107 protein-coding genes and 1 pseudogene (1 of these 108 only partly in view) are annotated in these 112,692 nt (G+C 69.3%); 55 read left to right on the forward strand and 53 right to left on the reverse strand.

Translation table 11 applies throughout. The features are described from left to right. Window positions 1–203: 203 nt before the first annotated feature. From DFR50_RS12775 to DFR50_RS12800, 6 genes are all read right to left on the reverse strand, one after another. Entirely contained in the window at window positions 204–914 is a 711-nt protein-coding gene (locus DFR50_RS12775) for an RlmE family RNA methyltransferase (protein ID WP_113889663.1), read from the reverse strand. Further along, a complete protein-coding gene (locus DFR50_RS12780) occupies window positions 911–1,975 on the reverse strand; it encodes a Ppx/GppA phosphatase family protein (protein WP_245427698.1) in 1,065 nt (354 codons plus the stop codon). Before DFR50_RS12780 ends, DFR50_RS12775 begins: the two co-directional genes overlap by 4 nt. Before the next feature lie 109 nt (window positions 1,976–2,084). Further along, entirely contained in the window at window positions 2,085–2,546 is a 462-nt protein-coding gene (locus tag DFR50_RS12785) for a DUF192 domain-containing protein (protein ID WP_113889665.1), read from the reverse strand. Between the two features lie 29 nt (window positions 2,547–2,575). Beyond that, a complete protein-coding gene (locus DFR50_RS12790; protein WP_113889666.1) occupies window positions 2,576–3,157 on the reverse strand; it encodes a cold-shock protein in 582 nt (193 codons plus the stop codon). Window positions 3,158–3,396: 239 nt separating this feature from the next. Continuing rightward, the gene (rpoZ, locus tag DFR50_RS12795; protein ID WP_113889667.1) at window positions 3,397–3,792 is read right to left on the reverse strand and encodes a DNA-directed RNA polymerase subunit omega; all 396 of its coding nucleotides are present in this window, start codon (window positions 3,790–3,792) and stop codon (window positions 3,397–3,399) included. 49 nt (window positions 3,793–3,841) lie between these two features. Continuing rightward, window positions 3,842–5,044, reverse strand: coding sequence for a cysteine desulfurase family protein (locus tag DFR50_RS12800; RefSeq protein ID WP_113889668.1), 1,203 nt, complete (start codon window positions 5,042–5,044; stop codon window positions 3,842–3,844). Window positions 5,045–5,254: 210 nt separating this feature from the next. Between DFR50_RS12800 and DFR50_RS12805 the strand changes: the two genes are divergently transcribed. Together DFR50_RS12805 and rnd are read left to right on the forward strand one after the other, a co-directional pair. After that, the gene (locus tag DFR50_RS12805; RefSeq protein WP_113889669.1) at window positions 5,255–5,974 is read left to right on the forward strand and encodes an alpha/beta hydrolase; all 720 of its coding nucleotides are present in this window, start codon (window positions 5,255–5,257) and stop codon (window positions 5,972–5,974) included. Window positions 5,975–5,983: 9 nt separating this feature from the next. Further along, window positions 5,984–7,162, forward strand: coding sequence for a ribonuclease D (rnd, locus tag DFR50_RS12810; protein ID WP_113889670.1), 1,179 nt, complete (start codon window positions 5,984–5,986; stop codon window positions 7,160–7,162). Between the two features lie 830 nt (window positions 7,163–7,992). Here rnd and DFR50_RS12815 read toward each other — a convergent pair. Both DFR50_RS12815 and DFR50_RS12820 read right to left on the reverse strand, forming a co-directional pair. Further along, a complete protein-coding gene (locus tag DFR50_RS12815) occupies window positions 7,993–8,277 on the reverse strand; it encodes a DUF2442 domain-containing protein (protein ID WP_210208880.1) in 285 nt (94 codons plus the stop codon). 228 nt (window positions 8,278–8,505) lie between these two features. Further along, window positions 8,506–9,600, reverse strand: coding sequence for a glycosyltransferase family 4 protein (locus DFR50_RS12820; RefSeq protein ID WP_113889671.1), 1,095 nt, complete (start codon window positions 9,598–9,600; stop codon window positions 8,506–8,508). Between the two features lie 355 nt (window positions 9,601–9,955). Here DFR50_RS12820 and DFR50_RS12825 point away from each other — a divergent pair, with 355 nt between their 5' ends. From DFR50_RS12825 to DFR50_RS12845, 5 genes are all read left to right on the forward strand, one after another. Further along, window positions 9,956–10,870: a transglutaminase family protein gene (locus DFR50_RS12825; protein ID WP_113889672.1), complete on the forward strand. Its 915-nt coding sequence runs from the start codon at window positions 9,956–9,958 to the stop codon at window positions 10,868–10,870. Between the two features lie 78 nt (window positions 10,871–10,948). Next, window positions 10,949–11,764 carry a transglutaminase-like domain-containing protein gene (locus DFR50_RS12830; protein ID WP_113889673.1) on the forward strand — a complete coding sequence of 272 codons (816 nt, stop codon included), beginning with the start codon at window positions 10,949–10,951 and terminating at the stop codon, window positions 11,762–11,764. A gap of 102 nt (window positions 11,765–11,866) precedes the next feature. After that, a complete protein-coding gene (locus DFR50_RS12835) occupies window positions 11,867–13,912 on the forward strand; it encodes a YgiQ family radical SAM protein (RefSeq protein WP_113889674.1) in 2,046 nt (681 codons plus the stop codon). Window positions 13,913–14,203: 291 nt separating this feature from the next. Next, window positions 14,204–14,752: a cyclic pyranopterin monophosphate synthase MoaC gene (gene moaC / locus DFR50_RS12840; protein ID WP_113889675.1), complete on the forward strand. Its 549-nt coding sequence runs from the start codon at window positions 14,204–14,206 to the stop codon at window positions 14,750–14,752. A gap of 23 nt (window positions 14,753–14,775) precedes the next feature. Next, window positions 14,776–16,005, forward strand: coding sequence for a molybdopterin molybdotransferase MoeA (locus tag DFR50_RS12845; RefSeq protein WP_113889676.1), 1,230 nt, complete (start codon window positions 14,776–14,778; stop codon window positions 16,003–16,005). Here the strand turns inward: DFR50_RS12845 and DFR50_RS12850 are convergent. The 6 genes from DFR50_RS12850 to DFR50_RS12875 form a co-directional block, all read right to left on the reverse strand. Continuing rightward, entirely contained in the window at window positions 16,002–16,499 is a 498-nt protein-coding gene (locus DFR50_RS12850) for a hypothetical protein (protein ID WP_210208881.1), read from the reverse strand. The genes DFR50_RS12845 and DFR50_RS12850 overlap by 4 nt on opposite strands. Window positions 16,500–16,537: 38 nt before the next feature. After that, complete coding sequence (locus DFR50_RS12855; protein ID WP_147262753.1) at window positions 16,538–16,909, reverse strand: hypothetical protein; 372 nt, start codon at window positions 16,907–16,909, stop codon at window positions 16,538–16,540. 95 nt (window positions 16,910–17,004) lie between these two features. Then, complete coding sequence (locus tag DFR50_RS12860; RefSeq protein ID WP_113889678.1) at window positions 17,005–17,406, reverse strand: hypothetical protein; 402 nt, start codon at window positions 17,404–17,406, stop codon at window positions 17,005–17,007. A gap of 132 nt (window positions 17,407–17,538) precedes the next feature. Next, the gene (locus DFR50_RS12865) at window positions 17,539–18,255 is read right to left on the reverse strand and encodes a methyltransferase (RefSeq protein ID WP_113889679.1); all 717 of its coding nucleotides are present in this window, start codon (window positions 18,253–18,255) and stop codon (window positions 17,539–17,541) included. A gap of 114 nt (window positions 18,256–18,369) precedes the next feature. Next, entirely contained in the window at window positions 18,370–19,155 is a 786-nt protein-coding gene (locus DFR50_RS12870) for an ABC transporter permease (RefSeq protein ID WP_113889680.1), read from the reverse strand. Next, window positions 19,152–19,979, reverse strand: a complete 828-nt coding sequence (locus DFR50_RS12875) for an ABC transporter ATP-binding protein (RefSeq protein WP_113889681.1) — start codon at window positions 19,977–19,979, stop codon at window positions 19,152–19,154. The genes DFR50_RS12870 and DFR50_RS12875 overlap by 4 nt, the downstream gene beginning before the upstream one ends. Window positions 19,980–20,297: 318 nt before the next feature. Here DFR50_RS12875 and DFR50_RS12880 point away from each other — a divergent pair, with 318 nt between their 5' ends. Together DFR50_RS12880 and DFR50_RS12885 are read left to right on the forward strand one after the other, a co-directional pair. After that, window positions 20,298–21,047, forward strand: coding sequence for a class I SAM-dependent methyltransferase (locus DFR50_RS12880; protein ID WP_170153193.1), 750 nt, complete (start codon window positions 20,298–20,300; stop codon window positions 21,045–21,047). A 26-nt stretch (window positions 21,048–21,073) separates the two neighbouring features. Further along, complete coding sequence (locus tag DFR50_RS12885) at window positions 21,074–21,628, forward strand: c-type cytochrome (RefSeq protein WP_210208882.1); 555 nt, start codon at window positions 21,074–21,076, stop codon at window positions 21,626–21,628. Between the two features lie 124 nt (window positions 21,629–21,752). On the opposite strand, the gene DFR50_RS12890 is transcribed toward DFR50_RS12885, so the two are convergent. Further along, window positions 21,753–22,139, reverse strand: coding sequence for a HesB/IscA family protein (locus tag DFR50_RS12890; protein WP_245427701.1), 387 nt, complete (start codon window positions 22,137–22,139; stop codon window positions 21,753–21,755). 127 nt (window positions 22,140–22,266) lie between these two features. Between DFR50_RS12890 and DFR50_RS33315 the strand changes: the two genes are divergently transcribed. The 4 genes and pseudogenes from DFR50_RS33315 to DFR50_RS32955 all read left to right on the forward strand — a co-directional run bounded on the left by DFR50_RS33315 (window position 22,267) and on the right by DFR50_RS32955 (window position 24,332). Then, on the forward strand, window positions 22,267–22,398 hold the full coding sequence (locus DFR50_RS33315; RefSeq protein ID WP_281015963.1) for a hypothetical protein: 132 nt from the start codon (window positions 22,267–22,269) through the stop codon (window positions 22,396–22,398). Between the two features lie 194 nt (window positions 22,399–22,592). Then, window positions 22,593–22,793, forward strand: a pseudogene (locus DFR50_RS33590) (alpha/beta fold hydrolase); the annotation flags it as partial. A 223-nt stretch (window positions 22,794–23,016) separates the two neighbouring features. After that, window positions 23,017–23,400 carry a hypothetical protein gene (locus DFR50_RS32950; protein ID WP_245427707.1) on the forward strand — a complete coding sequence of 128 codons (384 nt, stop codon included), beginning with the start codon at window positions 23,017–23,019 and terminating at the stop codon, window positions 23,398–23,400. Between the two features lie 65 nt (window positions 23,401–23,465). Next, window positions 23,466–24,332 carry an ATP-binding protein gene (locus tag DFR50_RS32955; protein ID WP_245427710.1) on the forward strand — a complete coding sequence of 289 codons (867 nt, stop codon included), beginning with the start codon at window positions 23,466–23,468 and terminating at the stop codon, window positions 24,330–24,332. A gap of 135 nt (window positions 24,333–24,467) precedes the next feature. Here DFR50_RS32955 and DFR50_RS33320 read toward each other — a convergent pair whose 3' ends face one another. Then, on the reverse strand, window positions 24,468–25,457 hold the full coding sequence (locus DFR50_RS33320; RefSeq protein WP_170153194.1) for a PEP-CTERM sorting domain-containing protein: 990 nt from the start codon (window positions 25,455–25,457) through the stop codon (window positions 24,468–24,470). Window positions 25,458–25,830: 373 nt separating this feature from the next. Between DFR50_RS33320 and DFR50_RS12910 the strand changes: the two genes are divergently transcribed. Continuing rightward, the gene (locus DFR50_RS12910) at window positions 25,831–26,262 is read left to right on the forward strand and encodes a PA2169 family four-helix-bundle protein (RefSeq protein WP_113889685.1); all 432 of its coding nucleotides are present in this window, start codon (window positions 25,831–25,833) and stop codon (window positions 26,260–26,262) included. 111 nt (window positions 26,263–26,373) lie between these two features. Here DFR50_RS12910 and DFR50_RS12915 read toward each other — a convergent pair whose 3' ends face one another. Continuing rightward, a complete protein-coding gene (locus DFR50_RS12915; RefSeq protein WP_113889792.1) occupies window positions 26,374–27,891 on the reverse strand; it encodes a malonate--CoA ligase in 1,518 nt (505 codons plus the stop codon). A gap of 157 nt (window positions 27,892–28,048) precedes the next feature. On the opposite strand from DFR50_RS12915, the gene DFR50_RS12920 reads away from it, so the two are divergent. From DFR50_RS12920 to DFR50_RS12955, 8 genes are all read left to right on the forward strand, one after another. After that, window positions 28,049–28,825, forward strand: a complete 777-nt coding sequence (locus DFR50_RS12920; protein ID WP_170153195.1) for a class II aldolase/adducin family protein — start codon at window positions 28,049–28,051, stop codon at window positions 28,823–28,825. 302 nt (window positions 28,826–29,127) lie between these two features. Further along, complete coding sequence (locus DFR50_RS12925) at window positions 29,128–30,138, forward strand: isopenicillin N synthase family dioxygenase (protein ID WP_113889686.1); 1,011 nt, start codon at window positions 29,128–29,130, stop codon at window positions 30,136–30,138. 107 nt (window positions 30,139–30,245) lie between these two features. Continuing rightward, window positions 30,246–30,632: a VOC family protein gene (locus DFR50_RS12930; protein WP_113889687.1), complete on the forward strand. Its 387-nt coding sequence runs from the start codon at window positions 30,246–30,248 to the stop codon at window positions 30,630–30,632. A gap of 44 nt (window positions 30,633–30,676) precedes the next feature. Next, window positions 30,677–31,780 (forward strand): BMP family ABC transporter substrate-binding protein, encoded by a 1,104-nt coding sequence (locus tag DFR50_RS12935; RefSeq protein ID WP_113889688.1) that lies wholly within the window; start codon window positions 30,677–30,679, stop codon window positions 31,778–31,780. Between the two features lie 111 nt (window positions 31,781–31,891). Next, window positions 31,892–33,412 (forward strand): ABC transporter ATP-binding protein, encoded by a 1,521-nt coding sequence (locus DFR50_RS12940; RefSeq protein WP_113889689.1) that lies wholly within the window; start codon window positions 31,892–31,894, stop codon window positions 33,410–33,412. Continuing rightward, window positions 33,405–34,502, forward strand: coding sequence for an ABC transporter permease (locus DFR50_RS12945; RefSeq protein WP_113889690.1), 1,098 nt, complete (start codon window positions 33,405–33,407; stop codon window positions 34,500–34,502). The genes DFR50_RS12940 and DFR50_RS12945 overlap by 8 nt, the downstream gene beginning before the upstream one ends. A 4-nt stretch (window positions 34,503–34,506) precedes the next feature. Continuing rightward, the gene (locus DFR50_RS12950; protein ID WP_113889691.1) at window positions 34,507–35,445 is read left to right on the forward strand and encodes an ABC transporter permease; all 939 of its coding nucleotides are present in this window, start codon (window positions 34,507–34,509) and stop codon (window positions 35,443–35,445) included. 34 nt (window positions 35,446–35,479) lie between these two features. Next, window positions 35,480–36,172 (forward strand): cysteine hydrolase family protein, encoded by a 693-nt coding sequence (locus DFR50_RS12955; RefSeq protein ID WP_113889692.1) that lies wholly within the window; start codon window positions 35,480–35,482, stop codon window positions 36,170–36,172. Window positions 36,173–36,766: 594 nt separating this feature from the next. On the opposite strand, the gene hflX is transcribed toward DFR50_RS12955, so the two are convergent. Together hflX and hfq are read right to left on the reverse strand one after the other, a co-directional pair. Beyond that, window positions 36,767–38,107: a GTPase HflX gene (hflX, locus tag DFR50_RS12960; RefSeq protein ID WP_245427742.1), complete on the reverse strand. Its 1,341-nt coding sequence runs from the start codon at window positions 38,105–38,107 to the stop codon at window positions 36,767–36,769. A gap of 1 nt (window position 38,108) precedes the next feature. Beyond that, complete coding sequence (gene hfq / locus DFR50_RS12965; protein ID WP_113889694.1) at window positions 38,109–38,363, reverse strand: RNA chaperone Hfq; 255 nt, start codon at window positions 38,361–38,363, stop codon at window positions 38,109–38,111. A gap of 348 nt (window positions 38,364–38,711) precedes the next feature. Here hfq and DFR50_RS12970 point away from each other — a divergent pair, with 348 nt between their 5' ends. Further along, window positions 38,712–39,089, forward strand: a complete 378-nt coding sequence (locus DFR50_RS12970; protein ID WP_170153196.1) for a DUF2019 domain-containing protein — start codon at window positions 38,712–38,714, stop codon at window positions 39,087–39,089. Window positions 39,090–39,424: 335 nt separating this feature from the next. Then, complete coding sequence (locus DFR50_RS12975) at window positions 39,425–39,802, forward strand: DUF2019 domain-containing protein (protein WP_113889696.1); 378 nt, start codon at window positions 39,425–39,427, stop codon at window positions 39,800–39,802. Window positions 39,803–39,935: 133 nt separating this feature from the next. On the opposite strand, the gene DFR50_RS12980 is transcribed toward DFR50_RS12975, so the two are convergent. The 3 genes from DFR50_RS12980 to DFR50_RS12990 form a co-directional block, all read right to left on the reverse strand. Next, window positions 39,936–40,793: a D-amino-acid transaminase gene (locus DFR50_RS12980; protein ID WP_113889794.1), complete on the reverse strand. Its 858-nt coding sequence runs from the start codon at window positions 40,791–40,793 to the stop codon at window positions 39,936–39,938. A gap of 251 nt (window positions 40,794–41,044) precedes the next feature. After that, a complete protein-coding gene (locus DFR50_RS12985; RefSeq protein ID WP_113889697.1) occupies window positions 41,045–41,740 on the reverse strand; it encodes a Tn3 family transposase in 696 nt (231 codons plus the stop codon). A 567-nt stretch (window positions 41,741–42,307) separates the two neighbouring features. Further along, entirely contained in the window at window positions 42,308–43,261 is a 954-nt protein-coding gene (locus tag DFR50_RS12990; RefSeq protein ID WP_170153197.1) for a LysR family transcriptional regulator, read from the reverse strand. 104 nt (window positions 43,262–43,365) lie between these two features. On the opposite strand from DFR50_RS12990, the gene DFR50_RS12995 reads away from it, so the two are divergent. Further along, window positions 43,366–44,295, forward strand: a complete 930-nt coding sequence (locus DFR50_RS12995) for a zinc-binding dehydrogenase (protein WP_210208885.1) — start codon at window positions 43,366–43,368, stop codon at window positions 44,293–44,295. 99 nt (window positions 44,296–44,394) lie between these two features. Here DFR50_RS12995 and ntrX read toward each other — a convergent pair whose 3' ends face one another. From ntrX to DFR50_RS13010, 3 genes are all read right to left on the reverse strand, one after another. Continuing rightward, window positions 44,395–45,765 carry a nitrogen assimilation response regulator NtrX gene (ntrX, locus tag DFR50_RS13000; RefSeq protein ID WP_113889699.1) on the reverse strand — a complete coding sequence of 457 codons (1,371 nt, stop codon included), beginning with the start codon at window positions 45,763–45,765 and terminating at the stop codon, window positions 44,395–44,397. Beyond that, the gene (locus DFR50_RS13005; RefSeq protein WP_113889700.1) at window positions 45,765–48,011 is read right to left on the reverse strand and encodes a sensor histidine kinase; all 2,247 of its coding nucleotides are present in this window, start codon (window positions 48,009–48,011) and stop codon (window positions 45,765–45,767) included. Before DFR50_RS13005 ends, ntrX begins: the two co-directional genes overlap by 1 nt. A 300-nt stretch (window positions 48,012–48,311) precedes the next feature. Further along, window positions 48,312–48,989 carry a hypothetical protein gene (locus DFR50_RS13010; protein ID WP_113889701.1) on the reverse strand — a complete coding sequence of 226 codons (678 nt, stop codon included), beginning with the start codon at window positions 48,987–48,989 and terminating at the stop codon, window positions 48,312–48,314. A 225-nt stretch (window positions 48,990–49,214) separates the two neighbouring features. Here DFR50_RS13010 and gltX point away from each other — a divergent pair, with 225 nt between their 5' ends. Beyond that, a complete protein-coding gene (gene gltX / locus DFR50_RS13015) occupies window positions 49,215–50,633 on the forward strand; it encodes a glutamate--tRNA ligase (RefSeq protein WP_113889702.1) in 1,419 nt (472 codons plus the stop codon). 334 nt (window positions 50,634–50,967) lie between these two features. Here gltX and DFR50_RS13020 read toward each other — a convergent pair whose 3' ends face one another. Next, window positions 50,968–51,258, reverse strand: a complete 291-nt coding sequence (locus tag DFR50_RS13020; RefSeq protein WP_113889703.1) for a GIY-YIG nuclease family protein — start codon at window positions 51,256–51,258, stop codon at window positions 50,968–50,970. A 558-nt stretch (window positions 51,259–51,816) separates the two neighbouring features. Between DFR50_RS13020 and DFR50_RS32095 the strand changes: the two genes are divergently transcribed. Then, window positions 51,817–51,966, forward strand: coding sequence for a hypothetical protein (locus tag DFR50_RS32095; protein WP_170153198.1), 150 nt, complete (start codon window positions 51,817–51,819; stop codon window positions 51,964–51,966). A gap of 827 nt (window positions 51,967–52,793) precedes the next feature. Here DFR50_RS32095 and DFR50_RS13030 read toward each other — a convergent pair. Beyond that, entirely contained in the window at window positions 52,794–53,012 is a 219-nt protein-coding gene (locus DFR50_RS13030) for a hypothetical protein (RefSeq protein ID WP_113889705.1), read from the reverse strand. A 379-nt stretch (window positions 53,013–53,391) separates the two neighbouring features. On the opposite strand from DFR50_RS13030, the gene DFR50_RS13035 reads away from it, so the two are divergent. Beyond that, the gene (locus tag DFR50_RS13035; RefSeq protein ID WP_113889706.1) at window positions 53,392–54,489 is read left to right on the forward strand and encodes a hypothetical protein; all 1,098 of its coding nucleotides are present in this window, start codon (window positions 53,392–53,394) and stop codon (window positions 54,487–54,489) included. A 27-nt stretch (window positions 54,490–54,516) separates the two neighbouring features. Here the strand turns inward: DFR50_RS13035 and lepA are convergent, their stop codons facing one another. The 3 genes from lepA to DFR50_RS13050 form a co-directional block, all read right to left on the reverse strand. Beyond that, on the reverse strand, window positions 54,517–56,322 hold the full coding sequence (gene lepA / locus DFR50_RS13040) for a translation elongation factor 4 (RefSeq protein ID WP_113889707.1): 1,806 nt from the start codon (window positions 56,320–56,322) through the stop codon (window positions 54,517–54,519). 58 nt (window positions 56,323–56,380) lie between these two features. Then, window positions 56,381–57,193: a phytanoyl-CoA dioxygenase family protein gene (locus tag DFR50_RS13045; protein WP_113889708.1), complete on the reverse strand. Its 813-nt coding sequence runs from the start codon at window positions 57,191–57,193 to the stop codon at window positions 56,381–56,383. 81 nt (window positions 57,194–57,274) lie between these two features. Further along, window positions 57,275–57,661 (reverse strand): ArsR/SmtB family transcription factor, encoded by a 387-nt coding sequence (locus DFR50_RS13050; RefSeq protein WP_245427713.1) that lies wholly within the window; start codon window positions 57,659–57,661, stop codon window positions 57,275–57,277. Window positions 57,662–57,970: 309 nt separating this feature from the next. Between DFR50_RS13050 and DFR50_RS13055 the strand changes: the two genes are divergently transcribed. The 5 genes from DFR50_RS13055 to DFR50_RS13075 all read left to right on the forward strand — a co-directional run bounded on the left by DFR50_RS13055 (window position 57,971) and on the right by DFR50_RS13075 (window position 62,925). After that, the gene (locus DFR50_RS13055) at window positions 57,971–58,534 is read left to right on the forward strand and encodes a F0F1 ATP synthase subunit delta (protein WP_245427716.1); all 564 of its coding nucleotides are present in this window, start codon (window positions 57,971–57,973) and stop codon (window positions 58,532–58,534) included. Continuing rightward, window positions 58,534–60,066 (forward strand): F0F1 ATP synthase subunit alpha, encoded by a 1,533-nt coding sequence (atpA, locus tag DFR50_RS13060; protein WP_113889710.1) that lies wholly within the window; start codon window positions 58,534–58,536, stop codon window positions 60,064–60,066. Before DFR50_RS13055 ends, atpA begins: the two co-directional genes overlap by 1 nt. A gap of 62 nt (window positions 60,067–60,128) precedes the next feature. Then, window positions 60,129–61,001, forward strand: a complete 873-nt coding sequence (locus DFR50_RS13065) for a F0F1 ATP synthase subunit gamma (protein WP_113889711.1) — start codon at window positions 60,129–60,131, stop codon at window positions 60,999–61,001. A 55-nt stretch (window positions 61,002–61,056) separates the two neighbouring features. Next, entirely contained in the window at window positions 61,057–62,499 is a 1,443-nt protein-coding gene (gene atpD, locus DFR50_RS13070; RefSeq protein WP_113889797.1) for a F0F1 ATP synthase subunit beta, read from the forward strand. A gap of 27 nt (window positions 62,500–62,526) precedes the next feature. Continuing rightward, window positions 62,527–62,925 (forward strand): F0F1 ATP synthase subunit epsilon, encoded by a 399-nt coding sequence (locus DFR50_RS13075; protein WP_113889712.1) that lies wholly within the window; start codon window positions 62,527–62,529, stop codon window positions 62,923–62,925. A 91-nt stretch (window positions 62,926–63,016) separates the two neighbouring features. Here DFR50_RS13075 and DFR50_RS13080 read toward each other — a convergent pair whose 3' ends face one another. Then, the gene (locus DFR50_RS13080) at window positions 63,017–64,039 is read right to left on the reverse strand and encodes a helix-turn-helix domain-containing protein (protein WP_170153199.1); all 1,023 of its coding nucleotides are present in this window, start codon (window positions 64,037–64,039) and stop codon (window positions 63,017–63,019) included. Between the two features lie 689 nt (window positions 64,040–64,728). Here DFR50_RS13080 and DFR50_RS13085 point away from each other — a divergent pair. Together DFR50_RS13085 and DFR50_RS13090 are read left to right on the forward strand one after the other, a co-directional pair. Next, window positions 64,729–66,591: an amidohydrolase gene (locus DFR50_RS13085; RefSeq protein ID WP_113889714.1), complete on the forward strand. Its 1,863-nt coding sequence runs from the start codon at window positions 64,729–64,731 to the stop codon at window positions 66,589–66,591. Window positions 66,592–66,832: 241 nt separating this feature from the next. Continuing rightward, complete coding sequence (locus DFR50_RS13090; protein WP_245427719.1) at window positions 66,833–67,780, forward strand: threonine/serine dehydratase; 948 nt, start codon at window positions 66,833–66,835, stop codon at window positions 67,778–67,780. A 133-nt stretch (window positions 67,781–67,913) separates the two neighbouring features. Here the strand turns inward: DFR50_RS13090 and DFR50_RS13095 are convergent, their stop codons facing one another. Continuing rightward, window positions 67,914–68,357, reverse strand: coding sequence for a hypothetical protein (locus DFR50_RS13095; RefSeq protein ID WP_147262754.1), 444 nt, complete (start codon window positions 68,355–68,357; stop codon window positions 67,914–67,916). Between the two features lie 125 nt (window positions 68,358–68,482). Here DFR50_RS13095 and DFR50_RS13100 point away from each other — a divergent pair, with 125 nt between their 5' ends. Next, complete coding sequence (locus DFR50_RS13100; protein ID WP_170153200.1) at window positions 68,483–69,394, forward strand: class I SAM-dependent DNA methyltransferase; 912 nt, start codon at window positions 68,483–68,485, stop codon at window positions 69,392–69,394. 29 nt (window positions 69,395–69,423) lie between these two features. Here the strand turns inward: DFR50_RS13100 and DFR50_RS13105 are convergent, their stop codons facing one another. Together DFR50_RS13105 and DFR50_RS13110 are read right to left on the reverse strand one after the other, a co-directional pair. After that, on the reverse strand, window positions 69,424–70,395 hold the full coding sequence (locus DFR50_RS13105) for a nuclear transport factor 2 family protein (protein WP_113889718.1): 972 nt from the start codon (window positions 70,393–70,395) through the stop codon (window positions 69,424–69,426). A 115-nt stretch (window positions 70,396–70,510) separates the two neighbouring features. Then, the gene (locus tag DFR50_RS13110) at window positions 70,511–71,344 is read right to left on the reverse strand and encodes a YihY/virulence factor BrkB family protein (protein ID WP_113889798.1); all 834 of its coding nucleotides are present in this window, start codon (window positions 71,342–71,344) and stop codon (window positions 70,511–70,513) included. A gap of 216 nt (window positions 71,345–71,560) precedes the next feature. Between DFR50_RS13110 and DFR50_RS13115 the strand changes: the two genes are divergently transcribed. Next, window positions 71,561–73,174: an acyl-CoA dehydrogenase family protein gene (locus tag DFR50_RS13115; protein ID WP_113889799.1), complete on the forward strand. Its 1,614-nt coding sequence runs from the start codon at window positions 71,561–71,563 to the stop codon at window positions 73,172–73,174. A gap of 77 nt (window positions 73,175–73,251) precedes the next feature. Here DFR50_RS13115 and DFR50_RS13120 read toward each other — a convergent pair whose 3' ends face one another. Next, window positions 73,252–73,488 (reverse strand): septal ring lytic transglycosylase RlpA family protein, encoded by a 237-nt coding sequence (locus tag DFR50_RS13120; protein WP_342634563.1) that lies wholly within the window; start codon window positions 73,486–73,488, stop codon window positions 73,252–73,254. Window positions 73,489–73,794: 306 nt separating this feature from the next. Here DFR50_RS13120 and DFR50_RS13125 point away from each other — a divergent pair, with 306 nt between their 5' ends. The 4 genes from DFR50_RS13125 (at window position 73,795) to DFR50_RS32100 (ending at window position 79,362) form a co-directional block, all read left to right on the forward strand. Further along, complete coding sequence (locus tag DFR50_RS13125) at window positions 73,795–75,333, forward strand: sensor histidine kinase (RefSeq protein ID WP_170153202.1); 1,539 nt, start codon at window positions 73,795–73,797, stop codon at window positions 75,331–75,333. A 124-nt stretch (window positions 75,334–75,457) separates the two neighbouring features. Next, window positions 75,458–76,249, forward strand: a complete 792-nt coding sequence (locus tag DFR50_RS13130) for an NAD kinase (protein ID WP_113889800.1) — start codon at window positions 75,458–75,460, stop codon at window positions 76,247–76,249. 209 nt (window positions 76,250–76,458) lie between these two features. After that, window positions 76,459–77,034 (forward strand): NUDIX domain-containing protein, encoded by a 576-nt coding sequence (locus DFR50_RS13135; RefSeq protein ID WP_170153203.1) that lies wholly within the window; start codon window positions 76,459–76,461, stop codon window positions 77,032–77,034. 267 nt (window positions 77,035–77,301) lie between these two features. Continuing rightward, window positions 77,302–79,362 carry an OmpA family protein gene (locus tag DFR50_RS32100; RefSeq protein ID WP_170153204.1) on the forward strand — a complete coding sequence of 687 codons (2,061 nt, stop codon included), beginning with the start codon at window positions 77,302–77,304 and terminating at the stop codon, window positions 79,360–79,362. Between the two features lie 40 nt (window positions 79,363–79,402). Here the strand turns inward: DFR50_RS32100 and DFR50_RS13160 are convergent, their stop codons facing one another. From DFR50_RS13160 to DFR50_RS13190, 7 genes are all read right to left on the reverse strand, one after another. Further along, entirely contained in the window at window positions 79,403–79,879 is a 477-nt protein-coding gene (locus DFR50_RS13160; RefSeq protein ID WP_245427721.1) for a hypothetical protein, read from the reverse strand. A 61-nt stretch (window positions 79,880–79,940) separates the two neighbouring features. Then, window positions 79,941–80,852, reverse strand: coding sequence for a bifunctional 5,10-methylenetetrahydrofolate dehydrogenase/5,10-methenyltetrahydrofolate cyclohydrolase (locus DFR50_RS13165; RefSeq protein WP_113889726.1), 912 nt, complete (start codon window positions 80,850–80,852; stop codon window positions 79,941–79,943). A gap of 116 nt (window positions 80,853–80,968) precedes the next feature. Beyond that, window positions 80,969–81,844 carry an aldose epimerase family protein gene (locus tag DFR50_RS13170; protein WP_113889727.1) on the reverse strand — a complete coding sequence of 292 codons (876 nt, stop codon included), beginning with the start codon at window positions 81,842–81,844 and terminating at the stop codon, window positions 80,969–80,971. Further along, window positions 81,841–82,644, reverse strand: coding sequence for an inositol monophosphatase family protein (locus DFR50_RS13175; protein WP_113889728.1), 804 nt, complete (start codon window positions 82,642–82,644; stop codon window positions 81,841–81,843). The genes DFR50_RS13170 and DFR50_RS13175 overlap by 4 nt, the downstream gene beginning before the upstream one ends. Before the next feature lie 10 nt (window positions 82,645–82,654). After that, window positions 82,655–83,635, reverse strand: a complete 981-nt coding sequence (thiL, locus tag DFR50_RS13180; RefSeq protein ID WP_113889729.1) for a thiamine-phosphate kinase — start codon at window positions 83,633–83,635, stop codon at window positions 82,655–82,657. A 174-nt stretch (window positions 83,636–83,809) separates the two neighbouring features. Next, window positions 83,810–84,619 carry a family 1 encapsulin nanocompartment shell protein gene (locus DFR50_RS13185; protein ID WP_113889730.1) on the reverse strand — a complete coding sequence of 270 codons (810 nt, stop codon included), beginning with the start codon at window positions 84,617–84,619 and terminating at the stop codon, window positions 83,810–83,812. After that, window positions 84,612–85,682 carry a Dyp-type peroxidase gene (locus DFR50_RS13190; RefSeq protein ID WP_113889731.1) on the reverse strand — a complete coding sequence of 357 codons (1,071 nt, stop codon included), beginning with the start codon at window positions 85,680–85,682 and terminating at the stop codon, window positions 84,612–84,614. Before DFR50_RS13190 ends, DFR50_RS13185 begins: the two co-directional genes overlap by 8 nt. A 215-nt stretch (window positions 85,683–85,897) precedes the next feature. On the opposite strand from DFR50_RS13190, the gene DFR50_RS13195 reads away from it, so the two are divergent. Then, window positions 85,898–86,542, forward strand: a complete 645-nt coding sequence (locus DFR50_RS13195; protein ID WP_113889732.1) for an FABP family protein — start codon at window positions 85,898–85,900, stop codon at window positions 86,540–86,542. Between the two features lie 48 nt (window positions 86,543–86,590). On the opposite strand, the gene DFR50_RS13200 is transcribed toward DFR50_RS13195, so the two are convergent. Continuing rightward, window positions 86,591–87,067: an anthrone oxygenase family protein gene (locus DFR50_RS13200; RefSeq protein WP_113889733.1), complete on the reverse strand. Its 477-nt coding sequence runs from the start codon at window positions 87,065–87,067 to the stop codon at window positions 86,591–86,593. 92 nt (window positions 87,068–87,159) lie between these two features. Further along, window positions 87,160–87,912 carry a bestrophin-like domain gene (locus DFR50_RS13205; RefSeq protein ID WP_113889734.1) on the reverse strand — a complete coding sequence of 251 codons (753 nt, stop codon included), beginning with the start codon at window positions 87,910–87,912 and terminating at the stop codon, window positions 87,160–87,162. A gap of 131 nt (window positions 87,913–88,043) precedes the next feature. Between DFR50_RS13205 and tyrS the strand changes: the two genes are divergently transcribed. Beyond that, entirely contained in the window at window positions 88,044–89,306 is a 1,263-nt protein-coding gene (tyrS, locus tag DFR50_RS13210; protein WP_113889735.1) for a tyrosine--tRNA ligase, read from the forward strand. 95 nt (window positions 89,307–89,401) lie between these two features. After that, a complete protein-coding gene (locus DFR50_RS13215) occupies window positions 89,402–90,835 on the forward strand; it encodes an arylsulfatase B (RefSeq protein ID WP_113889736.1) in 1,434 nt (477 codons plus the stop codon). 60 nt (window positions 90,836–90,895) lie between these two features. On the opposite strand, the gene DFR50_RS13220 is transcribed toward DFR50_RS13215, so the two are convergent. From DFR50_RS13220 to modA, 5 genes are all read right to left on the reverse strand, one after another. Further along, the gene (locus DFR50_RS13220) at window positions 90,896–91,726 is read right to left on the reverse strand and encodes an amino acid kinase family protein (RefSeq protein ID WP_113889737.1); all 831 of its coding nucleotides are present in this window, start codon (window positions 91,724–91,726) and stop codon (window positions 90,896–90,898) included. Window positions 91,727–91,736: 10 nt separating this feature from the next. Continuing rightward, entirely contained in the window at window positions 91,737–92,549 is an 813-nt protein-coding gene (locus tag DFR50_RS13225; RefSeq protein ID WP_113889738.1) for an amino acid kinase family protein, read from the reverse strand. A 78-nt stretch (window positions 92,550–92,627) separates the two neighbouring features. After that, entirely contained in the window at window positions 92,628–93,752 is a 1,125-nt protein-coding gene (gene modC / locus DFR50_RS13230; RefSeq protein WP_113889739.1) for a molybdenum ABC transporter ATP-binding protein, read from the reverse strand. Then, window positions 93,749–94,432 (reverse strand): molybdate ABC transporter permease subunit, encoded by a 684-nt coding sequence (gene modB, locus DFR50_RS13235; RefSeq protein WP_113889740.1) that lies wholly within the window; start codon window positions 94,430–94,432, stop codon window positions 93,749–93,751. Before modB ends, modC begins: the two co-directional genes overlap by 4 nt. Window positions 94,433–94,441: 9 nt before the next feature. After that, window positions 94,442–95,188, reverse strand: coding sequence for a molybdate ABC transporter substrate-binding protein (modA, locus tag DFR50_RS13240; RefSeq protein WP_113889741.1), 747 nt, complete (start codon window positions 95,186–95,188; stop codon window positions 94,442–94,444). A 144-nt stretch (window positions 95,189–95,332) separates the two neighbouring features. Here modA and DFR50_RS13245 point away from each other — a divergent pair, with 144 nt between their 5' ends. After that, window positions 95,333–95,551, forward strand: coding sequence for a TOBE domain-containing protein (locus tag DFR50_RS13245; RefSeq protein WP_113889742.1), 219 nt, complete (start codon window positions 95,333–95,335; stop codon window positions 95,549–95,551). A gap of 79 nt (window positions 95,552–95,630) precedes the next feature. Here DFR50_RS13245 and DFR50_RS13250 read toward each other — a convergent pair whose 3' ends face one another. Further along, on the reverse strand, window positions 95,631–96,515 hold the full coding sequence (locus DFR50_RS13250; protein ID WP_113889743.1) for an SDR family oxidoreductase: 885 nt from the start codon (window positions 96,513–96,515) through the stop codon (window positions 95,631–95,633). Between the two features lie 98 nt (window positions 96,516–96,613). Between DFR50_RS13250 and DFR50_RS13255 the strand changes: the two genes are divergently transcribed. Next, the gene (locus tag DFR50_RS13255) at window positions 96,614–97,441 is read left to right on the forward strand and encodes a helix-turn-helix transcriptional regulator (protein ID WP_113889802.1); all 828 of its coding nucleotides are present in this window, start codon (window positions 96,614–96,616) and stop codon (window positions 97,439–97,441) included. A gap of 141 nt (window positions 97,442–97,582) precedes the next feature. Here the strand turns inward: DFR50_RS13255 and DFR50_RS13260 are convergent, their stop codons facing one another. The 3 genes from DFR50_RS13260 to DFR50_RS13270 form a co-directional block, all read right to left on the reverse strand. After that, window positions 97,583–97,912 carry a hypothetical protein gene (locus tag DFR50_RS13260; RefSeq protein WP_147262758.1) on the reverse strand — a complete coding sequence of 110 codons (330 nt, stop codon included), beginning with the start codon at window positions 97,910–97,912 and terminating at the stop codon, window positions 97,583–97,585. Between the two features lie 94 nt (window positions 97,913–98,006). Further along, window positions 98,007–101,381, reverse strand: coding sequence for a YhdP family protein (locus DFR50_RS13265; protein WP_210208886.1), 3,375 nt, complete (start codon window positions 101,379–101,381; stop codon window positions 98,007–98,009). Window positions 101,382–101,836: 455 nt separating this feature from the next. Beyond that, window positions 101,837–102,241, reverse strand: a complete 405-nt coding sequence (locus tag DFR50_RS13270; protein ID WP_113889746.1) for a c-type cytochrome — start codon at window positions 102,239–102,241, stop codon at window positions 101,837–101,839. A gap of 302 nt (window positions 102,242–102,543) precedes the next feature. On the opposite strand from DFR50_RS13270, the gene DFR50_RS13275 reads away from it, so the two are divergent. From DFR50_RS13275 to pqqC, 9 genes are all read left to right on the forward strand, one after another. Beyond that, on the forward strand, window positions 102,544–104,256 hold the full coding sequence (locus DFR50_RS13275; RefSeq protein ID WP_113889747.1) for a PQQ-dependent dehydrogenase, methanol/ethanol family: 1,713 nt from the start codon (window positions 102,544–102,546) through the stop codon (window positions 104,254–104,256). A gap of 25 nt (window positions 104,257–104,281) precedes the next feature. Beyond that, window positions 104,282–105,535 (forward strand): c-type cytochrome, encoded by a 1,254-nt coding sequence (locus DFR50_RS13280; RefSeq protein WP_245427724.1) that lies wholly within the window; start codon window positions 104,282–104,284, stop codon window positions 105,533–105,535. A 169-nt stretch (window positions 105,536–105,704) separates the two neighbouring features. After that, complete coding sequence (locus DFR50_RS13285; RefSeq protein WP_113889748.1) at window positions 105,705–106,910, forward strand: ABC transporter substrate-binding protein; 1,206 nt, start codon at window positions 105,705–105,707, stop codon at window positions 106,908–106,910. A gap of 89 nt (window positions 106,911–106,999) precedes the next feature. Continuing rightward, on the forward strand, window positions 107,000–109,315 hold the full coding sequence (locus DFR50_RS13290; protein WP_170153205.1) for a TonB-dependent receptor domain-containing protein: 2,316 nt from the start codon (window positions 107,000–107,002) through the stop codon (window positions 109,313–109,315). Between the two features lie 40 nt (window positions 109,316–109,355). Continuing rightward, window positions 109,356–110,015, forward strand: coding sequence for a MotA/TolQ/ExbB proton channel family protein (locus DFR50_RS13295; protein ID WP_113889804.1), 660 nt, complete (start codon window positions 109,356–109,358; stop codon window positions 110,013–110,015). Beyond that, window positions 110,015–110,467, forward strand: a complete 453-nt coding sequence (locus DFR50_RS13300; RefSeq protein WP_113889750.1) for an ExbD/TolR family protein — start codon at window positions 110,015–110,017, stop codon at window positions 110,465–110,467. The genes DFR50_RS13295 and DFR50_RS13300 overlap by 1 nt, the downstream gene beginning before the upstream one ends. Next, window positions 110,464–111,315, forward strand: coding sequence for an energy transducer TonB (locus tag DFR50_RS13305; protein WP_113889751.1), 852 nt, complete (start codon window positions 110,464–110,466; stop codon window positions 111,313–111,315). Before DFR50_RS13300 ends, DFR50_RS13305 begins: the two co-directional genes overlap by 4 nt. 10 nt (window positions 111,316–111,325) lie before the next feature. Beyond that, window positions 111,326–112,225: a pyrroloquinoline quinone biosynthesis protein PqqB gene (pqqB, locus tag DFR50_RS13310; RefSeq protein ID WP_113889805.1), complete on the forward strand. Its 900-nt coding sequence runs from the start codon at window positions 111,326–111,328 to the stop codon at window positions 112,223–112,225. Then, window positions 112,222–112,692, forward strand: partial view of a pyrroloquinoline-quinone synthase PqqC gene (pqqC, locus tag DFR50_RS13315; protein WP_113889752.1) — the 5' portion only. 270 nt of this gene lie beyond the right edge of the window; the window shows 471 of its 741 coding nt (coding positions 1–471); the start codon lies at window positions 112,222–112,224; its stop codon lies off the right edge, out of view. The genes pqqB and pqqC overlap by 4 nt, the downstream gene beginning before the upstream one ends.

Consider the following 112,692-nt stretch of genomic DNA (forward strand, 5'->3'; position numbering starts at 1 on the left):
CTCGCGTGAGGCTCTACCCGGCCTATCCGAGCAACCCTCGCAAGGCGCATCGAGGACGGGCCGCCCCGCCTCCGCAAGGACATACAGTCTTCGTCGCTTTGCTCCTCGCAATGACGGGGTTGGGAGTTACGATCGCCCGCAAAAGTCGCCGCAAACCTTTGGAAACGCTCAAACCGACTCGAATGCGGCGCGCGGCCGTGCGGTCAGGCTTCGGTCGCCGTCCTCGGTCCGCGAAAGCCGGTGGCGAGCACGTAGAACTCCGCGCTGTCGGCGCGGCTCGCCTTCGGCTTGACGTGGCGGACGAGGGCGAACTCGCGTTTGAGGCGAGCGAGCAGATCGCCGTCGACGCCGCCCTGCAGCACTTTGGCGAGGAAGTAGCCGCCGGGCGCCAGGACCTCGCAGGCGAAGTCGGCGGCGAGTTCGACGAGGCCGATGATGCGCAACTGGTCGGTCTTGCGGTGGCCGGTGGCGTTGGCGGCCATGTCCGAGAGCACGCCGTCGGCGAGGCCGCCGAGCCAGGCGCGCAGGCGCTCCGGGGCCTCCGGGTCGTGGAAATCCATGGTCTGAAACTCGACGCCCTCGATCGCGTCCATCTGCAGAAGATCGATGGCGACGACCCGGCCGCGCCCCGCGCGGGAGGCGACCCGCGCCGCGGCGACCTGGCTCCAGCCGCCGGGGGCGGCGCCGAGATCGACGATGCGGTGGCCCGGCTTCAGCATCCTGTACTTGTCGTCGATCTCGAGCAGCTTGTAGGCGGCGCGGGAGCGGTAGCCCTCCCGCCGCGCCTGCGCCACGTATGGGTCGTTGAGCTGGCGCTCGAGCCAGAGGGTCGAGGCGAGCGAGCGCTTGCGCGCCGTCTTGACGCGGGTCTTGAGCGCCCGTCCGCCCTCGTGACCGGAACTGCCGCGGGTCATCGGAACGGCCTGCGCCGGTGGGGACCGACGCGGTCGTCGCGCATGAGCTGGCTCAGGATCCCTTCCCGGAGGCCTCGGTCGGCGATTCTCAGCCGCTCGGCCGGAAACTCCGCCCGGATCGCCTGCAGGATGGCGCAGCCGGCGAGCACGAGGTCCGCCCGCTCGTGGCCGATGCAGGCGTTGGCGGCGCGCTCGGCGTAACTCATCGAGCGGACGCGTTCGATCGCCGCGTCGACCTCGTCGCGTTCGAGCCACAGGCCGTCCACCGCCCGCCGGTCGTAGCGCGGCAGGTTGAGGTGGACGCCGGCGATCGTCGTCACGGTGCCGGAGGTGCCCAGCAGGTGAAAGCGGTCGCAGCGCGTCTCGTCCGCCACCCGGTCGACGAACGGCTTCAGCGCCTCCGCGACATAAGCCGTCATGTCGGCGAAGATGCGGTCGGTCACGTCGACGCCGCCGAACGTCTCGGCGAGCGACACCACGCCGAGCCGCATCGATTCCCAGGCGAGGACGCGGCGCCGGGGGGATCCGGGATCGCCGCCGCCGAGCCAGATGATTTCCGACGACCCGCCGCCGATGTCGAACATCACGATCGACTTCGCCTCGCGGTCGGCGAGATCGCCGACGCCCGCGGCCGCCAGGTGCGCCTCGGTCTCGCGGTCGACGATCTCGAGCGCCACGCCGAGTTCGTCGCGCACCTTGTCGACGAAAGCCGGCCCGTTCTCCGCCGAGCGGCAGGCTTCGGTGGCGATGCTGCGGGCGCGGGTCACGCCGCGCGCGGCCATCTTGTCGCGGCAGACGCGCAGCGCCGCGAGCGTCCGTTCGATCGCCGCGTCGCTCAGCCGCCCGGTCCGCGACAGACCCTCGCCGAGCCGCACGATCCGCGAGAACGCGTCCACCACCCGGAACCCGTCGGCCGTCGGTCGGGCGACCAGCAGGCGGCAGTTGTTGGTGCCGAGATCGAGGGCTGCATAGGTGCCCGCGTGCCCCGCCGGCGGACTCCGGGTCCCGGCGGCCTTTGCGTCGGCCCCGAGCACGGGACTCGACGAGAATGCGTCAGTCAAGATCAAACCTCGGAAAGCCGGGATGGCGAAAGCGCATCCGCAGGGCTTCTGTTCGCCGACGACTGTAACAATCCTGACGAGCAATGCAAATCGGCCCGCCCCCGGCCGCTCACGGCTTGAAGAACGGATGCCGGATACGGTCGCCGACTTTCACCCCGATCGCAGCGGCGACGCCGCCGTTGACCTCGAGCACCGCCGCGCATGGCGGACCCGACGGAATGACGCGCTCGGACAACGGCTCGGCGCGCGTCGCCACGTTCGTGACCACGCCGGCCGGCGAGACGAAGATCATGTCCAGCGGGATGTAGGTGTTCTTCATCCAGAACGCGACCGGCGCTGTCTCCTGGAATTCGAACAGCATGCCGTGGTCGGCGGGCAGGTAGCGGCGGTTCATCAGGCCGCGCTCCCGGCTCGCCTCGTCGGCGGCGATCTCGACCATGAAGTCGTGCGCGCCCGTCGCGGTCACCACCTGAAGCGGCTCCAGCCCCTCCGCCCGCGCGGCCCCGGTGACGGCGACGATCAGCGCCAGCAGCGCGTAGGCGATCCAGTTGCGAGCCCCGACGCCTGCCATCGCTTTCGCTCCCCCAGCGGAACAGCCGCTCAATTCGGCGCCAGGATGCGCGATCCGTCGAGCGGCCGCACCTCCGCCGCCATCAGCCCCTTCGGCCCGGGACCGAACCGCGCCAGCATGCTGTCGCCGGGCTTGGGGTCGACGAAGCCGTGTCGCCGCAGCGTCTCCATGTGGACGAAGATGTCCTCGGTGCCCTCGCCGCGGGTGAGGAAGCCGAAGCCTCGGGTCCGGTTGAACCACTTGACGATGACAATCTCGAATCCGCCGACGGAGGCTGCCTGCGAGCGGGTCCGGGCGGGCGCCGGCGGCGCATAGCCGAGTTCGGGCTCGGCGACGGAAATCACCTTCAGAACCTGAAGGCCGCGCTCCCGGCGCTGCGCCTCGGCGACCACCCGCGATCCTTCGCGCAAACTGGAGAAGCCGTCGCGGCGCAGCACCGTGACGTGGATGAGAACGTCGGCCGCGCCGTCGTCCGGGATGATGAAGCCGTAGCCCTTGGCGGCGTCGAACCACTTGACGCGGCCCGCGACCTCGACGACCGAAGCCGGCTCGTCGCCGCCCTGATGAAAGTCCGACACCGCGCTCTGCGGCTTGCTGACGTCCTCGCCCAATTCGGCCCCCTACACAACGCCGGCCGCTCCGGGCCGCCCAATCGTACCGACTGCGCATCGGGAAAGCGAGCCTCGGGCGACCGAGAGGCTCAGCCGCCAGACCCGAATCTCTTCGTCAGACGATAGCAAATCGAGATGGGTTGAATAGAGCCGGGACACAAAAGTTCAGCGGGCCTGTGGACAGGCAAGACCGCGCCGCATCCTCGCGGAGCGGCAGGATCGGCGCACCCCCCCCCGGGCTACTCCGTCTCTTCTTCGGGCTCCGGCGGGGGGGCGAGCCCCTCGAGCCCGCGCAGGAGGTCCTCCTCGGTCATCCGGTCGAACTGCGGCTCGGCGCCGAGTTCGATCTGCGACTGGGCGTTCGGGTTGACCATCAGCGGAGCGGCCTCGGCCTCGGGCTCGTCCACCTCGACGTGCTTCTGCAGCGCGTGAATGAGGTCTTCGCGAAGATCGCCCGGCGAGAGCTTGCCGTCTCCGATCTCGCGCAGCGCGACCACCGGGTTCTTGTCGTTGTCGCGAGCGACGTTGATCGGCGCGCCAGACGAGATGGCGCGGGCGCGATGACTGGCCATGAGGACGAGATCGAAGCGATTCTCGATCTTCTCGATGCAGTCCTCGACGGTGACGCGAGCCATGCAGACTCCTTCAGGAAACAGGAAAGACAGGGGGAATCGAAGCGCGCGTCTACACCCTGCCCGCCTCGGAAGCAAGGTCCGCGACTCGTGACCGCCCGGCCCGGATCCGGCGCGCGGCGGCGCAAAAGGCCGCGGAGAACCGCTCGACGTCGCGTTCCGTGGAGCCCCATCCGACGCTGAGCCGGATCGCGCCCCGGGCGAGGTCGGGGGCGACCCCCATCGCGGCGAGCACATGCGACGGCGCCACCTTGCCCGACGAGCACGCGGCCCCCGAGCTGACCGCGACGCCCGCGAGGTCGAGGGCGATCATCAGCGTCGACGCCTCGATTCCGGGAACGGCGAAGCACAGCGTGTTGGCCAGCCTCGGCGCGTCGCGCCCGAACTCGACGGCGTCCGGAGCGGCCTCCCGGACCGCGTCGGCGAGGCGCTGGCGCAGCGCCGCCAGACGGGGCGTCTCGTCCGCAGCCTCGATTGCGGCGATTTCGGCGGCGGCGCCGAACCCCGCGATCGAAGCGACGTTTTCCGTGCCGGCGCGGACGCCGCGCTCCTGCCCGCCGCCGCGCAGGAGGGGATGGCCGAGGCTCGTCCCCGCGCTCGCCGAGATCAGGGCCCCCGCCCCTTTCGGTCCGCCGAGCTTGTGGGCCGACAGCGCGAGGGCGTCGGCGCCGAGCCCAGCGAGGCTGAAGGCGACCCGCCCGGCGAGCTGCACCGCGTCGCAAAAGACAAATCCGCCGGCGGCGTGGACGATCGCCGCCGCCGCCGCGACCGGCTGGACGACGCCGGTCTCGTTGTTCGCGCCCTGCAGCGCCAGCAGCGCCCGGCCGGGGCGGCGGCAGGCGTCGGCGAGCCAGTCGAGGTCGATCCGGCCGTCGCCGAGGAGCGGCGCCGTCTCGACCGCCGACGGCGGAAACCGGTGGCCGTGCAGGACGCACGGATGCTCGCCCGCCGAGACGATCAGCCGCTCGAGCGGCGGCTCCGCCGGCCCGAGACCGAGGCGCGGGTTGAGCGCGGCGTTGGCGGCCTCGGTCGCCCCCGAGACGAAGGTGACGCAGCGCGCCGGAACGCCCGCGAGACGGCCGACGTCGGCGCGCGCGGTCTCGACGAGTTGACGCGCGGCTCGTCCTTCGGCGTGGACGGACGACGGGTTTCCGGCGGTATCGAGCGCCGCAACGACCGCGGCGCGCGCCTCCCGGCGCAACGGCGCGGTCGCGTTGTAGTCGAGATAGGTCCTGATCGGCCTTTCAGCGACCATCCGGTCTCTCTTCCACTTGCGCGAAACACTCCGCCTGGCGCCGCTCGGACGCGGTTTTTCCTTGCAATCTCGGGCGCCCTGCGTGCTATGAGGCTGCCGCCGAGGCGAGCCTCCCCCGATCGACCCGAGACATAGGCGCGCCGGACCGGGGCCGCAAGCCGTGTCTCCACGGACGGAAGCGGAAGCCGACCGGGTGTATCTGGAGTATTCATGCCCGAAGTCTTTTTCAACGGTCCAGCCGGTCGTCTGGAAGGCCGTTTTCATCCCGCCAAGCAGAGGGGCGCGCCGATCGCTGTCGTTCTCCACCCGCATCCGCAGTTCGGCGGAACGATGAACAACCAGATCGTCTACAATACCTATTACAACTTCGCCGACCGCGGCTTTTCGGTGCTGCGCTTCAACTTCCGCGGCGTCGGACGGTCGCAGGGGGCGTTCGACCACGGCCAGGGCGAGCTCAGCGACGCCGCCTCGGCCCTCGACTGGGCGCAGTCGATCAGCCCGGAGGCGCGGGCGTGCTGGATCGCCGGGGTCTCGTTCGGCTCCTGGATCGGCATGCAGCTTCTGATGCGCCGGCCGGAGATCGAGGGATTCATCTCGATCGCCCCGCCGGCCAACCGCTTCGATTTCAGCTTTCTCGCCCCCTGCCCGTCGTCGGGCCTGTTCGTTCACGGCGACAAGGACCGCGTCGCGCCGCTCCGGGAGGTGCTGGCGCTGATCGAGAAGCTGAAGACGCAGAAGGGCATCGTCATCGAGCATGCGGTGATCCCGGAGGCGAACCATTTCTTCGAGGACTGCATCGACGACCTCCAGTCGGTCGTCGGGGCCTATCTCGACAAGCGGCTCGGCATGCCGCGCCACGCGCCCTCGCCCATCCGCAAGGAACGCGCCAAGCCCGTCCCGCCGAAGGACGACGCCACCGAAACCGAATAGGCGAAAAGCGTGTCGCTCATCACGACGACGGAAGAGCTCGAAGCCGCGTGCCTCCGGATGGCCCGCCACCCGTTCGTAACCGTCGACACCGAATTCCTGCGCGAGACCACCTTCTGGCCGGTCCTGTGCGTGATCCAGCTCGCCACCGACGATGAGGCGCTCGCCATCGACGCCCTCGCCGAGGGGCTCGACCTTCAGCCTCTGCTCGGCCTGATGGCGGACGAGCGCGTGGTGAAGGTGTTCCACGCCGCCCGCCAGGACCTGGAGATCTTCTGGAAGCTCAGCGGCGTCCTGCCGACGCCGTTGTTCGACACCCAGGTGGCGGCGATGGTGTGCGGCTACGGCGACCAGGTGTCGTACAGCGAGCTCGTGCAGTCGGTGTGCCGCGTGCCGGTCGACAAGTCGTCGCGCTTCACCGACTGGGCGCGCCGGCCGCTCGCCGAGGCGCAGATCGCCTACGCGATCGGCGACGTCACGCACCTGCGCGACGTCTACCGGGCGCTCACCAAGCGCCTCGCCGCGACCGGACGCCAGTCCTGGCTCGACGACGAGATGAAGGCGCTGACCTCGCCCGAAGTCTACGAGCAGCATCCCGAACGCGCGTGGGAACGCTACAAGACCCGCGCGCGCAAACCCCGCGACCTCGCCTGCCTGATGGAGCTCGCCGCCTGGCGCGAAAGCGAGGCGCAGGCGCGCGACGTGCCGCGGTCGCGGGTGCTGAAGGACGACGTGCTGATCGAGCTGTCGCTCGCCGCGCCGCGCAGCCTCGAGGCGCTCGCCAACCTGCGCGCCTTCCCGCGCGGCATGGAGCGCTCGCGCGCCGCCGGCGAAATCCTGGAAGCGATCGAGCGCGGCGTCGCCCGCGACCCCAAGACCCTGCCCAAGGTCGAGCGGGAGCGGCGCAACGGCGGCGGCGGCGGCGCGACGGTGGAGCTTCTCAAGGTTCTCCTGCGCCAGGTGAGCGAGGAAAGCGGGGTGGCGGGCAAACTGATCGCCACCGTCGACGACCTCGAGGCGATCGCCGCCAACGACAAGGCGGACGTCGCCGCCCTGTCCGGCTGGCGACGAAAACTGTTCGGCCAGCGGGCGCTCGAGCTCAAGCACGGCCGGCTGGCGCTGACGGTCGAGAACGGCAAGGTGGTCACGCTCGAGTGGCGCGACGCCGAGGGCCCGCCGGCGGAGGGGTGAACGGCGACCGACCCGGCTCGTTGAATCCCGGCGCCCCCGAAACGATCTCAGCGGGATAGGCGCCGAAAGCTGTCCGAAAGTAACTCCCAAGCCGGCAGCGAACAGCGCCGTCATCGCGAGCGAAGCGAAGCGATCCAGGGCCGCTGGGCTGCTGTTGCGCCCTCTGATCGTCCCGCCGCCCTTCGTTGCGAGCAGAAGACGGAGCGATTTTTTCCGCAGGAGGCAAGCGGCGGCATGGGTTGCTTCGTCGCTTCGCTCCTCGCAATGACGGGGTTGGCAGTTACGTCCGAAAGTAACTCCCAAGGGTGGGATCCTAACACTTCGTCATCGCGAGGAGCCCGAAGGGCGACGCGGCGATCCAGGAGCCGTCCGCGCTGCCGGCTGCCGAAGCGCTGGACTCCCCTGGCGGCAGGCATCGGCGTCCCGGACTCCTGGATCGCCACGTCGCTTCGCTCCTCGCGATGACGGCTTTGAAGCGAGCCCCGCCTTGGGAGATACGTCCGACAGGTGGCGCACTCGCGCGCCAGATCGGGGCGCCTGGCGCGAAGGCACGCGCGATGTCATCGCGGTTAGCAGTTTCAGAGGGATACGACCTCCCTTGCGCACGCTCCGCGAAGCGCCTCGGCGAGAGAATAATGCGCCTGCGCGTCGCCGATGCGACACACCCGCGGCATAGCTCGAGAGCACCGGCCGAACGCCATGCTCGACATTATTTCTGATCTTGTAACGTTATGCTACCATAGTTTCTGGAAAACGTAAAGAATTTGCCGCAGCTCACCCCGCCCGCCGTCCCGCCCGGCGGGGAACAAAGATGAACGTGTCGACACTGCTCATTGCGCGGCGGCGAGGTGGAGCGCTCCGGCCTCGCGCATCTCGACATAGAGCGCCGAAGGGGCATAGTCGTAGCCGTTCGGCCACGTCGGAACGCCGCCCTCGACGAAAACGCGGTTGAAATACGCCGGGTCTCGGAGCGGCGTGACCATCGGCCCGGTCCGCGCCAAAAGTTCTCTCAGGTCAGCGACGCCTTCGCAGCCGTCGCTGAACCGCACCCAGAGCCGAAACGCCTCCATCGGCTTCACCTTCACGATGTCTACCATCGGATAGTCAGTCGTCATCGGTTCCGGTATCCTTTCGAGTGGCTGCGATCCCGCAGCGATTCAATGGCTGAAGTACTTTTCTTTGTTTTCGAAACGATAATCGGCGCAATCACGGCTTTGCGCAAGTAAGGGCGCAGTTTTGAGTAGAGGACATCTCCCTTGTCGGATTTGGATTTTTGGCTGAAAACCTTCTCTTCGACTGCAGGCTGTTCGCTGACGCTGTGAAGGCCCGCCCGGGCGCCGGCCTCATCCGGCGCGGCGGCGCAAAGCCTCCTCGAGAAAATCGTCCATCCGCCCCGCCACCACGCCCATGTCGTACAGCGCCTCGACCCGGGCGCGGCCGGCGCGGGCGAGGGTTTCGCGCACGTCCGGCGCATCGACGAGCGCGGCGAGCGCCGCCGCGACCGCCTCCGGGTCGACCGGGTCGACCGTCAGCGCGTCGCGGCCGCAGACTTCGGCGAGGCCGCCGAGGCCCGAGGCGACGAGCGCCGCGCCGCTCGCCAGCGCCTCGAGCGCGGTGCGGCCGAACGGCTCCGGGCTTTTCGTCAGCGCCATGCCGACCGAGGCGCGCGCCCAGGCGCGCTTGACCTCGGCGTAAGGCAGATTGGCGTCGATCCGCACCCGTTCGCCGAACGGCGCCGCGGCGGCGCGCAGCGCACGCACCGTCTCCGGCTCGCGGTCGACCGCCGACAGGATGAACCGGGCGCTCCAGTCGGGCCGTGTCCGCAGCGTCCGGGCGACCGCCGCCATCGCCTCACGATGGCCCTTGTCGTCGATCCCGCGGCCGACCGAGAGAATCAGCTTGTCCTTCACGCCGGCGCTCGACCATTCGCGCATGTCGAGCCCGTTCGGGATGGCGCGCATCGGCGCGGTCGCGCCGGGGAAATTGATGCGAAAGCGGGCGAGGCAGTCCTCGCTGCAGAAGGCGAGACCCGCGAGGCGGTTGAGTTCGAAGGCGCGCTCGGCGCGCTTGAGGGCGCCGTGCGCCGCCTTCTCGTAGGCGTGGCTGTGCAGGATCACCGGGAGCCCCGAGGCCGCCGCGACCACCGCCGCCGCCGGCAGGTGGTTTTCCACCACCGCGACCTCGACGCCCCGGCGCTTCAAGAGCCGTCCGACCGCCCACGCCTTGCCGAGATTGCCGCCGAAACCCGCGTCGGGAACCGTCTCGATCGCGACGCCTTCGAACGGCTCGTCCACCTTCGGGCAGACGACCAGCGTCGAGGCGGCGAAGCGGCTGTGGCGGATCAGGTCGCGCACGCACAATTCCACCGCCGCGGCCCCGTTCGGGCCGAACGTCGAATTGCGCAGGAAGACGTAGGCGAGAGTCGGATGTCGGGTCACGGTGCCTCCGCGTCGAGGGCCCAGGGGACGCTCGACCGCGGGGGGCGCTACACGCGGAGCCGGAAAGCGTCAATCGCCGGGCCGGACGCGGGGCGCCGACGGTCGCGCCGATCGCGAATCGATCCGCGCGACGGATTCAAAAACGAGCGGCGACCCCACAGGTTTTCGAGCAATCGAACGGCGCGGGACGACGACCATGCGATAGTATGCGAAATCGCTTATGCCGAAACGTTCGGTGCTTATGGCGTCGATCGGCCCGATAAACCGACATTCGTTCCAACAACAACCGCAGAATGATACCCTCAGTCCGGCGAATGTGGCCTATGGTGGACTTCGAGACCTCGTTCGAGACCGCATGACCATCCTGACCGTGAGACATCTGACGACCTATTCCTACGCCGCCCCGGTCCGGCTCGGCGAACACCGGATGATGCTGCGTCCGCGCGACAGCAACGATCAGCGGCTTCTCGAGGCCAGTCTGGAGATCGAACCGCGCCCGCGCCGGCTGCGCTGGATTCACGACGTGTTCGACAATTGCGTCGCGATCGCCGACTTTTCCGGGGAAACGCGGCGCCTCGAGGTCGAGAACGTCATCACCCTCGAACACATCGCGTCCGACGAGCCCGACTTCCTGCTCGAGGAGCGCGCCCGCACGTATCCCTTTTCCTATGACGCGGAGGAAATGCCGGATCTCGCGCGGGCGATCGAGCGACACTATCCCGACCCGTCCGGCGAGCTCGAGCGCTGGGTCCGGCGGTTCGTCAATCAGGGGCGCCCGACCGAGACCGCCGGGCTGCTGATGACCCTGACCGATGCGATCAAGGAGGGCGTCGCCTACGAACGGCGCACGGCGAAGGGAACACAGAGCCCCCTTCAGACGTTGTTGACGCGGCGCGGCTCCTGCCGCGACTACGCGACGCTGATGATGGAGGCCGCCCGTACGCTCGGTTTCGCCGCCCGGTTCGTCTCCGGCTATCTCTACGTGCCGGGAGGGGGCGCCGACGACGACCATCCCCGACGCGGCGGCGGCTCGACCCACGCGTGGTGTCAGGTCTACCTGCCGGGGTCGGGCTGGGTCGAATTCGACCCGACCAACGGCATCGTCGGCAATCGCGACCTCATCCGGGTCGCGGTCGCGCGCGACGCCCGTCAGGCCATTCCGCTGCACGGGTCCTACTGGGGCAAGGCCGAGGACGAGGAAGGCATGGTCGTCACCGTCGTCGTCCGGCGTCTGCCGGATCCGGAGCCTGCGAATCGCGAGCGCCCTTGATCCGGCGCCTCGACCCATCCGACGCGGGCTGCGGCGATCCCGCCCGGCCCTTCACTGTAACGCCAAGAGGAGCGACCCATGCTGATCGAAGCGGGCTTCGACATCGCCTTTGAATGTCCGGCCCCGACGCCGATGCTGCTTCAGCTCCGTGTCCATCCGACGCGGGACGCCGACCTCCTCACGCCCGACCGGATCGTCTCCGAGCCGCGGCTGCCGATGCGCGAGTACCTCGACCAGTTCGGCAACCGGGTCACGCGGGTCGAGGTTCCCGCCGGGCTGGTCACCTTCTCCAACCGCTTCGTCATTCACGACAGCGGCCTGCCCGACGCGACGCCGCCCGACGTGGGGACCACCCCGATCGCCGACCTTCCCGACGACGCCCTCTTGTTCCTGCTCTCGAGCCGCTATTGCGACAGCGACAAGCTCGCCGATTTCGCCTGGTCGCAGTTTGGAAGGAACGCCGGCGGCGCGCGGTGCATGCGGGCGATCTCGGATTTCGCGCATGAAAAGATCCGGTTCGACTACAAGCAGGCGCGCTCGACCCGCGCCGCCAGCGACTCCATGCACGAAGGCGTCGGCGTGTGCCGCGACTTCGCCCATCTCGCCATCGCGCTCTGCCGCTGCATGAACATGCCGGCCCGCTACTGCACCGGCTATCTCGGCGACATCGGCGTGCCGCCCGACGTCAACCCCGGCGACTTCAGCGGTTGGGCCGAGGTGTTTCTCGACGGACGCTGGTGGACGCTGGACGCGCGCCACAATCATCCGCGCATCGGCCGCATCGTGATGGGCCGCGGCCGGGACGCGGCCGACGTCGCCATGTCGACCGCCTTCGGCGTCGCCAATCTGAAGCGCTTCGTCGTCGTGACGGACGAGAAAACCGAGGGGCGATAGCGCGCCAGGGGCGCGCCGAGAACGGCCCGAGGCTTGTCACCGGGCCCGCGGGCGCGCAAAGTCCGGGATTGCTGGGCGGGTTTCCCGCGAAAGTCGGGTGACATGGTCCGTCTCATCACGCTTGCCGACCCTCCCCCGCCGCTGTTCGCAGCCGCGCAGCCGATCGCGCGCGCCCCGTTCCTGCCGATGTCGCGCCGGGAGATGGATGCGCTCGGATGGGACGCCTGCGACGTGATCCTGGTCACCGGCGACGCCTATGTCGATCATCCGAGCTTCGGCATGGCGATCGTCGGGCGGCTGCTCGAGGCGCAGGGGTTTCGCGTCGGCGTGATCGCCCAGCCGGACTGGCGGGACGCAGAGGCGTTTCGCGCGCTCGGCCGGCCGAGACTGTTCTTCGGCGTCACTTCGGGCAACATGGATTCGATGGTCAACCGCTACACCTCCGACCGGCGGCTGCGGCACAACGATTCCTACACGCCCGGCGGCGAAGGCGGCAAACGCCCGGATCGCGCCGTCATCGTCTACGCCCAGCGCTGCCGCGAGGCGTTCGCCGGCGTCGGCGTGGTGCTCGGCGGCATCGAGGCCTCGCTGCGGCGCATCGCCCATTACGACTACTGGTCCGACAAGGTGCGGCGCTCGACGCTGTTCGACGCCAAGGCCGACCTACTGCTCTACGGCAACGCCGAGCGCGCCCTGGTCGAGGTCGCCCGCCGCGTCGCCGCGGGCGGGATGGCCCAGGACTTTTCCGACGTGCGCGGCCTCGCCTTCGCCCGCGCGAAAACGCCCGAGGACTGGCGCGAGGCCCCTGTCGACGATCTCGACGCCGCTTCCGAAGGCCCGCGCGGGCGGGACGGGAACATCGTCATCCGCCTGCCCTCGTGCGAACAGGTCGCGGCCGACCCCGAAGCCTACGCCCGCGCTTCGCGCGTCCTGCACCGCGAGAGCAATCCCGGCAACGCCCGGCCGCTGACCCAGCGCCATGGCGACCGCGACCTCTGGCTGACCGCCCCGCCCCTGCCGTTGGCGACCGCGGACATGGACGGCGTCTACGACCTGCCCTACGCCCGCGCGCCCCACCCTTCCTACGAGGGGGCGAAAATCCCCGCCTGGGAGATGATCCGCCATTCGGTGACGATCATGCGCGGCTGCTTCGGCGGCTGCTCGTTCTGCTCGATCACCGAGCACGAGGGGCGGGTCATCCAGTCCCGTTCGGAAACCTCGATTTTGAAGGAAATCGAGACGATCCGCGACACGACCGAGGGCTTCGCCGGGATCATTTCCGACATCGGCGGCCCGACCGCCAACATGTACCGGATGGCCTGCAAGGACGAGGAGACGGAGGCGCTGTGCCGGCGCCCGTCGTGCGTCTATCCCGACATCTGCAAGAATCTGAACACGAGCCACGACGCGCTGATTTCGCTCTATCGCAAGGCGCGGGCGATCCCGGGGGTGAAGAAGGTGATGGTCGCCTCGGGCGTGCGCTACGATCTGGCGGTGAAGAGCCCGGAATACGTGCGCGAACTGGTCGAGCATCACGTCGGCGGCTATCTCAAGATCGCGCCCGAGCACACCGAAGCGGGCCCGCTGGCGAAGATGATGAAACCCGGGATCGGCGCCTACGATCAGTTCAAGGCGATGTTCGACGCCGCCGCGAAGGCCGCGGGCAAGGAATATTTCCTCATCCCCTATTTCATCGCCGCCCACCCCGGCACCACCGACGAAGACATGATGAATCTGGCGCTGTGGCTGAAGCGCAACCGCTACCGCGCCGACCAGGTGCAGACCTACCTGCCCTCGCCGATGGCGCTGTCGACGGCGATGTACCACTCGGGCTTCAATCCGCTGAAACCGGTGCGGCGCGGCGCCTCTGAAAAGGTCGAGGCGGTGAAGGGCTTGCGGCAACGGCGCCTGCACAAGGCCTTCCTGCGCTACCACGACCCGGACAACTGGCCGATCCTGCGCGAGGCGCTGACGGCGATGGGCCGGACCGACCTGATCGGGCCGGGCGCGCGCCATCTCGTGCCGGGCCGGCAGCCGCTGACGGCGCAAGGCCCGGAGCGGCCGGGCGCGAAGGCGGCGAAACCGGCGGCGCGCACATTCGCCACCCAGGGCGTGCGCAAGCCGGCGCGGCCGGCGCGCGAGTCGTAACGCCATCGTCGCGCGCGCAGCGCGACGATCCGCTGCGATTTGCGGCGGGCCCCCTCCACCAGCCTTCGGCTGGTCCCCCTCCCCCGTTCCGCTTCGCTTCACGGGGGAGGAAAGCGGCGACGGCGCCGATTTCCCCCCTGCGAAGCGCGGGAGGGGGACCATGCGACCCCCGGACTTGATCCGGGGGATGGTGGTGGGGGCGAGCGCCGAGGCTCGGGCGCCGCGATTGCGGAGCCGGGCGAATCTTGCTTGAAGGGCCGGGCGCGTCGCTCGGCGCGAAGGAGCCGATCGATGGCCAGCGCAGATCCCGACCACCCTCCCGCGCTCACCCACATCGGCGCCGAGGGCGAAGCGCGCATGGTCGACGTCTCGGAGAAGAGCGCGACCAGCCGGGTCGCGGTCGCGGAAGGGCGGGTGCGCATGGCGCGGGCGACGCTCGAAACCATCCTCGCCGGCGACGCAAAAAAGGGCGACGTGATCGGCGCCGCGCGCATCGCCGGCATCATGGGCGCGAAGCGAACCTCCGACTTGATCCCGCTCTGTCATCCGATCGCGCTCGCCAAGGTCGTGGTCGACGTCGCGCCGGACGCGGCCCTGCCCGGCCTCGTCGTACGCGCGGAAGCGCGCGCCGTCGGCCCGACCGGGGTCGAGATGGAGGCCCTGACCGCGGTCGCGGTCGCCTGCCTCACCATCTACGACATGGCCAAGGCGATCGATCGCGGCATGAGCGTCGAAGGCGTGCGGCTCCTGGAAAAGCGCGGCGGCAAGTCCGGCGAATGGCGCGCGGACGCGTCGTCGGGCGCGGCCCCTCCCTTGCGGACCAGAGACGGCGAACCATGACGAGAGACGATGGAGGCAAACCCATGAGCGGCCCGATCCCGGTCGAGGAGGCGCTCCGGCGCGTGCTGGCCTCGGCCGAGGCGCCGCTCGGCGAGGAGCGGGTCCCGCTCGAGGAGGCGTTCGGCCGGGTGCTGGCGCGGGACCTCGTCGCGCTGCGCACCCAGCCGCCCTTCGCCAATTCGGCGATGGACGGCTACGCCGTGCGCGCCGTCGACGCCGCCGCGCCGGCGGCGACGTTGCGGGTGGTCGGCGAAGCCGCGGCGGGGCGCGCCTTCGCAGGCCGCGTCGGGGCGGGCGAGGCGGTGCGCATCTTCACCGGCGCCCCTGCGCCGGCGGGCGCGGACGCGATCGTGGTGCAGGAGGAGGTCCGGCGCGACGGCGACCGCGTCACGCTCGGGCGGCCGGCGCGCATCGGCGACAATCTGAGGACCGAGGGGCTCGACTTCCGCGAAGGCGAGCGGCTGCTCGGCGCCGGGCGGCGGCTCGGGCCGCGCGACATCGCGCTCGCGGCGGCGGCGAACCACGCCGCGCTTTTCGTGCGCCGCTGCGCGCGGGTCGCCATCCTCGCCACCGGCGACGAATTGGTCGCGCCCGGCGAGCCCCTCGGGCCGTCGCAGATCGTCGCCTCCAACAATTTCACCGTCGCCGGGATCGTCGAGGCGTGCGGCGGCGTCCCGATCGACCTCGGCATCGCCCGCGACTCGATGGCGGCGCTGGACGAAGCCATCCGCGCCGCGCTCGCCGCCAAGCCGGACGTCCTCGTCACGCTCGGCGGCGCGTCGGTCGGCGACCACGACCTCGTCCAGAAGGCGCTCGCCGCGGCGGGCATGGAGCTCGGGTTCTGGAAGATCGCCATGCGGCCGGGGAAGCCGCTGATGCACGGGCGGCTCGGCGACCTCCGCGTGCTCGGCCTGCCGGGCAATCCGACCTCGTCCACCGTCTGCGCCGTCCTGTTCCTGAGGCCGCTCATGCGGGCGCTGCACGGCGAGCCCGATCCGGGCGCCGACCCGACCCGGCCGGCCCGCCTCGCCGTCGACCTCAAGGCCAACGGCCCGCGGCAGGACTACCAGCGCTGCGCGCTTTCCCGCGACGCCGACGGCCGGCTGATGGCGACGCCGCTCGCGTTGCAGGATTCGTCGCTGGTCAAGGTGATGGCGTATGCCGACGGGCTGATCGTCCGGCCGCCGGACGCCGCGCCCGCGAAGGCGGGCGACGCCTGCCGGGTGCTCGCGTTCGACGAACTCGGGGTCTAGGTCGGCCGCGTCGGCGCGCGCGGGCCGGGAGGCGCCGGTGGCGCGATGCTGTCGCGCGACGGCCAGTGGCCCTGAACGACCGCGAACAGGTAGGCGGTCGACAGGCCGAACAGAATCACGCCGTTGAGCGCCTCGAGGGCGCCCATCAGTCGCCAATGCTCCGCGAGTCCGAGATTGTCGTGGCCATAGGTCGTCATGGCGTTGAGCGAGAACAGCATCGCCGACCGGGGATCGGTCAACGCGCCGAGCGCGACATAGGCGGTCCCCCAGGCGGCCGCCTCGGCGCCGTGCAGGACGGTCAGGAGGAGCGCCGTCGTCCCCACGACGGCGGCGAAGACCAGGGCCGAGCGGCGCATCTGCAGGTGGGTCGCCAGCCGGCCGACGCCATATTGGTGAATGAGGGCGAGTCCGAAGGCGTGCACGAGCACGGTGAGCACGACGAGCGGCACGCCCCAGACCCAGTCGGCGGTCCAGCCTTCGGAACTTTCGAGCAACGTTCCGACCTCCGGGCGGCGCGACGGACAGGCGACGCTCAGTACAGGACGGCGAGGACCGCCTTGGAAAACGCCTCGACCCGTTGCGTCTTCTCAGCGTCGCTGAGGTCGGGAACCTTGGCGACGTTGGGGCAATAGGCGGTGATCAGGTAGTTGACGATCTCGTCCGAACGGGCGGCCGGATAGCGCTTGCGCAGCCCGTCGACGATGGCGGGAATCTGGGACGTGACGTCGGCGCCGGTCAGGACCGGCGCGAGCAAGTCGATCGCCGCCGGCGTCTCTCTGATCACCCCGGGCGCGCCCGACGGCTGCGCCACGGGACACGCGAACTCTCCGGCAGACGCCGCGCCGAGCGCGGTTCCGGCGAACAGCGCCGCGAGGACCGCGCACGCGATGGCCCGATCGATCATGACGCCCCTCCGGTTGTTTTGCAGCGAGCGGCGAGTGGCGAGCGGCGAACGACCGGGGCCCGTTCCCTGGTCGCCGTTCGCCATGGCGCGCCCTTTCAGTAGTACCAGCCCGGCGCCATCGGACCCCAGGCGCCGCCCCAGTCCTCGGCCTCCGCCATGTTCAGCTCGGCCGTCGTCTCCTGCATCTGGGCGATGTTGTTGGCGACGCGGATCTGCTGGTAGGCCTGATAGGCGGTCGGGCCGCCGACGAAGGCGCAGTTGCAGCCGGCGGCGTCGGCGTAGATGTAGACCGGGCCGCTCTTGCGCTGGGAGAAGACGATCGTGTTCTGCGGCAGCGCCTGAAGCTTGGCGACCCGCGCCGGCGTATCGGCCTGAAGACGGACGAAGCCCGCGGCCGCGAGCTGGCCCTCCTTCTCCTGCGCGCCGACGCTGGCGCAGCCGGCGAGCCCTGCGAGCGCCGCCAGCCCGGCGAACAGCGCGATGTTTCGATCAATCATGCGGCCCCTCGCCTCTTTTCGGCTTTGATCGCGGGACCTTGGCGCGCGCCTCCGGCCAAGTCAATCGAGGAAACGGCGGTTTTCCCCTCGTGCGCGGCCCGGGCCCCGCCCGGGCGCCGCGCCGTCGCCGCCTCACACGCGCGCGCCGACGATCGCGCGCCAGAAACCGCTGAAACCGAGTTCGAAGCCGACGATCGAATAGTCGAGATCGATCGAGTCCATCACCTCGTAGGCGGAATTGTTGCAGATCGAGAAGATGATCAACCCGTCGTTCGACACGTGGTGGCGCGCCTGGCGCAGGTAGGAATCGGTGATCAGCCCGTGCGGGTCGCACAGACTGAACTTCTCGATGTCGTTCTCCGGGGTCTTGTCGATCATCGGCGTGTTGAACACGATGAGGTCGAAATCCCGCTCTTCGATCTTCTCGAACAGGTCGGACTGGAACGCCGTCAGGGTGAGGCCGTTGAGGGCGGCGTTGTCGAGCGTCGCCTGCACCGCGACCTCGGAAATGTCGGTCGCGACCGTCCTCGAGGTCCAGTTGGCCGCCATGTAGAGCGAGATGATGCCGCAGCCGGCGCCGATCTCGAGCGTCTTGCGAATCTTCTCCTGGTCCATCGCCTTGATGTTGCGGATGAAGAATTCCGAGCTGGAGTCGGGGAGCGGGTGATAGACGCCGGCCGGCACGTCGACGACCAGCCCGTCGGTGAGGATGCGCTCGGGCACCGCCTGCCTGCGGACCAGGGCGGCGTGGGCGGCGGCGATGTCGAAGACGGACGTGTTGACCAGATCGGCGACGCCGAGTTTGCGCAGAACGGACAGACGCGCGCCGGTCCGGTATTCGATATTCATGGCGTTCGCCTTTTTGAAATGGATTGGCGCACTTCCCCCGCGACCCCTTATGCCTCTTCGCGGCGCAACGAAAGCCCGGGTCGGGGATCGATACGTTCGACCGGTCCGTCCGGATCAGCCCTCCCGCCCGCGCTCACTCTCATGCCAGTCGGACAACAGCCAGTGCGACAGCGCGGTGAGAAACACATGAATTGTGATGCCGGCGACCGAGATCAAGAGGAGCGCCGCGAACATGCGCGGAATATTGAGGCGAAAACCCGATTCGACGATGCGATAGGCGAGGCCTGAGCCCTGCCCCGCCGACCCGGCGGCGATCTCCGCCACGATCGCCCCGATCAGCGCGAGGCCGCCGCTGATGCGCAGGCCGGCCAGGAAATAGGGCAGCGCCGAGGGCAGCCTGAGGAAGGTGAACTGCTGCAGCCGCGACGCCCGGTACATAGCGAACAGGTCGACGAGATTGTGGTCGGCCGACGACAGGCCGAGCGTGGTGTTGGCGAGCAGCGGAAAGAACGCGACGAGGAACGCGCAGACGAGCACGGCGAGCGCGGGCGTGAGATAGATCAGCAGCAAGGGCGCGATCGCCACGATCGGCGTCACCTGAAGCGCGACCGCGAAGGGATAGAACGCCCGCTCGACCAGCCGCGACTGGGCGAAGATGATCGCGAGCGTCACGCTGCCGATCACCGCCGCGACCAGCGCCTTGAGCGTGATGGTCAGCGTCACCCAGAGCGAACTCGACAGCGTCCCCCAGTCGCTGAACAGGGTCGCGATGATGACGCTCGGGGCCGGCAGCAGGTAGGGCGGGATGGCGTACCACCTCACCACGCCTTCCCAGAACGCCAGCCCGCAGCCGAGCGTGAAGGCGGGGACGGCGTAGCCGACAAGATCGTCGCGGGTCATTGCGAAAGCTCGCTCGCGGGCGTCTCGCCCATGGATTCGTGCAGGGCCGCCGACGTCCTGCGGCAGGTCTCGGCGTAGGCGGCGGTCATGCGGAAGCCCTCGCTCCGGATCGGCGGGGCTTCGACGCTGATCTCCGCGAAGGCGCGTCCGGGACGCGCCGCCATTACGACGATCCGGTCGGCGAGATAGACGCTCTCGAACACCGAATGGGTGACGAACACCACGGTCGCGTTGAGCGAGGACTGCAACTCGGCGAGGTCGTCGTTGAGCTTGAGGCGGGTGATCTCGTCGAGAGCTGCGAACGGCTCGTCCATCAGCAGCACCTGCGGACGGGTGACCAGCGCCCGGGCGATCGACACGCGCATCTTCATGCCGCCCGAAAGCTGCCGCGGGTAGGCCTTGGCGAACGCCGAGAGCCCGACCTGGGTCAGCGCCTCCTCGATTTGCGGCCGCGCCTTCTCCTTGCTGACGCCGGCGAGCCGGAGCGGCAGCCAGACGTTGGTGAACACGTCCGACCACGGCATCAGGGTCGGCTCCTGAAACACGAAACCGAACTGGGGACGCTCGCAGCTCCAGACGATTTCCCCGCGGCTCGGCTCGGCGAGGCCCGTCAGCAGCCGCAGCACCGTGGACTTTCCGCATCCGGACGGGCCGAGCAGCGACAGAAATTCGCCCGTGCGGATTTCGAGGTCGAGCCCGGACAGGGCCATGACCTGATTCTTGAAGATCTTGTCGACCTTCCGGAAGGTCGCCAGCGCGGGCGGCCGGGCCTTGGCGGGCGAGGCTCCTCCCCCCGGCGACGGGAAGGTGACGATCTTGGTCATTCCGTTCCCCCGAACAACGACCCTGCTCGACGGCTGCGGCCGCGCTGGACGAGAGGGCCCTTCCTCGGGGCCGGGACCGCCTTCCCGGCGATTCCTGCTCCCGCCAACATTCCACCCTCGTCGTTCTGGTTGCATCCGCGCGGACGCCCGCCTTTTTTGACTGAACACAAAACCGAACCGCCGTCCAGCGCAACATTCACATTCGCGCCCGCGCCCGCGCACGGGACGCCGGCGGTCCTTGACGACCAACTCGGCCGCATGCGATTCGCCACGCAGCGCGGCGGATACGGAAGCCGGCTCCGGAGAGGTTTCTCGTCCATGGCCAGGGATTACGTCGCCGACAATCTCGCAACGCCCCGCCTCGACCATCTGTTCCCCAACATGGCGGAGTTCGACCGCAGCGTGACCACGTGGCCGTGGCTCAGGCGCGACATCGATCATCCGTACCGGGCGGACCGGCGCAACCCGATCGTCGGCTTCATCAACCGCGACGAGGCGTCGATCCTCACCGCCAGCGCCCGGCTGTTCGCCGGACGGGCGGGTCTCGAGATCGGCGCCTGGCGCGGCTGGTCGACCGCGCACCTGATTTCGTCGGGCCTCGGCTCGCTGCATGTGGTCGAGCCGCTGCTGGCGGACCCCGACTGGCGGGCCGAGTTCGAAGCGGTGGTGCGCGCCGCCGGCGGCGAGGCGACGACGATCCTGGTTCCCGAGCCGAGCCCCGCCGCGGTGACGCGTCTGGGCCAGTCCGGCGCGCGCTGGTCGTTCGCCTTCATCGACGGCGATCACGACGGCGAGGCGCCGGCGCGCGACGCGCTCGCCTGCCTGCCGTACCTCGAACCGACCGCCATGGTGCTCTTTCACGACCTCGTCTCGCCCCATGTCGCGCAGGGCCTGCGCGCGATGGAGCGCGCCGGCTGGAGCGTGATGGCCTACCAGACTGCGCAAATGGTCGGCGTCGCCTGGCGCGGCGACGTCGCCCCCGTCGCGCACCGCCCTGACCCCGAGCAGACGTGGAGCGTTCCGGACCACTTGCGCGGGATCGCGATCGCCGGCGTCGCCGGAGCCTGACTCCACGAGAACCAAGGGAGACCGGGATGGGTTGGACAATCGACTTCCGGGCGGCGGCCATGGCGGCCGTCGCCTGTGCGATCGCGGCGCCGGCCATGGCTGCCGAGACCCAGTCCGCCCGCGCCGACGCGGGCCAGATCCCGCGCGGACAATACCTCGTGTCGATCGCCGGCTGCTCCGACTGCCACACGCCCGGCGGCATGCTCGGCAGCCCCGACATGAAACGCTACCTCGGCGGCGCGGACGTCGGATTCTCGATTCCGGGTCAGGGCGTGTTCGTCGGCGGCAATCTGACGCCCGACCCGGAGTCGGGGCTCGGCAAGTGGACCGGCGACCAGATCGTCACCGCGATCCGCAAGGGCAAGCGACCCGACGGAAGCGAACTCAGCGGGGTGATGCCGTCGGCCTCGTTCGCCAACCTCACCGACGACGACGCCTACGCCATCGCGGCCTTTCTCAAAAGCTTGCCGCCGGTGCGCAACACAATCGTCTCGTACAAGTCGGGGCAGACGGTCCCGATCGCCGTCTCGGCGGTGCTGCCGCCCGAGGTCTACAACGCTCTGCCCGCCTCGCAGAGGTAGACGCCGGCCGACGCGTTGGCGTTCCTCCTCCAGCTTCGCCGCAGCAAAGCCGGGAAGGATTCCGCGCCCCTGAGGTTTGGGGATGCCGCGGGGTCGCGCTCGAGCCGAGCGCGGCCGCCCGCGTTCACGCCGGCGCGTTCAGCGCTTCGGGACTGGCCGGCGTGATGGCGACGCTTTCGCCGCAGCCGCAGGCCGAAGTCTCGTTGGGGTTGCGGAACGAGAAGCTCGCCGACAGCCGGTCGACGGCGAAATCCATCTCGGCCCCGAGCAGGAACAGGACCGCCTTGGGGTCGATCAGCAGCCTGACGCCCTTGGTCTCGACCACCTCGTCGAGCGGCGACGCCTGGTCGGCGAGCTCCATGGTGTAGGACATGCCGGCGCAGCCGCCGTTTTTCACGCCGACTCTCAGTCCCGCCACCGGCCGCCCGGCCGCATCGGTCAGCTCGCGCACGCGGGCCGCCGCCGCGTCGGTCAAAGTCATCGCCTGCCGCCGCAGGAGCCTGGACGCCATCGTTCGCCTCCGTCAACCGGGTTCAAGGCCCGGCGCCGTCGTTGCGTCATATAGCATCGGGGCTTGCGGTTTGACAGGGGCCGGGGGCGGGTTCCGGCGCGCGGCGCTTCATGGTAGAGGCGGCGGCATGAGCAGGCGCAAGCACGACGACGACCCTTACGACGCCCCGACGATGCATCGCTGGACGGCGAAGCACTATGTGGTGATCGCGGTCCTGGTGATCGTGGTGATGGGGATGTTCGCCTACAGCTGGTCGTGATTCCCCGCGCCGCCGCCGTCCTGGCCGCGGCCTGCCTGATCCGGCCCTGTGTCGCGCAGACGGTCGCGCCGAGCGCGATCTACGCCGGACCGCAGACCGCAATCGCGGTCGAAGGGGCCCGGCGCATCAATCTCCATTGCCAGGGGTCGGGCCGTCCGGTCGTGGTGCTCGACGCCGGCGCCGGCGGCAGCATGATGATCTGGCGGCGCGTCCAGCCGGAGATCGCGACATTCACCCGGGTCTGCGCCTACGACCGCGCCGGCCTCGGCTTCAGCGATCCGGCGGAGCGCCCCTCCGACGTCCGCGCCATGGCCGACGATCTGCATCGCCTGGTGCGCGCGGCGCAGATCCCGGTCCCGTTCGTGTATGTCGGCCACTCGCTCGCCGGGCTCATCGGCCTGCTCTATGCGTCGACCTTTCCCGACGATGTCGCCGGGGAGGCGTTGGTCGATCCGACCCTGCCCCGCCCGGCGCGGCGCGCCGCCGGCGACGGCGCGGCGATCGAGGCCGCTGACCCGATCATCGAGGCCCTGCGCGCCTGTCTGGCGCGGGCGCGGGCGGGCGGACTCGCGCTCGCCGGCGGCGCGCCGGTGCGCCGACCCCGGCGACGAGCTGGCGGTGGACCCGGACGCGGCTGCGGACGGCGTCCTCGTGGGCGCCGCGCGCCTGCGCGGCGCCCTGCCGCGCACGTGGGAGGCGAGCCTCTCGGAGCGCGAGGCGCTCGCGCCGCGCCCCGGCCGCGCGAGCGTGGACGCGGCCGAACTCGCGGCCGCGCGCCTCACCCTCGCCGGAAAGCCGCTCGCCGTGCTGACGGCGGGCGGCCGGGGAAACGACGCCGGACCGGCGCAGGCCTGGCGCGAGGGCCACGACCGGATCGCCGCCCTGTCGACCCGGGGCCGGAACACGATCATCGCGAACGCCGGCCACACCATCCAGGTCGACCAGCCGCGGGCGGTGATCGCCGCGGTGCGCAGCGTCGTGGAGGCGGCGCGCGGCGAGTAGCGCCGGCTGGAGCTTCTGGTCCGCTTGTGGCAAAGCCAGTCCTTCGACCGTCTTCCGGGATCAAGATGACGCTTCCCAGCCAAGCCGACCTCCTCCTCCGCATCGCCGAGGCGCTCGAACGGCTCGCGCCCCCCGCCCCGGCGCGACCCGACTTCGACGCCGCCGAGGCCTTCGTGTGGCGCGCCGAAAAGGGGACGCTGGCCCCGGTCGCGAAGGTCAACCGCGTCGACCTCGCGCTCCTGCGCGGCGTCGACCGGGTGCGCGACCTGCTGGTCGAGAACACCGAGCGGTTCGCGCGCGGCCTGCCGGCCAACAACGCGCTCCTCTGGGGGGCGCGCGGCATGGGCAAGTCGTCGCTGGTCAAGGCGGCGCAGGCGACGATCAACCGCGCGCCCGGGATCGACGGCCGCCTCAAGCTGGTCGAGATCCACCGCGAGGACATCGAGGGCCTGCCGGCGCTGATGAGCCTGCTGCGCGAGGCGCCCTGCCGCTTCATCGTGTTCTGCGACGACCTGTCGTTCGACGCCGGCGACGCCTCCTACAAGTCGCTCAAGGCCGCGCTCGAAGGCGGGGTCGAGGGGCGCCCCGGCAACGTCGTCTTCTACGCCACCTCGAACCGCCGCCACCTGATGCCGCGCGAGATGATGGAGAACGAGCGCTCGAGCGCCATCAATCCCGGCGAAGCGGTGGAGGAGAAAGTGTCGCTGTCCGACCGCTTCGGCCTGTGGCTCGGCTTTCACCACTGCAGCCAGGACGATTTCCTCGCCATGGTGCGCGGCTACGCCAGTCACTTCGGCCTCGACGCGCCGGCGGACGCGATCGAGCGCGACGCGCTCGAGTGGGCGACGACGCGCGGCTCGCGCTCGGGCCGCACCGCGTGGCAGTTCACCCAGGACCTCGCCGGCCGGCTCGGCAAGCCGCTCGGGGGGTGACCGCCGGTTTCGACGCCGGAGCGGCGTCGGCGTCGGGCCGGATCCTGGTCGGGGGAGGCGGCGGACGCCGCGCCCAGGGTCCTAAAAGGGCGGCGCGAACCCGCGCCGCCGGTTTTGTCGGGGAATGCGGCCGCGCTACGCCTTCGACGGCTCGACCTTGCGCCCGCGGCGCAGTCCGAGGAAACCGAGCCCGGCGAAGCCCGCGCCCATCAGCGCCCAGGTCGCCGGCTCCGGCGCGGCCGGGGCGAGCGCGTTGACCGTCACGTAGCCGTTGAGGCCGTAAGTGTTGCTGTAATGACCGTTCGTGGCCGGCGCCAACACGACGTTGGTGAAGTTCTGCGCGACATAGGAACCGCCGCCGCCGCCGCCGCTGCCGCCCGGAAAGTAGTAGCCCGGCCCGAACCCGGTGAACTGGAACGAGCCGCCGCCGCCGCCGCCGGAGAAGCCGCCGCCGCCGCCGCCGCCGAAGTCGCCGCCGCCGCCGCCGCCGCCGAAGCCGCCAGCGCCGCCGCCGCCGCCGGCCGCGGCCTGCGACGTCGCCGAGACGGGAGTCTTCCCGCCATTGGGACCGGCGCCGTCCGATCCGGCGCTGAAGACGCCCCAGCCGCCGCCGCCGCCGCCGCCGTAGGTTCCGCCGCCGCCGGCGCCGCCTGCCCCGCCTGCGCCGCCCGCTCCGCTGTTTATGCCTCCGCTCCCGCCTGACGTGCCCGAATAGCCCCCAGCGTGGCCGCTCGAGTAGAACTCGCCCCGGCCGGTTCCGCCGCCGCCGCCGGCCGCAACCAGGACGCCGTAAGCGCCGAACACGAAACTGCCGCCGCCGCCGCCGCTGCCGCCCGGACCGTTGACGCCGACGCCGGAGCCGCCAGCCAGGATCGTCAGCACGGATCCCGCGTTCAGGTTGACGTCGCCGCCGGCCTCCGCGCCATAGCCGCCCTGCGCGATGCCGCTCGGGCCGCCCTGGGCCCCGTAGGCCAGGATTTCGTACACGCCGGTCGTCGGAACCGTCCATTGGACTTCTGCGCCGGTAAAGTCGAACGTGGTCGCGTCGGCCGCCGTCGCCGCCGCGGTCAACGCGAGCGCCGACACCCCGGCCAGCAAGACCCTGTGTTTCAGAAATTTCAGCAAGTCCCGTCCCTCCTCGTCGAAGTCGAGGACGACCCGGCGCTAACCGCGCCCCTGTTCGACCCGTTCAGTCCGCAATCGCCTGCGCCTGACCGCCCGCCGCTCGCCCTCCGAATCGCTCATAGCAAACCAATGTTGACTCTGCAATCATCACCAAACGTCAGCGCTTGCGGAATTTCGAGGATATTCCACAAGGCCGTCCGCGTAACGCGGGAGGCCCGAACACCGCCGCCCGAAACCGGGAAACGGGCGGATTCCGGGCGCCGGCGGAGGGCGCATCGCCGACCCGGCCGGGCACGGAGGAGACCGCGGGTTTTCCTCGTCGCGGCTGGAAACCTTTTGTCCGTCCGCGCGTTGTCGGGGCCTGGAGGATCCCATGAACGACCACGCATCCGTGACATCCCTGTACACCGCGCTCGTCGATGCGAAGAACGGTTACGGCGAGGCGGTCAAGGACGCCGAGCGAGCGGACCTGAAGACGCTGTTTCAGGACATGATCGCCCTGCACGAAAGGGCGCTCGCGCAACTGCGCCCCGAACTCGAGGCCCGCGGAGTCGAGGCCAACGATCGGGGCTCGTTCATGACGAACGTGCACGAGACCGTGATCGCGGTCCGGTCGGCCGTCACCGGCCTCGACGAACGCTCGCTCGCCGGCTTCGCCGACGGCGAGGAGCGGATCTTGAAGAGCTACGACGCGGCCATCGCGGAATCGGCGGGCGATGCGGCGCTCGCCGAGACGCTGGAGCAGCAGCGGGCGGCGCTCAGCGCCAAGGTCGAGGGCATGAAGAGCGCGGCCGAGCGGGCCTAGCCCGGATTTCTCAGACGATGCAGCGCATCGGGTCTCGGCCCGACGCAGACGGAGCGCAGCTCCAGACCCGAGCCGGTTTGGAGGGGTTGAGGGCCGCCCGTTGTCGCCGCGCTAGCGGAACGTGTCCTTGAGCGTCTCGCGCAGCAGCGCCTTCTGCACCTTGCCCATGCTGTTGCGCGGCAGTTCGTCGACGACGAACACCCGCTTCGGCGCCTTGAACTTCGCCAGCCTCCCCTCGAGCGCGGCGAGCACCCCCTCTTCCGTCACCGCGGCCCCCGGGCGGATCGCGACGACCGCGGTCACGCCCTCGCCGAAGTCGGGATGCGGCAGGCCGATGACCGCGCTCTCGAGCACGCCCTCGATCGCGTCGATCTCGCTCTCCACCTCCTTCGGATAGACGTTGAAGCCGCCGGAGATGACGAGGTCCTTGGCGCGCCCGACGATGTGGACGTAGCCGTCGGGGTCGAAAAGGCCGAGGTCGCCGGTGATGAACCAGCCGTCGGGGCGAAACTCCTGCGCGGTCTTCTCCGGCATCCGCCAGTAGCCCTTGAAGACGTTCGGCCCCTTGACCTCGATGACGCCGATCTCGCCCGCCGGCAGCGGCGCGCCGCGCTCGGGCTCGGCGATGCGCACGCCGACGCCCGGCAGGGGCAAGCCCACCGTCCCCGCCCTGCGCTCGCCGTCGTAGGGGTTCGAGGTGATCATGTTGGTCTCGGTCATGCCGTAGCGCTCGAGGATGGCGAATCCGGTGCGCTCGCGCCAGGCCGCGTGGGTCTCGGCGAGCAGCGGCGCCGATCCGGACACGAACAGGCGCATGCCGGCCGCGACCGCGCGGGTCAGGCCCGGATGATCGAGCAGGCGGGTGTAGAAGGTCGGCACCCCCATCAGCGCGGTCGCGTCCGCCATGGCGGCGAGCACGGCGTCGGGATCGAAGCGGTTCTGGTAGATCATCGTCGCGCCGGCGAGCAGCGCCGTGTTCACCGCGACGAACAGGCCGTGGGTGTGGAAGACCGGCAGCGCGTGGATCAGCCGGTCCGCATCCGTGAAGCGCCAGCAGTCCACCAGCGTCAGCGCGTTCGACGCCAGGTTTTCATGCGTCAGCATCGCGCCCTTGGAGCGTCCGGTCGTGCCCGAAGTATAGAGGATGGCGGCCAGATCGTCGGCGCGGCGTGGGACCGTTTCGAAGTCCGGCGCGGAGGCCGCGATTCGCTCCGCCAACGTCCCGTCCCGCGCGGCGCCGAGGCTCTCGACCGCGCTCAGGCCGAGCCGGCGGGCGAGGTCGCGCACGGCCGCGAGCGAGGCCGGGCGGCAGACGGTCAGCGCCGGCTCGGCGTCGCTCAGGAAATACTCGAGCTCGGGGAGCGTATAGGCGGTGTTGAGCGGCAGCAGCGCGGCGCCCGCCCGGAGGCAGGCGAGCGCCAGCACGATCACGTCGGTCGACTTGTCGACCTGCGCGGCCACCCGGTCGCCGGGTTCGACCCCGAGCGCGACCAGCGCGTTGGCGGCCCTGGCCGAGCGCTCGAACAGCGCCGCGTAGGTCAGCGAGGTGGCGTCGGACGTCTCCAGCGCCATCTGGTCGGGTCGACCGCTGCGCGCGACGATGAGCTCGAACAGGTTTGCGGAAGGCATCGACGCGGCATCCTCGAACACGTTCGCGGCGGCGGGACGCCGCCCCGGATCGGCCAATCTAGCTCGGCGCGCGCCAATGCGCGACCCTGGGGCGATCGCTCCTTGTCAAAGCCGAGCCCGGGCGCGTAAGTCGCGTTCGGGCTCGGGAGGTGAACGAATGGCGACAACGGAAAAGGCGCTGCGCGAACAGGTCGTCGCGGCGGCGGCCCGGATCGCCGGGGCCGGTTTCGGGGGCGCCGCTGGCGGCGACATTTCGGCGCGCGGCGGCGATTCGATCGTGATCACGCCCAGCGGGGCGGCCTATCCGTCGCTCAGGCCGACGATGCTGGCGACGATGTCGCTCGCGGGCGAGTACGGCGCCTGGAAGGGGCCGACCAAGCCCGCGAGCGAGTGGCGCATCCATCTCGACATCGCCCGCGCCCGCCCCGACGTCGGCGCCGTCGTGCGCTTCCAGCCGCCGTACGCCACCGCGCTGGCGATGGCGCACAAGTCGATCCCGGCCGCCCATTCGATGATCGCCCTGTTCGGCGCGGCCGAGATCGCCTGCACCAAATATGCGCCGATCGGAACGCGGGAGCTCGCGGATCTGGCGGTCGAGGCGCTCGGCGAGGGGCACGCGGCGCTGCTCGGCAATTACGGCGCGGTGACGACGGGCGGCACGCTCGAGGCGGCGCTCGCCCGCGCCTTCGAACTCGAGACGCTGGCCCGGCTGTACGCGATCGCGCTGTCGATCGGGCGGCCGCGGGTGCTCGCCGAGGAGGAGGTGTTCCGGATCGCCGACCGGCTCAAGACCGCGGGCTCGGACATCGAGGCGCGCGTCGAAGCCCTCGCCGCGGAGCCCGCCTCGCCCGCGAAGGCGAAACCGAAGATCAAGGGCGCCGCGCGCGTCCCCGCCAAGCGGAAGCGGATCGCAGGCAAGCGCGGCAAGGCATGAAAGCCGCCTGAGCGGGCGGGTGTCGACAAGGCGCGGGTGTCGGTCGTGCGCCGCAGCGGCCAGCGGCCAGCGGCCAGCGGCCAGCGGCAGCGGTTGCTCGGGGATTCCTCGGCAGGCAAATCTGCACAAAGCTTGACCAATTGGTCAGACTTCTGCGACCGGGTCCTGCTCGACCCCTACCATCCCATTGAACAAACAAGGAAAAATAGTTGGCACGCGGCTTGCGTGGAGGGGCCGCCGGCAAGCGGCTCTGCCGAACCATGCCTTTTTGAAGATCATAAAGGCCGAAAAAGGGATGCCCAATGACGCTGATGAACGTGCCCATCATTGATCTGACCCCGTACCGGACAGGGACTTCGGCCGAGAAGGAGCGGGTCGCAGCGCAGGTCGGACAGGCATGCCGCGACATCGGCTTCCTGGTCGTCTCCGGCCATGGGATTTCCGAGACCCTGATCGACGAAACCTATGACATGGCCAAGGCGTTCTTCGCCCTGCCGCTCGCCGAGAAAGCCAAAAGCGACCGGCCGGCGGTGGATCAGGTCCGCGGCTACAGCGCGGTGGGCGGCGAAGGCCTTTCCTACAGCCTCGACGAGCCGGCGCCGCCGGATCTCAAGGAAAGCTTCTCGATCGGGCCGACCGACGCGCCTCCGAACGATCCCTATTACACGGGTCCGCAAGCCGGGCCTCACTTCGCGCCGAATGTCTGGCCCGAGAGGCCGGCCCGGCTGAAGGCTGTGTGCACCGAATACTTCGCCGCGGTGGATCGGCTGGCGACCGACATCATGCGCCTGTTCGCGATCTCGCTCGGGCTGGACGAACACTACTTCGATAAGACAATCGACAAGAACATCTCCATGCTGCGCTTGATGCAATATCCGCGGCAAACGAGCGACCCGCTCCCCGGTCAGCTGCGCGCCGGCGCGCACTCCGATTACGGCAGCATGACCATCCTGCGCAAAGAAGTCGGCGACGGCGGGTTGGAGGTGAAGAACAAGGCGGGCGCATGGACTCCAGTCCCGGTCGTCGCCGGTACGTTCATCGTCAACATCGGCGATCTCATGCAGCAGTGGACCAACGACTTGTGGACGTCCACGTTGCACAGGGTCGTCAACCCGCCGCTCGCGTCGGAGGAAAACCGCGATCGAATATCGATCATATTCTTCCATCAGCCGAATTACGACGCGATGGTCGAGTGTCTTCCGACCTGTCTCGCGCCCGGCGAGACGCCGAAGTACGCGCCGGTTTCGTCTGGCGACAATCTGCTGAGCAAGTTCGTCAAGCAGACCACCCTGGGGCAGGGCAAGGCGGCGTGAGCCGGTCGTCTGGCTGCGCGCGCCCTGCGCGGGGCCGTAAGCCGCTTACAGAGTAACCTGATCGCGGAGCGACGGGTCCCGTCTTCCGCCGCACCCGAGTGAGCTTGATGGCGAAACTATCCTACGTCAACATCTTTGCCCAAGACATCGTGGCGTTGTCCGGCTTCTACAAGGAAGTCTTCGATTTCATGGAGATCCCAGAAATCCGGTCGCCGATCTTCGTCGGCCTGAACACTGGGCTCAGTTGTCTCGGGTTCAATGCGCCCGAGGCTTATGGTCTCCTGAAGCTCGCGGATCACGCCGACGCGACAGGGGTGAAGTTTCTCCTCAACATCGACGTCGACACGGCCGAGGATGTCGACCGCCTTACGCCCATAGCCGTTTCCAAAGGCGCGAAACTCGTCAAAGAACCCTACAAGACATACTACAACTGGTATCAATCCGTGCTGCTCGATCCGGAAGGCAACGTTTTCCGGATCAACAAGATGCTTTGACTTCGTTCCGCCCTAACCCTCACTCAGCCTCGGAGCTCTTTGGAATGTCCTTACCCACGAAAGCTGTCGCTCTGGCCGCAGCGAGCGCTGTCGCCTGGTCCTCCGTCGCCTTGACCGCCTCGGCTCTGGCCGACGTCTTCAAGATCGACGGACCGCCGAAGGTCGCGATCATCCTCTTCGGGCCGAAGAACGATGGCGGCTGGAGTCAGGCCTTCGAGGAGGCGCGCCCGGAACTCGAAAAGATCATCGGCGCCAAAATTCCGGTGGTCGAAAAGGTGCCGGAAGATTCCTCGGCGATCACCCCGCCGGCCGAGCGTTTCATCCAGCGCGGCTACAACGTCATCATCGGCACCGCGTTCGGGTATTCGGACACGTTCAAGAAGCTCTCGGAAGAGCATCCGAAGGTCGCCTTCCTCGACGCTTCCGGCATCACCAACGGCCCCAATCTCGAATCCTTCTACGGCCGCACCTACGAGAGCCAGTACCTGTGCGGAATGGCCGCGGCGGCGGCCTCCAAGACCGGCAAGCTCGGGTTCGTGGCGGCAAACCCGCTTCCGGTCGTGAACTGGACCATCAACGCCTACGAGATGGGCGCGAAGGCGATCAATCCCGATGCGACCCTGACGGTGGTGTTCACCGGAGCGTGGAATGATCCGGTGAAGGAGCGCGCCGCGACCACCGCCCTGATCGACCAGGGCGCCGACGTGATCGGCCAGCACGTCGATACGCCGACGCCGCAAATCGTCGCGCAGGAGCGCGGGGTCTACGGCACCGGCCATCACCGCGACCTGGCTGAATTTGCGCCGAAGGCGACGCAGTGCTCGTCCGTCTGGACCTGGGCGAAGTTCCTCGGCCCCACGCTCGAGAGCATCAAGGCCGGAACGTGGGCGCCCTCGCCCTACGGCGCGTTCCCGGGGATCAAGCAAGGCGGCACCGATATCGCCTGCTGCGGCTCCGCCGTGTCCGAGGACAACAAGAAGAAAATTCTCGCCGCGCGTCAGGACATCATCGACGGGAAGAATGCGATCTTCGTCGGGCCGCTCGCCGACCGGGACGGCAAGGAGCGCATCGCGGCCGGCGCGACCCTTTCCGACGCGGACCTCTGGAAGATGGACTGGTTCATCCCCGGCGTCATCTCGCAGAAATGATTCGGCCGGGGGAGAAGCGCGGACGCTTCTCCTCCCTGCCTTTAACCCGCGCGTCCGGCTTCCGCCCATGCGCCCGGATTCCGGACCGAGAGGCCGCATGACTGACCGCACATGACCCCCGCCCTCGCCCTCGATGCGATCGACAAGTCTTTCGACGGATTTCGGGCGCTGGACCAGGCGCGTTTCGTCGCGAACGCGGGCGAAATTCATGCCCTGCTCGGAGAGAACGGCGCCGGCAAGTCCACGCTGATGAATGTCGCCTGCGGCTTGTACACGCCCGATTCCGGTACGATGCGGCTTTTCGGCGCCCCGACGCGACTGTCCGGTCCGCGCGACGCGGCCGCGCACGGCATCGGCATGGTGCACCAGCATTTCAAGCTGGTTCGCCCCTTTTCCATTCTGGAGAACGTTCTTCTCTCGCGCCCTCCGGCCGCGGGCGACGGGGCGCCCTACAGCCGTCAGGCTCGGTCCGTCGCGCAGGCGATCGCGGCCAAGGCCGAGTTGCTCGGCGCGAAAGTCGATCCGCGCGCGCGCGTCGACTCGCTCTCCATCGCCGAGCAGCAGCGCGTCGAAGTGATCAAGGCGCTGGTGGCCGGCGCCCGCATCCTCATCCTCGACGAGCCGACGGCCGTCCTGACCGACCAGGAGGCCGAGCGGCTGCTGCAGACCCTGCGCCGGCTCGCCCGCGACGGCGCGACGATCGTCCTCGTCACGCACAAGCTCGCCGACGTCAAACGCTTCGCCGACACGGTCACGATCATGCGCGGCGGCAAGACGGTGGCCGAACTGGACCCCTCGCAAGCCTCGATCGAGGAGCTGACCCGGCTCACGGTCGGCGACGCTCTGCCGGCCCTTCCCAACGAACAGCCGCATTTCGGCAGGCGTCGTCTCGAAGCGCTCGATCTGACGGTGCGCCGCGCCGACGGCGCTCCCGCCGTCGATCGCGTGTCGTTCTTCGTGCGCGCGGGAGAGATCTACGGGCTCGCCGGCGTCTCCGGCAACGGACAGAGCGAATTGGCGGAACTTCTCATGGGGGTGCGAACGCCCGATTCCGGGCTGATCCAGTTCGAAGACAGCGGCGAGGCGTTCTCGGCGCCGCGCCCGGCGGCGCTGCGCAGCGACGGCGCCGCCTTCATCCCCGCCGACCGCTATCGCTTCGCGCTCGCCGGCGCCCTGTCCGTCACGGACAACTTCGCCATCGCCGGCCTTCGGCGCGGACGCTATGGCGGCTGGGCCTGGACGAACATCGGCCGGATGAGGGCCGAGACAAAAGAGGCCATTCGCGCGTTCGACGTTCAGGGGGTGCGCAGCCTCGCCCAGAAGGCGGCGCTCCTGTCCGGCGGCAACGCGCAAAAGCTGGTGATCGCCCGGGAGTTCTCCGACGCCCCGGGCGTCGTCGTCGCCCAGAGCCCCAGCCGCGGCCTCGACGCGCGCGCGACCGCCGCCGTCCACGCGCGGCTCAAGGCCGCCGCGGATCGCGGCGCGGCCGTTCTGCTCGTCAGCGACGATCTGGACGAAGTTCTCAAGCTTTCGAACCGCGTCGGCGTCATGGCCTCGGGCCGGCTCGCGGCTGAATTCGAACAGCCTTTCGATCGGCAAGAGGTTGGGCGGGCGATGGTGACGCATGGCTGAAGCAAGCTCGCCCGGGGCGCCCCCGGCCGGCGCGTCGCGCGGCTTCGGGCGGCTCACCATCGAGGTGCGCCGCTCGGTCAGTCCGCAGCTCAGGATCGGCGCCCTGGCCGGGGCGATCGCGATCGGTCTGACGATCTCCGCGATCGCGCTCGTTCTGGCGGGCGTCCCGGCGAGCGACCTCGCCCAGGAATTTATCGTCGCCACCCTGTTCGACCCGACGAACCTGAAAGCCGTGTTCGTCCAGGCGGCGCCGCTCGTGCTCGTCGGCCTGTCTGCGGCGATGGCCTTTCGCGTCCGGTTCTGGAACCTGGGCATCGAAGGACAGATGATCTTCGGCGGCGTCGGCGCGACCGCCGTTTCGCTCGCTCACGCGGGGCCCGACTCCACGCGCCTCGTCGCGATGTTCGTAGCGGCGATGCTTGCCGGCGCCGCCTGGGCGGCGATACCGGCGGCGCTGAAACTGCTCATGAACGTCAATGAAATCATCTCGACGCTGCTGCTGAATTATGTCGCCTCCGACATCCTGCTGCACTTGCTCTATGGCGTCTGGAAGGACCAGGACGGCTTCCCCCATTCGCTCAAATATTCCGCTTCGGAGCTCATTCCGGACATCCTGCCCGGCGCCAATGGCGGGCTCGTCATTGCCGCCGCGGCGGCGGCGCTCCTCGTGGTCGTGACTGCGCGCAGTCGCGCCGGCGTCTACATGCGCTTCGTCAGCGCGAGCCCGAGCGTCGCCGAGGCGCTCGGCGTGCCGGTCCGACCGCTGGTCTTCTCGACGGTGCTCCTGTCGGGGGCGCTCGCGGCGGTCGCGGGCTTCGTCGTCGCGAGCAGCCAGGAGGGGCGCCTCACGCAATCCTTCTATCAGGGCTATGGCGTATCGGGCGTGCTGATCGGCTTTTTGGCGCGCAACAACCCGTTCGCGGCGGCGATCGTCGGGGTGCTGATGGCGACGCTGGTCATCGCCGGACAGAACCTGCAGGTCTTCTACGGCATCCCGCAATCGATGGTTCAGTTGATCCAGGCCGTGATCGTCATGTGCGTCGCGGCGTCCGATTTCCTGACCGTCCACCGACTGCACTGGGCTCGATAGAGCGATGCTGCAATTCCTCGTCACCTGGCTCGCGACCACGCCGTCTCTCGCGGTTCCCTACGCGCTGGGGGCCGTCGGCCTCATCCTCTCGGAGCGCGCGGGCGTTCTCAACCTGACGGCCGAAGGACTGATGTTGATCGGCGCGGTCTCGGCGGCCGGCGCCGTTCTGTCGTTTCACGCGCCGCCCTTGCTCGGAATGGCCGTCGGCATGGCCGCCGCGGCATTCGTTTCCCTGCTGTTCGCGGCGCTGGTCATCACCTTCCGGGCCAATCAGGTGATCGCGGGTCTCGTCACGGTGTTTTTCTGTCAGGGCCTGTCGAGTCTGCTCGGCGCCCAGTTCGGCTGGACGAGCAAGGCCTTTTCCGGGCTCGGTCCCGTCCCCTTCGGCCCGCTGGCGACCATTCCGGTTCTCGGTCCCATCGTCTTTGGGCAAGACCTGGTCGCCTACCTGGTCGTGCCGATCCTTTTCGTCGTCTCGGTCGTCCTCGGCCGCACGCGGGCCGGCCTCAACCTGCGCGCGGTCGGCGAGAACCCGGAAGCGGCGGACGCCGCCGGCGTCAGCGTTCCGATCACGCGCTTCCTCGCCGTCATCGCGGGCAGCGCGCTGATCGGACTCGCCGGCGCCTATATCTCCGTCGCCAGCGTCAAGATCTGGATCGACGACATGACCGCCGGCCGCGGCTGGATCGCGGTCGCGCTGGTCATTTTCGCGCGCTGGAATCCGTGGCGCGCCCTGTTCGGCGCCGTGCTGTTCGGCGCCATTCAGGCGATCATCCCCAAGCTGGCCGCGGCGGGCGTCATGCTGCCGCAATATCTCGTGCTCACCACGCCCTATCTCGCGACCCTCGCCGTCATGATCTGGGTCTCCATCGCTCGCCGCCATGCGCCGGGCGACGAGCCGGGCGCGCTCGGGCGCCCCTATGTCCGCGAGGAGCGGGTGTGAGCGTTTCGGCCTCTTGCAACGAGGGACGCGATCGATGGAAGGCTACGTCTACACCGTCAAACGCCAATTGCCGCCCCGTTTCGCCGAGTTCGTCTCCCTGGCCCATACGGTCGCGATCTCGATCGACCTGCACCGGGGCCATCTGTCCGAGGACCCGGATTGTCCCTGCCCCGCTCCGCGCGCCCGCGACGTCGTCGAGGGCGTGAACCGCTTTCACGTCGCCGCACGGCGCCTCGGCGTGCCGGTCATTCACGTTCGCAGCACGTTGCGGGCGGGAGGCGTCGATGACGTGAACGGGGTTCCTTCCGCCTGGCGCATCACGTTTCCCCTCCATGTCGGCGACATCCCGAACGCGGGTGCGCATGCGCTGGCGGGCAGCCGCTGGACAGAGTTCGTCACCGAGGTCGCGCCCGGAGACCTGATCGTCGACGGCAAGAAGCGACTGTCCGCCTTCTATCCGACCGATCTCGACTTCCTGCTGCGCAACCTGGGCGCCAAGCGCGTCGTGCTGACCGGCTGCATGACGGATTGCTGCGTGCTCAACACGGCTTTCGACGCCTCCAATCTCGGCTACCGCGTGACCGTGCTGGCCGACCTGGTTCGCGGAACCGACGAGACATTGGAAGCGGCCGCGCTCGCCATGATCTCCCTGCACATCGGCGTCGTCGCCGACAGCGGCGATCTCCTCGCGGAATGGCGGCGCGCCGGCGCCGGCGTTCGCCCCTGAGCGCGCCATATCAGATGCGGCGAGATATTGATTTTCGTAAAACAGAATTCATGCCATATTCCGAGCCTGCTGTCTGAGATTTGAACACCAAACCCGGCAAGGGGCTTCGACCGTCGCGGAGAGCCTGGGCGCAAATGCAACCCTTTGAAAACCTTGAACCTCAGGAGGGGCTTGCTCAAGCTGGCGTCGATTCGGCGCAGGCGCCCCGGCGGCGCGGGCGCTGCGGCGTCCGGAAGAGCGCACGAGCTCGCCGCCTCCGCTCGCGACACCCGCCTCGTCAACGTTGATTTAGGTTATGCGTATCTCCGAGGCGGACGCCGAAGAACGCCGTCATCGCGAGCGAAGCGCTGGGCTGCTGTTTGGGCTCGTGGACCGCCACGCCGTCCCTCGGGCTTCGTTGCGAGCAGAAGACGGAGCAATCCTCGCAAAATGGACGCAAACGGCGTCGTGGATTGCTTCTTCGCTTTGCTCCTCGCAATGACGGGGTTGGGAGTTGCTTCGTGACAGATTTGTACGCTTATGTCGTTGATCGTTGAGCCGGCGCCAGGACAGCAACGTCCCGGCCCCGCGGTTCGGAGGCGTCGGTTGCGGGGTCTACGGCCCCTCCCCGAACCGCCGTTTCACCCGTTCCACCTGGTCGGGCGGCACCCGCACCGTCAGACGCAGACCGTCGTCGGAATCGGCGCGGCTCATCACCTCGGCGTGTTCGTAGAGCCAGTGCAGGCCGCGGCCGTCGGAGGGGTCGAGGGTCAGTTCGACCAGGGTGCGGCCGCGGGCGAGGCGGTCCTCGATCGCCGCCATCAGCCGGTCGATCCCCTCGCCGGTCTTGGCCGACACCGCGAGCGCCGCCGGGGCCGCCTCCTCGTCGTGATCGATCGCGGCGCGCGCGCCGGCGTCGAGCTTGTCGAGCTTGTTCCACACCTCGATCAGCCGGTCGGCGCGGTCGGCGATGCCGAGTTCCTCCAGGATCGTCTCGACGTCATGGGCTTGCGCCTCGCTGTCGATGTGGGAGATGTCGCGCACGTGGACGATCACGTCGGCGGCCCGCACCTCTTCCAGCGTGGCGCGGAAGGCGGAGATCAGCATGGTCGGCAGATCGGAGATGAAGCCGACGGTGTCGGATAGAATCGCCGCGCCGCCGTGCGGCAGCTTGATCAGCCGCATGGTCGGGTCGAGGGTGGCGAACAGCATGTCGGCCGCCATCACCTCAGCCCGGGTCAGGCGGTTGAACAACGTCGACTTGCCGGCGTTGGTGTAGCCGACCAACGCCACGACCGGATAGGGCACGTCGGCCCGGCTCGCCCGGTGCAGGGCGCGGGTGCGTTTGACCTGATCGAGCTCGCGCTCGATCCGCACCATCCGCTCGGAGATCAGGCGCCGGTCGGTCTCGATCTGGGTTTCGCCGGGGCCGCCGAGGAAGCCGAAGCCGCCGCGCTGGCGCTCGAGATGGGTCCACGAGCGCACCAGCCGCGATTTTTGGTACGCGAGATGGGCCAATTCCACCTGAAGGGCGCCCTCGGCCGTTCGCGCGCGCCGGCCAAAAATCTCGAGGATCAGCCCGGTGCGGTCGATCACCTTGCAGCCGAAGGCTTTTTCGAGGTTGCGCTGCTGCACTGGCGAGAGCGCGCAATCCATCACCACGAGGTCGATTTCGTCGGCCTTGACCGCCTCGGCGATCGCCTCGACCTTGCCCTTGCCGAGATAGGTGGCGGGGCGAATCGCCGACAGCGAGACGATCTCGGCGCCGACGACGTCGAGGTCGATGGCGCGCGCGAGTCCGACCGCCTCGTCGGAACGCGCTTCAGGCGTTCGCAAGGGGCCCGATTCGCCCGAGGGTGCGCGGGTGAGGATGGGGCAGACGACACGGGAGCGCGTGCCGGATGCGGCGGCGCGCTCCCTGGTGTCGACGGCGTCGCGACTTTGCGCGGCAGTCAGATCAATGGGCGTCGGACCCCTCCTCCACAGCCTCGAACATGGTGATCGGGCTGGCGGGCATGATGGTCGAGATGGCGTGCTTGTAGACGAGCTGCGAATGGCCGTCCCTGCGCAGCAGCACGCAGAAATTGTCGAACCAGGTCACGAACCCCTGCAACTTCACCCCATTGACCAGAAAGATCGTCACCGATGTTTTCGACTTGCGGACATGATTGAGAAACGTGTCCTGGAGGTTTTGCGCCTTCTCTGTCGGCATGACTCTTTTCCATTTTGCCGGGCCCCTGCCCGGTTCTGTTATTGGAACCCCATGCGCGCCTTTTTGTGACGCGCCCGAACAGCCTAGCACGGTTCGCGGCGCTGCGACAGATCAGCCGAACCCCCGGCGTGATAAGGGCGTTTGCGGGACGAGCGCCTGAGCCCGGGCGGTTCGGCGCCCATCCGTTCCGGCCGCGGTTCGGGTCTGCAAGGTCCAGCCTTCGGAAATCCCCAGACGATTCCTTGACGCCAATATTTGTTTTTATTATGTTCAATATCTTAAAGGAAAAAGCTGGGAAGAGCGGTGGCGTGTCGGGCTGATGGGATGACGAGACACGGGAGTATTGAAATGAGCGACACTCGATATTCTTCTCATTCGATAAGCGAGCTTCTTCACATATTCACGAAATCATGTCTTGCTCAGTACGATACAGATATCACAGATGATATTGATACTTATAATCGTGAATTCCGGACTCTTGTCGATATCAAGAACGAATTGCAATCACGCGGACCGGCGGCGCGCCGCCAATTGACGCGTCTTTTGAATGATTCGAACAAGCAGGTGCGCATTCAGGCAGCGAAATTCGTCTATCCAGTCGCGCGCCCGGAAGCGACGAAATGTCTGCAAGACCTCGCGGCCGGCCCTTTCCCAGACGACCAGGTTTTTGACGCAAAGATGACCTTGCGGCGTCTGGAAGAAGTCCCGGATTGCCTTGACCATTAAGGCGGCATTGCGGGGCGTTTCCCCGATCCACAGTGCTCGGCGGTCCTCGTCCGCAACCGGTGAGAGGCGCCGCGAAAAGCATTGAGAAACGGCGGCGCGTTGGACTGATGGGATTGCGAGCTATTGGAGTCTTGAGATGAACATCCCGAATTACGATTCGCTTTCTATTGATGACCTCATCGATAGATTTGAGAAATAGTGCCTGATGCAGTACGACACGGACATCACGGGACCCGGCTGTCCTCGTCCACAGCCGGTGAGAGCCGCTGCAAGGAACGTGTTGAGGAGCGACGGCGCGCTGGATTGATGGGATTGCAAGATATCGGAGTCATGAGATGAGCGACGCGCGATATTCATCGCTTTCGATAGAGGATCTTCTTCATCAATTCGAGAAATCATGTCTGATTCAGTACGATACATATATTGATGATGACCTCGATGTTTATAACCGCGAGTTCCAAACGCTGGGAAATATCAAGAGCGAACTGCAATCGCGAGGCCCGCTCGCGCGTCGCGCCTTGTTACGTCTGTCAGAGAACAGAAACAAACAAGTGCGACTCATGGCCGCCAAACACGTCTATCCGGTCGCGAAAGAGGAAGCGACGAAATGTCTGCAGGAGCTCGCGGCCGGCCCTTTCCCAGACGACCAGGTTTTCGACGCCAGGATGACCTTGCGTCGTCTGGAAGAGGTTCCGGACTGCCTCGACCATTGAGCTGGTTTGCGGTCTCAATGAGAGCCCGGTCGATGGTCAGACTGCTCTCGTTCAATCGAGGATCCCCGCCTTCGGACGCTGGAGTTTTCCTTCGGAGTCGCCCGCCATCGGCGCCGGCGTTTGGCGGTGAATTTCACGACCGCTCGGCCCGCTCCCGAAAAGCCCGCCGCAGCGCCAGCGCGACCGGCCCGGGTTTCCCCTCGCCGATCGGCCGGCCGTCCAGCGACACCACCGGCATGGCGATCGTGGTCGCGCTGGAGAAAAACGCCTCGCGGGCGGCGAACGCCTCGGCGACCGTGAACGGCCGCGTCTCGAGCGTCAGCCCCAGACCGCCCGCGATGGCGACGAGCGCCGCGCGGGTGACGCCGTGCAGGATCGAATCGTCCGCCTGCCGCGTCGTCAACGCGCCGCCCGCCGAAACGATCCAGGCGTTGGTGGAGGCGCCCTCGGTGACGAAGTTGTCGCGGTCGACGAACCAAGCCTCGTAGGCGCCCGCGTCGCGCGCGGCCTGCTTGGCCAGCACGTTGGGCAGGAGTTGCAGCGTCTTGATGTCGGGGCGCGCCCAGCGAACCTCGGGGACGGTGACGACCGCGACGCCCGCGGCCGCCCGGGCGGCGATCGCCGCGGGGTCGAGCGAGCGGGCCGCGACCACGAGGCCGGGCCTGACGCCGGGCGGCGGAAAGCCGTGATCGCGCCGCGCGGCGCCGCGGCTCGCCTGGATGTAGACGAGGCCGTGGGCGACGCGGTTCCGGCGCACGACCTCGCGCATCACCAGACGCAGCGCCTCGCGGCCGATCGGCCAGCCGATCCGCAGCGCCGCGAGCGAGCGGTCGAGGCGGTCGAGATGGCGCGTCTCCTCGATCAGCGCGCCGTCGTGCACCTCGCAGACCTCGTAGACGCCGTCGCCGAAGGTGAACGCCCGGTCGTCGACTGAAACGGACGCCTCGGCCTGCTCGCGATAGCGGCCGTTGACATAAACGATGCGCGACACCCGCCCTCCTTCGCGAGCCTGCTCGATGACCGGCCGCTGCGAATCCAGGCAGACCACCCCGGCGCCCGCAACGCGCCCGACGGCGACCCGCTTCCGATGATCGCGATTTGACCGATATCGACTCGAGGGTCCACTCCTTATTGCGCCGACGCCCGAGCGCGCCGGGACGGCTCGCTGTCGAGCCTCCGACCGGAGCGCCGAATTGGCCTGGATCGAGCGGCTGGCCATCCCCGACGAGTTCGCGTTGCTTGTCATCCGGTCCGGCGCGCGTGCGTTCGCGGAAAACTGGCCGTCCGACGAAGACGTGTCGCCGTCGCCCCAGAGTTTCGTGAAGGACTGCGCGTGAATCGCATCGACCAAACAGGCAAGGCGGCCTGACAAGTTTCGTCGCGGATGCGCCATTCGGCAACCCAGAGCAATTTTGAATGGCTGAAACTCTTGGAACTGCCGGCCATGCGCGCAAGGCCGAGATCGGTGGCGTCGGCGAGCAGCGCCGTCATCAACGCCAAACCATCTTCGGCGGGCGCTCCCGTTCGCAGATGACCGAACCGATCGGCGAATCCTGTCCAACCATGCACTTCGGCGAGAAGCTCGGTGATGCGCAGGCGCGGCAACATGCCGTAGAGCCGCCGCGCGATGACCTCGGATTCGTCGCTCTCGATTTTGCGGATCGGGCTGATCGAATGGCCTTCGGCAGTAATGACGGCTTCGCTGAGTTTGCCGGCCACCGCAAGTGCATCGATTTCCTGGAGGCGTGAATCGAGAAGCTTCACCCGTTCGGTGCGCCAATCGTCGAAACGATCGGCGACGGCGAGCCGCAACTCGCCGGCGCGTCGCCGCGCCGCGAATGTCTCAGGTGGCAAGAGAAAGTCATCGAAGGCGCGGAACGCGCGGCTGCAGTCAACCCAAAAGTCGCCGGATCGCAGGCGGTCGCGCAGCATCATCATGGCTGCAACCTCATAGGCGCGACGATCTAGCTAGGGTCGCGCCGGTTGCGACGAGCTTTCGCCACGACGGTTTGAGAAATGCCGTCGTCGCGCTCGGCGGTAATTTTCTTTGATCTTTCGCGTGAACGTCGCGCAACACGTCGAGCGCGGCGAGCAACGGGTCGCCGAATTTCCAGGAGCGGCCGAAATCGCCCGCCTGCTCAAAATTCACCGAGGAACCGTCTCACGGATCGCTTCTCAGGCCCGGCTTACCGCGAAGCTGGCCACACCGCCCTAAAGCGCGCTTTTTTTTGAGGTTTCCGCGACGCCCGTTCTCGGAAATATTGGAGCGACTGATCGGCTCGCCTACCCGCAACCCATCCTTGTCACATTCGATCCCACCGGGAAAAAGACGAAAAAACCTGACACCCGGAAATTGGTTCACAGGGCAAACGCGCGCAGACTTTTGTTATTAGAACATAACATGAACTCCTTGGCAAGAACTTCACACGCAATTTCGCGCTGCCGGATCGCGGCAATGGCTCCCGGGCGCCGCTCAGCGTGAGCCAGCCTCAAATCCTTAGCGTATTATTTCGGGAAGATTCCAAGATGACCCCGATCCTGCGGAGCGGAGAGCCTCCCATCCTCTGCGGCCGCCGCAACCAAGGCGTCGATGAACAATCTGACGCGCGGCGAGAGGTGGCGATGGCTGGGGTAGACGATGCGAATGTCCTTGCGGTCGACGTCCCAGTCGGACAAGACGCGGACAAGGCGTCCATTTTCGACGTCCTCGGCGCACAGGAAGCTCGGGATGGCCGCGATCCCCGCGCCGGCGAGCGCCGCAGCCTGCGCCATCATGATCGAACTCAGCCTCAGTCGTCCGCGCGCTTCGACGCGTTGCACGTCGCCGCCACGCTCGAAGATCCACATGGCTCCGCTCGCAAAGCCGTCCGCCGCCGCCTCCCGGATGACGCAGTCGTGGGCGGACACGTCCCGCGGCGCCAGCGGCGCGCCCCGTGCGCTCAGATAGGACGGGGCGGCGCAGCACCAGGTTCGGCCGCCGCTGAGGACACGGGAAATCAACGTCGAGTCCATCTCGGAGGCGGAGACCACGACGGCGACGTCGAAGCCCTCTTCGAGCAAGTTCACCCTGCGATCCGAGGCGACGACCTCGACCTCGACCTCCGGGTATCGCCGGGAGAAGGCGGCGGCGACGGCGGCGACGACCGACTGTCCCAGGAGATGCGACGTCGCGACCCGCAGGATTCCCCGCGGGGACGTCGCCAGGTCCCTGATCGCAACGGTCGCCTCCTCCAGCTCCGCGAGGATCCGGGCGCAGCGCTCGTAGTAGGCAGCGCCGGCGCTGGTCGGGCGAAGAACTCTCGTCGTGCGCTCGAGCAGACGAACGCCCAGGGCCGCCTCCAGTCGGGCGACGCGCTGGCTGACTGTGGACCTGGGAAGTCCCAGCGCCCTCGAGGCGGCGGCGAAGTGACCCGAGCGAACCACAGCGACGAACGTCGCCATGGCGTCGAGATCAATCATTGTCCCATTCCATTGGCGAGTGTATCCATTTCTGGATATCTTGTCCGATCTGTTCATCGAATGCAAATGAGGCCCGGGCGAGGGATGGCTCGTGGAGGCCTATCATGATGAATGCGTTGATCGTCGACCCGAACGGGCGACGTGGCTTGCGGTTCGGCGAAGTCGCCGAACCGACGCCGACTGCCGGTCAAGCCCTCGTCGAAGTGCGCGCGATCTCGTTCAACTGGGGCGAGCTCAGTTTTCTGCATCACATGCACCGGCCCGGCGACGTGCCGGGTTGGGACGCCGCCGGGGTCGTCGTGCGCGCCGCCGCCGACGGGTCCGGTCCTGCGCCGGGAACGCGCGTTACGACGGCTGGCTGGAACGGAGCGTGGGCCGAGTTGCGCGCTGTCGACGCCGGAGAGCTCGCGCCGCTTCCCGCCGACATGGATTTCGGAGCGGCGAGCGCCCTTCCGGCGGCGGGCGTGACGGCGCTCCGGGCGCTCCGCTCGCTCGGCTCGGTCGTGGGCCGGAGGGTGTTGGTGACCGGGGCTTCCGGCGGCGTCGGCGGCTTCGCGGTGCAGCTGGCGCGGCGCGCCGGCGCCCATGTTGTCGCCAGCGTGAGCGGCGAAGGCCGCGGCGAGACTCTGCGCAAGCTGGGGGCGCGGGAGGTCGTCGTCGGCCTGGATGCTGTCGTCGAGCCGTTTCACGGCGTTCTCGACACCATCGGAGGCGCCGTTCTGACGAGGGCGTTCCAGTTCGTCGCCCCGGGGGGCACGCTCGTCAGCATAGGAAACGCGTCGTTGCAGCCGAGCACGATCGATTTCGAGCAAGAGCGCGCGCGCGGCGGGGGCCGCCGCATCGAGGTCTTTACGGTCGGAGGCGCAGGCTACGGACCCGACCTTGCCGATTTGGTGGAGCTGGTGTCGCTCGGAGAGCTCGACCCGCAGATCGGCTGGCGCGGAGACTGGCGGCAGGCGGCGGATGCAGCGGACGCCTTGCTGGAGCGCCGCGTTCGCGGCAAGGTCGTTCTCGACCTTCAAAGAGACGAATGAAGGTTTGAAAGTCCTTCCCGGGCGGCGAGGACGCGACCACCCGTTCTCTGCGACGACCCCGGGGCGGCCGACCGTCGCGAGCGCCGGCCGGCTGCGCCCCTACGACTCCACCCCGAGCGACTTCAGCTTGCGGTGCAGCGCCGAGCGCTCCATGCCGATGAACTCGGCGGTGCGCGAGATGTTGCCGCCGAAGCGGTTGAGCTGGGCGATCAGATAGTCGCGTTCGAAGGCTTCGCGCGCCTCGCGCAGCGGCAGGCCGAGAAGCTTCTCGCCGCCGATGCCGCTCGGCACCGCGGGCACGAGCGCGCCGACCTCGGCCGGCAGCATGGCGGCGGAAATCTCGGCGTTGGGGTCGCCGAGCGCCAGAATCATCAGCCGCTCGACGTTGTTGCGCAGCTGGCGGATGTTGCCGGGCCAGTCGTGCGACTGCAGCACCGCCATGGCGTCGCCGCCGATCCTGCGCGGCGCGACGCCCATGTTGGCGGCGGTCCGCTCCATGAAATACTGGACCAGCTCCGGGATGTCCTCACGCCGCTCGGCCAGCGTCGGCACCCGGATCGGCACCACCGACAGGCGGTGGAACAGGTCCTCGCGGAACCGCCCCTCGGTGATCGCCTCGGCGAGGTCCTGGCTGGTGGAGGAGATGATGCGGACGTCGACGTGGACGCGCGAGGCGCCGCCGACGCGCTGAAAGTTCTGATCGACCAGCACGCGCAGGATCTTGGCCTGGGTCTCGCGCGGCATGTCGGCGACCTCGTCGAGATAGAGCGTGCCGCCGTGGGCCTCCTCGAGCGCGCCGATCCGCCGGGCGCGGCCGGGGCCCTCCTCGACGCCGAACAGCTCCGCCTCCATCGTGTCGGGCGACATCGCGGGCGCGTTGAGCACGACGAACGGCCCGTCGGCGCGGCCCGAGCGCTCGTGGATCAGCCGGGCGGCGAGCTCCTTGCCGGAGCCGGCGCCCCCGGAAATGAGCACGCGCGAGTTCGCCGGCGCCAGCTTCTCGATGATCCGTTTCAGCGCGCCGACCGCGGAGGACGAGCCGACGATCCGGTCGGCCGCGCCGCCGCGCGTGCGAAGGTCCTGCACCTCGCGCTTCAGGCGCGAGGTTTCGAGGGCGCGCTCGGCGATCAGGATCAGCCGGTCGGCCTTGAACGGCTTCTCGATGAAGTCGTAGGCGCCGAGCTTGATCGCCGTCACCGCGGTCTCGATGTTGCCGTGGCCGGAGATCATCACCACGGGGACGGTCGGATTCTGCGCCTTGATCGCCTCGAGCAGCTGCAACCCGTCGAGCTTCGAGCCCTGCAGCCAGATGTCGAGCAGGATGAGCTGCGGCCGGCGCGACTCGACCGCCGCCAGCGCCTCGTCGGAATTGCGCGCCGTGCGCGGCTGGTGGCCCTCGTCCTCGAGGATGCCCGCGACCAGTTCGCGGATGTCCTCTTCGTCGTCGACGATCAGAATGTCTGCGGCCATCAGCGTGATCCCGATTTCTCGTTCTGCGGCTCGGCCGCGTCGCCGGAGGCGCCCGCGATCCGCAATTTCATCACCACCATCGCGCCCCTGCCCCCGTCGGCCCTCGCCAGCCCGTCGATCAGGTCGACCCCGCCGCCGTGGTCCTCGAAGATCTTGACCACGATCGGCAGGCCGAGCCCCGTGCCCTCGGCGCGCGTCGTGACATAGGGCTCGATCAGGCGATTGCGGTCCTCTTTGGGGAAGCCCTTGCCGTTGTCGCTGACGGCGATCTCGATGAAGCCGCCGACGTCGGCGTCGAGCGTCACCAGGACCCGCCCCGGCTCGTGGCCTTCGCCCAGCGCATCGATCCCCTCGGACGCGTTCTTGAGCACGTTGGTCAGCGCCTGCGAGATCAGCCGCCGGTCGAAGTCGGCGGTGACCGCCGTCTCCGGCAGGCGCGTCTCGAAATCGATGTCGGCGCGCCCGACCCGCATCAGGAACACCGCCTGGCGCACGCAATCGGTCAGGTCGTCGGTCGCCGGGCGCGCCTTGGGCATGCGCGCGAACGAGGAGAACTCGTCGACCATGCGCTTGATGTCGTCGACCTGGCGGATGATCGTGTCGGTGCACTGGTCGAACACGTCCTTGCCCTCGACGATGTGGCGGCCGTAGCGGCGCTTGAGCCGCTCGGCGCTGAGCTGGATCGGGGTCAGCGGATTCTTGATCTCGTGGGCGATGCGGCGGGCGACGTCGGCCCAGGCGGCGGTGCGCTGGGCGGTGACGAGATCGCTGATGTCGTCGAGGGTGATGACCGAGCCGGCCTCGCCCCGTCCCGGGCTGCCGGTGACGCGCACGTTGAGAATCCGCTCGCGCCCGTCGCGCAGCACCGTCGCCTGGCCTTGATGCAGGCGCATGCGCAGCGAGCGCGCCTGCTCCCAGATCAGGCCGATCGAGTGCTGGACGGAGGCGAGCGGCTGGCCGACGAGGCCGCCCTCGCCGCCGAGCAGGCGCTCGGCGGCGGCGTTGGAGACGGTGATCGCGCCGTTCTTGTCGACGCCGACGACGCCGGCGGGAACGCCCGACAGCACCGCCTCGATGAAGGCGCGCCGCTCGTCGTTGAGGGCGTTGGCCGCGATCAGGCCGGTCTGCTGGCGCAGCAGCTCCGCGGTCATCTTGTTGAACGTGTCGCCGAGATGGCCGAGATCGCCGTCGGCGCGGCGGGCCGGGACCTGGACGTGCAGGTTGCCCGAGCCGACCTCGTCGGCGGCGCGGATCAGGCGGCGGATCGGCCCGACCAGCCGGTTGGCCCAGGTGAGGCCGAGCCAGATCGCGGAAAACAGCATCGTCAGGGCGAGCATCACGAAGACGGTGGCGAAGCCGAGTTCGAGGCTCGTGCGGTGCGCCTCGAACCGGCCCCACATCATCGCGACGTTGGCCGCGTCCTCGGCGACCTTCGCCGCCAGCGGATCGATGCCGCGCGCGGCGTAGAGGAACTGGTCCTCGGCCCCGGCAATCGGACGGATGGCGACGAAGATGTTGCCGGCGCCGAGGAAGCCGCACTGGTCCTCGCCGGCGAGCGCGTCCTGGAAGTCGGACGGGTCGGGGCGGGCGATCAGCCGGGTGTCCGAGCCTTCGGCGACCTCGAGCGCGGCGCCGTCGCTCTTCATCAGCGCGGCCGCCCCGAAGCCGAGGGTCTTCGCCCGCGAGGCGAAGTAGGTCTTGAACTGCGCAGGGTCGGAGCGGAGCAGCAGCGCGCTGCGGGCGATGTCGCCAGCCGTCAGCTCGACGTCGCGCAGCAGCGCGCGGCACTGGGTCTCGCGGTAGAGCCGGGTCGCCTGATCGGCCTCGTTGATGAAGCTCGCCACGTCGCCCATGAAGCGCGGGTTGATCGCCCATTCGACCGACACGGTCGCCACGACCGCGGTGACGATGGCGGGGATCGCCGCGACCAGCGAGAACAGCGCCACGAACCGGCTGTGCAGCCGCGCGCCGGCCCGCGCCGCCCGGCGCGCCGCCCTCAGCCGGTTGAGCTCGATGGCGATCAGCACGATCAGGACGAGGACGACGACGCCGTCGCCGACCAGCAGGGCCGCCACCACCGTCTGGGTCGGCAGGATCGGGGTGAAGCCGGCGAACACGAGGAAGGTCGCGAGCGCGAGCACGAACGCGCCGCCGACCGCGATCGGCCCGAACCGCGCCGTCGGCCCGCTGTCGTCGAACGGCGCCGCCCTCTGCTCGCCAGGTTTCTGTGTCGCGCCCGTCGTCAAAACCCCAGCGTCCGCCTTCCGCCCCGGCCCGATCGGAGCCCGGGCGAATCGTGGCAATCCTGCAACAATGTTGCCCGATTGAGACGATTTGGGGGCGAAGCGTCTTCCCCGCGGCGAAACTGCTGTTCCGATCCGGCCGCGACCGCGGACAGGCTGAAGGCGAGCGCGCTTGTCTTCGTCATCGCGAGGCGCCCGCAGGGCGACGCGGCGATCCACGGGCCGCCTGCGCGGACGGGTGAAGAACCCGGCGCGCCGCGAGGGCGGACGGACGCCCGAACAGACACGCCGCGCCGAGGCCGCTCAATCCGCGCCGCAATCGGCGAGCACCGCCTTGAGCTGCGCCTCGAGCGGCCCGGCGCCCGGCGCGTAGGCGAGGTCGATCGCCGCGGTGCCGATGGTGAAGGCGTCGGCCCCGGCGGCGCGGACGGCGGCGATCCGCGCGGCGCAGTCGATCGAGCCCGCCGCGACGACGAGCCCCTGCGCGCCAAAACCGCGCCGGCAGGCGGCGACGAGGTCGAGCGGGTCGGCCTCGGTGGCGCGATAGGCGAGAATGTCGGCGCCGGCGCAGCCGAGCGCAGCAAACGCACGGCAATGCGCCTCGACCTCGTCCGCCCCGCCGCCGAGGCGGGTCGGATGGCCGACCGGACGGCCGGCGAACGGCAGATAGCGGGTCGGCCCGCCCTCGAGCAGGCGGATTCCCTCCGCCGCGCCGACGCCGCCCATGAGAAAGTCGACGCCGAGGTCGCGGCCGAGCGCGATCGAGCGCAGTTCGTCGGCGGGCGAGGTCGAGACGATCTCCATCCACACCGAGGCCCCGGCGGCGCGGATCGCCCCCGCGAGGCGCGCCAGCGTCTCCGGCGCCGCGCCGATGTCCTTGAATCCAATGTGTTTCAACGCCAGCGGCCGGACCGCCTCGACGATCTCGAGCGCATTGGCGACGGTGGCGTCGTCGCGGGTCAGCATGAAGACGAAGTCCATGGCCGCGTCCTCGGCGCGTGATGCGCCGCACAATCCTACCATCGGCCGCGCCGGCATGGGAATGCGGCGAAGGGCGCAAGGCGCCGTGTAGGGCGGGCTCGCCGAGCCCGCCCGGCGCGGTCGAACGACCGCGCCCTGCAAAGGCCCAGACGCGCGCCTTTGCCTCGGCCCCCCCGTCTGCTATAGGCGCCGCCTTTCCCCGCCCTCTTCGAGCGTCCCGCAAAAATGTCTCCCATCGTCACCCGCTTCGCGCCCTCCCCGACCGGATTCCTGCACATCGGCGGCGCGCGCACGGCGCTGTTCAACTGGCTCTACGCCCGGCGGTTCGGCGGAACATTTCTTCTGCGCATCGAGGACACCGACCGCGAGCGCTCGACGCAGGCGGCGGTGGACGCCATTCTCGACGGCCTGAAATGGCTCGGGCTCGACTGGGACGGCGAGGCGGTCAGCCAGTTCGAGCGGGCGGCGCGCCACCGCGAGGCGGTCGAGGCGATGCTGGCGACGGGCGCGGCCTATCGCTGCTGGGCGAGCCCGGCGGAGCTCGACGAGATGCGCGAGACGGCGCGGCGCGAGGGCAAGCCGATGCGCTACGACGGCCGCTGGCGCGACCGCGACCCGTCCGAGGCGCCGCCCGGCGTCGCCCCCGTCATTCGGCTTCGCGCCGCCCAGGAGGGCGAGACCGTGATCGACGACCGGGTGCAGGGCAAGGTGACCTTCGCCAACAAGGACCTCGACGACCTCGTGCTGCTGAGATCCGACGGCAATCCGACCTACATGCTCGCCGTCGTCGTCGACGACCACGACATGGGCGTGACCCACGTGATCCGCGGCGACGACCACCTCACCAACGCCGCCCGCCAGACCCAGATCTACCGGGCGCTCGGCTGGGAGACGCCGATCTGGGCGCACATCCCGCTGATCCACGGGGCCGACGGCGCGAAGCTCTCCAAGCGCCACGGCGCGCTCGGGGTCGAGGCGTACCGCGCCATGGGCTACCTGCCGGCGGCGCTGCGCAACTATCTCGCCCGCCTCGGCTGGAGTTTCGGCGACAAGGAGTTCTTCACCGGCGAGGAACTGACCGCCGCCTTCGACCTCGACGCCATCGGCCGCTCGCCCTCGCGCTTCGACTTCGCCAAACTCGAGAACATGAACGGCCACTTCATGCGCGCCGCGAGCGACGACGCGCTGTTCGAGTCGCTGGTCGCCACGCTGCCCTACCTGCCCGGCGGCCCCGCGGTTCTGGAGACGCTCGACTCGCGCAAGCGGGCGCAGCTGCGCGCGGCGATCCCCGGCCTCAAGGAGCGCGCGAAGACACTGGTCGAACTGCTCGACGGCGCAGCCTTTCTGTTCGCCGCCCGACCGCTGGCGCTCGACGACAAGGCGCGCGACATCCTGCAGAAGGGAGGCCGGGCGCATCTGGCGGCGCTGCTGCCGAAGCTCTCGGCCGCCGAGTGGAGCCACGAGGCGCTCGAGGCGGCGGTGCGGACTTACGCGGAAGAGACCGGAGCGAAACTCGGTTCGGTCGCCCAGCCGCTGCGCGCCGCGCTCACCGGCCGCTCCACCTCCCCGGGCATTTTCGATGTGCTGACGGTGCTCGGGCGCGAGGAAAGCCTCGGCCGGATCGCCGATCAGGCGGGGGCGTAGCAGGCCATCCTCCGCCATCGCGAGGCGCGAAGCGCCGTCGTCCTCGCGAGGCGCGAAGCGCCGTGGCGATCCAGGGGGCTCAGGCCTAAGCTTCAGCGAGGCGACGCCGACGCCTGCCCCGCCGTCCGGCGCAGCGGCCCCTGGATCGCCGCGTCGCCCTGCGGCCTCCTCGCGAGGACGGGCGTCGTCATCGCGAGGAGCGAAGCGACGTGGCGATCCAGAGCCGCTGGGCCGCAAGCCGCCGGCGCGGCCGCAGCGCCATCGTCCAACGCCCGGTGCAGCGGCCTGGATCGCCGCGTCGCCCTTGGGGCTCCTCGCAAGGACGGCGCAAGTGTCACATGTTCAGCCGCTCGAACAAGTCATGCCACTGCGGATTGTCGCGCTCGATCAGCGCCAGCTTGTCCTTGCGACTGCCGGACTTGATCTGCTTTTCGCGGGCAATCGCCTCGTCCATGCGCTCGTGCGGCTCCAACCAGACCAGGAGCTTGCAACCGTATCGTTTGGTGAAGCCTTCGACGGCGCCGGTGCGGTGCTCCCAGGCGCGGCGGCCGATGTTGGACGTGACGCCCACGTATAGCGTCCCGTTCCGCCGGCTCGCCATGATGTAGACGCAGGGACTTCTCATCGCGTCATAATAAACGGACTCAGACCGTCGGTCATCGCCCCGTTCGTCATCGCGAGGCGCGAAGCGCCGTGGCGATCCAGAGCCGCTGGGCCGCAAGCCGCCGGCGCAGCCGCAGCGCCCTCGCCCAACACCCCGCGCAGCGGCCCTGGATCGCCGCGTCGCCCTGCGGGCTCCTCGCGAGGACGGGCGTCGTCATCGCGAACCGCGAAGCGACGTGGCGATCCAGAGCCGCTGGGCCGCAAGCCGCCGGCGCGGCCGCAGCGCCCTCGCCCAACGCCCGGCGCAGCGGCCCTGGATCGCCGCGTCGCCCTTCGGGCTCCTCGCGAGGACGGGCCTCGTCATCGCGAGGAGCGAAGCGACGTCGTCATCGCGAGGAGCGAAGCGACGTGGCGATCCAGAGCCGCTGGGCCGCAAGCCGCCGGCGCAGCCGCAGCGCCCTCGCCCAACGTCCGGCGCAGCGGCCCTGCGTCGCCGCGTCGCCCTTCGGGCTCCTCGCGAGGACGGGCGTCTTCAGCGCGAGCCGCGAAGCGCCGTCGTCATCGCGAGGAGCGAAGCGACGTGGCGATCCAGAGCCGCTGGGCCAAAAGCCAGCCGCCGACGAACGCCGCACCCGAGGCAGACGGCCCCTGGATCGCCGCGTCGCCCTGCGGGCTCCTCGCGAGGACGGGCGTCGTCATCGCGAGCCGCGAAGCGCCGTCGTCATCGTGAGGAGCGAAGCGACGTGGCGATCCAGAGCCGCTGGGCCAAAAGCCAGCCGCCGATGAACGCCACACCCGAGGCAGACGGCCCCTGGATCGCCGCGTCGCCCTGCGGGATCCTCGCGAGGACGGGCCTCGTCACCGCGAGCCGCGAAGCGACGTCGTCATCGCGAGGCGCGAAGCGGCGTGGCGATCCAGGAGGCTCAGGCCGAAGCCTCAGCGAGGCGGCGCCGACGCCTGCCCCGCCGTCCGGCGCAGCGGCCCCTGGATCGCCGCGTCGCCCTTCGGGCTCCTCGCGAGGACGGGCGTCGTCATCGCGAGCCGCGAAGCGACGTCGTCATCGCGATGCGCGAAGCGGCCTGGCGATCCAGGGGCTCAGGCCGAAGCTTCAGCGAGGCGGCGCCGACGCCGGCGCCAATCCTCGGCGCAGCGGCTCTGGATCGCCGCGTCGCCCTGCGGGCTCCTCGCGAGGACGGGCGTCGTCATCGCGAGCCGCGAAGCGACGTCGTCATCGCGAGGCGCAACGCGCCGTGGCGATCCAGGAGGCTCAGGCCGAAGCCTCAGCGAGGCGGCACCGGCGCCGGCGCCAATCCTTGGCGCAGCGGCCCTGGATCGCCGCGTCGCCCTTCGGGCTCCTCGCGAGGACGGGCGTCGTCATCGCGAGGAGCGAAGCGCCGTGGCGATCCAGGAGGCTCAGGCCGAAGCCTCAGCGAGGCGGCGCCGACGCCTGCCCCGCCGTCAGGCGCGGCGGCCCTGGATCGCCGCGTCGCCCTGCGGGCTCCTCGCGAGGACGGCGCGGGACCAGTTCCGGTCGAGCGCCCTCCGCAGCGGCTCGCCTCAGCTCTCGTCCGACGACCACTTCGACGTGAAGCCGATCGGCCGGTGCGGCGGAAGGCGGTAGAGCGGGTTGCCGTCCTGGTCGAGCAGGCCGGTCCGGCGCGGGCCCCTCTCGGACACGATGACGTCGATCGTGGATCGGCCGGTCCCCCAGTAATAGTCGCCCACATACGACTGCTCGGGCTGCGGCTCGCGATGAATGGCGATATAGCGTGGCACTGGCGGTCTTTGCTCCTTCCGTCGTTGCAGGACAGGCGTCAATGTCAGGAAACACTCCGCCGCCGATACTTCCGGGACCGGATTCTTGCTGAGCTCGAGCGGCGGGTCGTGCGCGGAATTCTCGCACGGAACCCTTCATCATCGACCTCACGACCCTCATAGTCTGTCGGAGACGGCCTGAGGAGACGGCAAAACGACGCGACGGGTGTTCATCAAGCTCGCGGGTATTGGCGCGGGCGCGGCGCGGACAGCGACCGCGCCCGCACCGGAGCGCCGCAGTCGCCGATGAAGGCGCGGACAAACTCTGTCGATAGCGGACAAAGTCTTGCCGAAGGGCCCTGTATGTTCTATCTTTGTTCTCATCACAGGAGAACCCGCCATGTCCGCTTCCCTCGAAACCGCTCAACCGACCCGGCTCGATCCGCCCGCGGATGCGAAAACGGCGCGCCGCAAGCAATTCGAGCGCGACCAGGTGATCGTCGAGTATCTGAACCGGGGCGTGTCGGTGGCCGAGATCGCGATGCGCTTCGACGTGAGCGAGAAGCGGATGCGCGCCAACATCCGGGAAATCCTCGCCCGCCGCATGCCCGCGCCGCCGGAGGAATTCGTCGCGGTGCAGGTGAGCCGTCTCAACGAGGCGTTGCTGGTGGCCTACAGCGCCATGACCGACGCAAACCTCAAGGCGGTCGATCGGGTGGTCAGGATCGTGCGGGAACTCGACCGCTATCACGGCTTCGCCGCCGCCGAGCGCCGCCGCTCCGGACCCGCCCCCCGGCCGTTGCAACCGCCGGCGCAAGCGATCGCGAGCTACGGTCCGGCGCTCGTCTGCGTCGCGAGACTTGCGACGGAAGGCGTCGACACGGCCCGATTCGAACAAGGCGCGGCCCTCGTGCTCGCGTCGCCTGAACAGGGAGAAGGCGGCCCGTCTCGCGACGATCTCGCGCGGGCCCCGCGCGCGGCGCTCGCCGAGCGCGACGATCGCCCGACATTTCCGCCGCAAGTCGCTGAAACCATGGACTCCGCGCCCGGATACGCCGCGGCCGTCGCGTCGCGCGCGGCCGAGCGCCGCGAGACCGCCGGGTCGCCGGGGGCCGGCGTTGTCGACGCCGGCGCGGAGGCGGCGTTCGCAGGCCGCGACGATCGCCCGACATCTCCCGCGCAAGTCGCTGAAACCATGGGCTGCGCGCCCGGAAGCGCCGCGGCCGTCGGCGCAGCGGAGCGCCGTGAAACCGCCGGGTCGCCGGGCGCCGGGGTTGTCGACGCCGGCGCGGAGGCGGAGCGCCCCAACCGCGACGATCGCCCGCAAAACCCGCCGGAAGCCGTTGAAGACATTGATTTCGCGCCCGGGGTCGCGGCGCCTTCGGGCCCCGCGCCGGCGCTGGCGCACACCGCCGTCGTGCGCCAGACCGCCGCCGACGGGGCCGGTCTCAGACGCGTGAACGTCCGCATGATCCGCAACGGCATGATGGCCTGCTGACCGGGGCCGGGTCTTCCCGGCCCCGCCTCAGCTGTCCATCTTGAGCGCGGCGATGAAGGCTTCCTGCGGGATCTCGACCTTGCCGAACTGGCGCATGCGCTTCTTGCCGGCCTTCTGCTTGTCGAGCAGCTTGCGCTTGCGGGTGGCGTCGCCGCCGTAGCACTTGGCGGTCACGTCCTTACGCAGGGCGCGGATGGTCTCGCGGGCGATGATCTTGGCCCCGATCGCGGCCTGCACCGGGATCTGGAACATGTGCGGCGGAATCAGCTCGCGCAGCTTCTCCACCATCGCCCGGCCGCGGCTCTCGGCCCGGTCGCGGTGGACCAGCATCGACAGCGCGTCGACCGGTTCGCCGTTGACCAGGATCGACATCTTCACCAGGTCGCCGGGGCGGTAGTCGGTGAGCGTGTAGTCGAACGAGGCGTAGCCCTTGGAGATCGACTTCAGCCGGTCGTAGAAGTCGAACACCACCTCGTTCAGCGGCAGTTCGTAGACCACCATCGCCCGCTTGCCGACGTAATTGAGGTCGACCTGGGTTCCGCGCCGGTCCTGGCACAGCTTCAGGATCGAACCGAGGTAATCGTCGGGGGTGAGGATGGTGGCCTTGATCCACGGCTCCTGGATTTCGGCGATCCGCACCGGATCGGGCATGTCGGCCGGATTGTGCATCTCGAGCGTGGTCTTGTCGTTGAGCACGATCTTGTAGATGACCGAGGGGGCGGTGGCGATGAGGTCGAGGTTGAACTCGCGTTCGAGCCGCTCCTGAATGATCTCGAGGTGCAGGAGCCCGAGGAAGCCGCAGCGGAAGCCGAAGCCGAGCGCGGCCGAGGTCTCCATCTCGTAGGAAAAGCTCGCGTCGTTGAGGCGCAGCTTGCCCATCGCGGCGCGCAGGTCCTCGAAATCGGCGGCGTCGACCGGGAACAGGCCGCAGAACACCACCGGCTGCGCCGGCTTGAAGCCGGGCAGCGCCTCGGCCGTAGGGCGCTTGTCGTCGGTGATGGTGTCGCCGACGCGCGTGTCGGCGACCTGCTTGATCTGGGCGGTGATGAAGCCGACCTCGCCCGGGCCGAGCTGCTCGGCGTCGGTCATCTTGGGCGTGAACACGCCGATCCGGTCGACCTCGTAGGCCGCGTCCGCCGCCATCATGCGGATGCGCTGACCCTTCTTGATGAAGCCGTCGAGGACGCGCACCAGCACCACCACGCCGAGATAGGCGTCGTACCACGAGTCGACCAGGAGGGCCTTCAGCGGCGCCGTCTCGTCGCCGGTCGGCGGCGGCAGGCGGGCGACGATCGCCTCCAGCACCGCCTCGATGTTGAGGCCGGTCTTGGCCGAGATCGCCACCGCGTTCGAAGCGTCGAGGCCGATCACCTCCTCGATCTGCTCCTTGATCCGCTCGGGCTCGGCGGCGGGCAGGTCGATCTTGTTGAGGACCGGCACGATCTCGTGGCCCGCGTCGAGCGCGTGATAGACGTTGGCGAGCGTCTGCGCTTCGACCCCCTGGCTCGCGTCGACCACCAGCAGCGAGCCCTCGCAGGCCGCCAGCGACCGCGACACCTCATAGGCGAAGTCGACGTGGCCGGGCGTGTCCATCAGGTTGAGAATGTAGGTCTTGCCGTCCTTGGCCTTGTATTCCAGGCGGACGGTGTTGGCCTTGATGGTGATGCCGCGCTCGCGCTCGATGTCCATGGAATCGAGCACCTGCTCGACCATGTCGCGCGCCGCCACGGTTCCGGTCTGCTGGATCAGCCGGTCGGCGAGCGTCGACTTGCCGTGGTCGATATGGGCCACGATCGAGAAGTTGCGGATGTTTTCAATTCGGTGGGCGGTCATGGGGGAGCGGGATAGCAGGGCGGGCCCGGGAAGGGAAACCGATTCGGGCCCGCCCGCCTCAGGGCGCGCCCGAAACCAGGCCCTCGATACCATGTTTCTGCGTCACCGGCGTGAGCCTGTCGACCACCCGGCAGACGAGGTGGTCGCGCACGATCGGCGGCAGCGCGTCCCGATAGGGTTTCGTCACCATGAGATCGTGCAGCGCGTCGTGCCCCGCGCCCGGCGCGTCGACCCCGAGCACCATCACCGGCCGGGCGATCGGCGACGGGTGCGCCGTGCCGCGGTGGATCGTCAGCGCCGAACGGCAGGAGATGTCGCCCATCGCGGGGTATTTCTTCTGCGCCCGGTCGGCGTAGCGCGGCCAGGTCTCCTCCGGCGGAAACATCTCGTGCGGCCACGCCCGCCCGTCGTCCCACTGCGTGCCGGGCGCGACCTCGAACGGCCCCATGTCCGGGGTCACGTCGACGCCGGTCAGGTTGAAGGCGAGCGAGGTGATCCGCCGGTCCCGCCAGGTCTCCGGCGGCGCGGGAAAGTCGCGGTGCCAGGGCTGGTTCATCGCGCCCTGGAAGGGCGTGTCGAAGCCGATCTCCACGATTCTGTAGTCCGGCCCCAGCGTCGCCTCGCACATCGCCGTCACCCAGGGATGGGCGCAAAGCTCGGCGAAGCCGCCGAACATCTCCGGTACGATCTCGACGTACCAGCGGCGCGGGCCGCGGCCGACCGCCCCGCCCGGGCGCTGGATGGCGTCCCAGAACGCGGACATCATGTCCTCGCGCATCGCTTCCGCGAAGTCGCGGGAGAAGGCGCCCTTCAGGCCGACGACGCCGTCCCTGACCAGGGTCTCGTAATCCTTGCGAACGTCTGCGCCCATGCGAATCCCCGAAACGACCGGCCTGGGACCAACGCTAGCATGGAAGGCGGCGTTCCAGGCGCGAGGCGAAGGACCTGTTCCTCACTCCTCCCCGATCCGGTCCAGGTCGCCGAGCCGCATGTTCCAGAAAGCCAGCATGACGTTCAGCCACGCGCCGACCTCGGTCAGCGGACGCGGATCGAGATGGTAGACCCGCTCGCGGCCGCGCTTCTGGACACGCACCAGACCGACGTCGCGCAGCAGCGCCAGATGCTCCGACACCGCGGGGCGGGCGACCGGCAGACCTTCGCACAGGTCCGAAACGGTCCGCGGCCCGGCGCGCAAAGCCATCAGCAACCGCCGCCGCACCGGACTGGCGAGCGCGCCGAACACGTCCGGCGCGCCGGCCGACTCACTCGTCTCTCCCCGTTCGGCCACGCGGCGAACCCTCTGCTTGCGGTCCTGGATCATGTCGGACTTTTCCGACATGATCCATCGGCGACGTCCGGCCAGAGCCGCCGCCAATGGCGCCGCACGACATCGAGACTTCTCGCTATCCCCCTTAGATTGCTTCGGTTTCTGCCATTTGGCCGGGCTTCTCATCCTTTCGTCCGACGCTCGCGCTTTCCCCCTCGTGGACGTTGCGCGCCTCAGGGGCCTATGCTACCTGACCGCCGTCTCGCAGGACGAGGGCGACCTCCGGAGCGCGTGGGCAGGAACCTCAAAGGATCGCGTGGGGAACGCTGGGCCGGCGGCTGGCGTCGAGCGCGCGGCCCGTCCCGAAGGGATGACCGGACCTTGGCCGAAGACAAGACACTCGTTTCGGGCGTATCGGGACGCTACGCGTCCGCGCTCTTCTCGCTCGCGCACGACGAGCGCCAGACCGACGCCGTCGCCCAGTCGCTCGACAGGGTCGACGCTATGGTCGCCGGCAGCCCCGACCTCGAGCGGCTCGTCCGCAGCCCGGTGTTCTCCGCCGCCGACCAGGTCAAGGCCCTCGATGCGATCCTCTCCATGGAAGGAATTGCCGGCATCGCCGCCAATTTCGTCCGGCTGGTGGCGAAAAAGCGGCGCCTGTTCTTCCTGCGTCAGATGATCGCCGACTATCGCAAGCTCTACGACGCCAGCCGCGGCGTGACCCGCGCCCAGGTGACCAGCGCCTCCGCGCTCGCCGACGCCCATCTCGCCTCGCTCAAAGACCAGCTCAAGGCCGCCTCGGGCGGCCGCGATGTCCAGCTCGACGTCAAGGTCGACCCCTCGATCATCGGCGGCCTGATCGTCAAGCTCGGCTCCCGGATGGTCGACGGCTCGCTCCGCACCAAGCTCAACGCAATTCGCCTAGCCATGAAAGAGGTCGGCTGATGGACATCCGCGCCGCAGAAATTTCTTCGATTCTCAAGAGCCAGATCGCCAACTTCGGCGCCGAGGCGGAAGTCACCGAAGTGGGGCAGGTGCTCAGCGTCGGCGACGGCATCGCCCGCGCCTACGGTCTCGACAAGGTCCAGGCCGGCGAGATGGTCGAGTTCGAGAACGGCACGCGCGGCATGGCGCTGAACCTCGAGAGCGACAACGTCGGCATCGTGATCTTCGGCGGCGACCGCGAGATCAAGGAAGGCCAGACGGTCAAGCGCACCGGCGCGATCGTCGACGTGCCGGTCGGCAAGGGGCTGCTCGGCCGCGTCGTCGACGCGCTCGGCAACCCGATCGACGGCAAGGGCCCGATCAACTCCGCCAGCCGCGCCCGCGTCGACGTCAAGGCGCCCGGCATCATTCCGCGCAAGTCGGTCAACGAGCCGATGGCGACCGGCCTCAAGGCGATCGATTCGATGATCCCGATCGGCCGCGGCCAGCGCGAGCTGATCATCGGCGACCGCCAGACCGGCAAGACCGCCATCGCCCTCGACACCATCCTCAACCAGAAGTCGCTCAACGTCGCCGGCGCGCCGGAGAGCCAGAAGCTCTACTGCGTCTACGTCGCGATCGGCCAGAAGCGCTCGACCGTCGCCCAGTTCGTCAAGGTGCTGGAAGAGAACGGCGCGCTCGAATATTCGATCATCGTCGCCGCCACCGCCTCGGACCCGGCGCCGATGCAGTTCCTCGCGCCGTTCTCCGGCTGCGCGATGGGCGAGTACTTCCGTGACAACGGCATGCACGCTGTCATCATCTACGACGATCTCTCCAAGCAGGCCGTCGCCTATCGCCAGATGTCGCTGCTGCTGCGCCGCCCGCCGGGCCGCGAGGCCTACCCCGGCGACGTGTTCTATCTCCACTCCCGCCTGCTCGAGCGCGCCGCCAAGCTCAACAAGGACTTCGGCTCGGGCTCGCTGACCGCGCTGCCGATTATCGAGACGCAAGCCAACGACGTCTCGGCCTACATCCCGACCAACGTGATCTCGATCACCGACGGCCAGATCTTCCTCGAGTCGGACCTGTTCTACCAGGGCGTCCGCCCAGCGGTGAACGTCGGCCTGTCGGTGTCGCGCGTGGGCTCGTCGGCGCAGACCAAGGCGACCAAGAAGGTCGCCGGCAAGATCAAGGGCGAACTCGCGCAGTACCGCGAGATGGCGGCTTTCGCCCAGTTCGGCTCCGACCTCGACGCGGTCACGCAGCGCCTGCTCAACCGCGGCTCGCGCCTGACCGAGCTTCTCAAGCAGCCGCAGTTCTCGCCGCTCCGGATGGAGGAGCAGGTCGCGGTGATCTACGCCGGCGTCAACGGATACCTCGACAAGCTGACGCTCGCCCAGGTTCGCCCGTTCGAGGACGGCCTGCTGGCGTTCCTGCGCTCGAAGCACCCGGCGGTGCTGGACACGGTCCGCTCCACCAACGATCTCTCGGCCGACACCGAGGCCAAGCTCAAGTCGGCGGTCGAGGCTTTCGCCGCCAGCTTCGCCTGACCTCCTGACCTTCAACCGGACCTTGCGCGGCCAAGAAGCGCGGGGCGCGGAGACGCCGATCGATGCCGTCCCTCAAGGAACTCAGAAACCGGATCGCCTCGGTCCGCTCGACCCAGAAGATCACCAAGGCCATGCAGATGGTCGCGGTGTCGAAGCTGCGTCGCGCCCAGGCCGCGGTCGAGGCCGCCCGTCCCTACGCCCAGCGGGTCGAGGCCGTGCTGACCAACCTCGCCGGCTCCGCCAAGCCCGGCGAGGGCCCCCGCCTGCTGACCGGATCGGGAGCGAACCAGACCCATTTGCTGATCGTCTGCACCGGCGAGCGCGGGCTCTGCGGCGCCTTCAACACCGCGATCGTCCGTCTCGCCCGCGACCGGGCGACGGCGCTCGCCGCCGAAGGCAAGACGGTCAAGATCATCTGCGTCGGCAAGAAGGGCTACGACCAGCTCCGTCGCACCCACGAGCGGCAGATCCTCGAACTGGTCGACCTGCGCGCCGTGCGCACGATCACCTACGACACCGCCCGGCCGATCGCCGACAAGGTCATCGCCCTGTTCGACGCCGGCGAGTTCGACGTCTGCACCCTCTTTTTCTCGCGCTTCCGCTCGGTGATCGCGCAGATCCCGACCGCGCAGCAGCTCATTCCGCCCGAGCTCGCCGAGACCAAGGAGAACGAGAAGGCGACGAGCTACGACTACGAGCCGGACGAGAACGAGATTCTGGCGCAGCTGCTGCCGCAGGCGTTGACGGTGCGCGTCTACCGGGCGCTGCTCGAGAACGCCGCCTCGTTCTTCGGCTCGCAGATGAGCGCGATGGACAACGCCACGCGCAACGCCGGCGAAATGGTGAAGAAGTACACGCTCCGCTACAACCGCACCCGCCAGGCGATGATCACCAAGGAGCTGATCGAGATCATTTCGGGCGCCGAGGCGCTCTGACGAAACCCTGTCGCCTCGCCGCGACCCGACCCGATTGAAGAACGAGGACGTCATTATGGCCAACATCGCAAACGCCACCGGCCGGATCACCCAGGTGATCGGCGCCGTCGTCGACGTGCAGTTCGACAGCTACCTGCCGCCGATCCTGAACGCGCTCACCACCGACAACAACGGCAACCGGCTGGTGCTCGAGGTCGCCCAGCATCTCGGCGAGAATCAGGTCCGCTGCATCGCGATGGACATTTCCGAAGGCCTCGTCCGCGGCCAGGAAGTCACCGACACCGGCGACGCGATCTCGGTTCCGGTCGGCGCCGGCACGCTCGGGCGCATCATGAACGTCATCGGCGAGCCGGTTGACGAAGCAGGTCCGATCCCGATGGAGGCGCGTCGCGCCATCCATCAGCCGACCCCGTCCTATGTCGAGCAGTCGACCGAAGCGCAGATCCTCGTCACCGGCATCAAGGTCGTCGACCTGCTCGCCCCTTACGCCAAGGGCGGCAAGATCGGTTTGTTCGGAGGCGCGGGGGTCGGCAAGACCGTGCTCATTCAGGAGCTGATCAACAACGTCGCCAAGACCCACGGCGGCAATTCGGTGTTCGCAGGCGTCGGCGAGCGCACCCGCGAAGGCAACGACCTCTATCACGAGTTCATCGAGTCCAACGTCAACGCCGATCCAAAGGATCCCAATTCGACGGTCAAGTCGAAGTGCGCGCTGGTGTTCGGCCAGATGAACGAGCCGCCGGGCGCACGCATGCGGGTGGCGCTCTCGGGCCTCACCGTCGCCGAGCACTTCCGCGACCAGGGCCAGGACGTGCTGTTCTTCGTCGACAACATTTTCCGCTTCACCCAGGCCGGCTCGGAAGTGTCGGCGCTGCTCGGCCGCATCCCCTCGGCGGTCGGTTACCAGCCGACGCTCGCCACCGACATGGGCTTGCTGCAGGAGCGCATCACCACGACCACCAAGGGCTCGATCACCTCGGTGCAGGCGATCTACGTGCCGGCGGACGACCTGACCGACCCGGCGCCCGCCACCTCGTTCGCCCATCTCGACGCCACCACGGTGCTGTCGCGCTCGATCGCGGAAAAGGGCATCTACCCGGCGGTCGACCCGCTCGACTCGACCTCGCGCATGCTCACGGCCGCCATCGTCGGCGAGGAGCACTACGCCGTCGCCCGCCAGGTGCAGCAGGTGCTCCAGCGCTACAAGGCGCTGCAGGACATCATCGCGATCCTCGGCATGGACGAGCTTTCCGAAGAGGACAAGCTGATCGTCGCCCGCGCCCGCAAGATCGAGCGCTTCCTGTCGCAGCCGTTCGACGTCGCCGCGGTGTTCACCGGCTCGCCCGGCGTCCAGGTCAAGATCGAGGATACGGTCAAGGGCTTCAAGGGCATCATCGAAGGCAAGTACGACAACCTGCCCGAGGCCGCCTTCTACATGGTCGGCACGATCGAGCAGGCCGTCGAGAAGGCCAGGAAGCTCGCGGCGGAAGCCGCCTGACGCAAACGTTAAGCCGAGGCACAGCCAATGGCCCTGTTTCCTTTTGAACTCGTCTCGCCGGACAAGGTCCTGTTCAGCGGGGCGGCGCAGGCGGTGCTCGTGCCGGGACACGAGGGCGACTTCCAGGTCCTCAGCGACCACGCCCCGACCATGTCGGCGATCCGCCCCGGCGTCGTCGGCATCGACGACGCCAACGGCAAGCATTTTCGTGTCTTCGTGCGCGGCGGCTTCGCCGACGTGCATCCGCTCGGCCTGACCATCCTCGCCGAGACCGCGATCCCGTTCGAGGAATTGAACGCCGCGCATCTCGAGCAGGAGATCAAGAACGCGGAAGAGGACGTGGCCGACGCCGCCGAGGACCAGAAACAGGCGGCCCAGGAAAAGCTCGACCGCATGCGCGAATTGCGGGATTCGATGAAGCTGTGATGGGAAGCGGGGCCGGGCGCCCCGCTTTCGTTGTCGAGGCGGTCGGGAAGCGGCGGAAGCGCTTCTCGGCGGACGGCCTTTGCGAGTCCCTTCACGAGGCCGACCCGATCAACGGGATCCAGAGGCGGGACGTCTCGCCCCCGGGCACGGCCGAGATAGGCCTTGACCCGCCGTAGGCGGTTTCGTCGTCGGCGCGGTCGCGACCACGCGTCTCGGTCGCGCGCAATTCCTGCAGGGCGCTCGGCGAATCAACGGATTGGGTGCCGAAACCTGTCACGAGATCCGTCCCGGCCGCTCCGTGCGCGTCGCCTTCCGATTGCGTGGCCCCCTCCGCGCTCCCGTCGTCGGCGTGGTCGCGAGCGCCCTGCCCGCTCGCCTGCGTTTCTGGCAGGCGAGCCGATAGATCAACGGCTTGGGCGCGCAAACCCGTCACGAAATCCGTCTCGGACGCGCCCGGCGCCGCGGCGTGCGATTGCGTCCCGGCGTCCGCCGTCCCATCGCCGGCGTGGTCGCTCGCCTGCGGTTCTGGCAGCCCAGGCGACCCATCAATGGCTTGCGCGCCCAAAGCTGTCACAAAATCCGTTTCGGGCGCGCCCGGCGCGGCGGCGTGCGGTTGCGGTCCGGCGCCCCATCTCCCATTGTCGGCGTGGTCGCTCGCCTGCGGGTCTGGCAGGGCCGCCGAAAGATCAACGGCTTGGCCGCCCAAACCTGTCACAAATTCGCGTTCAGCCGCCGGCTCCGGAGCGAGCGCCGGCGCAGCGCTGGTCAATTGCAGGGGCGGCGCGGGCAGAGCCGGCGCGACGGGCGCGGGCGGGGCCATGAGGACGCGCGCGGGCGCCTCGGGCGGGTGGTAACGATCGAGCGCCCTGACTACCTTCAGCATCGGGCCGACCGCTTTCAGCTCTCCCCGGTCGAGCGCGTCGTCGGCGACGCGCAACGCCTTGGTGAGCCGGGCGACCTGCAAGTGGGCGTAGCGATCGGGGGCGTCCAGCCGCCGCTCGGCGAGCGTGCGGTCGACCTCGCGACGTACGGTGCGCGGACTGACTTTTCGGAGCTCCGCGATCTGCTCGATCGACCAGCCGGCCGCCAACGCATCGAACACGACCTGGCGCACGGCCGCGCCCGCCTCGCGCCGCGCCTTGGCGGACAGCCGCTTCTGCGTGCGGCCGGAAGGGGCTTGCATCATCGGATTCCTTTCTTTGACGACCAGAATACAATTATACATGCATCCGGAAATTCAGGAAGAAAATGTTGATGGGAGAGCCCAAAATACTGATGCATATGGCATTTTCGGACCGATGGCCGGTCCGGCCGGGAGCCGGATGAGACGCGACGATGACAGCGGCCCCCGATCCTGTAGTATGAACTCGGCGGGCGCGGACAAAGGAGGTCACGGGCTGTCCAGGCGCCCGCGGGACAGTTCTTCCTCTTTCCTCGCGCGCGCCTGCCGGCGGCAGAAATGGTGAACCAGACACGGCGCCCGCCGAAAAGGACTGTCGTTGGTGGATAGCGCTTTCGCGGTCGCGTGATTGAAGATTGAAGTCCATTCAGAAACTCGACCTGTTCCCAGCTAGCGGGTAGACGGTCAAGTCAGGCGCGAAGAGTGCCGTCATTGCGAACGAAGCGAAGCGACCCAGGCCGCTTGCGCTGTTGTTGCGCCCTCTGATCGTCCCGCCGCCCTTGGTTGCGAGCAGAAGACTGAGCGATTTCTTACCGCGGGGCGTAGAAGGCGACGTTGATGGCTTCGTCGCTCTGCTCCTCGCCATGACGGGGCGGGAGCGACGCCCGCAGGAGAACCGAGCCATGTGCATTGGTTGCAATCCGGAATTCGCGAACGCCATCCGCGCGCTGAGCGTCACGTCGCGGCGTCAGTTGCTGGCCGCGGCGGCGGCGACAGCGGCCGCGTTCGTCGCCGAGGCGGTGGGGCCGGCGCTCGCCGACGGCTCGCTCGACGAAACGCTCGCCTCCGGCCTCGCGATGACGCCGGTCACGATCTTCGTCGCCAGGAAGATCGTCACCATGGAGCGCGACAATCCGACCGCGACCGCCGTCGCGGTCGAGGGCGACAGGATCACCGCGGCGGGCTCGCTCGACGAGGTCACGGCGGCGCTCGGCGGGCGCCCCTACCGGATCGATCGGACCTTCGCCGGCAAAGTCGTCCTGCCGGGCCTCATCGACCAGCATCTTCATCCGATTCTCGGCGCGCTGACGCTCGCGGTCGAGGTGATCGCCCCCGAAGACTGGGTCCTTCCGGACAGGACCTACAAGGCGGCGATGACGCCCGCGGACTACCGCGCGCGGCTCGAGGCCGCTGTCGACCCCTCGAAGGATTCGACCGACTGGTTCTTCACCTGGGGCTATCACGGCCTCTGGCATGGGCCGCTCGCGCGCGCCGACCTCGACACGCTCAGCACGACGCGCCCGATCGCCGTCTGGCAGCGTTCTTGCCACGAGTTCTATCTGAACGACGCCGCCATCGCCGCGCTCGGGGTCACCGAGGAGGCGACCCGGGGCAAGGGCGCGTGGAGCGATCAGGTCGATTTCGCCAACGGCCATTTCTGGGAGGGCGGCCTCAACTTCATCATCGGACCGATGATCAAAGCGCTGGCGACGCCCGATCGCCTCAGCTTCGGTCTGAAGCAGATGGTCGCGTATCTGCACGCCAACGGCGTCACCGCCTACAACGAGCCGGGCGCGCTCTACACCCCCGACATGTGGACGCTCTACGAGCAGATTCTCGGGGCGCCCGACACGCCGATGTATGCGACCTTCCTCGCCGACGGGCGCGGCATCCTCGACCGCGTCGGCCTCGACAAGGGACTCCAGGCGGTCGAACAGCAAATCGCGGTGGCGCCCGCCGCCCCGGGCAAGAAGCTGATGTTCTTCCCGGGCCAGATCAAGCTCTTCGCCGACGGGGCGATCATTTCGCAGCTCATGCAGATGAAGGACGGCTATCTCGACCGCCACAAGGGCGAGTGGATCATTCCGCCCGACGAACTCGAAAAGCGGATGCGCCTGTTCTGGAACGCCGGCTACCAGATCCACATCCACGTCAACGGCGATCTCGGCCTCGAGGCGCTCCTCGACATCATCGAGACGCTGATGGCTGAGACCCCGCGCGCCGACCACCGCACGGTGATTGTCCATTTCGCCAATTCGACCGAGCAGCAGGTCGGCCGCATCGCGAGGCTGGGCGCGATCGTCAGCGCCAATCCCTATTACCCGGTCGGCTTCGCCGACAAATACGGCGCGGTGGGCCTCGGGCCGGAGCGCGCCGATGTGATGGTGCGCGCGGCTTCCGTACTCAAGCATGACATCCCGCTCTCCTACCACTCCGACCTGCCGATGGGGCCGGCCGCGCCGCTCGCGCTGGCGTCGTTCGGCGTCAACCGGCTCACGCCCGCGGGTCGGGTCGCAGGTCCCGAGCAGCGCATCAGCGTCGACGACGCGCTCCGCGCTGTGACGATCGAGGCCGCCTATTCCTGGCGGCAGGAAGACAGGATCGGCTCGATCGCGCCGGGCAAGATCGCCAATTTCACCGTGCTGGAGGACGACCCCTACGCGGTCGATTCCACGAAGCTCGCGGACGTGCCCGTCTGGGGCACGGTGTTCGAGGGCGCGGTCTATCCCGTGGCGCGCCGCCAGCAGCCGCCCCGGGCGCCCTGATCACCGCCCGCTCAGGGCGGAGACCGTCCCTTCGGATCCCCGCCCGCCTGCGCTTTCCCGCTCTCCCCTGCACAATCGCCGGCCCTACGCGGCGACCGCCGGGAACGCGCCCGCCTTCGCCGGTTTCCGAGCCGGCGCGCTTGCAAACGGCCTTCGCCGGGGCTACCCGATGACGTGCGGGGCGGCCAGAGGGACGCCGCGCAAACGCTCCTTCCCTCGCAACCCATGGACCTCAGCGACCGTGCCCGTCACGTCCGCCGACATCCGCGCCGCGCACGCGCGCATCGCGGCCCACATCCGCCGCACGCCGCTCATCGAGACGCCCTCGCCCGTTCCCGGCGCGTCCCTGTCGCTGAAGCTCGAAGCGCTGCAGCACTCGGGCTCGTTCAAGGCGCGCGGCGCCTTTCACAATCTCCTCACCCGCGCTGCCCCCGCCGCCGGCTGCGCGACCGCGTCCGGCGGCAACCACGGCGCGGCGGTCGCTTATGCGGCGCAGCAGCTCGGGATACCTGCAAGAATCTTTGTGCCGACGATTTCGACGCCGGCGAAGGTCGCGCGCATCCGGGCCTGCGGGGCCGAGGCGGTGGTCGGCGGCGCGAGCTATGCGGAAGCGCAGGAGCGCTGCGACGCTTATGTGGCGGACAGCGGCGCGCTGAAAATCCACCCCTACGACGCGCCCGAGACGGTCGCCGGGGCCGGAACGACCGCGCTCGAATGGCAGGAGGACCTCGATCGGCTCGACCTGCCGGCGCTCGATACGGTCCTCGTCGCGGTCGGCGGCGGCGGGCTGATTTCCGGCGTCGCGGCCTGGTTCGCCGGCCGGGTGAAGGTGGTGGGCGTCGAGCCAGAGGGCGCGCGGGCGCTCCATGCGGCGCTCGAGGCCGGGGCCCCGGTCGATGTCCCCGTCGCCTCGGTCGCCGCCGATTCGCTCGGCGCGCGGCGCGTCGGCGACCTCAACTTCGCCCTTGCGCAAAGATTCGTCGCCGAGGTCGCGCTCGTCCCGGACGCTGCGATCGTCGAGGCGCAGCGCTGGCTGTGGCGCAACGTCTCGGTCGTGGCGGAGCCCGGCGGGGCGGCGGCGCTCGCGGCGCTCCTCGGCGGAGCCTACCGCCCGGCCGCCGGGGAACGCGTCGGCGTGCTGGTCTGCGGCGCAAACGCCGATCTCGCAGCGTTCGCCGCGCTGTTCTGAGCGCCGCGGTCGCCCCTGCCCCGATACCGGGGGCGGACCCGGCGGAGGGCGGGCTCTCTGACACCGCCGGCGCGCTCGGCGAGCGCGCGCTGCAGTCGCCGGCAGGCGTCCGCCCGACATCGGCCCCTGTCTCTCAGGGCGCCCTCACCGCCTTGAACTCGACCCTCGGCTCGCGCCACTCGCCCTTGGCGGGGTTGGTGATGACGGCCAGGAACCCGGGGGGATCGAAGCGGGCGCCGTAGAACGGATTGGCATGGCTTCCGTCAGAGAGCGTGAAGCCGAAGCCGCCGGCGCTCAGTTCAGGCGGGCGGTCGCGAACGAGGCCGTCGACCGGCCATCCGTCGTTGCCGGGGATGGCGGTTCCGGCCGGCTGCAGGCCGGTGATGGCGACGCCGTTGGCTTCGCCCGCAATCGCCGTGATGGCGTAGAACCCGTCCGTGTCGGGCGCGTCCGCGGTGGTGAGTTCGCCTTTCGCCTCGAACCCCGGCCCCGAGCAGGTCCACCGCCACGAAATCGAAGCCTCGGCGCTCGCGTCGTCCAGCGCCGCCGCAAAAGCGAGTACAAGAGCGAGCCTCACGAACATTCCCTCGCCGAGCGCGCCATGACGATATCGCGGAGCGGGCGCGGCCCGCAAGGATGCTTTGACGCGAGACCGGCATGGGCGATTGTCGCCCATGCCGTTCCGCCCGCCGAAAGAGACCCATGCCCCCGGACACCCTCGTTTCCCAGGACCCGATCGCCGACCGCCGCTACGTCTACGGCAAGGGCGCGGCGGACGACGGGGATTTCCGAACGGCGGCGGACCTGTTCGAGCAGGCGCTCGAACAGGCGCCTGGTTGGCCCGCGGCTCTGTTCGCGCTCGCCGAGGCGCGGGAGCGCCTGGGCGAACGGGACGCGGCGGTCGCGGCTTTCCGCGGGGCCCTGGCCGCCGATCCCGGCGATCCGTTCGGGGCGTCGGCGCGGCTCGCCCTGATCGGCGCGACGGCGCAGCCGGACGGGCTGCCGCGCGCCTATGTCACGCGACTGTTCGACGACTACGCGCCGCGGTTCGAGCGGCATCTCCTCGACGCGCTCGGCTATCGCGCGCCCGCCCTGATCGTCGAGGCGCTGGACGCCGTCGCGCCCGGCCGCCGCTTCGCTTCCGCCATCGACCTCGGCTGCGGCAGCGGGCTCATGGGCGCGGCGATTCGCGGACGGGTCGGGCGCCTCGACGGCGTCGACCTCGCCCCCTCGATGGTCGCCCGGGCGCGGGAGATCGGCGCGTACGACGCGGTGGAGACCGCCGACGCGGTCGAGCGGCTCGACCGCGCCCCGCCTAGCGCCTTCGACCTGATTCTCGCGGCCGACGCGCTCTGTTACTTCGGCGACCTCGCCCCCGTGTTCGCCGCCTGCCGGGGCGCGCTCGCCGACGACGGCCTCGTCGCCTTCACGGTCGAGGCCTTCGAGGGCGCCGGCTTCCGCCTGCTCCGGGGCCTGCGATTTGCCCACGCCCCGTCCCATGTCGAGGACGCGGCCCGCGCCGCAGGCCTTCGCGTGGCGCGACTGCTTACGGCCTCGGCTCGCCGCGAAGCGGACGTCGAAGCGCCGGGTCTGGTGGGCGTACTAACGGCGTAGCGCGCGTCCGAAGCCGCCGGTGGGCGCTGTCAGCCCTGCGCGGCGTAGGCCGGCCGATCGAGGCGCAGGATACCGGCGTTGTCGACATAGGACGCCATTTCCGCGATCAGCCCCGCGGCGATCCGGAAACACACCCATTCGTCGACCTCGGCGACGGCGCCCGAGCCGCGATTGCGAAGCTTGATCGTTCTGTGCGCCGCGACCCTGTCCCCGTCGGCGACGAACTCGTGGACCTCTCCGCCGAGGTCCTCGTATTCGATGTTGATCAGCCGGAGCGACTCCGCGAACGTCGCGCGGTCGCACGGGTCCGCCATCAGCGGCGGCTTCGTCCAGTCGCCGCGCGGATTGTGGATGAAGTCCGACGCCAGCCGGCCGAGCATCGCCGGGTAATCCCCCTTTGCGCGCAGGGCGAAGAAATCGAGCGCGATCCGGCGCAAGTACGCCCGGCGCCGCGCGTCGGCGGCGGGCCCGGGCGAATCGAGCGATCCTTCTGGGCGTTCGCCTGGTTGCGACGCTTGCGGCCTCGCCCTCCCGTCGGGAGCACGGACTTCGACGAGACCCGCCGGCAGACGTTTCGCGGCTTTCGCCGCGTCGACATAGACGGCCAACTCGACGATCAGCGCCTCGCGCAGCCGCAGGAAAATCCACAGATCGAAGTCGCCCGGCGCGCCCGCGCCGCGGGCGCCGGCGTGACACGTCACGTGGGCCGCGGCCGATTCGCCGTCGGTCAGGAACTCGTGGATGTCCGATCCCAGGAGTTCGACCTCGGCGCTGAACCTCCGCGAGGCTTCCAAGAATTGCGCGCGATCGAGCGGGCCGCGGCGGTACGGCCACATCGGCCATGAGCCGTGGGCGCGATAAAGGAAGTCGGGCGCGAGGCGCGCCGCCATCGCCGGCGTCTCTCCCCTCTCCCGCTCGGCGAAAAGCGCGCGCACCAGCAATGCGACTTCCTGCCTGCGCCCTGTCGCACGGTCGATCGAGATGGTTGGAAGATCCAGCATTTCGTTCCCGTCGCCCCCGGGGCGAAGCGCGCCGTGTACCACGGGGTCGGCGCGCCCACATTGATCTCGAACAACATTCGGCCGGACAAAAGGACCGGCCCGGGCCGGCGCGGCCTCAGAGGGACGGCTGGCGCGAGCGCATGATCGCCGCGTTCAACTCCCCGCCGAACACGAACAGGAGGGCGACCCAGTAGAGGTACACGAGCGCGATCATCGCCGAGGCGAGCCCGGCGTACATCGAGATGTAGTTGCGCAGGTACTCGGTCAGATACGCCCCGAACGCCTCGCCGAACGCGATGCTGGTCACGAACGTCAGCAGCACCCCCGGCAGCAGGTCGATGAATCTCGGCCGGTGGGCGGGCAGGATCCGGTGAGCCAGGAACAGCGACACCGCCAGCATGAAGGCGGCGACGCCGAGGCGCGCGAAATTCAGCACGAAGCGCGCCGTCGCGAGCGAGGGCATGAATTCGGTGAGCGCATCGAGGATCAGCGGCCCGAGCACGACCAGGAAGGCGAGCGCGAGCAGCGCCAGCGAGCCGACGAGAACGAGCCCGAGCGACTGCAGTCTCAGCAGCCACCAGGGCCGGCGCTCGATCAGGCCGTAGGCGCGGTTCAGGCCGACTCGCAGCGCCTCGATGGCGCTCGAGGCGAACCAGAACGACAGCACCGCGCCCAGCGTGAGCAGGCCGCCGCGCGGCGCGGTCAGGACGTTCGACACCTCGTTGGCGATCGGCCGGGCGACGACGTCCGGCCACTCGGCGAACACCAGCTTCGCCGCCTCCTCGGCCAGTTCCGCCGAACCGAGGAACCCGGCCACCGCGCCCACGAAGATCAGGAAAGGAAACAGCGACATCAACAGGGTCAGGCCGATGTAGCTGGCGATCGCCCAACCGTCGTCGGAGAGGAACTTCTCCCCAGCGCTCCAAAGGATCGACGCCGTCCTGCTCACCACCTGTCCCCTCCGGCCGCCGGTCACGCCGCCTCCTGAAACACTTAGCCCGGACGGCGACTCGAACGCCACCCGCACGGCGCGGTTCCGTTCCCTTCACGACCAAAGAACGCATTGCAACACCGCGAGCGCAGACGCATGCTGCGCCGCAAAAGTCCGAAGCCCAGTCAAGGAGAAGCGCTCGTGACGCTCGACGATCTCGCCCGCCAGGCCCAGATGACAGCCGAAGGCCTGCTGGAGTGCGCCGTGATGGCCGTGCGCGAGCGGGTGAGCGCGCACGGGAAACTGAGCGCCGCGAAGATCGAGGCCGAACAGCACGCCGCGCACGGCATCGCCTGGCTCGCCACCTACGTCGAAGCGATCAAGGAGCTGGCCGCCTACGTGCGCCGGATGCACGAGGATGGCCGCCTCGGCCAGACCGAAGAGCTCCTCTGCCGCATCGGCCTCGGCGAATATCTCGCCCAGATCTTCGGCGGCATCCCGATGAACCAGGGCGAGATCGTTCGCCTCGCCGATTTCGGCCTCGCGGAGGCCGACATCGAGCCGTTCCGCGACGAGCCGGTGATCGATGCGCTGATCCGCTCCGGCAATACCCCGGACAATCGCGCGGCGCTCGCCGACCTCATCCGGCACGCGCCGGACGGGGCGATCGGCGATCCGGGCCTCGACGAAACCTTCGAGGCGATCCGCGGCGAGATGCGTCGCTTCGCCGACGCCGAGGTCGTCCCGAACGCGCAGGGCTGGCACCGCGCCAACGCCTACATCCCGCTCGACGTGATCGACGGGCTCGCCGCCATGGGCGTGTTCGGACTGACCATTCCCGAGGCCTACGGCGGCATGGGCCTGGGCAAGGTCGCCATGTGCGTCGTGTCCGAGGAGCTGTCGCGCGGTTACATCGGCGTCGGATCGCTCGGCACCCGGTCGGAGATCGCGGCCGAACTCATTCTGGTCGGCGGAACCGAGGCGCAGAAGGAAAAGTACCTGCCGGGGCTCGCGAGCGGCGCCATCCTGCCGACGGCGGTCTTCACCGAGCCCAACACCGGTTCGGACCTCGCGAGCCTCAGGACCCGCGCGACGCGCGAGGGCGACGCCTACGTGGTCAACGGGAACAAGACCTGGATCACCCACCCGGTGCGCGCCGACCTGATGACCCTGCTCGTGCGCACCAACCCGGACGAGAAGGGCTACAAGGGCCTCTCGATGCTGCTCGCCGAAAAGCCTCGCGGCAACGACGAAAACCCCTTCCCGGCCGAGGGCATGTCCGGCGGCGAGATCGAGGTGCTGGGCTATCGCGGCATGAAGGAATACGAGATCGCGTTCGACGGTTTTCGCGTTCCGGCCGACGCGCTTCTGGGCGGCGTCGAGGGCCAGGGCTTCAAGCAGCTGATGGAGACCTTCGAATCGGCCCGGATCCAGACGGCGGCGCGCGCGGTCGGGGTGGCGCAATGCGCCTTCGAGCTCGGCCTGCGCTACGCGCGGGAGCGCGTCCAGTTCGGCAAGACGCTGATCCACTTCCCGCGCGTCGCCGACAAGCTGGTGATGATGGCGGTCGAGATCCACATCGCCCGCCAGATCACCTATTTCGCCGGGCGGGCCAAGGACGCCGGCCGTCGCTGCGACCTCGAGGCCGGCATGGCGAAGCTGCTCGCGGCGCGCGTGGCCTGGGCGGCGGCCGACAATGCGCTGCAGATCCACGGCGGCAACGGCTTCGCGCTGGAATACCCGATCTCCCGCGTGCTCTGCGACGCGCGCATCCTCAACATTTTCGAGGGCGCGGCCGAAATCCAGGCGCAGGTGATCGCCCGACGTCTGCTCGAAGGCGGGAACTGAGATGGCGGCGGCCGCGACAAAGCGGCCGCCGCCAGCCCGGAAGCGAACGCGTCAGATCCGGACGAGAACGAAGAGGCTCACAGCTTTTCGAGCCGCACGTGGGCGACGCCCGCCTGCCTGAATCCCAGCGCGGCGGCGGCCGGGATCGATACGTCGATGACCCGGCCACGAATGAACGGCCCACGGTCGACGATCCTGACGACCGCCGTGCGGCCGTTGTCGAGGTTGGTCACTCGCACCTGCGTCCCGAACGGCAGGGTCCGATGCGCGGCGATGAGGCCGCTCTTGTGAGGATAACTATAGTAGGAGGCCATTCCGAATTCGGCGGCCGAAGCCGGGAAGGCTAATGAAGTGGCAATTGCGAAGATCGTTACGAGTTTCTGCATCCGCAAAACCTTTTTCCATTGATATGCTCGATCCCCCTGTAGGTTTTATACGGCGGAAAGATGGCGCTGTCCTGTGAACAGCAAGACAGTTCAACTCGGGCCGCGGCGGTCTCGCGCCCGCGTCGAGCGATCCACCGGCAAGCGGCGCCGACGTCCGGTCACTCACGCCGACGGCGGTTTTCCGCCATAATGCGCGCCTATTTCGCAGACGGTTCGAAGGAACGAAGGAAGCCGATGCTCGATTTGCCGACGCGCGGGAACAGAGCGAGCGGCGTCGTTTCGACGGCGGCCGGGTTCGCGTCGGCGCGTCCGGCGCAACGCGAACCGGACTCGCGGGCGCGTTTCGGCCTCGCCGGGCGGGTTCTCGTCGTCACCATCGGCTTTGCCTTGCTCGCGATGGGACTGTTCTACGTCGCCCGGCTGGCCTCCTATCGCGAGACCTGGTTGCACAACAAGATAACGGTTGCGCAGACCGCGCTGGAGGCGTTCGACGCGGTCGGCTCCCACGAGCTTTCTCCCGACATCGCCCGAAAAGTGCTGGAGAGCATCGGCTTGAAGGCGATCGTCGTGTCGACGCCTTCGGGGCGAAGGACAGTTTCCGCGTCGCCGCAGCCCGCAGCGGACATTTCGATTGATCCGACCCGCGAGGCGTTCCTCGACAGCGTCGGCGCCGCGTTCCGGACCCTCGCCGCCGGTCGGGGCCAGGTGGTCGCCGTCACCGAGGCGACGGCGGCCGACGGCGGCCGGATCGAGGTCACGCTGGATGAAACGCCGTTGGTCGCGGCGCTGTGGCGCGTCTCGAACACGTTCCTCAACATCGCGCTTCTGATCGCAACCGTGGTCGCCAGCGTCCTCTGGACGGCCCTGTGGATCATGGTTCTGCGGCCGATGCGGCGGTTGACGTCGAACATCATCGCCTTCGGCCAACGACCGCAGGACGTGTCGCGCATCATCGCGCCGAGCGGACGCGACGACGAGATCGGCCGCGCCGAGAAAGCGCTCGCGGCCATGCAGAAGACGCTCGCGCATGAACTCGCGCAACGCAAGCGCATGGCCGAGCTCGGGCTTGCGGTCGCCCGAATCAATCACGACTTGCGCAACATTCTCTCGGCCGCCCAGCTCATCTCCGACCGCCTCGCGACCATCCCCGACCCGCAGGCGCAGCGGCTGGCGCCGAGGCTCGTGGCGACGCTGGATCGCGCCATCCAGTTCTGCCAGACCACCCTGACCTACGGGGCCGGAAGCGAACAGCCTCCCGAACGCCGGCCGTTCGACCTGAACAAGATGGTGCAGGACGTCGCGGAGACGGCGCGCGACGAGCACGGCGAGGACATCGACTATCACGTCGACATCCCGCCGCGCTTCGAGGTCTACGCCGACCCGGATCATATCCTTCGCGTGCTCGAGAATTTGAGCCGCAACGCCGCCCAGGCGCTGCTCGAGAAGGGCGTTGCGGGCGGACGGCCGAAGTCGATCCGCTTCGCGGCGATCCGCACCGACGGCGAGGCGCTGATCGAGATCAGCGACACCGGCCCCGGCTTTCCGCCTGACCGTAAGGAGCGGATCTTCGAGCCGTTCCAGAAATCGACCAGCCAGGCGGGGACGGGCCTTGGCCTGTCGATCGCCGCGGACCTCGTCACCCGCAACGGCGGCTGCATCGACCTCGCGCCCGCCAAGGCCGACGACTTCTATTGCGGAGCGCGTTTTCTCATCAAGCTTCCAACCCCGGAACGCGCCGCCCTGACCAACGCCCGGCCCGGCGTCGAGGCTTAGCGAAGCCCTTTTCCCCCGGAACGTCATGCGCGCCGCGCGGCGCTTCCGCGCGACGCGCGGCTCCGCTATGAGTGCCCTGTCGCGGCGAGACCAGTGGGGTCCGATGCGCGCGGAGAGCGAAATCATGTCCATCGCCAGCGCCGCCGCCGCCCGGACGCGGGATATCGCCTTTCTGTCGTCCGGATCGCAGGAAGCCGAAGACGCCCGCGACGCCCTCGTCGCGCGGTACGGCAACGTCCAGCCCGAAGAGGCGGACGTCATCGTCGCCCTCGGCGGCGACGGCCTGATGCTGCAGACCCTGCACCGCACGATGAGGGCGCCCAAGCCGATCTACGGCATGAACCGCGGCTCGGTCGGCTTCCTGATGAACGAATATGCCGAGCACAACCTTCCCGAGCGGCTCGCGGCGGCGCTGCCGTCGATCATTCATCCCCTCTTCATGCGGGCCGTCGACGTCAGGGGCGTCGAGACGACCGCGCGGGCGATCAACGAGGTCTCGCTTTTGCGCCAGACCTATCAGGCGGCCAAGCTCAGCATCGAAGTCGATTCGGCGACGCGGCTCAGCGAGCTCATCGCCGACGGCATTCTGGTGGCGACGCCGGCCGGATCGACCGCCTACAACCTGTCGGCCAACGGGCCGATCCTGCCGCTCGCCGCGCCCCTGATGGCCCTGACGCCGCTGTCGCCCTTCCGACCGCGGCGCTGGCGCGGGGCCCTGCTGCCGGACGCCGCGCGCGTCGTGATCGAGGTCCTCGAAGCCGACAAGCGCCCGGTCGCCGCAGCGGCCGACCATTACGAGATCCGTCGGGTGACCCGGGTCGAAGTGTCGATGGACCGGGCGACGTCGCTCATCATCATGCACGACCCGGGCCACTCGCTCGACGAGCGCATCTTGCGCGAGCAGTTCCGCTACTAGAGTATCTCCCAAGATCGACCCGGAAGGACGCCGTCATCGCGAGCGAAGCGAGGCGATCCAGGGGCCGCTGGCGCCGCCTCTCAATCGTCCCGCCGGCCCTCGGGATTCGTCGCGAGCAGAAGACGGAGCAATGCTTACCGGAGGGAGCAAGCGGCGGCGCGGATTGCTTCGTCGCTTTGCTCCTCGCAATGACGGGGTTGGGAGCATCCATGGTCAAGTCAGCGCGCGTTCTGGGCGAACAGGTTCTGTCGCGCGGCCGCTTCGATCTCACCCGAACCGACATCGAGGTGGTCGAGGACGACGGCGAAACGCGGCGGCTGTCGCACGAGGTCTATCGCCACGGCCTCGCCGCCGCGGCGCTCCTCTACGATCCCGACCGCGCGGTCGTGACGCTGGTCAGGCAGTTCCGCGGCGGGGCGTACCTGTGCGACGGGACGCTCGCGACGATCGAGGCCTGCGCCGGCATGCTCGACGGAGACCAGCCCGCGGATTGCGTCGTCCGCGAAGCGCTCGAGGAGACCGGCCTCGCCATCGACGCCCCGCGGCACGCCTTCGACGCCTTCATGAGCCCAGGCGGCATGACCGAGAAGATCGCCTGCTTCGTCGCCCGCTACGACGCGTCGAGCAGGGTCGGCGCCGGCGGCGGCGTCGACGACGACGAGCACATCGTGGTTCTGGAGCTGCCGTTCGCCGAGGCGCTCGCAATGATCGGACGCGGTGAGATCGCTGACGCCAAGACGATCGCGCTGCTCTACTACGCCCGGGCGACCGGCTTGATGGACTGAGGGTCGCCGCCACAGGCGAGCCGGAGGCGAGGGCGCGCCGCCGGAGGTCGGCGGCGCTTCCGCTTGCGGATAGCCCCGTTCCGCCTGCAGGCGTCGGCGCGCGCATCCTTTGCGAAATCCGAGGCGCGCACGCCGCACAAGATTCCGATGCGAGTCCCGTCACGGGACTTTCAAGCGGGTATGGAAATGGTCTTTATAGGCCGCGAATCGTGACCGGTGGCCGGGACGTGTCTTTCGCGGCGGCGGCCAAATATGGAAGGAACCGCGATGGCGCTGTTTGACGCCCTGATCGACGACGTGGGACATCGCTTCGGACTCGGCGCGAAGGCCGAGCCGCTGGTGCGGGAGGCCCTGGCCCTGATTCTCGGGGCGGAGGGCGGGATCGGCGGCTTTGTCGGCGCGTTCAAGCGCGCCGGCCTCGGCCCGCTCGCCGCATCCTGGCTCGGACGGCCGGACGCAGCGCCGCTCGCGGCCGGCGACGCGGCGAAGGCGCTCGGCGCATTTCCGCTCGACGGCGTCGCCCACCGGCTCGACATCGCCCTGCCGGCCGTTTCCGGCGCCCTCGCCTATGCGCTGCCGAAGCTCGTCGGCCTGCTGACGCCGGGCGGCGCCATACCGGCCGCCCTTCCGGCCGAAGCGACGAACTTCCTCGCGCCGCAAGCCCCCCACGCCGCCTCCGGCGACGACCACGGCCACGGCGACGCCGTCAAGCGCATCCGCGCCGGCGCGACCGCGCCGGTCTGGCTCTGGCCGCTCGTCGGCGCCGGAGCGATCGTCGGCCTCGGCTGGGGCGTCTGGCCGATCCTGGTCCCGAACCCGCCGCTGACGGCGGCGCCGCGGTCGGCCGCGCCCGCGACGGCCGCCGCTCCGACGGCCGCCGCTCCGGCGGTCGCATCCGCTGCGGCGCCGACTGCGCCGGGCGCGACCGCTGCGGCGCCCTCGCCGGCCGCTGCGTCCGCCGCAGCTCCGGCGGCGACGACCGCCGCCGCGCCCGCTCCGACTGCGGCGCCCGCAGCGACTGCGGCTCCGACTGCTGCCGACGCGACCGCCGCGGCGTCCGCTTCGGCGCCGGCGCCCGCCGCCGCTGCGGCTCCGGCCGCGGCGGCTTTGGCCACGGCGGCTCCGGCCACAACGGCTCCGGCCATGACGACCGCTGCGCCGGTTGCGGCTCCCGTCGCAAGCCCGGCGGCGACGACCGCCGCGTCTCTGGCGCCGGCGCCCGCCCCGGCGACTGCCGAGGCCGCGGCGGTTGCGCCGGCCGCGACCGCCGCGGCGCCCGCTCCGGCTGCGGCGCCCGCCGCTGCTCCGGCTCCGGCCGCTGCGCCCGCTTCCGCTGCCGCCACGACGACGGCTGCGCCGGTTGCGGCGCCCGCCGCCGCTGCGACTCCGGCCGCTGCGCCCGCCGCTGCTCCGGCTCCGGCCGCTGCGCCCGCCGCCGCTGCCGCCACGACGACGGCTGCGCCGGTTGCGGCGCCCGCCGCCGCTCCGGCGCCCGCGCCCGGGACGCCTGCGACGCTCACGATCGACGACGAGAAGGGCCTGGGCGTGGCCCAGGTGTCCGGGGCGGTGCGCGACGAACAGACCCGCGCCTCGATCCGCGACGCGCTGACAGCGACGTTCGGGGCCGAAAACTTCAAGGGCGACGTTGCGGTCGACCCGGGCCGCGCTTCGGCGCCGTGGCTCGCAAAACTGGGCGACGCGCTCAAGGCGGTCCGCGTCCCGGGCCTCAAGGCGGCCTTCGACGGCGCCTCGATCCAGCTCGAGGGGGCGATCCCCTCGATGGGACGCCAGCAGGTCGCAGCCCTGCTCGGGTCGATCTATGGCGACGCCGTCACGGTCGCGGGCCCCGGCGCGAAGCCGGCTCCGGCCGCCGCGTCGCCCGCGACGCCGTCGATCGAGGAGCGCGCCGCCGCGGCCAACGCCAAGGCGGAAGCTGCGCTCGGCGCGCTCACCTCCGGCTCCGGCGCCAAGGAGGTCGCGTCGGCGCTCAACCTATCGGTGATCAATTTCGCCTCCTCCAGCGCGGAGACGCCGGAATCGGTGACGGCGCTGCTGAACGACGCCGCACGATTGTTCAAGACGCTGCCGGAGGGGACGGAGATCGAGATCGCCGGCTACACCGACAACACCGGCGACCCCGACGCCAACCTCGTCCTGTCGCGCCAGCGCGCCGAGTCGGTGCGCGCCGCGCTGGTCAAGGCCGGCGCGCCGGAAGCCATGCTGACCGCGAAGGGCTACGGGGCGGCCGATCCGGTCGACAGCAACGACACGGAGGAAGGCCGGTTCCACAACCGCCGCATCGAGTACCACGTCCTCACGGCGCCGTAATTCTGCAAGGCCGGGGGCGGCGAGACGCCGCCGCTCCCGATTAGGAGAAGAACCCTCCGCGCGCGCCGGCGACCGCGCCGAGAATCGTGATCGCCGCCGCCGTCAGCAGGACGAGGTGGACGCGGTGGAGCCTGCGCAGCACGCCGGCCGGATCGCGCGCCGCCTCGGCTTCGAGAAAGCGATGCGCCGCGGGTTCGATTCCGAACACCAAGATCATGAAGATCGCCCAGACCAGCGCCATCGCGTCCATCCACCAGAACGACGGGTCGGCGAAGCGGGACCACAGGTCCAGCCGCCAGATCATCCACAGTCCGGTGAGGCCCGCGAGCGGAATCGACCACCGCACCTGGGCGGCGAAGCGGTTCTCGATCGATTCGAACAGCGCCCAGCCCTGCTGCGCGGACGCAGCGGCCCGCGCTAGCGGCAGGGCGACGAGCGTCACCATGCCGACCCCGCCGATCCAGTGAACCACGGCCAGCACGTGCAGGGCGCGCGCGACTTCGACGTCGTCGATCATGGGAATCCTTGTCCAGTGGCGAATAGCGAGCCGGGGTCCGCCACGCCCCACTCGCCATTCGCTATTCGCCCGCGGGCGCGGCCCGCCTCGCCGCCTCCAGCGTATTCGCCATCAGCATGGCGACGGTCATGCGGCCGACGCCGCCGGGAACCGGCGTGATCGCGCCGGCGACCTCCGCGGCCTCGGCATAGGCGACGTCGCCGACGAGGCGGGTCTTCGGCTTGCCCGAAGCGTCGAGCCCCTCGCCCGCCACGCGGTTGATGCCGACGTCGATCACGATCGCGCCCGGCTTGACCCAGTCGCCGCGCACCATCTCCGGCTGGCCGACTGCGGCGACGAGCACGTCGGCGCGGCGGGCGACGGCGGCGAGGTCTCGGGTGCGCGAATGGGCGATCGTGACCGTGCAGTGGCGCTGGAGCAGCAATTGCGCCATCGGCTTGCCGACGATGTTGGAGCGCCCGATCACCACCGCCTCGGCGCCGGCGAGCGTCCGCCCGAGCGCGGCGCAGGCCTTGTCGAGCATGATCATCGATCCCGCCGGGGTGCAGGGGACGATCGCGCGATCCATCTCGCCCACCGACAGCAGGCCGACGTTGACCGGATGGAAGCCGTCGACGTCCTTGCGGGGGTCGATCAGCTCCAGCACGCGCGCGGCGTTCATCGTCTTGGGCAGCGGAAGCTGGACGAGGATGCCGTGAATCGTCGGATCGGCGTTGAGGGATTCGACGAGCGCAAGGAGGTCCAGTTCGTCCGTCGTCGTGGGCAGCGTGTGCTGCACGGAGTGGAAGCCGCAGGCCCTGGCCGCTTTGCCCTTGGACGCGACGTAGGACTGGCTCGCCGGATCCTCCCCGACCAGCACCGTGGCGAGGCCGGGCGTCACCCCGCGCGCGCGAAGCGCCGCGGTTTCCCGCGCCACCCGCCCGAGCGTTTCCTCCGCGATCGCCTTGCCGTCGAGCAGGTAAGCCTTGGTCATCCCGATTCTCGCATGCTTTCGCGCGCTTATAGCAAACGCCCGGCGCGGAGGGCGAGGCCTCGCGACGGGAGGGACGGCGCAACGGAGTCGCAGGCCGCGAGATCGTGCGATCGCGCCTACAGGGACGGCGCCGCCCGGAAGACGAAGCGCGCCTCGTGGCGGGCGCGCTCGCCGGGCTGCAAGGTCAGCATCGACGGCTTTTCAAAGAGGTCGCCGGCGAAGCCTTCGGGATCGCTGTAACCCGTCCAGGCCTCGAGGCACAGGAACGGCGCGCCGGGGCGGGTCCAGAGCGCGGCGTGGCGGAAACCCGGAAAGTCCATCGCGATCGAAGCCCCCGAGGCGTCGTGGAAAGCGAGGCTCCGGCTCGTGCAGTCGAGGAAGCAGACCGCGTCGTTGGCGAATAGCGCGTCGGACAGCGGAAGGTCGCGGCCGTTCAGCGCAACCCGCTTGACGCCGCGCCCGATCAGGCCGCCGGGCGCGATCGCCGGGACCGTGTCGCGTTCCGGCTGCTCGAAGCGCACGAACGCGCCGTCGCGCCCGGCGCCCGCGAGCGGCCAGCGGAAGCCCGGATGAAGGCCGCAGGCGTAGGGCGCGACCGCGTCGCCGGGATTGGCGACCTCGATCGCGACCGCGAGGGCGTCGTCGCCGAGCCGGTATTCCATCGCGAGCGCGAAGGCGAAGGGATAGACCGCGCGAGTCCGTTCGCTGTCGGCCAGCGTCAGCCGGACGAAATCCGGGCCGGACGCGGCGACGGCGAACGTTTCGAAGCGGGCGAAGCCGTGCAGGCCGAGGGCGTATGGCTTCCCGCCGACGCGGGCGCCGTCGCGCGTCCAGCCGACCACCGGATAAAGGATCGGGCTGATTTCATTCCAGATCGCGGCATCGCCCGGCCACAAGAGGTCACGGCCGCCGACCGACCACGCCCGCGCCTCGGCGCCTTCGAGCGCGACGGTCGCGCGCGCGCTGCCGTGGACCAGTTCGACCGCGCTCACAGCACGATCCCCTCGATCTCCACCGCGGCGATCAGCGCCTCCTTGACGCCGGGGGCGCAGGCGATCAGCGGATTGCCCTTGGCGAGCCCATCGCCGGCGAGGAAATTGCTGACGTAGCCGCCGGCTTCCTGCACGAGCAGGATGGCGGCGAGGCAGTCCCAGGCGTTGATGTGGTGCTCGACGTAGCCGTCGCGGCGGCCGGCGGCGACATAGGTTATGCCGAGGGCGCCCGAGCCGGTGCGGAAGGGCGAAGCGCCCCAGAGCGACACGCGGCGCAGGAGATCGAGGTATTTCGCCACGCCCGCGCGCATGTTCCAGCCGACCTCGATGGTCGAGTTGGCGAGCGCGGTCGCGTCGGAGGCGCGAATAGGCGCGCCGTTGAGAAAGGCGCCGCCGCCGCGCCGCGCGGCGAACAATTCCTCGCGCATCGGATCGTAGATCACGCCGATTTCGACCGCGTTGTCGAGGACGCAGGCGATCGAGACGCAGAAGTGCGGCACGCCGCGGGCGAAATTCGCGGTGCCGTCGATCGGGTCGACCACCCACACCGCGCCGCCGTCGCGCACCGGACGCCCGGCCGTCTCCTCGCCGATGAAGCCGTCGCGCGGAAAGGCGCCGTGCAGGCGGGCCGCGATCAGGTCCTCGGTCTCGCCGTCGACCTCGGTCAGGTAGTCCTGCGGCCCCTTGAAGCCGACATGGAACGAGGAATCGAGGAAGCGCTTGCGCGCGAGCGCTCCAGCCTCGCGCGCCACGGCCTGGGCGCCAAGCCAGCGCAACTGCATCACATCGGCGTCTTGCATCGAAATCCCCTCAAAAGTGGCTGTAGGCGCCGCGGGCGAAGGCGAGCGCGCTCCCGTCCGGGCCGACGAAGGTCGGCGGCGCGTGGCCCTCGGCCGCCTCGCCGAAGCAGACCAGCGGCACGCGCGCCGCGGCCGCCGCCGCTTCGAACGCCGCCGCCGCCGCGGGCGGAACCGCGGCGAGGATCTCGTAGTCGTCGCCGCCGGTCAGCGCGACGGTAAAGAGATCGGAATTGGCGCAGATCGCCGCGCGCGCGGCGCGCGACAGCGGCAGGCGGTAGACCGCGACGCGGGCGGTGACGCCGGAGACGGCGAGCATCTTGGTCAGATCGCCGACGAAGCCGTCGGAGACGTCCATGCCGCCGTTGGCGTGCGCCGCCATCGCCGACGCCAGCGCCAAGCGCGGCTGCGGCTCGAGATAGCGCCCGACCAGGAAATCGAGCTCCGTGCGGGGGATGTCCGGCCCCCGGCCCTCGCGAATCAGGAGGCCGATTGCCGCGTCGCCGATCGTGCCGGTGACATAGAGCCGGTCGCCGGACTTGACGCCGGTGCGCGCCGCCATCCGTCCCGACGGCACGGCGCCGAAGGCGGTGATCGAGAGCGTCAGCGGCCCCGTCGTCCTGACCGTGTCGCCGCCGAGCAGCGGACAGCCGTACGCGGCGCCGTCGACCCCGAGCGCGGACGCGAAGGCCTCGAGCCACGGCTCCGTCCAGTCCGGCGGCAGGGCGAGCGACAGCAGGAACCCGAGCGGCGCCGCCCCCTTGGCGGCGAGATCGGAGAGGTTCACCCTGAGCGCCTTGCGCGCGATCGAGGACGGCGGATCGTCGGCGAAGAAGTGGACGCCCGCCACCAGCGCATCGCTGGTCAGCACCAGATCGCAGCCCGGCGGCGGCGTCAGCAGCGCCGCATCGTCGCGCAGGCCCAGTCCCGCCGCGCCGGCATGGGGCGAGAAATAGCGTGCGATCAGCGCGTCTTCGCCTGGACGGGAGGACATGAAGCGGTGGAACCCCGGGCTACGGTCGGCGCCGGACGAGCCGGCCGGCTCTCTTAGCGCTTTCGTGAACCGCTGTCTGCCGCAAGCGCCTCGCCTGCCGGCAGAGCTCATGACGATTCTGCGACAGCGCCCGCGCCGAAGACGGCGCGAGCCCGGACCTGTCGCGCCGCGCGGCTACTTCGCCGAAGCGGGCGCCAGGGCGACGACGGCTTCCGTGGTCAGCGGCAGGAACGTCAGCGTCTCCTGAAGGTAGAGGCGCACCGCGCTGTCGCTGTGGCTCAGGTAGCCGATCGAGATGTCCTGGCCGATGTGCAGGGCGAAATCGCCGCCGCGGGTGGTGAGCACGAAGGCGCCGTCGATCGCCGGCGCCCAGACGATCTCGGCCTTGACGAGTTCCTTGACGTGATCGAGCACCGGATAGCCGTTGTCGTTGGTCTCGGCGAGGGCGGTATAGGCCGCGGCGCCGAGCACGATCGCGTAAGGCCCATTGACGCCGGCGAGGCGAAGCTGGTTCATGGCTTGGGCGATCGCGACCGGATACTCGCGCACGTCGGCCGGGAGCGTGAGGACCGGGTTGCTGGTCGCCTGCCGGACGCCGACGACGTCCCCCGCCGCATAGCCTTCGAAGATGGCGCGGTCCTCGGCGAAGGCGATCGTCTTGGCCGCGTCCTTCACCGGCTGCCAGTCCGAATCGTTCGCGCCCCGCTCGACGTCGTCGATCTGCTGGCGATCGAGTTCGAAGGGAACCCTCAACTCGACGAGGGCTTTCGCCTCGCGCTGGCGCGCCAGAACGCCTTGGCCCGGCGCATCGATCGCCTTCAGGTGGCCCGTGCCGACCGCCGAAAGGCCGGGCCCGGCGGGGCCGTTCACGTCGACCACGCGCCGGCCGGCGAGGTAGCGCTTCAGCGTGCGCGCCGCCTCCTCCTCGATGCTCGCCCAGGCCGCGTCGGAAATCGGCGCGAGCTCGCGGTGCAGATTATTCATGGCCCTTTTCTCCTTTGAGGGAGCCGATTCCGAGCGAACCGTCAGAGGCCGGGAACGGCGGCGTTTCGCTCGCCCGCGCCGCAACGGGCGTCGCACCCGCCGGGCCATCGGGAGTCACGGAATCGAGGAACGTCAGGGACGGCGCGAAGAACAGGGTTCCCGTAACTGCACGGCTGAAGTCGAGCAGCCGATCGTAGTTGCCGGGCGGCCGCCCGACGAACATGTTCTCGATCATCTGCTCGGTCACCCGCGGGGTGCGGCAATAGCCGATGAAGTAGGTGCCGTATTCGCCTGCGCCGGCCTGGCCGAAGGGCATGTTGGCGCGCAGGATCTGAAGTTCCCGCCCGTTCTCGGCGATCACGTTCAGCGCATTGTGCGCGCAGGTCGGCTTGACCGCATCGTCGAGCTCGATGTCGGCGAGCTTGGTGCGGCCGATGATGCGCTCCTGCGCCTCCGTGGCGAGCGCGTTCCAGGCGGCGAGGTCGTGCAGGTACTTCTGCACGATCACATAGCTGCCGCCGGCGAAGGCCGCGTCCTCGGCGCCGACGAGCGCGGCTTCCGCCATCTCGGCGCCGCGCGGATTTTCCGTGCCGTCGACGAAGCCCAGAAGATCGCGGTCCTCGAAGTAGCGGAAGCCGTGAACCTCGTCGACCGCGGCGACCGAATCGCCGAGCCGGGCCATGATCTGCGTCGCCATCTCGAAGCAGAGGTCCATCCGGCTCGCACGGATATGAAACAGGAGGTCGCCGGGCGTGGAGACAGCCTGGCGCGCGCCGGCGCGAAACTCGCGGAACGGGTGAAGCTCGGCGGGCCGGGGGGCGCCGAACAGCCGGTCCCAGGCGTCGGACCCGATCGCCATCACCGAGCAGAACCCGGCTTCGACGTCGCGAAACTCGATGGCGCGAGCGAGCCCGGAAAAGTCGGCGCAGAACGACCGCACGGCGGCGGCGCTCTCCGGACCCGGATCGATGGTCGCCACCAGAAAGATCGCGGCGCGGGTGAGCGGCGTCGTCACCGGCTGCGCGACAGCCGCGGCGTCAGTCCCGGAAGCTGCAGAAATCATCGCCCCTCCTGAGGATCGCAGGCATGTCGCAAGATTCCTTTCGGGGCAACCGATTTCTTCGCCTCGACGCGACGGTCGGCGCCCGATCCGGCCAGTCGCTCCGAAGGCCGGCGGGTGACAACCGGGACGCTCTGTGCTCCTTATGCCCGCCCGACGCCGGGGCGGGACGCAGCCCCTCCCGGAAGGGCGGCGCGACAGGAAAAGTGGGGGCGAGCATGCGCAAATACCCAGACGACATCTTCACCGAGCCGGACAACGTCGATCCCGATACGCTCGCCAACCTCGGACCGCTGCGCCCGCTCGCGGGGGTGTGGACCTCGAACGCGGGCGTGGACATCCATCTCGCCGGCCATGGCGCGAACACCCAGGCCTTCGTCGAGCGCCTCGAGCTCCAGCCGATCGACCCGCAGACCAACGGGCCCCAGCTTCTCTACGGGCTGCGCTATCATCAGCGCATGGTGAAGCCCGGCGAGGTCGAGACCTATCACGACCAGATCGGCTACTGGCTGTGGGAGCCCGCGACCGGCGCGATTGTCCAGACCCTCGCCATTCCGCGCGCCCAGGTGGCGCTGGCGATCGGCGAGGCGAAGCCCGACGACACGGAATTCGAACTCGTCGCCAAACGCGGCGAGACCGTGAACGGCATCGCCTCGGGGCCGTTCCTGGAGCACGCGTTCAAGACGATCCACTACCGCATCAAGGTGACCGTTCATGCCGACGGCCGCTGGTCGTACGACGAGACGACGCTGCTTCAGGTGAAGGGCCGGGCCGAGCCGTTCGAGCACACGGACACGGCGACGCTGGTCAAGATCGCCGAACCGACGCCCAACCCCGCGGCGCGGAAAGCCGCGTCGGCGTAACGGGCGGCGACGCAGCTGACGCGGTCGGCGACCGCGTCAGCAGGGGCGTCACAGACTGCCGGCCGACGCCAGCGTCGCGGCGACCAGAAGGACGAAGGCGAGCGTCGAGGCGAGCGCCCGGCAGACGTGGGACAATTCCCAACGCTCGCGGAGCGCGATCCGCTCGTTGCGATCGGCCTCCGCCGGCGCGGGACGCGCGTCTCCGGCGAGCAAGAGCCCGTTTACTGGGGCGATCAGCACCCAGTAGAGGAGGTGGGACAGCGCCTCGGCCGCGAGCGCCAGCGCGATCAACCAGAACGGCCAGGTTTCGCGCGCGACCGAGGCGAGGAGCACGCCGAGCGCCAGGATCGCCAGCGGCTCGGCGACGCCGGCGATGGTGAAACCCGGATAGTACAGCCCGCCGATCGCCACGTAGCGGTCTGCCGAAAAACTCGCATCGCCCGGAACCTCGAAGGCGCCGGCGAGCGGCGACACGATCGTCACCGAGGCCAAAACCAGCGCCGCAGCCATCATGATCAGGTTCATCGTCGGCCGCCTCCGGGACGAGAGGCGCGCCGCGCCTGCCTCGCCCCGTCCGGAAACGTCGAGCCTCGGCCAAGGTTCCCGGGCGAACAGGCTCAGCGCGCCATCTCGACGAGCGCCTTGCGCAGAGGATCGGACGAGACCCGGATGACGCCCGAGAAGGAGGAATCGAATTCCAGGATCATCACGATCCCGCCCGATATCGCCAGCGCGCACAGCAGCATGGCGGCGACGACGGTCGCGTTCGGCGGCGCGAACAGACCGAAGCTGGCGAACACCAGGACGAGCCAGAAGATCAGCAGGACGAGGAACGGCGCCGGGATGCTGCTTTGCTGCTGAAACAGCTTCCAACGCGCGTCGAACACCTGGTCGGTGAGCGTCAAGGCATGCGAGCGCGCAAACTCCTGCTGCGGAGTCCGGGCCGCCAGCGCGATGACCGCGTCCTGCGCCGCCTCGATCAGGGCGAGCGTGTCGTCGTTGGAGACCGGCGGCTCGCCAGACTGCGGAAACAGCTCCTGCGCCTTGGCCGTGGCGTAGGCTCGCAGTTTCACGCGCGCGCCGTTCGCCTCCGGCCCGTAGCGGATCAGGATCCGGTCGGCCCGGATCAGACTGGACGACAATTCCGTCAAGGCGTCCGAGCGGTCGGAGAACGACCGGCTCGCGGTCGAGATCAGGAGGCCGATCACCAGGGCGGCCAGCGTGCCGACGACCGCCACCGCCACCGACACCGCATCGCGGGTGTTCGAACTGAGGTGGTCCTCCGGCAGCAGCCTCGCGGCGAGCAGTCCCGTTAGCGCGCCGCCGAAGATGACCGCGAAGGCGATCAAGCCGACAAACTCATTGCCCATCGATGCGACGTTCCCAACCCGGAGTGCGATGCTATCCCGGCGCCGGCGCCCGCGCCAACGCGGAGTTGCGCTTCCGCCTCCCCTTCCCTAAAGCGACGCCGACCCTTTCTTCCTGCTGAAGGACAGCCCGCGTGACCGACGCCTTCGAGCCCCGATCCGACTTCCTGCGGGCGATGCAGGCCCGCGGCTTCATCCACCAGGGCTCCGACCTTCAGGGTCTCGACGAGAAGGCGCGCTCGGGCGACCTCGTCGCCTACATCGGCTTCGACTGCACCGCGCCGTCGCTGCACGTCGGCTCGCTGGTGCAGATCATGATGCTGCACTGGCTGCAGGAGACCGGCGGCAAGCCGGTGGCGCTGATGGGCGGCGGCACGACCCGGGTGGGAGACCCGTCGGGCAAGGACGAGAGCCGGAAGCTCCTCACCGTCGAGGCGATCGAGGACAACAAGGCGGGCATCAAAAAGGCCTTCGCCCATTTCGTCCGCTTCGGCGACGGCCGCCACGACGCGATCATGCCCGACAACGCCGAGTGGCTGTCGAAGCTCAACTACATCGACTTTTTGCGCGACGTCGGCCGCCACTTCTCGGTCAACCGCATGCTGGCGATGGATTCGGTCAAACTCCGGCTCGAGCGCGAGCACGAGCTCAGCTTTCTCGAATTCAACTACATGTGCCTGCAGGCCTACGACTTCACCGAGCTCTACCGGCGCTACGGCGTGACCCTGCAGATGGGCGGGTCGGACCAGTGGGGCAACATCGTCACCGGGCTCGACCTCGGCCGGCGGATGGGGCTGCCGCAATTCTACGCCCTGACGTCGCCGCTGATCACCACGTCATCGGGCGCCAAGATGGGCAAGACGGCGGCGGGGGCGGTGTGGCTCGACCCCGGGATGCTGAGCCCGTACGACTACTGGCAGTTCTGGCGCAACACCGAGGACGCCGACGTCGGGCGGTTCCTCAGGCTGTTCACACTTCTGCCTCTGGACGACATCCGCCGGCTCGAGGCGCTCGCAGGCGCCGAGATCAACGAGGCGAAGAAGGCGCTCGCCAACGCTGCGACCACGCTGCTGCACGGGGCCGGCGCGGCAGAGGACGCGGCCGAGACGGCGCGCAAGACCTTTGAAGAGGGCGCGCTGGCGGACAGCCTGCCGACGGTGGACGTGGCCAGCGCCGAGTTCGACGCCGGCCTCGGGGTCCTCAACGCCTTCGTTCTCGCCAGGCTCGTCGCCTCGACGGGCGAAGCGCGCCGTCAAATCCGCGGCGGGGGCTTGAGGGTCAACGACGAGGCGCTCGGCGACGAGAAGGCGACAATCGGCCGCGACGCCTTGCAGGCGGGCGGCGTGGTGAAGCTGTCGCTGGGGCGGAAGAAGCACGTGCTGCTGAGAGCGGTGTAGGGCTGCGCTGGCCCATTGGCGTTCGCCTTGTGATACAACGCCCGTCACGCTTCGGCCTTGCGCCGCGTCGGTTCGACCTGAAACGGGGGAAGGGAATGGGTAACGTCTGGACGATGGCGGCGGCGCTCGCGGCGGCCGCGCTCGCGCCCCTCGCGGCGCCGGCCGCGGCCGCGCCGCCGCAAAAACCCAACATCGTCGTGATCATCTCCGACGACCAGGGCTGGAAGGACGTCGGCTTCCACGGCTCCGACATCAAGACGCCGAACATCGACGCGCTCGCGGCGGGCGGCGCGCGGTTGGAGCAGTTCTATGCCCAGCCGATGTGCTCGCCCACCCGCGCCGCGCTGATGACCGGGCGCTATCCGTTCCGCTACGGGCTCCAGATCGCCATTCCCTCCGCCCACACCTATGGGCTTTCGACCGACGAGCGGCTCCTGCCGCAGGCGCTGAAGCAGGCGGGCTACGAGACCGACCTGATCGGCAAGTGGCACCTCGGCCACGCCGACACGAAGTTCTGGCCGCTGAACCGCGGCTTCGACCACCACTACGGGCCGCTGCTCGGCGAGATCGACTATTTCACCCACGAGCAGCACGGCGTGCTCGACTGGTTCCGCGACGGCGAGCCGGTCAAGGAGCCCGGCTATTCCACGACGCTGCTGGGCGACGCGGCGGTCAAGCTGATCGAGGGCCACGACCCGAAAACCCCGCTGTTCCTCGACCTCTCCTTCAACGCGGCGCACGCGCCCTTCCAGGCGCCCGCGGCGGACCTCGAGCGCTACGCGTCCATCGCCGAGCCGGCGCGGCGCGCCTACGCCGCGCAGGTCACGGCGATGGACGGAGAGATCGGGCGGGTGATCAAGGCGCTCGACGACAAGGGCCTGCGCGACAACACGCTGATCTTGTTCCAGAGCGACAACGGCGGCACGCGCAACCCGATGTTCTCGGGCGAGGTCGACACGTCGTCGCTGAAGAGCCTGCCGCCCGACAACGGCCCCTATCGCGAGGGCAAGGGCACGGTCTACGAGGGCGGGACGCGCGTCGTCGCGATCGCCAACTGGCCCGGCCGCATCAAGCCCGGAACCGTGGTCGACGAGATGATCCACGAGGTCGACCTCTATCCGACCCTAGTCGGGCTCGCGGGCGGGAGCGCGGCCGGCGGCAAGCCGCTCGACGGGCTCGACGTCTGGGGCACGATCAGCGAGGGCCAGAAGAGCCCGCGCACCGAGATCGTCTACGACCTGCAGCCGTTCCGGGCCGGCCTGAGGCGGGGCGACTGGAAGCTCGTCTGGCGCACGCCGCTGCCGCAGGCGGTCGAGCTCTACGACATCGCCAAGGACCCGTCGGAGAAGGACAACGTCGCAGCCGCCCATCCCGACACGGTCGCGGCCTTGCAGGCGCGCGCCAACGCGTTGGCGAAGGACATGGTCCCGCCGCTGCTGCTGCAGACCGAGTTCAAGGCGATGAAGGCGCGCATGAGCCTTCCCCCCGCCCTGCCCGACGACGACGCGATCGACGGCGCGGCGGAATAGGCGCGGCGGCGCCCCGCCGCCGCGGCGCGCGGGACGCGCGCCCTCCCATTGGTCCTTTCCTCAGCCCGCCCGCGCCCCGGTGCGGATGATCGTGCCGACGTGCTCGCCGCGCAGCGCCGCGGTGAGGCGGCCGGGGACGCGGCCGTTGACGAGTTGCACCCGCTCGATGTGGCGCGCCGTCGCCATGGCGTCGATCAGCGCGCGGTCGAACGGCAGCGTTCCCGCAGCCTTGGCGAGGTCGGCGGCGCTGGTCTCGCGGATCAGCGTCGCCTTGTCGCCGCCCGGCGCGTTGGGATCGGAGTCGTAAAGCCCGTCCACGTCCTCGACGATCGTCAGTCCCGCCGCCCCGAGCGCGTCGGCGAGCAGGAACGCGCCGACGTCCGCCCGGTGAATTGGAATCCGCGAACCGGGGAACTCGTGGTGATGGAACGGCGGGAAGGCGCTGCCGACCACCGCGCGCGCGGCCGACAGATGGATCGACAGCCGCGACGCGATCGTGTCGTGTTCGACGTAGCTGACGCCGTCCGCCGACAGGAGGGAAGCGAGAATGTGGCCGTTCTGCCCGGCCTCGCTCGCCGCCAGCGGCGCGAGCGAGCCGACCGGCAGGCCGAGGTCGAGGCCGACGCCGTAGAGGTGGCGGGCGCGGATGCCGGCGCCCGTCAGGATCAGCAGGCGGTGCTCGGGCAGGAGCGAGCGAAGCTCCTCCACGATCGGCAGAATCGCCTCGGGCCCCCGATCCATGATCGAGCGGCCGCCGATCTTGACGACCTGCACCCAGGGCAGGAGCCGGATCGGGCGCACCCCGGCGACGGGGCGGGTCAGGTCGCCGTCGAGAAGGGTCTGGCGCGCGAGCGGCGAGGCGACGTGCTTGATGGCGTTGGCGTCGGACATGAAAACCTCCTCAAGCCGCGGTGATGATGGTGCCGACGTGCTCGCCGGCGAGCGCACGGGTCAGGTTTCCCGGCACGAGGCCGTTGACGACCTGCACTTCGCGCACGTGGCGCGCCGCCTTCAGGAGATCGAGCATCGGGAACTCGAGGATCGAATCGTGCAATCCCCTCGCCTTCATCTCGTCGACCGAGATCCTGGCGATGAACTTCGCGTCCTTCGCCGTCTTCGGGTTGGCGTCGTAGAGGCCGTTCTCGTCCTTGACGTAGATCATCGCCTTGCAGCCGAACTGCTCGGCGACGAGGAAACAGCCCGCGTCGGTGCGGTAGGGCGGAATGACGCCTTCCGGCGCGGGCGGCATCCAGAGGCCATAGGGCGGCATGCCGGCGAACACGACGGCGTTCACCTCGGCGAGGAACAGCGGCACGGCCGAGAGGCCGGCATTGCTGACGTGCGAAATGCCGTGCTTGGCGAGCAGTTGCCCGAGCATCTCGGCGTTCTGGTCGGCGACCGAGGCCCCGAGCTGCGACAGCACGCCGGCGGGCAGGTTGAGCGCCGCGGCGATCGAGTAAAGATGGCGGGCGCGGGTGCCGGCGCCGGTGCCGATCATGAGCTTGTGCGACTTGCGGGCGGCGACGATCTCCTCGACGAGCGGATAGACCGCCGCCCGGCCGCGGTCGATAACGCTCTGGCCGCCGATCTTGATCACCGTCGCGTCCGGCAGGATGCGGTAGTCGGCCGCCGTCTCCGCCGCGGCCAGAAGCTCGGGATCGGTCAGCGACCGCTGCATGAGGAGCGCTTCGAGCTCCGTCGTCTCATTCGCCATCAATCTCTCCATCGCCCCCTCCACGAGGTCGTTGCATGGTTGGTCCCCGTCCCGCAAGCTGTCGGCGGGCCTGGGCGCCTATTCGCCGCGACCGGGTCCGAGCGCCACGGCCTTGACCTGCGCGAACACCGCAACGTCCACGCCGAGCCGCAGTTCGTCCCAGGACTTTCGCGTCAGCCGCGACAGGACACGCGCCCCCTCGCCGTCCGACCCGAGCGCCACGACCGCGACGATCTCGTTGGAATCGATCGGCTTCGCCGAGACGATCCGGCCGGGCGACAGATTGAGGATCGAACTCGGGCCCGGCGGCGCGCGCGTCAGACTGACGTCGGTGGAGATGATTCGGATGCGACGGCGTTCGCCGACCGGAGACGGCGTCGCCGGCACGAAGAACCGCGAGCCCCGGACCGTCAGCGTCAGCAGGCCGTAGGCCCGGTCGTAGGCTTCGACGGTCGTGTCGAGGGTGACGGCGGCGTCGCGCGCGGTCGCGAGCGGGAGCGACGGATCGCTTTGCAGGTCCGCGAGCGGGCCGGCCGCGAGCACCCTGCCCTTCTCCATCAGCACCACCTGATCGGCGAGCCGCTCGACCTCGGCGATGTCGTGGGTGATGTAGACGATCGGCAGCGACAGGCGGTCGCGCAGGCGCTCGAGGAACGGCAGGATCTCGCTCTTGGTGACGCGGTCGAGCGCCGACAGCGGCTCGTCCATCAAGAGGAGTTTCGGCTGCGACAGCAGCGCCCGGCCGATCGCGACCCTCTGGCGCTCACCCCCCGACAGATTGCGCGGGCTGCGGTCGAGCAGCGGCGTCACGCCGAGCAGGTCCGTCACCTCGTCGAAGGCGACAGGGTTGTTCTTGCCCGCGTCGCCGCGCGGCGCGCCGAACAGCAGGTTCTTGCGCACCGTGAGGTGCGGGAACAGGCTCGCCTCCTGGAACACGTAGCCGAGCGGGCGCCGGTGGGTCGGGAGAAAAGTCCCGTCGCGGTCCTGCCAGACGTCGCCGTCGATGTCGCAGACGCCGTCGGCGAGCCGGTTGAGGCCCGCGATGCAGCGCAGCACGGTGGTCTTGCCGCAGCCGGACGGGCCGAACAGCGCGGTCACGCCCTTGGCCGGGGCGGAGAAGCCGGCGTCGAGCGCGAACTTGCCGAGCGTTCCGCGGAACGCGGCCCGGATCGTGTGCGGATGCGTCCCGGGAGACTGGCTCATCCGCGCATCCGTGCGAAGCGCTTTTCGATCAGGATCATCGACAGGATCACCACGAACGCGAACGCGACCATCAGCCCCGCGAGGATGTTGGCCTCGCGCCACTGCATCGTCTCGACATAGTCGAAGATGGCGGTCGACATGACCTTGGTCCGGCCGGGGATGGCGCCGCCGATCATCAGCACCACGCCGAACTCGCCGACGGTGTGGGCGAAGCCGAGCACGGCGCCGCTGAGCAGCCCCGGGCTCGCCAGCGGCAGGGCGACCGTCCAGAAGGCGCGCGCGGGCGAGGCGCGCAGCGTCGCCGCGACCTCCATCGGGCGGTCGCCGACCGCGGCGAAGGCGTTGCGGATCGGCTGCACCACGAAGGGCATCGAGGCGAAGATCGAGCCGATGACGAGGCCCCAGAAGGTGAAGGCGAGCGTGCGCGCCCCCCACAGGCTCGCGACCCAGCCGCCCGGCCCGTCGGGGCCGAGCGCGATCAGGAGGTAGAAGCCGAGCACGGTCGGCGGCAGGACCATCGGCAGCTGGACGACCGCGGCGACGATCTCCTTCCAGCCCGCCTTCGACCGCGCCAGCCACCACGCCAGCGGCGTGGCGATCACCAGCAGCGCCGCGGTCGTGATCGCCGCCAGTTCGAGCGTCAGCCGGACCGGCTGCCAAACGTGCGAAAACGCGTCCACCTCGGGCGCTCAGTCGAGCGCGTAGCCGAATCTCTCGATGATCGCCCTCGCCTCGGGGCCCTTCAGGAACGCGAGGAAGGCCTTCGCCGCCTCGCTGTCGGCGCCCTTCTTGAGCAGCACCGCGTCCTGGCGGATCGGCGTGTAGAGGGCCTGCGGCACGAGCCAGCGCGTGCCTTCCGTCACCCCCTTCAGCTGGGACAGCGCGACGAAGCCGACCTCGGCGTTCTTGGTGTCGACGAAGCCGAACGCCTGGGCGATGCTCGCGCCCTGGACGATCTTGGGGCTGATCGCGTCATAGACGCCGAGCGCCTTCATCGTCTCGATCGCAGCGGCGCCGTAGGGCGCGGCGGCCGGATTGGCGATCGACAGCTTCGCGAACTTGCCCGCCTTCAGCGCCGCCTCGCCGTCGGTCACGTCAGCGACCTTGCTCCACAGCACGAGCTTGCCGATCGCGTAGGTGAAGACCGTGCCCGGCACGGCGAAACCCTGCTCGACGGCGGCCTTCGGCCGCTCCTGATCGGCCGACAGGAACACCTGAAACGGCGCGTCGTGCGAAATCTGGGTGAAGAAGCCGCCCGAGGCCCCGAAGCTCAGCACCGCCTCGTGCCCGGTCTTGGCCTTGAACAGGGCGGCGATCTCTTTCGCCGGCTCGGTGAAATTGGCGGCGACCGCGACGTTGGTCTGCGCCGCCTGCGCCGACGTGACCAGCGCCGCGGCGAGCGCCCCGACCGCTACGACGAGATGTCTCCAGTTCATGATGCTCTCCCACCCGCCCGCTTGCCCGCGCCCCATGCCTTGCCCGCTGTCCCCCAGGAAGCTTATGGTCGGCTGAGACGCGCCGTTATATCTCGCCATACCCTACGCGGGCGGCGCATCGCAACAGACAATCCGGGGCCTGTCATGAAACTCAGCGCGCGCAACCAGATCGCCGGCACGATCCGGGAGATCCACAAGGGCGCCACCACCGCCCACGTCGAGATCGAGGTCATGGGCGGGACGATCATCACCGCCGCGATCACCAACGAGGCGGTCGAGTCGCTCAAGCTCGCCAAAGGCCAGAAGGCCTATGCGGTGATCAAGGCGTCCGACGTGATGGTCGGCGTCGAGCACGCGGGCTGAAGGCGCAGCCCGTGGTTCGGCGGCGCCGGACATTTTGGGCGGCGCCTGAAAGGGCGTCGACGCGAGCCGCCGCCGGGCTTCAGTAATTCATCGCTTTCAGGTCGCTGACGAGGTCCGGGCCGGTCGGGGTCCAGTTCAGGCGCGCCCGCGTCCAGGCGCTCGACGCCAGCATGTCCATCGCCACGAAGGGGGCGAGCCAGCCGAAATGGTCGGCGGCTTCCCCGGGCGCCAGCGAGACGACAGGCAATCCCAGTCCGGCGCCGACGAGTTCGGCGATGTGCCGCAGGCTCACGCCTTCCTCGGCGACCGCATGGTAGCGCGCGCCAGCCTCGTGACGCTCGAGGGCCAGTCGGTAGAGCCGCGCGGCGTCGTCGACATGCACCGCCGGCCATCGATTGGCGCCGTCCCCCACATAGGCGGACACGCCCCTTGCCCGGCTGACCGCGATGAACGGCGAGATCAGACCCTGCCTCTCGGTGTCGTGCACCTGGGGAAGGCGCACCACCGCGACCGACACGCCCCTGTTGGCCGCCTCGGCCCCTGCCCGTTCGCCGGCGATGCGCGGCAGCGGGTGGCGCCAGTCGACCGCCTGCTCGACCGCCGGCTCACCCGGCCTGGTCTTGCCGATGCCGGTGCTCGAGGTGATGACGAGCGGCCGGTCCGAGCCGAGGAGCGCGTCCGCCATCGCGCCGATGACGCGGCCGTCCTTCTCGCAATTCTCGGCGAAACGAGAGAAATCGTGATCGAACGCCGTGTGGATCACGGCGTCCGCCTGCGCCGCCCCGCGCGCCAGGCTGTCGGCGTCTTCGAGCGCGCCGCGATGGGCCGTCGCCCCCGCCTCCTTCAGCCAGCGTTCGCCGACCTCGGAACGGGTCAGCCCCAGCACCTGATGACCAGCGCCGAGCAGTTCCCGCAGGACGCGCGAACCAATGAACCCGGTTGCGCCGGTGAGGAAAACACGCATGAAACACCTCCGATTTGGTCGGCGGCGACGATGGCGTTAAAGGTCGGTCCGCTAAAGTCGTGACCTTTTCCTGGTATGAAACCCAACAGGATCCGCGCGTGACCGGTAACAGGGATTCGCTCGCTTCGTACCTGCGCAATCGCCGCGCCCGCCTCGATCCGACCGCCCTGGGGCTCCCGGCCGGCCGGCGGCGCACGCCCGGACTGCGGCGGGAGGAGGTGGCGCAGCGCGCCAATATCAGCCCTACCTGGTACACGTGGCTCGAGCAGGGGCGCGGGGGCGCTCCCTCGGCGGAAGTGCTCGACCGCCTCGCCAAGGGCCTGATGCTGACCGAGCCCGAGCGCGAACATCTGTTCATGCTGGGCCTCGGCCGGCCGCCCGAAGTGCGCTACCGGCCTGCCGAGGGCGTCACGCCGCGGTTGCAGCGGCTCCTCGACGCGCTGGAGTTCAGCCCCGCCATCGTCAAGACGGCGACGTGGGACGTGGTCGGATGGAACCGGGCGGCGGCCGCGCTGCTGACGGACTATTCCCGGATGCCTCGCGAAGAGCGCAACATTTTGCGGCTGATGTTCGGCCCCCGCATGCGCGCCAGACGGGACTGGATCGATGTCGCGCGCTTCGCGGTCGGCGCGTTTCGCGCCGACGTCGTACGCGCCGGGGCCGGCGACAGTGTCGAGGTCTGCAGGCTGGTGGGGGACCTGCGCCGGCTCAGCCCCGAGTTCGCCGCACTGTGGCGCAGGAACGAGGTGGTCGCGCACGGCGAGGGCGTCAAGTGCATCCACCACCCGGAAGCGGGTCCCCTCGACCTGGAGTTCTCCTCGTTCGCGGTCGAGGGACGGCCGGACCTCGGCATGATCGTCTACAATCCCGCGTCGCCCGCGGTCGCCGATCGCGTGCGCGCGCTGATCCTCGCGCAGCCGGCATGACGGCGCGCTTTGCGGCTTCGACCGTGACCGTCCGACCCGGCCCCCCCTCCTCCACCATCCCGGCAGATGGCGGTTCGGGCAAGCGCCAACCGGCTGCGACGACGGATTGGCCGTTCGATTGTCCTGCCCGCCGCGCAGCGCTCACGACGCGCCGAACGGGTCCGGCGGCGCCTGCGCCGACACTGCCCGGATCTGCTCGCGAAGGCATCGCCGCCAGATGCGCGAAACCGCCTCCGCGTTGTCGCCGAGGTCGCGCGCCGTGGACGCCACGAAGACCGACATCATCAGGCCAGCGTCCCCTTCGGCCGCTGCGCCGAGCAGCTGCGCCCAGTTGTCGAACAGCCTCCTCGACAGGTTGGCTTGCTCGATCCCGACATCCCGCCATGCGAACGCGGCTTCGAACGCGGGACGAAACGAGGGATGCGGGCGCGTCGAACGCGCCGCCCACAGCGCGCTGCGGTCATGAAACATGGGCGCCTCCATTGAAGCGAATTTTGGGACGCCGTCTGTGACAAGGCCGTCACGGACAGGCAACCGAGGAAAACTACGTAGCGCGCGATTGCCGCTATCGTCGTGACGATGGCGTCACCTTGCTCGCATCGTCGGGCGCCGCGCTTCGCGGACCCGTCCCGTCCACGGCGCCGAGAATCTTTCTCAGGATGCCGGGAGCGATCGCCGACAGCGGGTTCACCGTCAGCTTCGGCTCGCTCAGCGACCCTTGCGCACGGTAGGTGATGCCGAACACGCCCTCGTTCTGCCCGCCGCCGAGCAGGACGCCGACCAGCGGGATGTTTCCGATCAGGTTGTTGACGGAATAGGCCGGAATGAAGGTCCCCGTGAGGTCGATCGAGTTGCGGGCGAAATTGACCGTGCCTTCGGTGGTCAGGCCCATGTTCTGGTTGTAGATGACGGCGTCCTTGATGTCGAGCTGTCCCGGCGAGCGGGCGAAGGCGATCGTCATCTTCTGGAAGCGCGCCACCTGCGGATCGACCGCCTGGCCGGGGACGGAGGGAGCCGCCGAGACGAGCCGCCGGAACGCCGGCTCGTCGCGCAGGGCGAAGTTGGTCACCGTCGCCCGGCCGGAACTGGCGGCGCCGCTGGTCTCCAGCGCCAGGTCGAGATCGCCGCCCTCCAGGCGCGCGTAGAGATCGACGAACTTCGCCAGCGCGCCGGCGTCGCTCGTCGTCAGCCGCAGGACCCCGTCCTGGCCGCGCCCGGCGGCGAGCGTGCCCTGCCCGATGCGGCCCTTGAGCGAGGCCAGGCGGTCGTCGCCGCCGCGGCGGGAAAAGATGAGGTCGAGGCCGGAAATCGCCTGTCTGTTGGCGCCAGTGACGTTGGCGACCTTCATGTCGAGGTCGAAGTCCTTTCCGTCCGGCTGCGACGTCGAGCCCTGGTCGGTGATCGACTTGATCAGCGGCCGGGCGTCGAGCGTCGAGCCGCGGACGGTCGCCCTGATTGCGCCGGCCCCGTTGACCACCTCGGCCTGGAGGTTGTCGCCCGGCGACAAGCGCGCCTGGGTGAATCGCGCCGACTGGATCGCGCCGTCGACGGCGACATCCGCCGAGCCGCGCAGCGACGCCGAGCCGAAGTCGACCGCGAGATTGCTCACCGCCGCGCCCTCGGCCGAAGGCTTGATCTGGAAGGACGCCTTGCCGGGCTTTCCGGCGGGCTTGGACACGCCGGGAATCGGATTGTCGATGCCCGCGGGCGTGAGGTCGATGTCCACTTCGGCGGAGGCCCTGGACAACGGCGCCCTGAGGGTGATCGGCAGCGGTCCGGTGAGCCAGCCGAGGTTGAGGCCCCGCTTGACGCGCGCCGCCTGGTCGAGCGTCGCGGTCACGATCGCCGAGCCGTCGTCGCCGGGGGCGCGCGAGGCGTCGAGGTGGGCGGGGGAGCCGAACACCTGCCCGTCGCCGGACAGGATCAGCGACGTGCGGTCGGCGGCGAAGGAGAGCGCCCCCTGGTCCAGCTTCTCCGGCCCGACGAACTTGTCGAGCGTCAGGTCGGTCAGCGATCCGAGGGCGTGGAACTGGCTGTCCTCGGGCCTGGCCGTCTTGCCGAGCTTCAGGTCGAGCCGGAGGTCGCCCTGCGCCTGGCCCTTGACCAGGGCCGGATCGATCGCCAGGCCGGCCTGCTTGCGCAAGGGCTCGCGGGTGAGGAGATCGGCGAGCGAATCGGCGGTTCCGGCGAGATGGGCGCGCGCCACGGCGTCGACGATCGGTCGCGGCGTCGTGTCCGGGATCTCGAACGCGAGGCCGTCGGCCACGATGCGCCGCGCCGGAGTCAGGTCCATCGTCGCGCTGTCGGCGGCGACCTTGAATTCGTGTCCGGTGAACGACCCCGACCCCGAGCCCGACAGCATGGTCGGCAGGCCCGGCATCAGGTCGAGGCCAACGTTGCGGGTGGAGAACGACCCGTGCACGCTGTCGGGCGCGACCGCACGCTTGTGATCCATCGCGTCGAGATCGGCGGCGGACCAGTCGGCCACCATGACGCCCTGAATCTGGCCGCCGTGCATGTTGTGCGAGGCCCAGTCGCGCACGTCCGGGTTGATGAACTGCGGCCAGAGCCGGATGGCGTCCTGGGTGACGCTCGGCCTCAGGTCGAGACGGAGTTTGAGCCGGACGCCCTGCCCGTCCGGAACGACCTCGGCGGCGAGGGCGCCGTCGAAGGTCGGGCCTTTCGCCGTGACGTTGTCGACGAGGAAGCGCTGCTCGAGCGGCAGGAACCGCATCTGGGCGACGATCGAATCGAGCCGAACCGCCTTCTCGCCGCGGCGCTCCGGCCCGAACCGGGCGTTCTTGGCTTCGAGCCGGGCGAGCCAAGGCGCGCCGGGTTCGGCCGGCGGCGCGACGAAGCCGGACGCGGCGACATGGGTTTCGCCGGCGAGGACCGCGAAATTCTCGATCTCGAGCCGCTTCCGGTCGCGCCGCCAGGCGACGGCGCCCGAGGCCTCGTCGATCAGGAACGGCGCCGCGTCGGGATTGTTGAGCCGGACCGTGCCGGCCCCCAGAGTGAACCGCCCGGTCAGGACGTCGAGCGTTCCGTCGCCGGCGAGCCGCGACTCGAGCCGGAACGTCACCGGTCCTTCGGCGAACACGGGCGGCTGCTTCTTGTCGAAGGTCTCGAGGTCAGCCAGGCTGATGTCGCGCGCTTCCAGCGAGAGCTCCGGCCGATCGCCGGTCGCCGCGCGCGCCTCCATCGTCCAGCGCCCGTTCGGACCGGTCGCCGCGATCCGCGCCCTGCCCTCGTCGGTCCCGCGATCGAACACGAGGTTGAAATCGCGGTAGATCACCTTGCGCCCGGTCGCCTCGTTGTCGATCTCGAAGCGGGCATTGGCGAGCGTCAGGCGGTCGAGCGCCTGGCTCGCGCCGGCCATCGCATCCGCGCCGGCGCGCACCAGCGCGGCGACGTTCAGGCTCTCAAGTCCGGAACCGCCGGTCGGCAGGGCGATCGTGGCGGCCTGCTCGTCCGCCGCCGCCGCGAACGAGAGCGCGCCGGCAGGGTCGACCCGAAGCCTCAGGCCGAGGTCGTCGAGCTCCAGCCGGCGCACCCGCACCTCGCCGAGGAAGGCGACGAACGGATCGACCCCGATCTGCCCGCTCGGCGCCGACACCACCGTGCGGCCCTCCCGGTCCTTGAGCCTCAGGTTGTGAAAGCCGAGCCCCAGGCCCCAGGAATCGTGCATGACGTAGGTCGGCCCGAGTTCCACCGAGTAGCGGTTCCCGACCCGCTCCTGCAGGCTCGTCGCAATGCTGTCGCGCAGCCATTCGACGGTGATCGGTCCGCTCGACAGCCGGTAGGCGACGAGCGCCACCGCCGCCAGCGCGACCACCACCATCGCCTCGAGGACGTGGATCACGACGTGCCGGACGCGGCGCAGCCTGACCGAGGTTCGGCCGCAGGGGGGCAGACGCGCGCCCCCGGCGCTGTCCGTCATGCGTCGCATGGCCGAACGCGCACGCGCGCGATGTCCGAGCCCAAACCCAGCGATCAAACGATGCTCGTCCTCTCATGCGCCCGGCGCGTCAGATACGCCGGTGCGACGGCGATTCGATAGCGGCGCCGCTCCTCTATCCCCAGCCGACGCCGGGGACGCCTGAAACGCGCCGCCGCTCGCTCCAACGTCCGCGGCTCGGCGCACCTTTCGCTGCGCATTGAATCGACATTGAGACAAAACGAGGGCGACACGGCCAACGACCTCGACGCGGGCGATCCGGCTCCCGATTTCACGCTGCCGAGCGGAGGGGGAGCCCCGGCGAGCCTTGCGGATTTCCGCGGGCAACGGGAACCGGCGGCGGGCGCCGAACAACGCCGTCACCAGCGAGCGAAGCGATTCAGGGGTCGCTGGGCCCCTGGATCGCCCCGTCGCCCGACGCGAGGGCGCCGGTTCCGTCACGGAGCTTGCGGTTTTTGATGCCCGAGCGCCCAGACATAGGCGACGACCGCGTCGACGTCGCCCGGAGCGAGCCGGCCGTCCATGCCCGGCGCCATCTTCATGTTGTGCCCGATGGTCGTCTTGATCGCGGTCACGCTGCCGTCGCCCCAGATCCACATGCCGAGCGTCAGATCGTTGCCGTTGGCGGTGCCTTTGGCGTCGGCGCCGTGGCATTGGGCGCATTTTCCCTCCGCCGCCTCGCCGTGGAAGATCTTGTCGCCAAGCAGAACCTGCTCGCGCGTTCCGCCCGGCGGAACGGGCAGCGTGTTGGGGTCGAGCCGTCCCTGGTCTGCGATCGCCATGTCCGGGGCCGCAACGGCCAAGACCAGCGCGACGCCGCTTACGACCGTCCTGCGCGACATCTCCGTCCCTCCTCCACCGGTACGTTACGCGAAACCGGGCGGGAGGACCAGAACCGGGTCCGGACACTTTTGTACCACGCGGCGACGGCGCCACATCGACGCGACGTCTCGATGCGCGTCGAGCGCGCCGAGAGGTGGTGGCGTCGTCGAAGTATCGGCGGCGCCAAAGTAGGTAGCTCCGTGTCTGGCGCAAAGGAGATCTGCAAATTATGGTGTGCTCGATTTCGCCTCGTCGTACGGGCGGAACACGACGGGTCCGTGTGTGAGACGCAGGCTCGCGGGCTGGTTACGGAGGAAACGAAATGGCGAAATTTGCGAACGCGCTCCTCGCGAGCGCGGCAGGAGCTTTGTGTGTCGCCGCCGGGCTGGTTTCGGCCGCGGCGAACGATTCGGTGATCAAGGGCGGCCAGGACCCGAACGAGTGGGCGGTCTATGGCAAAGACTACGCGAATACGCGCTATAGCCCTCTGAAGTCGGTTAACACCAGCAACGTCGGCAATCTCAGGCTCGCCTATTCATTCCAGCTTGGATCGCTGCGCTCGAATGAATCGACGCCGCTGGTTATCGGCGACACGATGTACGTGTCAACTTCCTGGGGCCCCAAGTACGTCTACGCGATCGACGCAGCGACTGGCGCGCGCAAGTGGACCTACGAGCCCGACATGCCCGACGACACGCTGCAATTCGCCTGCTGCGACGTCAACAGCCGCGGCGTGACCTATGCGGACGGCAAGCTGTTCGTCGGCCGTCTGGACGGCAAGCTCGTCGCGCTCGACGCCAAGACCGGCAAGGAGCTGTGGAAAGCCGACGTCGTCGACTACACGCAGGGATCGGTCATCACGTCCCCCCCGCTGGTCGTCAAGGACAAGGTCATCACCGGCTTCGGCGGCGGCGAATACGGCGCGCGCGGCTCGCTCCAGGCCTACGACATGAATACCGGCAAGCAGGTGTGGAAGACCTACACCGTTCCGACGAAGGACCAGCCGAACGGCGACACCTGGAAGGGCGACACGGCGCAGCACGGCGGCGGCGCGGCCTGGCTGGTCGGCTCCTACGATCCCAAGACCAACACCGTCTTCTGGGGCACCTCGAACCCGGGCCCGTGGAACACCGCCGTCCGTTCGACCGGCGACGGCGCCATGGGCAAGCTCACCAACCTCTACACCGCATCGACGCTGGCCCTCGACGCCGACACCGGCGCGATCAAGTGGTGGGTGCAGGGCACGCCGGAAGACGCCTGGGATTACGACGGGGTCAACGAACTCGTTCTCGCCGACCTCAAGATAGACGGAGAGACGGTGCCGGCAATGATGAAGGCCGACCGCAACGGGTTCTTCTTCGTGACCAACCGCGAGACGGGCAAGGTGCTCTCGGCCGAGAAATACGTGCCGACCAACTGGGCCGAGAAGTGGGACGTCAATACGCTGCGCCCGATCGAGGTCGCCGACAAGCGCCCGGGACCGAATCATCCGGCCAAGGGCATCTGCCCGAACCTGATCGGCGGCAAGAACTGGCAGCCGATGTCGTTCAGCCCGGACACCGGCCTTGTCTACATCCCGTCCAACAACGTGTGCATGGACTGGTCGGTCGGCGACGTCTCCTACAAGCGCGGCGTCTTCTATCTCGGCGCCGAGTTCCCGACCCACGAGGGCGACGGATACAACGGCGAACTGATCGCCTGGGATCCGGTCAAGCACGAGAAGGTCTGGGGCCTGAAGTCGGACCTGCCGTTCAACGGCGGAACGCTGACCACGGGCGGAAACCTCGTGTTCTGGGGCGACCTGCACGGCGACTTCCGCGCGCTCGACGCCAAGACCGGGCAGGAGCTGTTCAAGAAGAACCTCGGCTCCGGCATCGGCGCGGGCCCGATCACCTACTCGGTGAACGGCAAGCAGTATGTCGCGGTCGTGGTCGGCCGCACGGCTGCGATCCCGGCGTTCCTCGGCGACCTCGGCAAGAAGATGACGGCGGCGACCCCGGAAGGCGGCGCGCTGTTCGTGTTCGCCCTCGACTGATCGAAAGACAAGGGAGGAGACAGGGATGGGTTTCGGAATCATGCACAAAGCGGTCGCTGTCTCCGCCTTGGTCGCGGCGTCCTGCGCAAGCGTTTCGCGCGCGCAGGACGCGCCGGCCAGACCTCTGCGCCTATGCGCGGATCCGACCGACTTGCCGTTCTCGAGCGACGATCCGGCCAAGCCGGGCCTCTACCTCGAGATCGGCGAGGCCATCGGCCGGGCGCTCGGGCGTCCGGTCACGCATGTCTGGTATCGCACCTACTTCGGCAAGCGCGCCGTGCGCGTCACCATGCTCGCCAAGCAGTGCGACGCAACCATCGGCCTGCCCGACAGCGCCGACTTCATGGGGCCTCGGGTCATTTTCTCGAAGCCGCTGTTCCAGTTGGGCTACGCCATCGTGACGCCGAAAGAGGCGCCGCTCGCGAGCGTGGAAGCGCTCAAGGGCAAGCGAGTCGCCGTGCAGTTCGAGAGCGAGCCGCAGAACATCGTCGGCCCGCGCGACGACATCGAGGCCGTCACCGTGCTTTCGCCCGAGGAGGGCATGACGGCGCTCGCCGACGGCCGCGCCGACGCGGCCTTTGTCTGGGCGCCGATCGCCGGCTATCTCAACAAGACCGCGTACGACGGGCGTTTTGCGATCGTCCCGGTCGACGGTCCGCGGCTGAATTATCCGACCGCGATCGGCTTTCCCAAGGAAGCGAAGGATCTGCGCGACGCCGTCGACGCCGTGCTCCCGGAGGTGTCGAAATCCTTCCCGGCGCTTCTCTCCAGGTACGGGGTCGCGCCCGACGGTCCCGTGACCGCGGCGGCCGACAACGCCGCCGTGGTCGAGAAGGCCGCCGTGGTGGTTGCGCAGAACGCGCCTTCCGACGCTCACGCCGCGGCCTCGACTCCGGCCGGCGCCGCTGCGCCGAGCCAGACCGCGTCTCTCGACGCAGGGGGCGGCAAGGATCCCGGCAAGCCGGCCGGCGACGGGACGGGCGAATTCGACATCGCCCCCAAAGCGCCGCCCACCACGCCCGAACTCGTCGCCGAGGGCAAGGAAGTGTTCAACGGCACCTGCGCGCATTGCCACGGCCCCAACGGAGAGCAGAGCGTCAAGAAGATCGACCTGCGCCGCCTGACGCTCCGCTACAGCGACGGGGCGCACAACATGTACTGGAAAACCGTCCATGAAGGCCGCCCGACCAAAGGCATGCCGACGTGGAAGGACGTGTTCACCGACGAACAGTTCACGCAGATCTTCGCCTACCTGTCGACGATCCAGTCGACCGAGTAGTCGGCCCGGTTCGCAACGGAAGGCATACACCGCATTGCCGATTTTAGAGGCGCCGATCGATCTGCGATGGAGGCAACGCGGCGGGTCGTGACGATGGGTCGGAGCATGTCGCGTCGTCCCATCGCCATCGAGAGCCGGTCGCCATCGCAGGAAACAAAGGAAGAAGGCGATGATCACGAGACGTTCGTTGTTGCAATCCGGCGCCGCGGCGGCGGCCTTGGCCGCGGGTCCACGGGCGGCGCGCGCCGCCACGTCGGGCGCCGCCGACCCGGAGATCAAGATCGGCCAGACCATGCCTTATAGCGGCCCGGAGTCCGCCTATGGCGTGATCGGCCGCACCGAGGCGGCTTATTTCAAGATGATCAACGATCGGGGCGGCGTCAACGGACGCAAGATCAATCTGATCAGCCTCGACGACGGCTACAGTCCGTCCAGGACAGTCGAGTTGGCGCGCCGACTGGTCGAGGACGAGAAGGTGGCCTTCCTCTTCAATACGCTCGGCACCGCGCCGAACCTCGCGATCCGGCAATATCTCAACGAGAACCAGGTCCCTCAGCTGTTCGTGGCGACCGGCGCGAACCTGTTTGCCGACCCGGCGCGCTATCCCTGGACGATCGGCTACAATCCCAGCTACCAGACCGAGGCGCGCGTCTACGGCAAGCATATCCTGGCGACCCGGCCGGATGGCAAGATCGCGGTCCTGTTCCAGAATGACGGATTCGGCAGGGAATATCTGGACGCCCTCAAGGAGACGCTCGGCGACAAGGCCGGCGCGATGATCGTCAAGGAGGCCTCCTACGAGACCAGCGAGCCGACCGTCGACTCGCAGGTCGTGACCCTGCAGGGCTCGGGGGCCGACATCTTCGTGATCGTTGCGACGCCGAAATTCGCGGCCCAGGCGATCCGCAAGTCGTACGATCTCGGCTGGAACGGCGCGCGGTATCTGAGCAATGTCTCGCCGTCGGTCGCGGCCGTCCTGAAGCCGGCCGGGCTCGAGAAGTCGAAGGGCCTGATCACCGACGGTTACATCATCGACGTCAACGATCCGCACTGGAAGGACCAGCCGTCGCTGCAGGACTGGAAGGCTTTCACCGACAAATACATGTCGGCGAAAGAGTATGGCGACGCCAACGCGGCCTACGCCTTCGGCGCGGCCGCGACCATGGTTCAGGTGCTCGAGCAGTGCGGAAACGACGTGTCGCGCGAGAACGTGATGCGGCAGGCGGCGAACCTGAAGGCGTTCGCCGCGCCGATGCTCATCCCGGGCATCAAGGTCGACACGTCGCCCGACAATTTCAGTCCGATCCGCGAGCTGCAGCTGCTGAGCTTCGACGGGACGAGCTGGCGGATGGAGGGGCCCGTCGCCCACGACTGACGACGGGGAACCGCCGATGCGCGGCGATCGGGAGATGCTCCCGGCGCGCCATGACGACAAGGCGTAGGCGCCGGGAGGAAGCGGAGAAAATGACCGAGTCGCCGTGTCGGATCCGCCATGCGCTGGCGCTCTGCGGACTCGCCCTGTTCGCGTGGGAAGCGAAGGCGGACACGATCCAACTGCCGACCTTCGACGTCGTCGCCACCACGCCGCTCGGCGGGGGAGAGATCGATGTGTCGAGGGTTCCGGGCGCCGTGTGGCAGACGGGCGCCGCCGACATCCAGACCTTCCACGATTCGACGCTACCGGAAACGTTGGCGCGTCAGGCGCCGGGCGTCACGGTCGGCAATGTCTCGGGCAACGACTTCCAGCCGGACGTCAGCTACCGAGGCTTCACCGCTTCGCCCGTCAGCGGAACGCCGATCGGCCTCGCCGTCTATCAGAACGGGGTGCGCATCAACGAGGCGTTCGGCGACACGGTCAACTGGGACCTGATCCCCGAGAACGCGATCGACAAGATGGCGATCGTGTCCGGCGATCCGATCTACGGCCTCAACGCCCTCGGCGGCGCACTGAACGTCACGATGAAGAACGGCTTCACCTGGCAGGGATTCGAAGCCGACTTGCGCGGCGGCTCGTTCTATCGCGGGCAGGTGGAGCTTCAGTACGGCAAGCAGGTCGGCGACTGGTCCGTCTATATCGCGGGCACGCAGATCAACGACGGCGGCTGGCGGCAGGACGGCGCTTCGCAACTCAGCAACGTCTACGGCGACCTCGGCTACAAGGCCAACGGGTTCGAGTCGCACCTCCAGCTCACCGCGGGCGCCACCCAGTTCGGCGCGGCGGCCTTCACGCCGCTCCAGGAGCTGCAGACCAACTGGCGCAGCGTCTACACCGTCCCCCAGACGACCGACAACACGATGGGGATGCTCGCCTGGACCGGAACCTACGCCTGGTCGCCGACCCTGAGCTTCCAGGGCGGCGCCTATGTCCGCGCCTTCAACCAGGGCCATGTCGACGGCAACGGGACCGAAGCGTCCTCGTGTGCGCCGTACTCCTGCCTCAACGGCAATCCGGTCAACGACCGGACCGGGGCGCCGATTCCGGACATCTCGGGGAACGGCGCCTACGACCTCGGCGAGATCGACCGGTCCTGGACTCAGTCGCGCTCGCTCGGCGGTTCTGCGCAGGCCGTCGACACCGACACGATCTCCGGCCACGACAACACCTTCACGGCCGGCGCCTCGCTCGACTACGGCTGGACGAATTTCACCGGAAACAGCCAGCTCGGCGTCGTGCCCGGCTTCGTCGACAATGCGTTGCCGGTCATCGGCTTCCCGTTTGTGATCGACCAGCCCGACAGCTACCTCGCCCCGGTCGCGGTCAAGGCCAACGCCACCTATGTCGGCCTCTACGCGCTCGACACCTTCAACGCGACCGACCGGCTGGCGCTGACCGGCGGCGCGCGCTTCAACTTCGCGGGAATCAATCTTTCCGGCGGGAACGGCGCCTTCACCAACGGCTACTCGACCTACTTCCACGTCAACCCGACCGTCGGCCTCACCTACAAGCTCACCCCCGACGTCAACCTCTACGTCGGCTACGCGATGACCAATCGCGCGCCGACGCCGCTCGAGCTCGGCTGCGCCGATCCCGAAAAACCCTGCATCATCGACAATTTCCTCGTCTCCGACCCGGCGCTGAAACAGGTGATCGGCCAGACGGTCCAGCTCGGAGTCCGCGGGCGGAACGATCTGGCGCAATGGGGCGAGCTGCATTGGTCGGCGGGCCTGTTCCGCACCACGCTCGCCAACGACATCCTGCCGGTTCAGAGCGCGTTCACCGGCTTCGGCTACTACACCAACGTCGGCACGACCCTGCGCCAGGGCGCGGAGGCGGCGGTCCAGTGGACCGGCGAGCGGTGGTCGGCCTACGCCAACTACACCTACATCGACGCGGTCTACCTAACGACGTTCATGGAGCCGTCGCCGTACAACCCGCTCGCCAACGCGAGCGGAGAGATTCCGATCACCAACGGCATGCCGATCGCCGGCATTCCGAAGAATACGGTCAAGGTCGGCTTCGACTACGCCGTGACCCCGAACTGGAAGGTCGGCGGCGATCTGGTCGCGGCCTCGGCTCAGGTGATCACAGGCAACGAGAACGGCGCGCTGCCCCAGGTTCCCGGCTACGCGATCTTCGGCGTGCACACCTCCTATCAGGTCGGAAAACAATTGCAGGTCTATGGGCTCGTCCAGAATATTTTTGACCAGCGCTATTATACGGCCGGCGCCCTCTACGACACCACGTCGTTTCCCAACGCGGCGCCGTTCCTGACTGACCCCAGGACGTACGCGCCCGGGAAGCCCTTCGCCGTCTACGCGGGTCTGAAATACACACTGTGACGCGCGACGCGCACGTCGGGAGCGAAACGAGGCGATGGCCATGCAGGGTTTGGATCTTTCCCCGGTCGGGCTGTTCCTGTCGGCGGGCCTCGTCGGCAAGGCGGTGATGGCCGTGCTGTTCGCCGCCTCGCTGTGGTGCTGGGTGCTGATCGTCGAAGGCGTGGTGTCGGTCGTCCGTCTCGGCCGAGCGGTGCGCGCCGCCCGTTGCGGCGAGACCGTGGCGTCGCTCGCCGGCGTCGTCGCCGCGGGCGAGGCGGAGGCCCACCGGCGCATCGCCGGCGAGACGGTGAGCGAGGTGCGGGCGCGGATCGCCGACGGGATGGCCCGGGCGGCGCGGGAACTCATCGCCCGCGCCGAGGGCGGCCTGCCCAATCTCGCCGTCATTTCCTCGGTGGCGCCGTTCGTCGGACTGTTCGGCACGGTCTGGGGCATCATGTCGAGCTTCGCCGCGATCTCCCAGGCCAACGACACGAGCCTCGCCACCGTCGCGCCCGGCATCGCCGAATCGCTTGCCGCGACCGCCTACGGGCTCGCCGCGGCGATTCCCGCATCGATCGGCTACAACCGCATCGGCGCCGCCTTCGCCCGCCTCGGCCAGGAGATGGCGTCTTTCGTCGAGGAGCGCGCGATCGCGCTCGTCTCTCGCCCGGCCGAGGTGGTTCGTGAGGCGAATCCTCGCCGCCGCAGCGAGGCGCCGTGATGGCGACGCCGCCCCGGAAGATCGGCGAAGGCCTCTACCAGCCGCTGGCCGAGATCAACGTGACGCCGCTCGTCGACGTGATGCTGGTGCTCCTGATCATCTTCATGGTGACCGCGCCGATGCTGGCGGCCGGGATCAAGGTCAACCTGCCGGCGGCCAGGACCGCTCGGCCGCTCGACGCCAGGGACCCGGTGATCGTCGCCGTGACCAGGGACGGCGCCGTATCGGTCGGCAAGGACGCCGTATCGCGCGACGGGCTCGTCGCCGCGGTCGAGGCGCGGCTCGCCGATTCGAACGGCGTCGTGCAACTGCGCGGCGACCGGGAGGCGGCCTATGGCGACGTCCTGTCGGTGATGGACGACCTCGCCGCGGCGGGACTGAACCACATCGCGATCGTCGCGAACGGGCGGCGCGCCGCTCCGCCTCCGGCGGACCCGGCGACCCGCCGATGACCGATCTTGCGCTCGGCGGGCGCGCGTTCGAGCCGCCGGCGTTTCAGCCGTCATGGCTGCGGCCGGCGATCGTCGCCGTGATCGTCGCGCTGCACGCCGCCGCGCTCTCGACCCTGCCCTATCTCGCGCAAAAGCCGCCGGAACGGCCGAAGGACGTGATGCTCGACGTCGAGCCCGCGCCGCCTGCGCTGGACGCCCAGCCGCAGGCGGCGGCGCCGGAAGCCGTCTCGGAGCCGCCGCCGCCTCAGGACGTCGCGCCGCCGCCGGTGGAACGGCCGCCGGTTGCGGTCGCGCCGCCGGCCGAGCCTGCGCCGGCGCCGCCGGCGGCCGAGACGCCGCCTGCTCGCGCGCCGGCGGAGGCCGCGCCGGCCGCGCCCGCCGCGGCTGAGCTTCAGCCGGCGAAGCCGCCGCCGCGCGTTCAGCGGCAAAGGGCCGTCGAGCCCAGGCCCGAACAGGCGAAGCCCCAGCCCCTCCGAACGAAACGCGTCGAGGCGCCGCCGCAGCCGGAGCGGGCGACGAAGGCGGAGGCGCCGGCGGCCGCGAGCGCGCGTCCGGCGGCGCCGGCGAGCGCCGCCTCGCAGGCGGCCTATGTCTCGGCCATGGCGGCGGCGATCCGCAGCCGCCTCTTCTATCCGCCGGCGGCGCGGGGACGCGGCGCCAGGGGCGTCGTCGCGGTCACGTTCGCCATCGGCCCGTCGGGCGCCCTCGCCTCGTTGGCGATCACCCGGTCCTCCGGCGACGCCGATCTCGACGCGGCGGCGCGGACGCTGGTCCAGTCGGCGCATTTCCCGCCGCCGCCCGGCGGCTCGGTCCATGTCTCCACGAGCTTCAACTATGTCCCGCACTGACCTCTCGCGCCTGCGGGCGCTCGTCCTCGGCTCGGGCGGCGGCGGCGGCGTCCCCCAATGGAACTGCGCCTGCCGAGTCTGCCGCCTCGCCTGGGACGGCGACCCGCGGGTGAAGCCGCGCACCCAGTCGAGCCTCGCGGTCAGCGCCGACGGCGAGCGCTGGCTGCTGCTCAACGCCTCGATCGACCTGCGCCAGCAGATCCTCGCGACGCCCGCGATGCAGCCGAAAGGCCGGGGCCGGCAGTCGCCGATCGCCGCCGTGCTGCTCACCAACACCGACGTCGATCACGCCGCCGGACTGCTCGCCTTGCGCGAGCGCCAGCCGTTCACGATCTGGGGCACGCGCGCGACGCTCGACACGATCGGCGCGAACCGGATCTTCGACGTCGTCGGTCCCGACATCGTCGCGCGCCGCGCCGTCCGCCTCGGCGAACCGTTCGAGCCGCTGCCGGGCCTCGCCGTCGAACTCTTCCCGGTGCCGGGAAAGGTTCCGCTCTGGCTCGAGGAGGGCGACGTCGAGACCGACGCCATCGGCGAAGGCACGGTCGGCGTTGCGGTCGAGGCCGGCGGGCGCAGGCTCGTGTATGCGCCGGGATGCGCCCGCGTCACCGACGCCCTGCACGAGCGCATTGCGAGCGCGCACGCGCTGTTGTTCGACGGCACCCTGTTCACCGACGACGAGATGATCGCGAGCGGCCTCGGCGAGAAGACGGGCCGCCGCATGGGCCACAGCCCCGTGTCCGGGCCGGGCGGAACGCTCGACGCGCTGGCGCGGCACGCCGACGTCCGCCGCATCCTCATCCACATCAACAATTCCAACCCGATCCTGATCGAAGGGTCGCCCGAAGAGACAACGATCAAGGCGGCCGGCTGGGAAGTCGCCTACGACGGAATGGAGGTTACCCCATGAACAGGCCTATCGCGTCCGAACCGCTGAGCCCCGAGGCGCTGGAGGCGGCGCTGCGCGCGGTCGGCCCCGAGCGCTATCACGACCTTCACCCGTTCCACGACCTCCTGCACGGCGGCAAGCTGACCAAGGGGCAGGTGCAGGCCTGGGCGTTGAATCGCTACGTCTACCAGGCGGCGATCCCGCGCAAGGACGCGTCTCTCATGGGTCGTTGCGACGACCGGGAGCTGCGCCGCGAATGGCTGCATCGCATCACCGACCACGACGGGTTCGGCGAGGACAAGGGCGGCGTCGAGCGCTGGCTGATCCTCACCGACGGACTCGGGCTCGACCGCGACTATGTCGTCAGCCAGGAGGGCGCGTTGCCGGCGACCAAATTCGCCGTCGAGGCCTACGTCCATTTCGTGCGCGAGAAGCCGCTGCTGGAGGCGGTCGCATCGAGTCTGACGGAATTGTTCGCCCCGTCGATT

It is taken from the genome of Roseiarcus fermentans (assembly GCF_003315135.1).
GTDB classification, from domain to species: domain Bacteria; phylum Pseudomonadota; class Alphaproteobacteria; order Rhizobiales; family Beijerinckiaceae; genus Roseiarcus; species Roseiarcus fermentans.

Coding starts and splice junctions, on each gene's coding strand:
- ntrX (WP_113889699.1), bottom strand. CDS start 45,765: ATGGCCGCAGACATTCTGATCGTCGACGACGAAGAGGACATCCGCGAA.
- DFR50_RS13220 (WP_113889737.1), bottom strand. CDS start 91,726: ATGTCCGACGCCAACGCCATCAAGCACGTCGCCTCGCCGCTCGCGCGC.
- moaC (WP_113889675.1), top strand. CDS start 14,204: ATGGCCAGCGCAGATCCCGACCACCCTCCCGCGCTCACCCACATCGGC.
- DFR50_RS13275 (WP_113889747.1), top strand. CDS start 102,544: ATGGCGAAATTTGCGAACGCGCTCCTCGCGAGCGCGGCAGGAGCTTTG.
- DFR50_RS12785 (WP_113889665.1), bottom strand. CDS start 2,546: ATGGCAGGCGTCGGGGCTCGCAACTGGATCGCCTACGCGCTGCTGGCG.
- DFR50_RS12925 (WP_113889686.1), top strand. CDS start 29,128: ATGACGCTGATGAACGTGCCCATCATTGATCTGACCCCGTACCGGACA.
- modC (WP_113889739.1), bottom strand. CDS start 93,752: ATGAGCCAGTCTCCCGGGACGCATCCGCACACGATCCGGGCCGCGTTC.
- DFR50_RS13045 (WP_113889708.1), bottom strand. CDS start 57,193: ATGGGCGCAGACGTTCGCAAGGATTACGAGACCCTGGTCAGGGACGGC.
- DFR50_RS12955 (WP_113889692.1), top strand. CDS start 35,480: ATGGAAGGCTACGTCTACACCGTCAAACGCCAATTGCCGCCCCGTTTC.
- DFR50_RS13125 (WP_170153202.1), top strand. CDS start 73,795: ATGCTCGATTTGCCGACGCGCGGGAACAGAGCGAGCGGCGTCGTTTCG.
- DFR50_RS12985 (WP_113889697.1), bottom strand. CDS start 41,740: ATGATGATGCTGCGCGACCGCCTGCGATCCGGCGACTTTTGGGTTGAC.
- DFR50_RS12910 (WP_113889685.1), top strand. CDS start 25,831: ATGAACGACCACGCATCCGTGACATCCCTGTACACCGCGCTCGTCGAT.
- DFR50_RS12885 (WP_210208882.1), top strand. CDS start 21,074: ATGGGTTGGACAATCGACTTCCGGGCGGCGGCCATGGCGGCCGTCGCC.
- DFR50_RS13065 (WP_113889711.1), top strand. CDS start 60,129: ATGCCGTCCCTCAAGGAACTCAGAAACCGGATCGCCTCGGTCCGCTCG.
- DFR50_RS13010 (WP_113889701.1), bottom strand. CDS start 48,989: ATGGACTTCGTCTTCATGCTGACCCGCGACGACGCCACCGTCGCCAAT.
- DFR50_RS12890 (WP_245427701.1), bottom strand. CDS start 22,139: ATGGCGTCCAGGCTCCTGCGGCGGCAGGCGATGACTTTGACCGACGCG.
- DFR50_RS12970 (WP_170153196.1), top strand. CDS start 38,712: ATGAGCGACACTCGATATTCTTCTCATTCGATAAGCGAGCTTCTTCAC.
- hfq (WP_113889694.1), bottom strand. CDS start 38,363: ATGCCGACAGAGAAGGCGCAAAACCTCCAGGACACGTTTCTCAATCAT.
- DFR50_RS12855 (WP_147262753.1), bottom strand. CDS start 16,909: ATGATCGATCGGGCCATCGCGTGCGCGGTCCTCGCGGCGCTGTTCGCC.
- DFR50_RS13290 (WP_170153205.1), top strand. CDS start 107,000: ATGACCGAGTCGCCGTGTCGGATCCGCCATGCGCTGGCGCTCTGCGGA.
- DFR50_RS12845 (WP_113889676.1), top strand. CDS start 14,776: ATGAGCGGCCCGATCCCGGTCGAGGAGGCGCTCCGGCGCGTGCTGGCC.
- DFR50_RS13260 (WP_147262758.1), bottom strand. CDS start 97,912: ATGTTTCATGACCGCAGCGCGCTGTGGGCGGCGCGTTCGACGCGCCCG.
- DFR50_RS13105 (WP_113889718.1), bottom strand. CDS start 70,395: ATGCTGGATCTTCCAACCATCTCGATCGACCGTGCGACAGGGCGCAGG.
- DFR50_RS13085 (WP_113889714.1), top strand. CDS start 64,729: ATGTGCATTGGTTGCAATCCGGAATTCGCGAACGCCATCCGCGCGCTG.
- DFR50_RS13185 (WP_113889730.1), bottom strand. CDS start 84,619: ATGAATAATCTGCACCGCGAGCTCGCGCCGATTTCCGACGCGGCCTGG.
- DFR50_RS13205 (WP_113889734.1), bottom strand. CDS start 87,912: ATGGGCAATGAGTTTGTCGGCTTGATCGCCTTCGCGGTCATCTTCGGC.
- DFR50_RS12825 (WP_113889672.1), top strand. CDS start 9,956: ATGACCATCCTGACCGTGAGACATCTGACGACCTATTCCTACGCCGCC.
- DFR50_RS12835 (WP_113889674.1), top strand. CDS start 11,867: ATGGTCCGTCTCATCACGCTTGCCGACCCTCCCCCGCCGCTGTTCGCA.
- DFR50_RS12940 (WP_113889689.1), top strand. CDS start 31,892: ATGACCCCCGCCCTCGCCCTCGATGCGATCGACAAGTCTTTCGACGGA.
- DFR50_RS12995 (WP_210208885.1), top strand. CDS start 43,366: ATGATGAATGCGTTGATCGTCGACCCGAACGGGCGACGTGGCTTGCGG.
- DFR50_RS13280 (WP_245427724.1), top strand. CDS start 104,282: ATGGGTTTCGGAATCATGCACAAAGCGGTCGCTGTCTCCGCCTTGGTC.
- DFR50_RS13285 (WP_113889748.1), top strand. CDS start 105,705: ATGATCACGAGACGTTCGTTGTTGCAATCCGGCGCCGCGGCGGCGGCC.
- DFR50_RS13100 (WP_170153200.1), top strand. CDS start 68,483: ATGCCCCCGGACACCCTCGTTTCCCAGGACCCGATCGCCGACCGCCGC.
- thiL (WP_113889729.1), bottom strand. CDS start 83,635: ATGTCCTCCCGTCCAGGCGAAGACGCGCTGATCGCACGCTATTTCTCG.
- rpoZ (WP_113889667.1), bottom strand. CDS start 3,792: ATGGCTCGCGTCACCGTCGAGGACTGCATCGAGAAGATCGAGAATCGC.
- DFR50_RS12975 (WP_113889696.1), top strand. CDS start 39,425: ATGAGCGACGCGCGATATTCATCGCTTTCGATAGAGGATCTTCTTCAT.
- modA (WP_113889741.1), bottom strand. CDS start 95,188: ATGAACTGGAGACATCTCGTCGTAGCGGTCGGGGCGCTCGCCGCGGCG.
- DFR50_RS32955 (WP_245427710.1), top strand. CDS start 23,466: ATGACGCTTCCCAGCCAAGCCGACCTCCTCCTCCGCATCGCCGAGGCG.
- DFR50_RS13200 (WP_113889733.1), bottom strand. CDS start 87,067: ATGAACCTGATCATGATGGCTGCGGCGCTGGTTTTGGCCTCGGTGACG.
- DFR50_RS13075 (WP_113889712.1), top strand. CDS start 62,527: ATGGCCCTGTTTCCTTTTGAACTCGTCTCGCCGGACAAGGTCCTGTTC.
- DFR50_RS13050 (WP_245427713.1), bottom strand. CDS start 57,661: ATGTCGGAAAAGTCCGACATGATCCAGGACCGCAAGCAGAGGGTTCGC.
- DFR50_RS32100 (WP_170153204.1), top strand. CDS start 77,302: ATGGCGCTGTTTGACGCCCTGATCGACGACGTGGGACATCGCTTCGGA.
- DFR50_RS12930 (WP_113889687.1), top strand. CDS start 30,246: ATGGCGAAACTATCCTACGTCAACATCTTTGCCCAAGACATCGTGGCG.
- DFR50_RS33315 (WP_281015963.1), top strand. CDS start 22,267: ATGAGCAGGCGCAAGCACGACGACGACCCTTACGACGCCCCGACGATG.
- DFR50_RS13160 (WP_245427721.1), bottom strand. CDS start 79,879: ATGATCGACGACGTCGAAGTCGCGCGCGCCCTGCACGTGCTGGCCGTG.
- DFR50_RS12875 (WP_113889681.1), bottom strand. CDS start 19,979: ATGACCAAGATCGTCACCTTCCCGTCGCCGGGGGGAGGAGCCTCGCCC.
- DFR50_RS13305 (WP_113889751.1), top strand. CDS start 110,464: ATGACCGATCTTGCGCTCGGCGGGCGCGCGTTCGAGCCGCCGGCGTTT.
- DFR50_RS12935 (WP_113889688.1), top strand. CDS start 30,677: ATGTCCTTACCCACGAAAGCTGTCGCTCTGGCCGCAGCGAGCGCTGTC.
- DFR50_RS13295 (WP_113889804.1), top strand. CDS start 109,356: ATGCAGGGTTTGGATCTTTCCCCGGTCGGGCTGTTCCTGTCGGCGGGC.
- DFR50_RS12870 (WP_113889680.1), bottom strand. CDS start 19,155: ATGACCCGCGACGATCTTGTCGGCTACGCCGTCCCCGCCTTCACGCTC.
- DFR50_RS13020 (WP_113889703.1), bottom strand. CDS start 51,258: ATGAGAAGTCCCTGCGTCTACATCATGGCGAGCCGGCGGAACGGGACG.
- DFR50_RS12945 (WP_113889690.1), top strand. CDS start 33,405: ATGGCTGAAGCAAGCTCGCCCGGGGCGCCCCCGGCCGGCGCGTCGCGC.
- gltX (WP_113889702.1), top strand. CDS start 49,215: ATGTCTCCCATCGTCACCCGCTTCGCGCCCTCCCCGACCGGATTCCTG.
- DFR50_RS13195 (WP_113889732.1), top strand. CDS start 85,898: ATGCGCAAATACCCAGACGACATCTTCACCGAGCCGGACAACGTCGAT.
- lepA (WP_113889707.1), bottom strand. CDS start 56,322: ATGACCGCCCACCGAATTGAAAACATCCGCAACTTCTCGATCGTGGCC.
- DFR50_RS12800 (WP_113889668.1), bottom strand. CDS start 5,044: ATGGTCGCTGAAAGGCCGATCAGGACCTATCTCGACTACAACGCGACC.
- DFR50_RS13300 (WP_113889750.1), top strand. CDS start 110,015: ATGGCGACGCCGCCCCGGAAGATCGGCGAAGGCCTCTACCAGCCGCTG.
- DFR50_RS13115 (WP_113889799.1), top strand. CDS start 71,561: ATGACAGCCGAAGGCCTGCTGGAGTGCGCCGTGATGGCCGTGCGCGAG.
- DFR50_RS13035 (WP_113889706.1), top strand. CDS start 53,392: ATGTCCGCTTCCCTCGAAACCGCTCAACCGACCCGGCTCGATCCGCCC.
- DFR50_RS13270 (WP_113889746.1), bottom strand. CDS start 102,241: ATGTCGCGCAGGACGGTCGTAAGCGGCGTCGCGCTGGTCTTGGCCGTT.
- DFR50_RS13120 (WP_342634563.1), bottom strand. CDS start 73,488: ATGGCCTCCTACTATAGTTATCCTCACAAGAGCGGCCTCATCGCCGCG.
- DFR50_RS12815 (WP_210208880.1), bottom strand. CDS start 8,277: ATGACGACTGACTATCCGATGGTAGACATCGTGAAGGTGAAGCCGATG.
- DFR50_RS12880 (WP_170153193.1), top strand. CDS start 20,298: ATGGCCAGGGATTACGTCGCCGACAATCTCGCAACGCCCCGCCTCGAC.
- DFR50_RS13130 (WP_113889800.1), top strand. CDS start 75,458: ATGTCCATCGCCAGCGCCGCCGCCGCCCGGACGCGGGATATCGCCTTT.
- DFR50_RS12920 (WP_170153195.1), top strand. CDS start 28,049: ATGGCGACAACGGAAAAGGCGCTGCGCGAACAGGTCGTCGCGGCGGCG.
- DFR50_RS12990 (WP_170153197.1), bottom strand. CDS start 43,261: ATGATTGATCTCGACGCCATGGCGACGTTCGTCGCTGTGGTTCGCTCG.
- DFR50_RS13250 (WP_113889743.1), bottom strand. CDS start 96,515: ATGCGTGTTTTCCTCACCGGCGCAACCGGGTTCATTGGTTCGCGCGTC.
- DFR50_RS12775 (WP_113889663.1), bottom strand. CDS start 914: ATGACCCGCGGCAGTTCCGGTCACGAGGGCGGACGGGCGCTCAAGACC.
- DFR50_RS12950 (WP_113889691.1), top strand. CDS start 34,507: ATGCTGCAATTCCTCGTCACCTGGCTCGCGACCACGCCGTCTCTCGCG.
- DFR50_RS13165 (WP_113889726.1), bottom strand. CDS start 80,852: ATGACCAAGGCTTACCTGCTCGACGGCAAGGCGATCGCGGAGGAAACG.
- DFR50_RS13265 (WP_210208886.1), bottom strand. CDS start 101,381: ATGACGGACAGCGCCGGGGGCGCGCGTCTGCCCCCCTGCGGCCGAACC.
- atpA (WP_113889710.1), top strand. CDS start 58,534: ATGGACATCCGCGCCGCAGAAATTTCTTCGATTCTCAAGAGCCAGATC.
- DFR50_RS13175 (WP_113889728.1), bottom strand. CDS start 82,644: ATGCAAGACGCCGATGTGATGCAGTTGCGCTGGCTTGGCGCCCAGGCC.
- DFR50_RS13225 (WP_113889738.1), bottom strand. CDS start 92,549: ATGGCGAATGAGACGACGGAGCTCGAAGCGCTCCTCATGCAGCGGTCG.
- DFR50_RS13190 (WP_113889731.1), bottom strand. CDS start 85,682: ATGATTTCTGCAGCTTCCGGGACTGACGCCGCGGCTGTCGCGCAGCCG.
- DFR50_RS12915 (WP_113889792.1), bottom strand. CDS start 27,891: ATGCCTTCCGCAAACCTGTTCGAGCTCATCGTCGCGCGCAGCGGTCGA.
- DFR50_RS12830 (WP_113889673.1), top strand. CDS start 10,949: ATGCTGATCGAAGCGGGCTTCGACATCGCCTTTGAATGTCCGGCCCCG.
- DFR50_RS13215 (WP_113889736.1), top strand. CDS start 89,402: ATGGGTAACGTCTGGACGATGGCGGCGGCGCTCGCGGCGGCCGCGCTC.
- DFR50_RS12865 (WP_113889679.1), bottom strand. CDS start 18,255: ATGAATATCGAATACCGGACCGGCGCGCGTCTGTCCGTTCTGCGCAAA.
- atpD (WP_113889797.1), top strand. CDS start 61,057: ATGGCCAACATCGCAAACGCCACCGGCCGGATCACCCAGGTGATCGGC.
- DFR50_RS12805 (WP_113889669.1), top strand. CDS start 5,255: ATGCCCGAAGTCTTTTTCAACGGTCCAGCCGGTCGTCTGGAAGGCCGT.
- DFR50_RS13245 (WP_113889742.1), top strand. CDS start 95,333: ATGAAACTCAGCGCGCGCAACCAGATCGCCGGCACGATCCGGGAGATC.
- DFR50_RS13135 (WP_170153203.1), top strand. CDS start 76,459: ATGGTCAAGTCAGCGCGCGTTCTGGGCGAACAGGTTCTGTCGCGCGGC.
- DFR50_RS12860 (WP_113889678.1), bottom strand. CDS start 17,406: ATGATTGATCGAAACATCGCGCTGTTCGCCGGGCTGGCGGCGCTCGCA.